We start from the raw sequence: 111,381 nt of genomic DNA, 5'->3' as shown, positions 1-111,381 counted from the left end.
GCGCGTTGTCGGCATGGGCCATTCCGCCGGCTGCCATCTGATCGCGCTGACCGGCATGCGCGGCGGGCTGCCCGGCGTCGCCGGCCTGCTTCTCGACGACACCAGGGCCTATGATCTTGCGGCGCTTGAGAAGAATGGCCGCATGGTGCGTGCCTATGCGCGGGTCTTTTCCGACCCTTCGCAATGGGCGGCACTTTCGCCCGCCAGCTATGTCGATGGCCGCAAGCATCCGCCGACCTTCATCGCGTATTCGGGGGCGTCAGGCCGTGGCGAGGAGTCGAAAGCCTTCGCCGAGCGCTTGCGCGCCACGGGCGCCGCGGTCACGCTGTTCGACGGCAGCGCCTATACGCACATGTCGATCAACCGCGATTTCGGCAGGGATGGCGACGCGCTGACCGCTGCCGCCCTGGCCTTCCTGAAATCGACGGTCGGCTGATCCCGTCGACTTCCGCTCGCCAGCTTCTGCAACTGGATCATGCCAAAAGCGGCGGCGGGATATTGCCGTGCGGACATCCCTAAGTGCAATTGGTCCTCATGACTTGGAGAAAAATTGCATGAATGGCGCCGATGTCCTGTGCGACGTGCTGCTGGCCAATGATGTGACGGTCTGCTTCGCCAATCCCGGCACCTCCGAAATGCATTTCGTTGCGGCACTCGATCGCAAGCCTGAGATGCGCTGCGTGCTTGGCCTGTTCGAGGGCGTGGTGACGGGCGCGGCCGACGGCTATGCGCGCATGACTGACCGCCCGGCAGCGACTTTGCTGCACACCGGTCCGGGCCTCGCCAATGGGCTGGCCAACATGCACAACGCCCGGCGTGCGTTCAGCCCGACGATCAACATCGTCGGCGACCACGCTTCCTATCATTTGCCGCTCGACGCGCCGCTCACCAGCGACATCGAAGGCCTGGCGGCGCCGATGTCCAACTGGGTTCGCCGCATCGCCGGGCCGGCCGATGTCCAGCCGGCCACGGAGGCGGCCTTCCGCGCCTCGCTGACGCCGCCGGGGGTCACGACGCTGATCCTGCCGGCGGATGCCGCCTGGGGCGATGCTGCCCCGGCCTCGCCGGGCAAGGTCATCCTTTCGCCGCCACCGGCCGTCGATAGCGACGCCGTGCGCGCGACCGCCGCGGCGATCCGTGCGGCTCCGGGCCGTGTCGGCATGATCGTTCGCGGGCGAGCGGCGCGCGCCGATGCGCTCGAGATCGCCGGCCAGATCTCGACGGCCTGCGATGTGCGCCTGTTCAGCGAGGTCCTGATCGCCCGGATGCAGCGCGGGCGCGGGCGCGTCGCGCCGACACGCATCCCCTATCCGATCGATGCGGCGACGGCGCTGCTGGCGGATATCGACGTGCTGGTGCTGGTCGGCGGCAAGGAGCCGGTTGCCTTCTTCGCCTATCCGGGAAAACCGGGACGGCTTGTGCGTGACGGCTGCCAGGTGCTGACGCTCGCTGCCCATGGGCAGGACCTGCATGCGGCGCTGGAAACGCTGCGCGACGAACTCGGCGTCAAACCATCGCAACCGACTGACTTCGCAACCGCTTTTCCCGACGAGGCCACGCCGAGCGGCGGGCTGACGGAGGACGCCATCGCGCAGTCGGTGGCGCGCAAGCTGCCGGATAATGCGATCGTCTGCGACGAAGCAGTCACTTCGGCACGGCGTTTCTTCGCCCTGTCGGCCTTTGCCGCGCCGCATGACTACCTGATGGGCACCGGCGGATCGATCGGCGGCGGCATCCCGATGGCGACAGGAGCGGCGATCGCCTGTCCCGACCGCAAGGTGATCAATCTGGAGGCCGACGGCAGCGGCATGTACACCGTGCAGGGCCTGTGGACGCAGGCGCGGGAAAATCTCGACGTGATGACGATCGTCTTTTCCAACCGCACCTACGCGATCCTGCATGGCGAGATGAAGAATGTCGGCGTCAACGCGATCGGCGAGAATGCCAGGCGCATGCTCGACCTCGACCATCCCGCGCTCGACTGGGTGTCGCTGGCCAAGGGCATGGGCGTGGAGGCGGCGCGGGCCGACACATGCGAGCGGTTCGACGCGCTGCTGGACAGTGCCCTGTCACGGCGCGGGCCGTTCCTTATCGAAGCAGTGATCTGACCGCGCCGCGGAGGGTCGGGGCGGATTGAGCTACCAGCGGATCTTTTCGCCGGGCGCCGCCGGTTCGATCGCCAATGCATGAACGCCGGCCTTCAGTTCGTCGGCGAGCAATTCGTTGACGGCGCGGTGGCGGTCGATGCGGCTCATGCCGGTAAAGGCGGACGAGACGACGCGAACGCGAAAATGCGTCTCGCCGGTGCCGTCATAGGCGCCATGGTGGTCCGAGCCATGGTGATGGTGGCCGGCGTGGAGATGGCTTTCGTTGATGATGACCAGCCGCTCCGGCGAAAATGCCTTGTTGAGCTTGTCTTCCATGGTCGCCTGTATGGACATTGCCGTCTCCGTTCACCACATGTGGCTGGCGCGCCAGCCTCGGGGGCCGCTATTGCGCAACTAAATCCGCAATTCGCCTGCTTTATGCCGCGATTCAGCGGTTAGGGCGATGATCGCGGAAATGTCAATTCTTGTTTCGCATCTGCGAACGCCCCATAAATGGGTGAAATGAAGCCGTACCCCAAATATTTCGAGAAGATTCGCATCCGCCCGGAGAAGGATGCGGAGCTGAAGTCGCACTCGCCGATCTGCCAGTGGGACGGCTGCAAGGAGCCTGGCACCCATCGCGCGCCGGTCGGGCGCATGAAGGAGGGCGAGTATTTCCGCTTCTGCTTCGATCATGTGCGCGAGTACAACAAGGGCTTCAACTACTTCTCCGGCGTGCCGGACACCGAGGTCGCGCGCTTCCAGAAGGAGGCCATGACCGGCCATCGGCCGACCTGGAAGATGGGCGTCAACGGCGCCTCGACACGTTCGTCACCCGATATGGCGCAGATGCGCTCCGGCCGTGCCGGCTATTACAACCGCATGCGCGACCCGTTCGACCTGTTCAAGGGGCCGAAGGATCCGCGCGAGGCGCGCGAGCGCAAGGCCAAGCCGCTTGAGGCCAAGGCGCTGGAAACGCTTGGCCTTGATACAAAGGCGACTGGCAAGGATATCAAGGCGCGCTATAAGGAACTGGTGAAACGCCACCATCCGGATGCGAATGGCGGCGACAGAGGTTCGGAAGACCGGTTCCGCGATGTGCTGCAGGCCTATCGCGTGCTCAAACAGGCGGGCCTGTGCTGAGCGACCCTACGGTTTGTGTCGCTTTCCAACTTTCATAAGGTTGGAAAAGGCTCTAAGACCGCCCCCGAACAAAATCGATTGCCGGCGAAACGGGACGTTTCGCCCGTGGAGACGTTGAGAGATATGAACAAGGTCGATCGCGACATCGCCAACCTGCCCGACACGACGGTGTCGGTGAAGGACAAATTCGGCTTCGACTCCAAGATGGTGGTGCCGGCCTATTCGGTGACATCAGAACATGTGCCTGACGTCGATCCGGACTATCTGTTCGACAAGGCAACGACGCTGGCGATCCTGGCGGGCTTTGCCTACAACCGCCGCGTCATGGTGTCGGGCTATCACGGCACCGGCAAGTCGACCCATATCGAACAGGTCGCCGCCCGTCTCAACTGGCCTTGCGTGCGCGTCAACCTCGACAGCCATGTCAGCCGTATCGACCTCGTCGGCAAGGACGCGATCGTCGTCAAGGACGGGTTGCAGATCACCGAATTCCGCGACGGCATCCTGCCCTGGGCCTACCAGCACAATGTCGCGCTCTGCTTCGACGAATACGATGCCGGCCGTCCGGACGTGATGTTCGTCATCCAGCGCGTGCTGGAATCGTCGGGCCGGCTGACGCTGCTCGACCAGAGCCGAGTCATCCGTCCGCATCCGGCCTTCCGGCTGTTCTCGACCGCCAACACGGTCGGCCTCGGCGACACCACCGGCCTCTATCACGGCACGCAGCAGATCAACCAGGCGCAGATGGACCGCTGGTCGATCGTCACCACGCTGAACTACCTGCCGCACGACAATGAAGTGAACATCGTGCTGGCCAAGGCCAAGCACTATCGCGACAACAAGGGCAAGGACATCGTCAACAAGATGGTGCGCGTCGCCGACATGACGCGCTCGGCCTTCATCAATGGCGATCTGTCGACCGTGATGAGCCCACGTACCGTCATCACCTGGGCCGAGAACGCCGAGATTTTCGGCAATATCGGCATGGCGTTCCGGCTGACCTTCCTCAACAAGTGCGACGAGCTGGAGCGCTCGGTGGTGGCCGAGTTCTACCAGCGCGCCTTCGGCGAGGATCTGCCCGAGAGCGCAGCCAACGTGGTGCTGGGCTAAGCAGAGCCTCGATGGCGGGTCCGGGCGACAACACGCGCAACAAGTCGAAGACGGGGTCTGAAGCCGACAGCTTCAAGCGCGCCGTCACCGTCTGCATGCGCGCCATTGCCGGCGACAAGGACATGGAAGTCGGCTTCGCCAAGGACAGGCCGGCGCTCGCCGGCAGCCGGGCGCGCTTGCCGGAACTTCCGAAGAAGGCATCGAAGACCGATATCGCGATCACCCGCGGCCTCGGCGATTCCATGGCGCTGAAGCGCGCCTGCCATGATGCGCGCATCCACACCAAGCTGGCGCCGGAAGGCAAGGCGGCGCGCGCCATCTATGACGCGGTCGAGCAGGCCCGTGTCGAGGCGATCGGCAGCCGCGCCATGCAGGGCGTTGCCGACAATATCGGCTCGATGCTGGAGGACAAATACGCCAAGGCCAACCTTGTCGATGTCAAGGACAAGGCCGACGCTCCGATCGAGGAAGCGCTGGCGCTCATGGTGCGCGAGAAGCTGACCGGCCGGGCGGTCCCGAAAAGCGGCGAGCGGCTGGTCGAGCTCTGGCGTCCCTGGGTCGAGGAAAAGGCCAAGGCCGACCTCGACGGCCTGTCGGCCAAGCTCGACGACCAGCAGGCGTTCGCCCGCGTCGTGCGCGAGATGCTCGCCTCCATGGAGATGGCCGAGGAACTCGGCGACGACCAGGAGACGGAAGATTCCGAGGACAATGACGACAACCAGCCGCAAGGCGAGGAGCAGAGCGAGGAGGGCGGGGAAGACGATTCCGGCTCCGAGCAGTCGCAGTCCGAGGACGCCGAGGCTTCGGCCGATGACGAGCAGTCGTCCGAGACGGAAGCCTCCGACGCCACCGCCGACGATCTGTCCGATGACGACGATGCCGACGCCGAAACGCCCGGCGAGGCGCGCCGCAACGACAACCCCTTCACCAATCTGCCGAAGGAAATCGACTACAAGGTCTACACCGCCGCTTTCGACGAGACGGTCGGCGCCGAAGAGCTTTGCGAAGAGGAAGAGCTCGACCGGCTGCGCGCCTTCCTCGACAAGCAACTGGCCAATCTGTCTGGTGTCGTCGGGCGGCTGGCCAACCGGCTGCAGCGTCGGCTGATGGCGCAGCAGAACCGGTCGTGGGATTTCGACCTGGAAGAGGGCTATCTCGACCCGGCGCGGCTGGTGCGCGTCGTCATCGACCCGATGCAGCCGCTGTCCTTCAAGCAGGAACGCGACACCAAATTCCGCGACACGGTGGTGACGCTGGTGCTCGACAATTCGGGCTCGATGCGCGGCCGGCCGATCACGGTCGCCGCCACCTGCGCCGACATTCTTGCCCGTACGCTGGAACGCTGCGGCGTTTCGGTCGAGATCCTCGGCTTCACGACGCGGGCGTGGAAGGGCGGGCAGGCGCGCGAGAAGTGGCTGAAGGACGGCAAGCCGCCGAACCCCGGCCGCCTCAACGATCTGCGCCACATCATCTACAAGTCGGCCGACCATCCGTGGCGGCGGGCACGGCGCAATCTCGGCCTGATGATGCGCGAAGGCCTGCTCAAGGAAAACATCGATGGCGAGGCACTGCTGTGGGCGCACAACCGCCTGATCGCCCGGCCCGAACAGCGCAAGATCCTGATGATGATCTCGGACGGCGCGCCGGTCGACGATTCGACGCTTTCGGTGAATCCCGGCAATTATCTCGAACGCCATTTGCGCGCCGTCATCGAGCTGATCGAGACGCGCTCTCCGGTGGAGCTGCTGGCCATCGGCATCGGCCATGACGTTACGCGCTATTATCGCCGCGCCGTCACCATCGTCGATGCCGAGGAACTGGCCGGCGCCATGACCGAGCAACTGGCCTCGCTGTTTGCCGAGGAAAGCGCGCGCGACACGCGGCGCGGCGGCATGCGGCGCGCCGGATGATCCTTTCGCGCGGCGGGTTTCGGCAAACGCTCTTCGCCGCCATCGCCCTGTTCGCCGGCGTGGCTTCGGCGCCAGCCGGTGCGGTTGGCTCGGCCTCGGTTGAACCCATCGAGGTTTCGTCCCGCCCGATCACCGAGTTCCGCATTGGCCGGACCGACAAGCAGTTCGGCGCGCTCGAATTCGTCGGCGGGCTGGAAATGACCTCGAAATTGCGTGATTTCGGCGCGCTGTCGGCCCTCCGCTTTCTGAAAGCGGGCAGCGATTTCATCGGCGTGGCCGACACCGGCTACTGGTTTTTCGGCACGGTGGCCCGCGATGCCGACAGGCGGCCCGTGGGCATCCAGAACTTCCGCATGCAGCAGATGGTCGACCAGGGCGGCCAGCCGATCGACGAGAAATGGGAAGTCGACGCCGAAGGCCTCGCGGTCAAGGATGGCATCGCCACCGTCGGCTTCGAGCGCAACCACCGCATCGCCCAGTTCAAGATCGATCCGACTGATATGAAGGCGCCGTACCGCCAGCTGGATTTCCTGGTGCCGGCGCGCGAGCTGCGCCAGAATCGCGGCTTCGAGACCGTTACCCATGCCAATGCCAACGGCCAGCATCAGGGCGGTCTGGTCGTGGTGTCAGAGAAAAGCCTCGACAGAGCCGGCAACATCTACGCCGCCATCATCGAAGGGCCGCACAAGGGCGTCTTCACCGTCAAGCGCAACGGCGACTTCGACATCACCGACGGCGCCTTCCTGCCGGACGGCGACCTTTTGCTGCTGGAGCGCAGTTTCACCATGGCGGGCGGGCTCAAGATGCGGCTGCGGCGCATCCATGGCGAGAGTGTCGAGAAGGGCGCCGTCGCCGACGGACCCGTGCTGCTGGACGCCGACATGGGCTACCAGATCGACAATATGGAAGGTCTCGACGTCTGGACGCGCGATGACGGCGCGGTGATGGTGTCGCTGATCTCCGACGACAACCACTCGATCCTGCAGCGCAACCTCTACCTGGAATTCGTCCTGCACCAGGACTGAGAAGCGGTCCAACTGCCAAGCTGAAGCGTTTTCAACGGCGGGTTCGGTTTGGGCGGGTTCGATCTGGTCAGGCGCCTTCCCGGGAGTCGTTGGTGGCGATCCAGATGACGTGGCGCGCGCCGCGCTTGCCGTTGGCGCGCGTGTTGACCTCCTCCACGGCGAAGCCTGCCTGCTTCAGCCGCCGCGTGAAGCCGCTGTCAGGTCCTTGCGACCACACCGCCAGCACGCCGCCCGGCTTGAGGGCGGTGCGTGCGGCGCCGAGGCCCGCGAGGCTGTAGAGCGCGTCGTTGCCCTTGTGGACGATGCCTTCGGGGCCGTTGTCGACGTCGAGCAGGATGGCGTCCCAGGTCGCGGACCCAGACCGGATCAATTGCCCGACATCGGTCTCATGGATGGCGACGCGGGGGTCGTCGAGACAGCCGCCAAACACCTCCGCCATCGGGCCGCGTGCCCAGGCGACGACCGCCGGCACCAGTTCCGCGACAATGATGCCGGTATCCTTGCCAAGTTCGGCCAGAGCGGCGCGCAATGTAAAACCCATGCCGAGGCCGCCGATCAGGATCCTCGGCTGGCGATGGCCCGCAATCCTTTGGCACGACAGTTTCGCCAGCGCTTGCTCGGAGCCGCTGAGGCGGCTGTTCATCAGTTCGTTGGTGCCGAGCATGATCGAGAATTCGCTGCCGCGACGCTTGAGGCGAAGTTCCTGGACACCATCCCCGGTCTTTGCCGAATCGAGGTGAACCCAGGGGATCATGGTTTAAACGGCCAGCGCCGGCTGGCTCCAGCGAGCGGCGAGCAGCCGATAAGGGATGAGCGCGACCACCGCGATGATCAGCTTCACCGAGAGATCGCCCAGCGCCCAGGAAACCCAGCGCATGGCCTCGACGTGGAAGACGCCCATCAGCGGCGCCGTCTCGAGCGCGAAACTGTCGTTCGGGCCCGCAAAAGCGAAAGCGGCCGAGAAAGCGACGGTGAAGAACACCATGGTGAAAGCCCCCCAGGTCAAAAGGTCGGCCAGCGACAGGCCGCCGATCTGGCCCTGCATCGGGAACTGCACGAGAATGTTCGATGCCACGACGACAAGCGCCATGGCGGCCACGAAGGGCAGATATCGCGAGAAGGAAGTCATTTTTTTATCCTGGGTAATGGAACCAGAGGAGCATCATGCCCATCGGGCGCTGCTCGCTTCGTAGTCGAGCACCGGATTGTCGAACCTTGCGGATCCATCCGATGCTCAAGGCCAACAAAGTTGGCCCGGGCGGTCCCCCGCCTTTATACGATGTCAGGCAGCGACCTGTTCGGCCAGCTTCTTGGCAATCTGCTTCTTCAGCAGGCGCGCGCGCTGCGACAGCTCCTTGACGTCGGCCTTGGCCAGGAAGGCGTCGAGGCCGCCGCGATGTTCGACCGAACGCAGTGCGTTGGCCGAAATGCGCAGGCGCACATTCTGGTTCAGCGCTTCCGAGATCAGCGTCACATTGACGAGATTCGGCAGGAAGCGACGCTTGGTCTTGTTGTTGGCGTGGCTCACATTGTTGCCGGTCTGGACTGCCTTGGCAGTGAGTTCGCAGGTGCGGGACATAATTCTAACCTTCAATTCTCTCGGGACCTGCCAAACCTTTGTGCCCACGCCGGGTGGCGCGCGGTTCTGGTCAGGCGGCCTTATGGAAAAAGTTGGCGTTCCATAGTTGCATTTCACCGGGGCGTCAAGCTCCGGCTTCGCCACGGAAGCGCCCGGCATTTCATATTAAGGCCGGATTTCATCCTATAAGCGGTCTCATAGGGACATGCCAGACCGGAGTCGCCCGCCTCCGGCCGAAAATCAAGGATCCGATCCCGTCATGCTTCGTTTGTCTCACGCGCTTGTTGCCGTGCTCGCCGTCGCCTTGCCGTCCGCCGCGTCGGCTGCCTCGCCGCAGTCGTTCAAGGGTGAGTACACGGTGTCATTCCTTGGTCTCTCGATCGCGAAATCGACCTTCTCCAGCCATTACGAGAACGGCGCCTACGCGATCGAAGGTAGCGTGACCGCTGCGGGCCTCGCCAAATTATTCGACGACACGCGCGGCACGGTCTCGTCGAAGGGCACGATTTCCGGCAAGAAAATGGTGCCCCAGGCGTTCCGTGCCGATTATACCTCCGGCAAGAAGGTGTCGGCGATCGACATTCGCTTTGCCAACGGCGCCGTCACCTCTACGCAGGTCATCCCGGCGCCTGGCAAGCGCGATCCCAACGACTGGGTGCCGATCGGCGCCGGCGACCTGGCATCGGTACTCGATCCGATGGCCGCCACCGTCATCCACGCCGACAGCCTCGATCAGGTCTGCGGCCGCACGGTCAAGTTCTATGATGGCGAGATGCGCGCCGACCTGACGCTGACCTATGATTCGAAAGGCACCATCTCGGTGCCGGGCTACAAGGGCGACACCATCACCTGCCGGATGGGTTTCGAGCCGGTGGCCGGCTATCGCAAGGGCCGCAAGGCGCTGAACTATCTCAGGAACAAAAGCCGGATGATGGTGACGTTTGCACCGCTCGGCCAAACCGGCGTATATGCGCCGATCCACGCTACGGTAGGGACCCAGATCGGTCCGCTGACCATAAGCGCGAGACGGTTCGAAGCAGTCGAGTAATCTTACGCAATTTCGGGACGACCACCGCCACGCGGTTTCCCGAGATTGTGGTGGGCGCCTCGGTGCGCCGTCGGGGGCAGGAATGGGGCGCGCAACACTGATCGGTTTTTCAGCGGTCGCCATGTGGGCGCTTCTGGCGCTGCTCACCGATGCGTCCGGCAAGGTGCCGCCGTTCCTTTTGTCGGCGCTCACCTTCTCGATCGGCACCGGCGTCGGCCTTGTCGCGCGGTTGTTCATGCCGGCCGCCGAGAGGAGCCAGAAAATACCGCCGCAGGTCTGGCTGATCGGTATTGCCGGCCTGTTCGGCTACCACTTTTTCTATTTCACAGCGCTGCGCAACGCGCCGGCGGTGGAGGCGAGCCTGATCGCCTATCTGTGGCCGCTGCTGATCGTGCTTGGCTCCGCCCTTATGCCGGGCGAAAAACTGGCGTGGAACCATGTCGTCGGCGCGTTGCTCGGCCTGGCCGGCACCGTGCTGATCGTCACCAAGGGCGGCGGGCTGGCCTTCGATGCGCGCTACGCCTTCGGTTACGCCATGGCGGCCGTCTGCGCCCTGCTCTGGTCGTCCTATTCGCTTTTGTCACGGCGCTTTCCCTCGGTGCCGACCAGCATCGTCACCTGGTTCTGCGCGGCGACCGCCGTGCTGTCGCTCGTCTGCCATCTGGCGCTGGAACAAACCGTTCTGCCAAATGGCGCGGGCCAGTGGCTGGCCGTGCTCGGACTTGGCCTGATGCCGGTGGGTGCGGCCTTCTATGCCTGGGACATCGGCGTCAAGCGCGGCAACATTCAGGTGCTGGGCGCGGCAAGCTACTTGGCGCCGTTGCTCTCGACGCTGGTGCTGATTGCGGCCGGCGTTGCCGAGCCGTCGCTGCGTATCCTCGCCGCCTGCGTGCTCATCACCGGTGGCGCGGCCCTGGCGGCGAAGTCGCTGTTCCTGCGCAAGCCGGCCCAGGCCGAGAGCCAAGCCAAGGCATCCGAAAGCGGAGCTGCGGCATGACGATGCCGTTTGCCGGCGGCATCGACGCCAATGCCAATGCGACGCTGATCTTCTCGCTGGTGGCGGCGGTGATCTATGCCTTCACGCTGGGCATGCCGCCGAGCCTCGCCCGCTCCGCGGCCAAGACGCTCGCGGTCGCGATGCTTGCCGTGCTTTCGGCGCTGCAAAGCGGCCCGCTGCTGCTGGTCGCGGCCCTTGCGCTCAGCGCGGTGGGCGACGCGTTCTTGTCGCGCGACGGCGAAAAGGCGTTTCTCGGTGGGCTCGCCAGCTTCCTTGTCGCCCACATCGTCTACATCGCGCTGTTCCTGCGCAGCGGCGGCGGGTTGGGACTGCTTGGGGCCGAGCCCTGGCGCGGGGCGATCGCGCTGGCACTGGCGGTGTTCGTCATCGTCATGCTGGCCGCGCTCTGGCGCCGTGTCGGGCCCGGCCTGCGCGTGCCGATCGCCATCTATGTCGTGGCGATCCTGGCGATGGGCATGGCGGCGCTGACCACCAACAGCGCCTGGGTCATCGGCGGCGCGGTGCTGTTCATGGCATCGGACGGTCTGCTGGCCACCGAGAAATTTCTGGTGGCGGCCATCTCGCCGCATCGCGCCTGGATGCGTTTGGCCGTCTGGGTGCTGTACTACGCAGCCCAGCTTGGGATTACGCTGGGGTTCCTGCTGGGTTAGGATTCCAGCCCGGCTCGGCCAGTTCGAAGGCGGCGAAATCAAAGCCCGGCGCGACCGTACAGCCGACCAGCGTCCATTCGCCCAGGCTGCGCGCCGACTGCCACCAGCCCGCCGGCACGACGATCTGCGGCCGTTCGCCGGCCGCGAGGCCGATGCCGAGCACCTGCTCAATGACGGCAGCGCCTTCTTGCCACATCGACAGCGCCAGCGGCGCGCCGGCATGGAAATGCCAGACCTCGGCTGCGTCCTTGACCCGATGCCAGGCCGAAAGCTGGTGCTGTTCCAGCAGGAAATAGATGGCGGTCGAATGGCCGCGCGCTCCGCCGGCCTCGTCACGAAAGGTTTCCGCGTACCAGCCGCCTTCCGGATGCGGCTTCAGTCCGAGGGTGGCGATGATTTCTGCTGCGCTGGTCATCGGTCGGAGCTGCTCAGAAATTGTCCTTGCGCTTGCGGATCTCGGCGAACACCTCGGCGTCCCCGGCCTTTTCCATGCCGAGATGCTTGCGGATCGCCGGATCGTGCCAGCGCAGGAAGGGATTGGTCGACAGTTCCTCGCCGATCGTCGTCGGCAGTGTCGGCTTGTTGTCGACCCGCAGTGCCTCGATCCTGGCGGCGCGCTCCTTCAAGGCCGAATTGGTCGGGTCGACGGTCAGCGCGAAACGGGCGTTGGCGAGCGTGTATTCATGGCCGCAATAGATCGTCGTCGCGGCGGGAAGGGCTGCGAGTTTCTTCAGCGAGTCGTACATCACCGGCGGCTTGCATTCGAACAGCCGCCCACAGCCCAGCGCAAACAGCGTGTCGGCGGTGAACGCCACCTGCGATGCCGGCAGATAATAGGAGACATGGCCGGCGGTATGGCCGGGTGTGGCGATCACCTCGATGCGCTCGTCGCCAAGATGAAGGACGGAGCCCTCCTCGACGGTTTCGTCGATGCCGGGGATCTTGGCCTTTTCCGCCTCCGGGCCGACGATGCGCAGCCTGAAGCGCTCCTTCAGCGCCAGATTGGCCTCGACGTGGTCCATATGATGATGCGTGGTCAGGATCATCGTCGGCGTCCAGCCGGTGCGCTTGATCGCGGCCAGGATCGGCGCTTCCTCGGGCGCGTCGATGATCGCCGTCTGCCCGCTTTTGGGGTCATGCACCAGCACGCCGAAATTGTCGCTCCGGCACATGAACTGTTCGATTTCGACCGCCATCTCGGCTTTCTCCATTGTCGCCGCAGACATAGGGCGCCAGCGCGGGAATGTCATCCAGGGATGTCGAGTAACATCTCGTGACGCGGACCTCTTTCGAGGCCTTTTGTTGAAACACGCCGATATCGCGGCTACATCCCTGACATGCATTCCGACATCGTCGACCTTCGCTCCTTCTATTCGACAACGCTTGGCCGGTTCGCCGAGCGTTCGATCACCATGGCGCTGTCGTCGATATGGGCGGCTGTCCCCAATGAACGGCTGGTCGGGCTTGGCTATACCTTGCCCTGGCTGGAGCGTTTCGGCTCCGATGCCGAGCGGGTCTTTGCCTTCATGCCGGCGACGCAGGGCGCCGTGGTCTGGCCGGCAACCGGGCCGACGGCGACCGCTTTGGTCTTCGACGAGGAACTGCCGCTGGTCGATTCCTGCATCGACCGCATGCTGCTCGTCCATTCGCTCGAACATGTCGAAAACCCGCGCGAGACGCTGAACGAGATCTGGCGGGTGCTGTCGCCCGCGGGGCGCGTCGTCATCGTTGTGCCAAACCGCCGCGGTGTCTGGGCGCGCTTCGAGCATACGCCGTTCGGCAATGGCCGGCCGTTCTCGCGCGGGCAACTGACGGAACTGCTGCGCGAGGCGAATTTCACGCCTGCCGCCTGGTCGGATGCGCTATTCTTCCCGCCATCGCGGCGGCGCTTCATGATGCGCTTCCACAATGTGCTGGAGCGCGCCGGCCGGCGGCTGTGGCCGATCTTTTCCGGCGTCATCGTCGTCGAGGCGCAGAAGCGGCTCTATCAGGGCGTGCCGGTCGCCCAGCGCGCCTCGCGCCGCGTCTTCGTGCCGGTGCTGTCGCCACACGGCGCGACGCGGCTCGGCCGCCGGGCCGAGGCGACAGGCGGGGCCATGCCGTCTCGCCAGGTGAAACCTTCGTGATCATGCTAGAAACGCGCACGGCGCGTCCCTCCTCGACCTATCTGTCGTGGTGAACTCGCTACCTGCCTGATATGCGGATGCCGTCATCATCCGGTTTCAGCATCGCACCTGAACGCAAGGACCTCTGACATGGCTGATCAACTTGACAATCAGGCCACCGTTCAGCCGGTCGCTGTCGAGGCCAGCAGCCTGCGTGATCAGGTTGCGACGATCAGGCGGGCGCTGGTGGTGTCGCCGGTCCGCAAATGGCTGCTGTGGACGTCGGTCGGCATCATGGCCGTCATCATCGCGACCTCGATCGGCCAGGTCCTGCTCAACCGCTGGAACCAGCCCTTCTACGATGCGCTGGCACGCCGCGACATGGCGGCCTTCGTGCACCAGCTCCTTGTCTTTGCGATGATCGCCGGCGGGCTGCTGGTGCTCAATATCGGCCAGACCTGGCTCAACCAGATGATCCGGCTGAAGCTGCGCGAGGCGCTGACGCTCGACCTGATCGACCAGTGGATGCGGCCGGCACGCGCCTTCCGGCTGGCCAATGCCGGCGCCATCGGCGTCAATCCCGACCAGCGCATGCAGCAGGATGCGGCGCATCTGTCCGACCTGTCGACCGATCTCGGCGTCGGGCTCCTGCAGTCGCTCATCCTGCTCGTGTCCTTCGTCGGCGTGCTGTGGGAACTGTCTTCGGGCTTCGTCTTCCACATCAACGGCTGGTCGCTGGCCATACCGGGTTACATGGTCTGGGCGGCGTTCCTCTATGCCGGCACCGCCTCCTGGCTGAGCTGGCTGGTCGGCCGGCCGCTCATCAAGCTGAACAGCGACCGCTACACACGAGAGGCGGAGCTGCGCTCCTCGATGGTGCGCGTCAACGAGAATGTCGATGCCATCGCGCTGTACCATGGCGAGGCCGACGCCAGGCAGCGGCTCGAACTCGACCTCGGCACGGTGCTGGGCGCCATGCGGCGCATCTATACCGCACAGATCAACCTGTCCTGGGTGACCGATACCTATGGCTGGATTACCGTCGTGGCGCCGATCCTGGTTGCCTCGCCCGTCTATTTCTCGGGCGATATCAGCTTTGGCGGGCTGATGATGGCGGTCGGCGCCTTCAACCAGGTCCATTCCTCGTTGCGCTGGTTCATCAACAATATCGGCAGCATCGCCGATTGGCGGGCCACGCTGATGCGTGTCGCCGACTTCCGCATCGCGCTCGATGAAACCGATGTGCTGCACGACACCGAAAGGCGCATCACCTTCGATCTGAACGCCAATGGCAGCCTGACGTTCGAGAAGCTCCAGGTGGCCTCGCCGGAGGGCTGCACAAAACTCTCCGAGCAGCATGTCGAGATCCGCGCCGGCGATCGCGTGATGATCACCGGCGAACCCGGCGCCGGCAAGACGCTGTTCTTCCGCGCCATTGCCGGGCTGTGGCCCTGGGGCAGGGGAAAAATCGGCCTGCCGGCCGGAGAACCCCTCATCTTCGTGCCACGCGTGCCGTATTTGCCGGCCGGCACGTTGCGCGACGTGCTCAATCACGCCAACGGGCATGCGCCCGCGAGTGACGCCGACATTGTGGCGGTGCTGGCCGAGGTTGGCCTGGAACGGCTGTCGTCCTCGCTCGACCGCGTCGGGCGCTGGGACCATGAACTGGGCGATGACGAGCAGCGCTTGCTGGGCGTGGCCAGGCTCGCCTTGCGGCAGCCGAAATGGGTGATCATCGACGAAGCCATGGATGCGTTCGACGGCCCCTCGCTGCGGCGTGTTCTGGCGATGCTGGAAAAGCATCTGAAGGGCGCCACGATCATCAACATCGGGCGCGGGCAGCACAATATTCAGTTCTTTCCGCGCGGCCTGACGATCGTCAAGGATTCCGGTGCGCCAGCGCTGAAGCCCGCCCACGTCAGGGCCGGCGCCATCGATCCGCCGCCGGTCGCGGTCCGCCGCAAGAAGTAGGGCCGTTTCCCGCACTCTCGCTGCAAGCTTTATTTCGCCGCGATCGCGAAGGAAGATTTCCCCGAGAAACAAAACGTGGCGGTGGTGATGCTTGATGCTCTGCGCCTGCTTGCCTGTCTTGCCTGTGTCCAGCCAACGCCCGTTGCCTCGCCATCGGGTGCGCTGGCTGTCGACGTCGAATTGGTGTTGGCGGTCGATATATCCCTGTCGATGGACGAGAAGGAATTCGCCCTGCAACGCGCCGGCTATGTCGAGGCGCTGCGCCATCCCGACTTCATCCACGCCATCCGGTCCGGCAATACCGGCCGCATCGCGATTGCCTATTTCGAATGGGCCGGCACGGTGCGCGACGACGCGGTCATCGACTGGCAGATCATTGATGGCGCGCAAAGCGCCAACAGCTTTGCCGACAAGGTGGCGGCGCGCCCGTTCCGGAGTTTTCGCGGCACCTCGATTTCCACGGCAATTGCCTTCGGCACGGGGCTGTTCGGCAGGACGAATTTCGCCAGTGAGCGCAGCGTCATCGATATATCGGGCGATGGCCCCAACAATATCGGGCCGCCGGTCACCGCGACGCGCGATGCGGCAACCGCAAAAGGCATCGTCATCAACGGCCTGCCGATCCTGATCAATCCATCGCCCACCTTCAAGCATCTCGACCAGTACTATGCGCAGTGCGTGACCGGCGGACCCGGCTCTTTCGTGCTGCCCATCCACTCGGCTGCCGAATTTTCCACCGCCATCCGGCGCAAGCTGATCCTCGAAGTGAGCGGTATTCAGGACAAGGCCAGGATCATCCCCGTCGACGCGGATGCGCCGATCGACTGCCTGCAAGGCGAACGCGACAGGCGGTTCCTTTCGGATCCGTATTTTCCGGAACTCGACCGGTGAAAATGCGCAAGAGCGCCTGTCGCCGGCCGTCGAAGGCGCCGATTCCATTACCTCGGGCGTAATCGCTTTGTGTCAGGTGTTCCGGCAGATTGCCCTGGCGAGGCCGGTTGGTCGGTCTCGATGCAAAGGGAGTTACGTCATGACCGCTTACGCCATCGCCCATATGCGCCAAGTCACGATGGGTCCGCAGATCGTCGAGTATCTGCACAGGATCGATGCCACGCTGGAGCCTTTCGGCGGCCGTTTCCTGGTCCATGGCGGCGATGTGGAGGTGATCGAGAACGACTGGCCGGGCAACCTCATCGTCATCGAATTTCCTGACCGCCAGCATGTGCGCGAGTGGTATGCTTCGCCCGCCTATCAGGCGATCCTTTCACTGCGCACCGATAATTCGGACTCCGACGTAATCATCGTTGACGGCATCGAGCGTCCGCACAAGGCTACCGATGTGCTTGGCTGATGGAACTGCCCATGCGGACGATTCGTGGCGATCTGTTGCAACTTGCGCTCGACGGAGAGTTCGACGCGATCCTGCATGGCTGCAATTGCCAATGCCAGATGGGCAAGGGCATTGCCCTTTCCATCAAGCAGCGGTTTCCAGAGGCCTACGCCGCGGATATCGCGACCGTGAAAGGCGACCGCTCCAAGCTGGGTACTATCTCGGTTGCCGAGATCCGGCGCGAAGATCGAAATTTCCACGTCATCAATGGCTACACCCAGTTCCATTGGCAGGGCCAGGGCGTGAAGGCTGACTATGGCGCCATCCGCAGTGTCATGAACGCGGTCAAGGCTGGATTCGCCGGCCGGAGGATCGGCTATCCCAGGATTGGCGCGGGTCTGGCGGGAGGCGATTGGGCAACGATTGCTTCAATCATCGATGAGGAGCTTGCGGACGAGAACCACCAGCTGGTCGAATACGCGCCGTAACGTCAGCTCCGTTTCAGCAGAAACACCGCCTGCTGGCCAAAGAAGTTCCAGAACCACCAGGGCATGGACAGGCCGATCTTCTGGCCGGCGGCGTCGAGCGCGGTCGCCTTTTCCACCGTCGCGCCAAGCTCGTCGCACAGGTTGACGAAGTCGCGGATGGTGCAGAAGTGGATATTGGGGGTGTCGTACCAGGAATAGGGCAGGTCCTGCGTCACCGGCATGCGGCCCTTGACGAACAGCGACAGACGTACCCGCCAATGGCCGAAATTGGGGAAGGAGACGATCGCCCGGTTGCCGATGCGGAGCAATTCGTCGAGCACCAGCTTCGGGTTGCGCGTCGCCTGCAAGGTCTGCGACAGGACGACGAAGTCAAAGCCCTTGTCGGGATAGAATTCGAGATCCTTGTCGGCATCGCCCTGGATGACGGAGAGGCCGCGCGCCACGCATTCGTTGACGCCGCGCTGCGACAGTTCCAGTCCGCGGCCGTCGACCTGCTTGGTGTCCTGCAGCAATTCAAGCAGCGAGCCGTCGCCCGAACCAACATCGAGCACGCGGGACTGCGGTGGGATGAGATTGGCGACGACCTCGAGGTCGACGCGCTGGCTGCCGTTGACGCTCATGATGTCGTCTCCTTTGCGGCGCATGATCCCGATCCTGAAAGGCTGCAACTTTCCGGGGTCATGCGCTTAGCCCTCTCGCCCGCGCCGCGGAGCCGATGAAGCCGTTGATGGCGGCGAACAGTTCCGGCTCGTCGAGCAGGAAGGCATCGTGGCCACGGTCGGTCTCGATCTCGACGAAGGACACGGACGCGCCGGCGGCGTTGAGCGCGTGCACGATGGAGCGGCTTTCTTCCGTCGGAAACAGCCAGTCCGATGTGAACGACACCAGGCAGAAGCGGGTCTTGGTTCCGGCAAAGGCGTCCGCCAGCCTGCCGCCATGGTCGGCGGCGAGGTCGAAATAGTCCATCGACCGCGTCATGTAGAGATAGGAATTGGCGTCGAAGCGGTCGACGAAAGTCATGCCCTGGTGGCGCAGATAGCTTTCGATCTGAAAATCGGCGTCGAAGCCGAACGTCAGCGCTTCGCGGTCCTGCAAGTTGCGGCCGAATTTTCGATGCAGGGCGGCTTCGGAGAGATAGGTGATGTGGGCGGCCATGCGCGCCACCGCCAGGCCTTTTTCCGGGCGCTTGCCGTGTTCGAAATATTTGCCGCCATGCCAGTCCGGATCGGCCATGACGGCCTGCCGGCCGACCTCGTGGAAGGCAATGTTCTGTGAGGAATGGCGCGCGCCGGTGGCGATCGGCAGCGCCGAAAAGACGCGCTCGGGATAGCTCGACGCCCATTCCAGCACCTGCATGCCGCCCATCGAGCCGCCGAGCACGCAGAACAGTTTCTCGATGCCGAAATGGTCGATCAGCATCTGCTGCGCACGCACCATGTCGCGGATCGTGATGACGGGCAGGTCAAGCCCATAGGGCTTGCCGGTGGCGGGGTTGGTCGAAGCCGGCCCGGTGGAGCCCAGGCAGCCGCCGATGACGTTGGAGCAGATGACGAAGAAGCGGCTGGTGTCAATGATCCTGCCGGGGCCGATCAGCACTTCCCACCATCCCGGCTTGCCGGTCACCGGATTGGTGCTGGCGACATGCTGGTCGCCGGTCAGTGCATGGCAGACGAGGATGGCATTGGAGCGGGCATCGTTCAGCGTGCCGTAGGTCTGGTAGGCGATCTGGAACGGCGACAGAAGCGTGCCGGCGTCGAGCTTGAGCGGCTTGTCCGCCCCGAAGCGCAACACCGGGCTCGACGGCTGGTCGGCCTCGTTGTTGGTCTTTCCTGCGCGCAGAGCGGCCATTCTTGTCTCACTCGCTGCATCATATCGGGCGAAAAATCGCCGCCGATGCGTCCGTCCGGCCGGTCGCGGACAATAAAAAACCGGCATTGCCATTCGCAAAGCCGGTTACGTCACGCAAACGGCCCTTTAGCGAATTGTTTAACGTGGCTGCAAGCCGACCGGCCAAATCACCACGGAACTGTTGCTGTCCTTCTAGAACTCGCCCGCCCTGCCGTCAATGCCGACATCTGGGCCGACATCTCGGCCGGCATCTGGGCCGGCTGCTGGCACCACTGCCACCTCTCGACATTATCGGCCACGGCTTGTATTTCCGCTGCGGCCTCCGGATCGAGGCATTTTCGATGGATTTTGCAAAAATGAACCAGAGACCGGATCAGGCACGTCCAACCCCGCGCGCGGGCATCATGGACATTGACGCCTATGTGCCGGGCAAGAGCGCCGCACCCGCCGGTGTCGCCAAGGTCTACAAGCTGTCGTCCAACGAGAACCCGCTTGGCCCGTCGCCGAAGGCGATCGAGGCCGCGCGTGAAGTCGCCGCCAGGCTCGACATCTATCCCGACGGCACCGCCAGACGGCTGCGCGAGGCGATCGCGGAAGTGCATGGCCTCAACGCGCAGAACATCATCTGCTCCAACGGCTCCGACGAGATCCTCGGCCTGCTGGCGCAGACCTATCTCGCACCCGGCGACGAGGCCATATTCACCGAACACGCCTTCATGGTCTACAAGATCTACATCCAGTCGGCAGGGGCTGCGCCGATCGCGGTCAAGGAGACCGATGAGCGGGCCGACATCGATGCGATACTGGCGGCCGTCACGCCGCGCACGAAGATCGTGTTCCTTGCCAATCCCAACAATCCGACCGGCACCTATGTGCCGTTCCAGGAGGTGCGCCGCCTGCATGCCGGCCTGCCCAAACATGTGCTGCTGGTGCTCGACGCGGCCTATGCCGAATATGTCCGCCGCAACGACTATGAGGCCGGCATCGAACTGGTTGGCAGCGCCGAGAATGTGGTCATGACCCGCACCTTCTCCAAGATCGGCCTCGGTGGCGCGCGGATCGGCTGGATGTATGCGCCCATGCACATCGTCGACGCCATCAATCGCGTCCGCGGTCCCTTCAACGTCAATGCGACGGCGATCGAGGCCGGCATCGCGGCAATCCGCGACCGCGCTCACGTCGAGCGCAGCGTGGCGCATAACGAGACCTGGCTGACCTGGCTGAGCCAGGAGATGAGCGGACTCGGGCTGCGGGTGACGCCCAGCGTCGGCAATTTCCTGCTCATTCACTTTCCCGACGACCAGAAGCATTCGGCGGCCGCGGCGGACGATTATCTGACCGCGCGCGGCTATATCCTAAGGCGCGTTTCCGGCTACGGCTTCCCCAACGCGCTGCGCATGACCGTCGGCACGGAAGAGGCCAGTCGCGGCGTCGTCGCCGCGCTCACGACATTCCTGAAAAGCTAGAACGCCCGAAAAGCAGGAACACCATGACATCACCGATGTTTGAAAAGATCGCGCTGGTCGGCATCGGCCTGATCGGCTCGTCGCTGGCCCGCGTCATCCGACGCGAGGGCCTTGCCGGCCACGTTGCCATCTCGACCCGCAGCGCCGCGACGCTGAAGCGGGCGGAGGAACTTGGACTGGGCGATTCCTACACGACGGATGCGAAGGAAGCGGTCCGCGATGCCGACCTGGTCATCGTCTCGGTGCCGGTCGGCTCGTCCGGCGCGGTGGCTGGGGAGATCGCGCCGGCGCTGAAGAAGGGCGCCACCCTCACCGATGTCGGCTCGACCAAGGCCTCGGTCATCGCGCAGATGCAGCCGCATGTGCCTGATGGCGTTCATTTCATTCCCGGCCATCCGCTGGCGGGCACGGAAAAATCCGGACCGGATGCCGGTTTCGCCGATCTGTTCGACAATCGCTGGTGCATCTTCACGCCGCTGCCGGGCACCGATCCGGACGCGCTCGAGAGGCTGTCGGAATTCTGGCGCCGCTGCGGCGCCAACATCGACACGATGGATCCCCAGCATCACGACATGACACTGGCCATCGTCTCGCATCTGCCGCACATCATCGCCTACAACATCGTCGGCACCGCCGACGATCTGGAATCGGTGACCAAGACGGAAGTCATCAAATATTCGGCCTCCGGCTTTCGCGACTTCACCCGTCTGGCCGCCTCCGACCCGACCATGTGGCGGGACGTCTGCCTGCACAACAAGGATGCGATCCTGGAAATGCTGGCGCGGTTCTCGGAAGATCTGGCATTCCTGCAGCGGGCGATCCGCTGGGGCGATGGCGACAAATTGTTCGATCTGTTCACCCGCACCCGCGCCGTGCGCCGCTCGATCATCGAGGCCGGCCAGGATATCGACGTGCCCGATTTCGGCCGCCAGGCGGTGGAGCATCCGTCGAAGAACTAGGCTGTTTCGGGCCAGGTCGCCATGACCATGGCCAGCGTCTCGGCCCGGTCCGGCGCGCCGAGCCTGCCGCCAAAGCGCAGGCATTTGAGCGCGGCGGCGGCACTTGCAAAGCGCAAGGCCTGCTCGACCGGCATGGCCTCCGCCAGTCCGACGGCAAAGGCGCCGTGAAAGACGTCGCCGGCGGCGAGCGTGTCGACCGCCTTGATCCTTGGCGCCGCGACATGGCGGGATGATCCCGACGCGCGATCGAACCACCAGGTGCCTGCCGCGCCGCCGGTGACGGCGACGAACGCATCGGTGCGGGAAGCCATTTCGGTGCAAGCGCTCGCCAGATCCAGCGCCTGGCCGCATATGATGCGCACCGAGGGCTCCGAGGCGACGATGTGCGAAGCCAGCGGCAACAACTGCTCCAGCACCGCCAGCGGCGCCGTATCGGCATCGAGGATTGCCGGCCGACCGGCCGCGCGCGCCGCCTCGAGGGCAAGTGTCGCTGCACCGGGCCACCGCACGTCCACCAGCACGGCATCGAATGCCGTGATGTCCGCGAAAGGCAATGCCCCGGGGTCGGCCTGGGCCAGGCTGTCATAGAAAGGCACGATGATGCGCTCGCCATGCGCGTCGACCAGGATCGAGGCCAATGCCGAGCGGGCGCCGCTGACGCGGCGGACATAGCTGCAGTCGACACCCTCGGCCTCGATCCCGGCGATCAGCTGATCGCCGACCGGATCGTCGCCGGTGCTCGCCCACAGCGACACCTCGGCGCCGAGGCGATGCGCGGCGCAGGCAGCGCTGGTGGCCATGCCCGAGGCGATCTGCACGCCATCGGCGGCGATGAACTTTCCCTGATGCGTGGGCAGCGTCTCGACACGCAGGATGGTGTCCAGCGTCAGCGCGCCGACACTGAGGAGCCTCGGGGGTCCCGGCATGGCGCGCTATTGCACCGGCTTGATCTTGCCGAGCGGGATGAAGCCGAGCGAGGCCTTGCCCTTGACCACTTTCAGCGGCATCGACGGTTCGCTGCCGAGCATGGCAAGCGCGGCAAAACCCTGTTCGATCGCATTCGTCTGCTCGGGTATGGCACCGGCCAGAATGGCCGCCACGGCCTTCGGATCCTTGATCCTGATCATCAGATCTGCGTCGACCAGGCCTTCGGCGTCGACCGACAGCGGCCCGGAAACAGTGACTCGCGCCGTGCCTGACGACAAATCGAGGTTGCGGATCTCGACCCTTTGGCCGCGAAGGCTCTTCACCTGCGTTCCGATCAGCGCGACGCCATTCTTCAGCGTGGCGTCGCCGCTGGCATCGAGCGCGGGCAGCACGCGGCCGCCGATCGCATCCGGGTCGATTTCCAGATCGGTGAAGCTGCCGACATAATCGACGTCCTGACCGTTCGGCTGCAGCTGGCCGGCCGCCCTGCCGGCGCTGAACAGTTCCACCGGATCGGTGTCGTCGGCTGGATCGGTCTGGCCCGACAGGCCTTCCGCCTGCAGCGCAATGCGCTGCGGCAGCGGCCATGACAGTTTGACCTTGGCCTGCAGATTGTCCCAGTCGATCCACAGCGGCACCATGCCGGGGACGGAGGTCCTGAGCGGACCGCGCAGGTCGGCGACCGGCGACAAGGGCTGGATGATCTGGGCGACGGCATTGAAGGAGCCGGCCGAGGCCGCGATGTTCTTGGCATCGTCCTCATACGCCAGATTGTCGCAAGAGACGGTAAAGCTCAGGGGATAGCCGCTGACCTGGAGATTGGCGCAGCCGGCTTCGATGCCGCTCTTGTTGAGCGTGGCGACCGCCTTGTCGGCCTCGGTCCTGACCCTGTTGGCCAGATAGAACCAGCCGCCGCTGTAGATGGCGAACAGCACAACGATGAACGCCGCAAGCCAGAACAGGCCGCGGCGGGACTTTGGTTGGCGTTCGTCACTTGACGTCATGCTTTGGCTCTCATTAACCCACGGTGTTGGTGGACGGACCTTCGATTCCGACAACACCTGGTAGACATTGACGAATAGGTAGCCGGGGACGGACGGAAAAACACCGGATTCCGGTGCGGTGTGGCCATTCTTTTTGCAATCAGGCACGGCGATATGGGCGATTTTTGGGTGTTTGGCTACGGTTCGCTGATCTGGCGGCCGGGTTTCGCACATGTCGAGACGCGGCGCGCCCATTTGCACGGCTATCGCCGCTCGCTGTGTGTCTATTCCTTCGTGCACCGTGGCACGCGTGAGCGGCCCGGGCTGGTGCTTGGCCTCGACCATGGCGGCTCCTGCGTCGGCCTGGCTTTCCGCGTGCCTGGACAATTACGCGACGAGGTGATCGCCTATCTGCGTGAGCGCGAACTCGTTACCAGCGTCTATCTCGAGCGCACGCTCAAGGTCCGCCTCGACGGCGGCGGCACGGTCGAAGCGGTCGCCTACATCGTCGACCGCAAGCATGAGCAATATGCCGGCGCGCTGGATGCCGCGCATGCGGCGGCGGTGGTGCGCGGCGCCGCCGGCCAATCCGGCAACAACGAGGATTATGTGCTCAGCACGCTGAAGCATCTGGAGGCACTGGGTATCCGCGACCATTGGCTTGAGGATGTGGCACGGGGGATAGCGCCATCGTGAAGCACTGGCTCTGCTGAAATAGGCGGTCAGGACTTTGACCTTGACGTGGGACGACCTAGCTTAGGCTCCGAACCCAGCCAGCGGGCGGCATGCGCCCCCATCCCAATCATCACGGAGAACCATCTTGCAGAAACGCCGTCTCGGTCGCACCGACCTTTCCATCGCGCCGCTGGTTCTGGGCGGCAACGTCTTCGGCTGGACCGCCGACGAGAAAACCTCCTTCGACCTGCTTGACCGCTTCGTCGCGGGCGGCCTGAACGCCATCGACACGGCCGACGCCTATTCACGCTGGGTGCCCGGCAACACGGGCGGCGAATCGGAAACCATCATCGGCAACTGGATGAAGGACCGTGGCAACCGGGACAAGGTCGTGGTGATCACCAAGGTCGGCTCGGATATGGGGCAGGGGCACAAGGACCTCTCCGCCGCCTATATCGAAAAGGCCGTCGAGGCCTCGCTGAAGCGGCTGCGGACCGATGTCATCGACCTCTACCTGTCGCACTGGCCGGACCCCGCCACGCCCTATGAGGAAACGCTAGGCGCCTATGAGAAGCTGCTTGCCAAGGGCAAGGTCCGCCATATCGGCTGCTCGAACCTCGACGCCGGCCAGTTGCGCGCCGCGCTCGACGTGGCGAGCCTGCGAAGCCTGCCGCGCTACGAGGTGCTGCAGCCGGAATACAATCTCTACGACCGTTCCTCCTTCGATGGGCCGTTGCGCGATCTGTGCGTGGCCGAGGATATCGGCGTCATCACCTATTTCAGCCTGGCCAAGGGCTTCCTGAGCGGCAAATACCGCAGCGAGGCAGATCTCGGCCAAAGCGAACGCGGCGGGGGCGTCAGCAGCTATCTCAATGCGCGCGGCATGCGCATTCTGGCCGCTCTGGATGCCATATCCGCCAAGCACTCGGCGAAACAGGCGGAAGTCGCTCTTGCCTGGGCGATCGCGCGGCCAGGTGTCACCGCACCGATCGCCAGCGCCACCAAGCCCAGCCAGATGGACAGCCTGATCAAGGCGGCGTCGTTGAAATTGACCGCCGACGACATGGCCGAACTCGACAAAGCGAGCGACTGAGGCTTCGGCCGCTCCACGCACGAACGTCCAAGACCTCGCTCCCGTCTTGCCATAGCGTCCTTCGCCATTGGCAAGACAGAGGGTGCGATGACGGAGCCGCTTCTTTCGCAGCCGCAGCTTTGGCGGCCTCTGCTCGCCCTGGTGCTGGCCGCTACGGTGGTCATGGGCAGTCCGGGGCCGGCAACGATAAGCGTCACCGCTGTTGGCGCCGCCTTCGGTCTGCGCGATTCTGTGCGCTACACCTTGGGGATCGTTCTCGGCACGGTCGCCGTGCTGCTGGTCGTGGCGACCGGGATCATGGCGGTGCTTGGCTCGATGCCGAAGCTGGTGCCGGTGCTGGCTGTCGCGTCGGCAGCCTATATCCTCTATCTCGCGTTCAGGATCGCCACGGCGCCGCCGCTGGCGGGGCGCACGGCCGACGCTGCGCGCCCGACCTGGCTGGCCGGGTTTCTGCTGGCTGTGGCCAACCCGAAAGCCTATGTGGCGATCGCCGCCGTGTTCGCTGGCGCCTCGTCGAGCCAGGACGGCGCGGAACTCGGCCTATGGCTGAAGCTGACGGTTCTGGCGGCGATGATCGTTGTCATCCATGCCGTGTGGCTGCTTGCCGGCGCGGCGTTCGCGCGCTTCCTGCGCAGGCCTGCCGCTTCGCGGATCATCAATCTGATCTTTGCCGCGACGCTGGTGCTGACCACGCTGCTGGCCGTCTATGGCTGATCGCCTGGCTGGAGGCTTTCAGGCCTTCGCGCCGAGCTCCCGCAGCCGCTTCAACGCCGTCGGCGGGAAGGCGGGCGGGTTGGGGGCGCGCGATGCCTCGATGAGGAACTGGTCGCAAGCCGCTTCCGTCTCGCCGATCAGCCGCGCCATGAACTCGTCCTTGCCGAGGCCCGGTGGGATCGGCGGCAGGAAACGCGCCTTGATGGTGCCGGGATAACGCAGGAATTTGCGGCGCGGCCAATAGAGGCCGGCGACATGGGCAACCGGCACCACGGGAACACCAAGCTGCGTGTAGATTTCGACGATGCCGTATTTGTAGGCCGGCTCGTCGCCCGGCGCCCGGCGCGTGCCCTCGGGATAGATGATCAACTGGCGCGGGTTGCGCGCCATCTCTTGCTTGGTCGCCGCGACCACTGCCTTCAGGGCCTTGGAGCGGCTGCCGCGATCGACCGGGATCATGCGCATCTTCATGATGTACCAGCCGAAAAACGGGATCCAGGTGAGCTCGCGCTTGAGGATGTAGAGCGGGTCCTGGAGGAAAGGGAAGAAGGCGATCGCATCCCAGAACGACTGGTGCTTGGGCGCCAGGATGAAGGAGCCTTCGGGCAGGTTTTCCTGCCCGGTGATGTCGTTCTTCGTTCCGGCGATCTTGTCGTAGAGCCACATGCAACTGCGCGACCAGAATTTCGGCACGAGCCAGGCGCGGTGGCGGGGCGACAGGAAATAATAGGGGGTCCAGAGGATCATCTGGACGATCAGATTGACGTAGAAGACGAAATTGAACGCCAGCGATCTGACATGGAGCATGGGGGGAGGTCCGGTGAGGAAGTGTGCGTTGGTTACACCAAGCGCGGGGAAAAAGGAAATGGCGCAGCAGTGTCCCGGCCGATGCTGAAGCATGGCTCACGCCAGCGCAGGCACGCTACTCCAATCGCGCCAGCCGCTCCTTCAGACGCGGTGCGGCAAAGTCGAGGAAGGCGCGCAGCTTGACCGGCAGCAGGCCGTGGCCCGCATGCACCAGGCTCACCGGCCACGGTTCCGGCTCGAACTCTTGCAGCAGGATGCGCAGCTTGCCGGACCGCACGGCGGCATCGACCTGATAGGAAAGCACTTTCGTCGGCGGCATCGATCGCCGCCTCGGCGGTGTTGACCTGCAGGCGCGAGCGAACCTGGACCGTGACGTCCGTCTTGCCTCTGGCGAAGCTCCAAGGGGCGGCGGAGGAAAGTCCCTCGAAGGTGATGCAACTGTGGGTGCCGAGATCTTCCGGGGTCGTGGGCGTGCCGTGCTCGGCCAGATAGGCCGGGCTGGCGCAGACAACGCGGCGAATCGAGCCGACGGCGATGGCGACCAGGCTCGAATCCGGCAACTGGTCGATGCGCAGCGCGAGGTCGAAATGGTCCTCGACCAGCTGGGTTATGCGGTCCGCCAGGGTCAGGCGGATATCCACGTCGGGATAGGCAGAGAGAAAGCCGGTGACCACCGGCAACACATGGAGACGGCCAAACACGACCGGCGCGGTGATGGCCAGTTCACCGGTCGGAGCGCTGTACTCGCCGGCCGCGCCGCGTTCAGCCTCGCCAACGTCATCAAGGATGCGGCGGCAGGCCGCAAGATAGGCTTCGCCGGCATCGGTCGGCGTCAGCCGGCGCGTCGAACGGTTCAGGAGCCGGGTGTTGAGATGGCGCTCAAGATCGGAAACCTTGCGGCTGACGGTCGCCAGGGGAATGCCGAAACGGCGGGCCGCGGCGGAAAGGCTGCCGGCCTCCACCGCCGCGACGAAGAGCGACATGGCTTCGAGACGATCCACAACTTCTTCCAGAAAATGGAAGGAACGGTTGCAAATATGCCATCTCCATTTCAGGAATGGAAGGGGCTATATGTCAGTTCGCAGCAGAGCCGCGCCATGGAGTTCTCATGTCTGAAAGTCGCCCACCCCTTCCGCCGTTCAACGCCGAGACCGCCGCGCAAAAGGCCCGCATGGCCGAGGATGCGTGGAATTCGCGCGATCCGGCACGGGTGGCGCTCGCCTATACGATCGACAGCCGCTGGCGCAACCGCGCCGAATTCCTGCAGGGCCGCGATGCTATCCAGGCTTTCCTGACGCGCAAATGGAGCCGCGAGCTCGACTACCGGCTGATCAAGGAGATCTGGGCCTTCCACGGCAGCCGCATCGCCGTGCGCTTCGCCTATGAATGGCACGACGACAGCGGCTCCTGGTTCCGCAGCTATGGCAATGAGAACTGGGAGTTCGACGAGCACGGGCTGATGCGTCTGCGCATCGCCAGCATCAACGACCTGGCGATCAGCGAGGCTGATCGCAAGTACCATTGGCCGTTGGGGCGTCGCCCGGACGACCATCCGACTTTGTCGGCGCTCGGGCTTTAGAGCAGTTCCAGGAAAAGTGTGAAGCGGTTTTCCGTCCGGAATTGCGTCGGCTGGGAGCCGGTTTCAGGCAAGGAGGTTTCGATGGACGCGCATGCTTTCACCAGCGATGTCGCCTTCACGCCGACCGTCAAGGCGATCCAGGCGCGCAAGGGTTCGCGCCAGTCCTACGCCCGCGTCGAGGAGCGTGGTGGCTGGCAGGCTGTCATCACGCCGGACCTTGCCGCCTTCATTGAGATGCAGACCAGCGTCTTCCTGTCGACGGCCAATGGCGATGGCCAGCCCTACATCCAGCATCGCGGCGGCCCGGCCGGCTTTCTCAAGGTGCTGGACGAAAAGACGATCGGCTTCGCGGATTTTGCCGGCAACAGGCAGTTCATCACGCAAGGCAATCTGGCGGACAATCCACGCGCCTTCCTGTTCCTGATCGATTACATGCTGCGCCAGCGCATCAAGATCTGGGGCACGGCGCGCGTCGTCGAGAACGATGCCGAGCTGATGGCGAGGCTGATGCCGCAGGATTACAAGGCACGTCCCGAGCAGATCATCCTGTTCACCGTCTCGGCCTGGGATGCCAATTGCCCGCAACACATCCCGCAGCGCTTCGAAGCGGCTGATGTGGCGGCAGCGCTTGGGGAGCGGGACAGGCGCATTCAACAGCTCGAGCAGGAGGTCAGCCGCCTGAAGGCCGTGTCGAAGGGGACAGACAAGGAATGATGATGGAACGCCGGGGGGTCAGCCGCCGGCCGCGGTCTCGGCCAGCGCAATGCCGTCCGGGGTCGGTTTCATCGGCACGATGCCGCGCGCCAGCGCCAGCAGGTATTTGGTGTATTCGGTGAACAGCACGCGCAACGCCCGCGGCTTGGTCAGCCAGCCGCCATTGTCGAGATTGGAATTGACCACTGGATAGGGTTCCAGCTTGGCGCCATGCAGCAGGCGGCCCATTTCCAGCAGGCTGCGCGGCATGTGGTAATTGTTGGTGACCAGGATCACCGTGCCATAGGCGTGGCTCTCGACCCATTTGGCGCTTTCCTCGGCATTGCCGATCGTGTCGAGCGCGGCACGGTCGATGTCGACGCAGCAGGAAAACAGGTTCTTGTCGCCGCCGGTGGCTGCCTGAAGCTGGCGCCGGCTGGCCGAAGGATGCACGCCGCTGATCAACAGCCGTTCGCCCTTGCCGGACGCCAGCAGATCCATCGCCGCGTCAAGGCGCGACTGGCCGCCGGTCAGCACGATGATGGCATCGGCCTTGGCCGGATTGGCGGGCGTGGTGAGATGGGCGACCTTGTTGGCGAACCAGCCGAAGCCGCCGGCAAACAGCGTTGCGAGAATGAGGAGGGAGAGCGCGGATATCCGCACTGCGGTCTTTAAACGGCTAATCCCGCTATGGTCGCGTAGACGCGCAACCACCACTGGCATCTGTCCAACCGTCCCGGTCGAATCCCGCACGTCCATGGCCATATGGTTAATCCTGAAATGCGGCCTTGGGTAGGTAAAAGACGCACTTTGCGTTACGTCGTTTCTCCATCCGTGATCACCCTGCTTCGATTTCCGCCAGAGCAAGTTGCTTTTCATGCGTCTGGTTGGCGAACATCGATGTCGCTGAGATAGGCGACGACGGTGGCATGCGAGGTTGCCGCCGTCAGCGCGCCGATCACCAGCACCATGAGGACGACGCCGAGATAGCCCGCCGACCCAATGGCGAAATTGCCGAACAGGGCAGTCGCCTGGTCGGCCTGCGGCGTCGCCATATTGCGTGACGACCACCAGGAAAAGACGATGAAAACCAGCACCGCCGCAGCACCTCCGGCGGCCGCGCCCTTCATGCCGGTGACCAGGAAATGCCGGCGGAATTCGCGCGCGATGAAGGCGGCCTCGGCGCCGACGAAATGCAGCACCTCGATGATGTGGCCATTGCCGGCCATGGCGCCGCGGGTCGCGAACACCACGGTCAGCACCGTCGCCGACAGCATCAGCGCCAGCACGGCAATGCCGATGGTCACCGTGGTGCGGGCCATGGCCACCAGCCGGTCGACCCAGGTGCGGTGATCGTCGAGCGACGCGCTCGGCAGTTTCGGCGTGATGGCGGCGCGCATGGCGGCGAAGTCGGGCGGGTTGTTCTCATCGATGGTGACGATGATCAGGCGCGGCACCGGCAGCTCGTCGATGTTGAGGCCCGAACCAAGCCATGGCTCCAGCAGCCTGGCGGTCGCATCGCGGTCGATGATCCTTGTCGACTTCACGCCGGGGAATTCGCCGGCGATCTGCGAGGCCTGGGCAAGGGCGGCCTCCATGTCGAGGCCGTCGGCCGGCTTGATCTGGATCGTCGCCTCGCGCGAGATCTGGTTCTCCCAGACCGAGGCAGTGTCGCGCACCAGCGTCACCGCGCCGAAGGTCAGGCAGGACAGGAAGGTCATGATGGCGATGACTAGGACGAGCGCCCGGCCGGCGATGTTCTGCGCCGGGACGATCGGCGCCATTCGGCGCTGGGCGCGCGGTCTTGCTTCAGCCGCCTCGGCTTCCAGCTCATGCTCTTCGAGGTGTTCGGCGGACAGATCAGTCATAGATGTCCAGCCTTCCGCCGGCCAGGATCATGCGGCGCGCATCGACCTGTTCCATCAGGCCAAGGTCATGGGTGGCGATCACCACGGCGGTGCCGAGACGATTGAGCTCGATGAAGAGCCGCAGCAGCCGCCGCGCCAGCGGCGGATCGACGTTGCCGGTCGGTTCGTCCGCGAGCAGGATCTCGGGCTGCTCGATCAGGGCGCGCGCGATGGCGGCGCGCTGCTTCTCGCCGCCCGACAGGACCGGCGGCAGCACATGCATGCGCTCGCCCAGCCCCACCCATTTCAGCAGCTCCGTGACATCGGTGCGGTAGCTTGCTTCCTCGCGCCCGCGCACGCGCAGCGGCAGCGCGACATTCTCATAGGTGGTCATGTGGTCGAGCAGGCGAAAATCCTGGAACACCACGCCGATGCGGCGCCGCAGATGCGGCAGTTCGGTGCGCGAAATGCGCGAGCGGTCCTTGCCGAAAATGGTGATCAGCCCGCGCGTCGGCTTCAGCGACATGAACAGAAGCCGCAGCAACGTCGTCTTGCCGGCGCCCGAGGGTCCGCTCAGGAACTGGAAGGAGCGCTCCGGGATGTGCAGGGAGATGTCGCGGAGGATTTCCGGACCCATGCCATAGCGGAGGCCGACATTTTCGAAGCGAATCAATTTCGACGACCTGAAATTCCTGGCAGTGCTGAGCCTGCCTGTTCTGCGAAAAGACCATCGGCCGGCATGGTTAACCGGCGGTTAATTTCTGGCTTGTTTCGGCGCGTCACGAGGGCTCCGGTGGGGAAGCGTTAACCATTTTTGTTTAGGCAAAAGAAACGAAAAGCGAACACGCGCAATAACGGGGCCATGATGGCTGACGAACGAACCGCGCGCCCGGTTTCCGGCGAAATCATGACCGATCCCCCGGCAATCGTCGCGGCGGAGCGGATCGTGCGCGGCCCGGCGGCTGATATCGTCGATGCCGACTATGAAGTGATGCCGCGCTTTGTCCCCGCCGTGGAAAGCGTTTCACCGCCGCGCCTGATTGCCACGCCGTCCATCGAGGGCATGGACATGCTGCGCAAGCCGGAAGCGCCGGCGGAACGGCCGCCGGCCGCGCGCGGCGGGCCGATCTTCTGGATCGCCGGCGTCGGTGCCGCCTTGGCCGCTTTCTGGGTCTCCGGCGGACATGCGCTGGTGCGCCAGGCGCCGTTCCTGACCGGCGCGCAAGCCTCGGCGCTGACCATTTCAGGCGTCACCTCGCGTGTCGACGCCTCGGGCGCCAATCCGGTTCTGTTCGTCGATGGCGAGGCCGCCAATGACGGGGCGGGGCCTGCGACAATGCCGTCGCTCGAAATCCGCGTGACCGGCAATGATGGGCGCGTAACCCGCTATACGTTGGGGACATCCGGCCATTCGCTGGCATCGGGCGAAAGATTCGGCTTTGCCAGCCGGCTCGACGTGCCTAAGAACGGCGTAAGGACCGTTTTGGTTACTTTCGCTGAATAGCGTGTGTCGATATTCAGGTGAGGCCGGCCTGCAAACGGCGGTTCCCTGCGCTTCCGGTGCTCACGTACTTAAGTACGCTCCGCTCCGGTTCTCGGAAACCACCGTTTTCGACTCGGCCTGACCTGAATCTCAACACACGCTCGGTGTGAAGGCGTTTGGGCAAAAAACTTGAGGGGCGAAAAATGCCAATCGTACGCGACAAGGACATCGAAGTCCTGTTTTCGGCGTCGGCGATCGCGCGGCGCAATCTCGAACTCGCCAAGGAGATCGCCGGGCACGACTATCATGATCTCCTGGTGATTTCGGTGCTGAAGGGCTCGTTCATCTTCGCCGCCGACCTGATCCGCGCCATGCACGATGTCGGCCTGTCGCCGGAGGTCGAGTTCATCTTCATTTCCAGCTATGGCGCCGGCACCACCAGTGGCGAGGTGAGGGTGCTGCGCGACATCGACAATGAGGTCGCCGGCCGCGACGTGCTGCTGATCGACGACATTCTGGAATCGGGCAAGACACTGACCTTCACCCGCGACCTGATGCTGTCGCGCGGCGCGAAAAGCTGTTCCATCGCCGTGCTGCTCGACAAGCGCATGCGCCGCCAGACCGCGCTCGTCGCCGACTATGTCGGCTTCGACTGCCCCGATTATTTCGTCGTCGGTTACGGCATGGATGTCGCGCACGCCTTCCGTGAATTGCCGTTCGTGGGTGTTGTGAAAGGCGATGCGTGAGGCCACTGCCTTGCGCCGACAAGTTCTGAAAAAGGCCTTAACGGTGCCGGAAAAATTAGCCCGGTCGGAGGCTGGGTCCTTTCAGGAAAAGTCAACTTTTCGCGGCCAAATTGCCGGCCATGGCAAAGCTTTTGATCGTCGAGGACGATGAGTCCGTCCGCACCCTCGCTGCCCGCGCGCTTGAACGCGCAGGCCACGCAATCGATATCGCCGCCGACGGCGCTCAAGGCTTGGCGCTGATACGCGCCGCGCATGGTGGTTACGATCTTGTCGTCTCCGACATCCGCATGCCCGAGATGGACGGCATCGAGATGGCGATCGCTGCGGCCGCCCTTTTTCCGGCGATGAAGATCATGCTGATGACCGGTTATGCCGACCAGCGCGAGCGCGCCGAGGAGTTGAACGGCATCATCCTCGATGTCGTGCAGAAGCCGTTCACGCTGGCCGAAATCCGCTCGCGCGTCGAGCGGGCGCTGATCTGCTTCGCCTGATCAGGCCGGATCGACGGCGGCAAGCACGGGCGCCGCGCTCTTGCGCCGCCCAGTGTTGAGCGCGAGCAGACCGGCGCCGATGATCAGCGCCGCGCCGATCACGGTCGTCGACCGCGGCACCTCGGCGAAGAACAGGAAACCCCAGAGCGGCGACCACAGAATGCCGGTGTATTCGAAGGTCGCTACCCGGTTGGCCGGCGCCAGCCTGTAGCCCTGCGACAGGAGGATCATGCCGGCGGAGGCGACGAAACCGCAGGCGGCCATCTTGAGGAAATCCGGCAGCGTCGGCCATATCCAGGGCCGCACCAGGAATTCGACGCTGGGGTGGACGGCGTGACTTATGCCGGCGAGATGGAACGTGCCGGCAACCACGGCGGCGCCGATGAGATAGGCGCCGTTCTGGTAGAAGGCCATGACGGTGGACGATTCGGTATCGCCGATCTTGCGCGCCATCAGTTGCGAGAAGCCGTAGAGCGCCGCCGAGCCGAGCGACAGCAGTGCCGCCCAGTCGAACAGGCCGGCGCCGGGGCGCACCATCACGATGACGCCAAGCATGCCGATGAGCACCGTCGCCAGCGTCCGCCAGGAGACGCGTTCGCCGAGATAGGGTCCGGCCAGCGCCATGATGAACAGCGGCGCCATGAAATAGAGCGCCACCGCGTCGGCCAGCGGCAGCGCGGCGATGGCCAGATAATAGACCGTGTAGGAGGTGAACTGGATGAAGGCGCGGATTGTCAGCAAGCCGAACCGCTTCGACAGGATTGCCGACAGCCCGACATCGGCATGGACGAGAATGATCAGGATCGGCAGGGCGACGATCGACCGGATCGCCATCACCTCGGTCACCGGATAGCCGCTCGACACGGCCTTGACGAGCGGGTCCTGCAGCGAGAACACCAGCACGCCCAGGCACAGGCTCAGGATGCCGCGCACCATCCTATTCTGCATCTGCGTTCCGGCTCCTGCGCGTACGATCCGAAGCAGCCCGCCTCCAGATCAAAAAGAACCCGCCACCGTTTCGGGCAGCGGGTACGAGTGAGGACTCTTTGATTGGTCCGCGGCCGATTTCGCAGCCGCATATCCAATGGGTAAGGCAACTATCGTCCGGTGTTTGACATGTTGCAAACGAATTGGAATGATGCCTGCAATCAAATCTGCTTATGATGGATAGCATGCGTCCAACCCTCGACAGCGATCTCCTGCGCACCTTCGTCGCCATCGCCGAAACCGGCAATTTCACCCGTGCGGCTGAGCAGGCCGGGCGCACCCAGTCGGCCGTATCGATGCAGATGAAGAAGCTCGAGGAGCTGGTCGGCGACAGCCTGTTCGAGCGCGGCTCGCGCGGCGTCGCTTTGACGCGGCGCGGCGGCGAACTCATCGTCAATGCCCGCCGCATCGTCTCGCTGCTCGACGAAACGGCGGCGTCGATGGCGGCAGCGCCGCTCGGCGGACCGGTGCGCATCGGCATTCCGGAGGAATATGGCCACGCCATCCTGTCGCGCGCTCTAAGCGCGTTTTCGAAACGCCACACCAAGGTCGAGGTCACCGTGCGCTACGCGCATTCGGAGGCGCAGCTGGCGGCGCTCGCCGCCGGCGAACTAGATCTTTGCGTGGTGTTCGAATGGCAGGACCCGGCCGGCGGCGAAGTGCTGATGCACGACCCGACCGTCTGGGTGACGTCGACCCTGCATCACATGCACGAGGAACGACCGGTGCCGATCGCGCTCTACAACCGGGTCAGCTGGTGCAAGGACTTCGCCATCAAGTCGCTGGAGCAGCGCGGTCTTGGCTATCGCGTCGCCTATACCAGCGACACCACCGGCGGCCTGAAGCTTGCGGTCACGTCAGGGCTGGCGATCGCGCCGATCTCGCGCAGCAACATCCCGGACGGCTGCCGCGAATTGACCTCCGCCGATGGATTCGGCGACATCGATTCCTCCAATGTGGTGATGCATCGCAACCCGAACGCGTCGGGCGAGGCGATCGACGGCATGCAGGAGGCGATCCGCGAGGCGTTCGTCAACCGGTAAGCTCAGTCTTTCACATCCTCATAGAAGGTCAGGCGGTTGCCGAACGGATCGTCGACCGTGACCTCTTTCGTCTTCCAGGGCGTCTCCTCCAACCCCGGCCTGGCGAAGCGGTACTTTCTTTCGGTCAACTCGTGGTGGAGCCCCGCAATGTCGGTCGTCTCGATCCGGATGTGAGAGCCCGGCGCGCCGTCGCCATGATGTTCGCTCAGATGCAAGACACAGCCGTCGCGTGAAACGCCTGTGTAGAGCGGCGCGTTGTCATCGTAGCGATGTTCGAACTGCACCTCGAAACCGAGAAAACCGACGTAGAATTCATGCGCCTTGGCAACATCGAAGATGCGCAGGATGGGCGTGACGGTACCGAGCTTCGGCATGGTGTTGCAACCGTTCGAGGGGGACGGGCGGGTGTGGGGGCGGTCCCTATTTCAGCTCGAGCAGCCGTTCGAGATAGCTGCGCTCGATATCGGGGCTGAGCGCGTTGCCGAGCCGCTTGCGGATCGCTTCCAGGATCTGGCGGGCGCGCTGGACGTCGATCTCGTCGGGGACCTTCACCGAATCGCCGAAGTCGGGACCCTGGCTGGCGCGCGGCCGGCCGAGCGGGTCGCGGTCGGCATTCTGCTGACGCCCGCCTTCCTGGCTGCCGCCCTGGTCGCCCTGCATGGCCTGCATCTGCTTCATCATGTCCTTGGCGCCCTTGCGCAGCGCCTCGAGTGCCCGGCCCTGGTGGCCGACGGCCTCGTCGCCCTGGCCCTCGCCAAGCGCCTGCTCGGCGCTGCCCATCGACTTGCCGGCCTCGCCAAATCCTTCATTGGGCTCCATGCCCATGCCTTCGAGGTTCTTCTTCAACTGCTCGAGATCGCTCTTCAGCTGGCCCTGGCCTTCCTGCAACTGCTTCAGTGCATCGGCGAATTCCTGCGGCGTCATCGGTTTTTGCCTGGCCAGCGGATCGCGGTCCTCGCCGGCGCCTGGCTTGTCCTGGTCCTCGCCACCGCCCTGGCCAAGCTGCTCATCGCGGTTCTGCCCGCGCTGGCGCTCGCCACGCTGCATCTGGTCCATGCGGAAAGTGTCGTTCATCATCTCCTGCTGGCGTCGCAGGATCTCGCCAAGCTTGTCCATCTGCTGGCGCATCTGGCTGTCCTGCTCGCCGCCCTGCGGCTGACGGCCGGCCTGGAGATTGTTCATCATGTCCTGCAACTGCGACAGCAATTGCTGCGCCTTGTCGCGGTCGCCCGACTTCGCCAGGTTCTCGATCTGGTCCATCATCCGGTCGATGTCGCTCTGGCGCAGTTCCTGGCCGTTCTGCTGCATTTGCGGCGCATTCGGGTTCTGCTTGGCGCGTTCGGCGAATTCCTGCAGGAACTGGTTCATCGCCTCGCGCAGTTCCTTCATCGCCTTCTCGATTTCGGCATCGCTGGCGCCGTTCTTGATGGCGTCCTGCAGCGCCTGCTGCGCCTGGCGCAACCGCTTCTCGGCGGCCGAGAGGTTGCCCTCCTCGATGCCGAGCGCGATTTCCCAGAGATAGGCGACCTCGCCGCGCAGCTGATCGTCGTTGCCGGCCAGTTTCAGCCGGCTGCGCGCGCTCATGATGGCAAGGTAGTGAGACATGTTGTCGAACGTGTCCTCCGGCCGCAGCGTGATGGCGTCGATCAGGTCGAGCACGTGCGGCTTGGCATTGGCGTCGAGGGCCAGCAGGCGGCGCTGTTCGATTACAGCCCGCGCCAGCGGGTTGGAGAAAGGCCGCTCCGGCATCACCAGCGTCCTGGTCTCGCTCGACGCGGTGTGGCCGGCGTCGTCGGTGGCGACCAGCGTCAGCTTGATGCTGCTGCCGGCCCAGACATGCTCGGTCATGTCCTTGGTGGTCTTGGCGGCATTGGACTTGCCGCCGCGGCGCGGCAGCGCCAACGGCATTTCGGGCGGGCCGTAGAGCGGATGCGCGCCCGGCACCTGCGGGTCGACCAGCGCGAAGACCGCCTTGGCGTTGGCGGCGCCATAGTCGTCGTCGATCTGGTAGTTGAGTTCGAAGGCGCCGTTGGCGGCGCGCTTGGGCTCGCCGACGAAGCGGATCTGTGGCGGTTTGTCCTCGATCACGGCGAAGGCCCAGCGGCCGAGCTGATCCTCGCCCGATTTCAGCGTCAGCGTGCCGTCGCCGGTCAGCTTGCCGATGAACTGGCGCACCTTCGACGGGAATGCGGGGGTCGGCGCCGCCGGGCTCGCGGCTGAATTGGCGCTGGCCGCCTGTGGTCCGGCAGGGTCGATGGTGCGCGCATTGCCATCCTTGTCGGCATAGGCGAGCGTTTCCTCGCCCGAGCCTCCGGTGACGCGCAGGGAGACATCGCTGCCCTCGGGCACATGAAACGTCGGCGTTGCCTGGTTGGCGTCGGCGGTCAGGAAGATTGGCGGCTTGCCGGTATAAGCAGGCGGCGTCACCCAGGCATCGATGCGTGGCGGCACGGCATCGTGCGCGCCGTGGGTGCTGAAGCCGTCGGCTATCCTGCCGCCTGTCGGCCCGAAGGAGAAGGCAAAGGCGGTGACGAGCAGCAGCGCGGCCACGGCGCGCAGCCCCCAAGGATCGCGCTCCGGCACGCGGGTGCGCGGCAGGTCGGCGCCAAGGCTGTCGAGCCTGGCGGCCATGCGCTTCTGGTGTTCACGCCACAGCGCCTGCGAGAAGCTGCTTTCGCGGCCGCTTGGCCGGTCGGCCTGCACCAGCACCGGGCTGTGCAGCAATTCGTTGGCGGCCTCGATGCGGCGGTCGACCTCGGCGGCGCCGGGCAGGCGGAAGAAACGCAGCGGATAGAGCGCCGCCAGCCCTGCCAGGCCGAATGCGGCGACAAGGCCGATGCGCGCGATATCCGGCAACCGTGAGAAAACGCCGAACCAGGAGATGCTCAGGAACAGGGTGGCGATAAGGATCAGCGGCAGCAGCAGCGGCCAGCCGCGCTCGACCATCATCGAGACCCGCGTCGCCAGCCGGCTGAGTGCAAGGCGCCCGGCGAGACCGCGATCGCTAGAGGTGGGTCGTTGCGTCATCGGCCCTTCCTGGAATCAGGCGGGATAGCCCGATCCTCACGACTCGAAGAATACCAGCAAACACGGCAAAGGCGAGGCGTTCTCAGAAAATGTGAACCCGGCCGAAATGGTTGCAATCAGAAATTGGCGGGGTTTGCGTTGGCGCCACAGACCAGCACGGCGACGCGTTCGCCCGGTGCCGGCGTGTAGCGGCCGGACAGGATCGCGGCGAAGGCGGCCGCCCCACCCGGCTCGGAGATGATTCGCACCCGATGCCACAGCGCCTTCTGCGCGGCGATGATGTCGTCATCACTGACCAGGATGGAGCGCTCGACGAAGGCCTCGGCGATCGGGAACATCATTTCGCCGACGCGCTTCGGCGCCAGCGAATCGGCGGCGATGCCTTCCGCCGGAGCGTCGACGGGATGGCCGGCCTCGAAGGCGCGATGAAGCGTCGGCGCGCCTTCGGGCTCGATGGCGACGATGCGGATGCGGCCGGCATACCAGGCGGCGATGCCGCCGATCAGGCCGCCACCGCCGACGGCGACCAACAGCGTGTCGATCTCGGGCAGGTCGCTCTCGATCTCGAGCCCAAGCGTGCCCTGTCCGACCAATGTTTCCTCCTGGTTGAAGGCATGGATCTGCAAGGCGCCAGTCTCCTGCGCGAAACGTTCGCTGGCGGCCAGCGCCTCGGCATAGCGGGCACCACCAACCACCAGGTCGGCGCCATAGCCGCGAATGCGGTCCAGCTTGGCCTGCGGGCTCACTTCGGGAACGAAGATGGTCGCCTTGTGGCCGAGCCGCATGGCGGCATAGGCGACGGCAGCGCCATGGTTGCCGCCCGAGGCGGCGACGACGCCGGCCTTGGGAACCGGCCTTTCCAAAAGATTGGTGAAGGCGCCGCGCGCCTTGAACGAACCGGAATGCTGCAGGCATTCGAGCTTGAGGTCTACCGCCAGCGGCGGCCGGTCGAAGTCGGCCATGTCGACGCGCAGCACCGGCGTGTGCCTGATATAGGGCCGGATGCGCGGTTCCATCGCGGCAATGCGCTCGCGTGTAACGGTGTTGCCCTGCGCCATGGCGATCTCCTTGGGATTGACAGCAATTAGTAACTTGGCAAAATGACTAAATGCAAGAGGTTGATGTCTTCAAGGCGATCGCCAACGAACGCAGGCTGCAGATCCTCGACTGGCTGAAGGATCCGCGCGCGCATTTCCCGGCTCAGGCCGACGGCGATCTGATCGAGGACGGCGTTTGCGCGCTGCTGATCGCCGAGAAGCTCGGTATCACGCAGGCGACGCTCTCCGAGCATATGCGCGTGCTCACCCAGGCCGGCCTGCTGCGGCCCAAGCGCATCAAGCAATGGACGTTCTACCGCCGTGACGAAGACAGGATTGCCGAGACAAGGACGCTCCTGCAGAACCGGCTGTAGCGCTGCCGACTGTGGCTTCTATGCCAGCCAGTCTGGCACCGAATCCAGCCCGATCAAATCGTCATAGGTCAGGCGCGGGCGCACGATGTGGAACCGGTCGCCATCGACCAGCACCTCCGGCACCAGCAGGCGGGTGTTGTAGGTGCCTGCCTGCACCGCGCCATAGGCACCGGCGGTGGAAACGGCAATGAGATCGCCGGCCTTCAGCCTGGGCAGGTCACGGTCGAGGCCGAGATAGTCACCGGTCTCGCAGACCTGGCCGACCACGTCGACCATCATGCGCGGCGTGTCGGCCGGCGGCTGCACGACCGGCCTGATGTCGTGGAAGGCATCGTAAAGCGTTGGCCGGATCAGATCGTTCATGGCGGCGTCGACGACCAGAAAATTCTTGGCGTCGCCTTCCTTCACGAAGATCACTTCCGAAACGAGGATGCCGGCATTGCCAACGATCAGCCGGCCCGGCTCGAACATCACCTTCAGACCGAGCTTGGTGACATGCTTCCTGACGATCTGGGCATAGGCGTCGGGCAAGGGCGGTGGGTTGTTGTCGACACGGTAAGGGATGCCGAGGCCACCGCCGACATCGACATGCTCGATGGCGTGGCCATCGGCGCGCAGTGCGCCGACCAGATCGACCAAAAGGGCGAAGGCGTCGTCGAAGGGCTGCAACTCGGTGATCTGGCTGCCGATATGGGTGTCGATGCCGGTGACCTTGATACCCGGGAGCGTCGCCGCACGGGCATAGACCTGCCGCGCGCGCTGCCAGGCGATGCCGAACTTGTTCTCGGCCTTGCCGGTGGAAATCTTCTTGTGCGTCTTGGCGTCGACATCGGGATTGATGCGCAGCGAGACCGGCGCCACCTTGCCGAGTGCCGTGGCTCGCGCCGACAACAGTTCAAGTTCAGGCTCCGATTCAACGTTGAAGCAAAGGATGCCGGCTTCGAGCGCAAGGTCCATTTCGCGCGCGGTCTTGCCGACGCCGGAAAACAGGATCTTGCTTGCCGGGATGCCGGCCGCCAGCGCCCGGCGCAGCTCGCCTTCCGAGACCACGTCGGCGCCGGCGCCGAGCCTGGCAAGGGTGCGCAGCACAGCCTGGTTGGAGTTGGCCTTCATGGCGTAGCAGACCAGTGCGTCGAGGCCGGCAAAAGCCTGGGCAAAGACGCGGTAGTGCCTGGTCAGCGTGGCCGTCGAATAGCAGTAGAACGGCGTGCCGACCTGAGCGGCGATATCAGGGATTGCCACGTCCTCGGCATGCAGCACGCCGTCGCGGTAGTCGAAATGGTTCACGAGAGTGATTCCGGAAGTTGGAGCACGATAAGATCGGGCTTGGAAGCCAAACCCGGCCTGATCGGTTCTAGATCAGCGGGTCGAGGATGAACTTCTTGTCCTTGACCGGTTTTTCCGGCTCCGGCGGCAGCGGCTGCTTGGCCTTCTCGGCATCCTTGCGCGCCTGGACGGCCGCCTCATAGGGCGTGTCGAGACCGGCCTTGCGGCCGCAGGCGGTCACGGCGGCCATCGCCGCCAGCAGCGTCAGCGTCACCAAAATCCTGCTTCCGGTCATCGATCCATCCGTCCGAAACGTTTTGTCAGCCGCCGCTTTTAGCCGAGTTCTCGGCGCATTGCACCCCGGATATTGCCGGTTGCAATATCCGGGATATTGCCGTCGAAATATCGGCCTCAGGCTTTGACCAGCCGCTTTTTCCAATAGCGGATCTGCTTCCTCACTTCCGACGGCGCGGTGCCGCCGAAACTGGTGCGGCTCTTGACCGAATTCTGCACCGCCAGCACCGAGAAGATATCCGATGTGATGCCGGGATTGATCGACTGCAGATCCTCCAGCGAAAGCTTTTCCAGGCTTACCTTCTTCTCCTCGGCCAGCGCCACCGCACGGCCGGTGACGTGATGCGCCTCACGGAACGGCAGGCCCAGCGTGCGCACCAGCCAGTCGGCGAGGTCGGTCGCGGTCGCGTGGCCGGAGCCGGCGGCCTTCTTCATCGCCGCCGCCTTGACCGTCATGTCGGAGACCATGCCGGTCATCGCCGCCAGCATCAGGTCGAGCGTCTCGGCGGCGTCGAAGACCGATTCCTTGTCTTCCTGCATGTCCTTGCCATAGGTCAAAGGCATGCCCTTCATCACCGTCAGCAGGCCGACCAGATGGCCGTTGACGCGGCCGGTCTTGCCACGCACCAGTTCGGCGGCGTCGGGGTTCTTCTTCTGCGGCATGATCGAGGAGCCGGTGGAAAAACTGTCCGACAGCCTGATGAAGCCGAATTGCGGCGTCGACCAGATGATGATCTCCTCGGCCAGCCGCGACAGATGCGTGGCGCAGACCGCCGCCATGGCGAGGAACTCCAGCGCGAAATCGCGATCGGAAACGCTGTCCAGCGAATTGCGCATCGGCTCGCGGAAACCGAGCGCCCTGGCGGTTCTGTGGCGGTCGATCGGGAAGCTGGTGCCGGCAAGGGCGGCGGCACCGAGCGGGCTCTCGTCCATGCGTTCGATCGCATCGCGCACGCGCGACAGGTCGCGTGCAAACATCTCGACATAGGCCATGCAGTGGTGGCCGAAGGTCACCGGCTGCGCCGCCTGCATATGGGTGAAGCCCGGCATCACGGTCGCCGCGTGCTCCCCGGCCCGCTCCAGCAGCGCCGCGATCAGGCCCTTCAGCGCCTCGGCGACGCGGAAGCACTCGTCCTTGACCCAGAGCCTCAGATCCACCGCCACCTGGTCGTTGCGTGAGCGCGCGGTGTGCAGGCGGCCGGCGGCCGGGCCGATCAGGTCGGCGAGACGGGCCTCGACATTCATGTGGATGTCTTCGAGCTTCGTCGAAAACTCGAAGCGGCCGGCCTCGATCTCTTTCAGGATCGTGTTCAGCCCGTGAGCGATTTTTTCTTGATCGGCCGCCGAAATAATGCCCGTTTGCGCCAGCATCTCGCTGTGGGCGATCGAGCCGCGTATGTCCTGTGCGTAGAGTTTGCGGTCGAACGAGATCGACGCGTTGATCGCTTCCATGATCGCGGCCGGACCCGAGGCAAATCGTCCGCCCCACATCTGGTTGCTGGTCTTCTTGTCGCTCATCGCTATAAAACCCGTGCTTCGGAGCAGTTTGAGAAAATGGCAGACGGAAACAGATTTTTCCCGGCCCCGCGCCTGATCCTCGCCGCTTTGGTGGCGGGAGCGCTGGCCGGCGCGGTCGCGGTATATGTCAGCGAGAGCCGGTCTGGCAACAATGCACCGGCCCAGGTGGCGGTCGGCGGCAGCAAGGATGACGTCGCCTGCGCCGCCAAGAGCGACCGCGCCAAGAAGATCGCGGCCGCCGCCACCGGCCAGGTCGCGGCCCTGTTGCCCGCCGATCCGCCGCAGTCGATGAAAAGCCTCGCCTTCAATGGCCCGGACGGCAAGCCGATGACGATCGCCGACCATGCCGGCAAGACGGTGCTGCTCAACCTCTGGGCGACATGGTGCGCGCCTTGCCGTGCCGAAATGCCGGCGCTCGATGCGCTGCAGAAGGAGAAGGGCAGCGACAGCTTTCAGGTGGTCGCCGTCAATGTCGATGCCGGCGACGATGTGAAGCCGAAGAAATTCCTCAAGGAAACAGGTGTCGAAGCGCTGGGCTATTACCGGGATTCGACGGTGGCCCTGTTCAACGACCTCAAGGCACGCGGCCTGGCGCTCGGCCTTCCCGCCACCATGCTGATCGACGGCGAAGGCTGCCTGATCGCGCATATGAACGGCCCGGCTGAATGGTCGGGGCCTGACGCCAGGCGGCTGATCGACACGGCGCTCGGATCGTGAGCGATCAAGCCGAGCGCACGCTTGGCTTGAGCAATACGAGACTGCCATCCCGATGGTCTGTGCGCGCCGGAGTGCGCTTGCCGTGGCCGGTCAGGTCGTCGAACGCCTCGATGGGCGCCGGTTTGCCGAGATAGTAGCCCTGGCGTGCTTCCCCGGCGCATTTACGCCCGCTGCCGCACCTGGATATCATTGTCGCCTTAGCCGGATAATCATGGCGGCCGATGCGGTCTTTACGTCTTCGACAGTCGCCCTAGCTACCTAAAACGCCGGCGCGTTTTAATGCCGGCCAAGCCGCCGAGGGAGAGGAACGGGCAGCTGTGCAAAGGCCGGGGAGCCACAACAGAACTGTCACATACCTTCTCTAAGAGAGCGGGCAAGGACTTGCGCAAGACCCTTGTCACCAGCCACTCAAGAGGGAAAAACCATGACCATGATCAAGCGGGGCTTTGCTGCCCTTGCCGCTGGTGCGCTCAGCACCGCGCTGGCAATGCCTGCCTCTGCGGAACCGGTAAAATTCGACTTCTGGTTCGGTCTTTCGGGCGACCTTGCCCGTGTCGTCGACACGCTGTGCAAGAACTTCAACGCCTCGCAGAAGGACTACGAAGTCGTCTGCACCAGCCAGGGCAATTATGACGCCACGCTGCAGAACACCATCGCGGCCTTCCGCGCCGGCAAGCAGCCGGCCGTCGTCCAGGTCTACGATGTCGGCACCGCCACCATGATGCTGTCGGGCGCCTACAAGCCCGCCGACAAGCTGATGGAAGAAAACGGCTACAAGATCGACTATGCCGACTATTTCCCAGGCATCGCGCGCTACTACGCCACGTCGAAGGGCGAGATGCTGTCCTTCCCGTTCAATTCCTCGACCCCGCTGATGTACTGGAACAAGGACGCCTTCGCCAAGATCGGCAAGACCGAAGCACCCAAGACCTGGGAAGATGTCGGCGCCGACCTCAAGGCGTTGAAGGACGCCGGCTACGAGTGCCCGATGGCGATCAACATCTCTGCCAATGAAAGCTGGCAGCTGATGGAGCAGTTCTCGGCGCTCCACAACCAGCCGATCGCCACCAAGAACAATGGTTATGACGGTCTCGACGCGCGTCTGGAAGTCAACAAGACCAAGTTCGTCCAGTACGTCACCGATCTCAAGAAGTGGTATGACGCCGGCCTGATCAAGATCAAGTCCAAGGATCTCGGCCAGGATATGGTCCAGGCCTTCGCCTCGGGTACCTGCCAGGTGATCCTGACCTCGGTCGGCGACCACGGCACGGTCGGCAGGACCCAGAAGGAAGGCATCAAGTGGGATGTCGCCGAATTGCCGGTCTATGCCGGCACCGAGCGCAAGAATTCGCTCGTCGGCGGCGCTTCGCTGTGGGTGCTCTCCGGCAAGTCGGACGCCGAGTACAAGGGCGCTGCCGCCTTCCTGAACTTCATCCACGACCCCAAGACCGCGCTGTTCTGGTCGACCAACACCGGCTACATCCCGGTGACCAAGTCTGGCTTCGACTACATGAAGGGCCAGGGCTTCTACGACAAGGCGCCCTACAAGGGCCGTGAAGTCGCCATCGCCAGCCTGACGGCGTCCGAGCCGACCGAAATCACCCGCGGCATCCGGCTGGGCAACTTCACCCAGATCCGCGCCGAGTTCGGCACGCAGATGCAGGCGATCTTCGCCAACAAGGTCAGCGTCCAGGAAGGCCTCGACACTCTGGTCAAGAACGGCGACGCCATCCTCGAACGCTTCCAGCAGACCTATCCGGGCAAGACCCTGCCCTGACCTCCGATTGCGGAACGGCCGTCCGTCGAGATTCGACGGGCGGCCATTTCATATCTAGTCTTGCCCAAGAAGCGGGCTGACGGTTCAACGGCATCGGCGGATCGATGGAAAAACGCGTCACTTTCGGCAAATGGACGATCGGCATCCTTTTCGCGGTGCCGCAGCTCCTCCTGATCTTCACGTTCTTCTACTGGCCGGCCGGCCAGGCCGTGTACTGGTCGCTGACGCTGCAACAGCCCTGGGGCGGCGGCAACATCTGGGTCGGGCTCGACAATTTCCGCTCGATCCTGTCCAACGCCGACTACTGGAACTCGATCACCGCCAGCCTTGTCTTCGCCGGCATCAGTACCGGTCTCGCAATGTTCATCGCGCTTGTGCTCGCCGCCTTGACCGACCGGCAGCTGGCCGGCTCGCGTCTCTATCGCGTGGTGCTGATCTGGCCCTACGGCATCGCCGCGCCCGCGCTGGCGATGGCGTTCCGCTTCATCCTGGCGCCGGAGGCTGGCTTCATGGCCGTGGTCAACCGGGTCTGGCCCGGCTTCTGGGATCCCGGCCTCGACGGCGCCGACGCCATGGCCTCGATCATCGTCGCCTTCTCGTGGAAATATGTCGGCTACAACTTCATCTTCTTCCTGGCGGCGTTCCAGGCCATCCCGCGTTCGCTGATCGAGGCCGCGGCGATGGACGGTTCCGGTGTCATCAGGCGTTTCTGGGACGTGCAGTTTCCGCTGATCACGCCGACCATCTTCTTCCTGCTGGTCATCAACATCACCGAGAGTTTTCAGGACTCCTTCGGCATCGTCGACATCATGACCGCTGGCGGTCCGGCGAATGCGACCAATCTGATGGTCTACAAGATTTATTCCGACGGCTTCAAAGGCCTCGATTATTCAGGCGCCGCCGCGCAGAGCATCATACTCATGCTGCTCATCATCGTGCTCACCATCTTCCAGTTCCGCTTCATCGAGCGGCGCGTGCACTACAGGTGAGATGGATATGGTCGAGCGCACCCCGTTCCTCAATTTCTTCACGCATCTGATCCTGTTCATCGGCTTCATCTTTTGCATTGCGCCGTTCGTGGTCGTGGTGATCGCGGCGTCGCACAACCTCAAGGATGTCAACGATGTGCCGATGTCGCTGCTGCCGGGCAGCGACTTCTGGGTCAACATCAAGACCGCCTGGACGACCGCCGATCTCGGTCCCAAGCTGCTCAACAGCTTCATCATGGCGACCGGCGTCGCCGCCGGCAAAGTGATCGTCTCGGCGCTCACTGCCTTCTCGATCGTCTACTTCCGCTATCCCGGCCGCATGCTGATCTTCTGGCTGATTTTCATCACACTGATGCTGCCGCTCGAAGTGCGCATCGTGCCGACCTACGCCGTGGTCGCCAACGTGCTCGAGCCGTACCAGGCGATCCTGGACCTGACCGGCATTTCCTGGCTGATCGAAAAAGTCTCGGGCGTGCAGGTCCAGCTCAGCCTCGGACTGCTCAATTCCTACAGCGGCCTGATACTGCCGCTGGTTGCCACCGCGACCGGCACCTTCCTCTACCGGCAGTTCTTCCTGACCGTACCGGACGAACTGACCGAGGCCGCGCGCATGGACGGCGCCGGCGCGCTGCGCTTCTTCATCGATATCTTGCTGCCGCTGTCGCGCAACAACATGGCGGCGCTCGGCACCATCATGTTCCTGTGGGCCTGGAACCAGTATCTGTGGCCGCTGCTCATCACCACCGACCAGTCGCATGCGATGGCGGTGACCGAGCTCAAACAGCTGATCCCCAATGTCGGCGGCATTCCGGAATGGCACATCGCCATGGCCGGGACGCTGATCGTCATGCTGCCGCCGCTGATCGTCGTGGTGCTGATGCAGCGCTGGTTCGTGCGCGGCCTGATCGCCACCGAGAAATAAGGAGACAAAAATGGCCTCCATCACAATACGCGGCGTCAAGAAGAACTACGCCAAGACGCAGGTCGTGCACGGCGTCGACCTCGACTTCGCCTCGGGCGAATTCGTCGTCATCCTGGGACCGTCCGGCTGCGGCAAGTCCACGCTGCTCAGGATGATCGCCGGGCTGGAGGAGATTTCCGCCGGCGAGATCGCGATCGACGGCACGGTGGTCAACAGGCTGGAACCGCGCGAGCGCGGCTGCGCGATGGTGTTCCAGAACTACGCGCTCTATCCGCACATGAGTGTTTCGCAGAACATCGGCTATTCGCTCAAGGTCGCCGGCGTTCCCTCGGCCGAGCGCCAGCAACGCATCCAGGCGGTCGCCCGCACGCTGGAGCTCGAACATCTGCTCGACCGCAAGCCGATGGCGCTTTCCGGCGGGCAGAGGCAGCGCGTCGCCATGGGCCGCGCCATGATCCGCGAGCCGAAGGTGTTCCTGTTCGACGAGCCGCTGTCCAATCTCGATGCCAAGCTGCGCGTGCAGATGCGCTCGGAAATCCGCAAGCTGCATCGCCGGCTGAACGCCACCTCCGTCTTCGTCACCCACGATCAGGTCGAGGCGATGACGCTGGCCGACCGGTTGGTGGTGATGAATGGCGGACGCGTCGAGCAGGTCGGCACGCCGGGTGAAATCTATACCCGTCCGGCCAGCCGCTTCGTCGCCAGCTTCGTCGGCGCGCCGGCCATGAACATTCTGGAAGGCACGGTCGAGCTCGACGGGCTGTCGCTGCTTGGCGGCAGCCGGCGCCTGGCCATGGCACGCACCGGCCTGCCGGTCGGCGCGAAGGTCGCGATGGGCATCCGGCCGGAGGCCGTCCGGCTGGTGGCGCCCGGCACGGCCGGCGCGCTCAACGCCACCGTCGATCTGGTCGAGGAACTGGGGGCGGGGCGGGTCATCTATGTCGATCTCGACGGCGCACCGTTTTCGGTGATGACGTCGGAGGCGGTCCATCCCGAGCCCGGCAGCCAGGTCGGCCTGAAGATTTCGACTGAAGACATGCATTTCTTCTCGTCGGAGACGGGAGCCCGCCTCGATGTCTTCAAGGCGTCCGTAGCCGAGCCGGCGCTCTGAAAGCGTGATGAAAATCATCCAGGTCACCGATGTGCATCTTGGCCGGCAAGGCGAGCGCCGCTATGGCGCGGACCTGCATCAAAGGCTGGCGTTCTGCATCGCGCATATCAATGCGCATCACGCCGACGCCGCCCTTTGCGTCTTCACCGGCGACCTGACCGAGAGCGGCGCGCCGGAGAGTTACGCGGATCTGCGGGCTGCCCTGAACACGCTGTCGGTGCCGTACAGGCTGCTGCCCGGCAACCATGACCGGCGGGCCAATCTCATCGCGGCGTTCCCGGAAAATCCGGTCGACGAGAATGGCTTCGTGCAGTCGGTCCATGACACCGGCAACGAAGTGCTGCTGTTCCTCGACTGCCTGGCGGAAGGGCGCATCGGAGGCGAATTGTGCGACAAGCGGCTTGCCTGGCTCGAAGCCCGCCTGAACCGATCAGCCGGCAGGCCCGCCTACATCTTCCTGCACCATCCGCCGGTCGCGCTCGGCCTGCCGCAGCTCGATCCGCTGGCGCTCGAGCAGCCCGAGCGGTTGCTCGGCCTGCTGAAGCGCCATGGCGATGTCCGCCACATCTTCTTCGGTCATGTCCATCGCGACATCGCCGGCACCGTCGCCGGAATTCCGTTCTCGGCGCAGCGCGGCCTGCACGCAAGGTTCGAACTTGCGCTTGACCGGTCGAGCGAAATTGTCGAGCAGGCGCCGCCCGCCTACGCCGTCATCCTTGTCGACAGCGCCAACGAGAGGGTTGTCGTGCATGGCTGTGATTTTCTCGAGCGCTGGCCGATCTATTCAGCCGAAACCGGCGAACGCATCACGGCATGAACCGCGCGCCGGGCTTCGGTCGCCTAATGCATGTCGCCCAAAAGTGACCTCGGTTTTGGGAGAACGACATGCATAAAGCAGAGACCTAAAGCGCGTCGCATGAATCCATTTCAACGCGACGCGCTTTAGACGAACACATGCGCCTTTCCCGACACGGTGAGCCGGACGATCTCACCGACCGTCGGTGCGTCCATGCCGGATTTGCGCAGGATCAGCGGCGTGTTGCCGATGGCGGCGGCGTCCGGGGGATCGGCATTGTTCAGGAGCCGCACCGCGATCATGCATGTCGAGCCGGCGAATTCCGATTCCGTCACTTCGCCGAACAGCATGTCTGGGGTGCCCGACATGCCTTCGCGCGACGTGCGTTTCAGCCCGATCTGCTCCGGCCGCAGCATGATGCGGGCGACATCGCGGCTGTCATTGGTATCGACGGCGATGCGGCCGAGCGGCGAGTTGGCGAAGCCGCCCGAAATGCTCGCCGGCAGGATGATGGCGTCGCCGAGGAATTCGGCGATCATCCTGTCCTTCGGCTTGAGGTAGAGATCGCGAGGCGTGCCGACCTGCGAGAATTTTCCATCGCGCATCACCGCCACCTGGGCAGCGAAGGACAGTGCTTCGGCCTGGTCGTGGGTCACCAGGATGGTGGTGATGCCGGCCGCCTCCAGAAGTTCGGCCACGGCCTTGCGCATCGAGGCGCGCAAGCCGGTGTCGAGCGCCGAGAACGGCTCGTCGAGCAGCATCAGCCGCGGCTTCATCGCCATGGCGCGGGCGAGCGCCACGCGCTGCTGCTGGCCGCCGGAAAGCTCGTGCGGGCGGCGCTTGAGGATCGCCTTGTCGAGCCCGACGATGTAGGCCAACTCGACGATGCGCTCGGCGCGTTTGTCATCGCCGCGGCCCATGCCGAAACCGATATTGTCGCCGATGGTCAGATGCGGGAACAGGGCGCCGTCCTGCGCCACCACGCCGATGCCGCGGCGATGCGCCGGGACGGCGGCGCCGCCATTGGCCAGCACCTCGCCACCGAGCACGATGCGGCCCTGGTCCGGTGCCTCGAAGCCGGCGATCAGCCGCAGCAAAGTGGTCTTGCCGCAGCCGGAGGGGCCGACGATCGCGGTGCGGCTGCCACTGGCGACATCGAGGTCGACACCGGCCAATGCGGCGACCGGGCCGTAATGCTTGTGCAAACCGCGGATTTCGAGAAAGCTCATCGTCCGGCCATCCGTTTCGACTGGACATAGAGCAGCCAGGTCAGGGGCAGCGACATCGCCACCATGATGAAGGCGTAGGGGGCCGCCGAGGCGTAGTCGATCTCGCTGCTGTAGGACCAGAATGCCATCGCCAGCGTGCGGGTGCCGTTCGGTGCCAGCATCTGGGTCGCGGTCAGTTCGTTCATGATGCCGAGCGCCACCAGCGCCATGCCGGCCGCGGCACCAGGGGCCGACAGGCGGATGGTCGTCGACCACAGCGCGTTGAGCGGACGCCTGCCGAGGCTGGACGCGGCGCGCTCGAGCTCGACCGGCGCCTGGGCGATCGAGGCGCGCAGGCTGACCAGGGCGCGCGGCAGGAACATGAGGGCATAGGCGACCAGGATGGTGAACAGGGTCTGATAGAGCGGAAGCGCAATGCTCACGGTGATGGTGACCAGCGCCAGCGCAATGACGACACCCGGTAGCGATCCGACGATGTAGTTGCAACCTTCCAGCAGGCGCTGCAGCGGCCCTGGGGCGCGGATCGAGATCCAGGCCATCGGCATGGCGGCGACAGTGGCAAGCAGTGCCCCGGCAAGCGACAGGAACAGCGTCTGGCCGAGCGCCAGGCCAATCTCGTCGAGACGCCAGACCTCGGCGCCGCCGGCGATGAGCCAGCGGCCGATGGTCACGAACGGCACGCCGAGCGCCAGCAGCGTGGTGGCGACCAGCAAGAGCAGGCTCGGCATGGTGGCGCGGCCGAGGTTCGTGCGCTGCTGGGAACGCGCCGCGCCGGCGCCGACACGGGCATAACGCTCCTCGCCGCGCACCAGCACTTCGAGGCCCAGAAGCACGAAGCAGCAGGTCACCAGCACGCCTGCCAGCATGTTGGCGGCCGGTCCGTTGAAGGTCGATTGAAACTGGTCGACGATCGCCGTGGTGAAGGTGTCGAAGCGGATGAAGACATAGAGGCCGTATTCGGCCAGCAGATGCAGTCCGACCAGCAGCGAGCCGCCGCAGATGGCAAGCCTGAGTTGCGGCATCACGACACGCCAGAAGACGCGCGATGGCCCAAGGCCAAGGGCGGCTGCCGCGTCCTCCAGGGCCGGATCGAGACGGCGCAGCGCTGCCGATATGGGCAGATAGAGGAAGGGAAAATAGGCGATCACGGACACCAGCACGCCGGCCCACAGGCCATGCAGGCCAGGCACCATGGTGATCCAGGCATAGGAGTGCACGAAAGCGGGGATAGCGAGCGGCGCCACGCACAGCCAGGCCCACAGCCTGGCGCCGGGCAGGTCGCTGCGCTCGGTCAGCCAGGCCAGCGCGACAGACAGTATGATGGCGATCGGCACGGTCAGCAGCACCAGCAGCGTGGTGTTGACCAGCAGTTCCCCGACGCGCGGCCTGAAGACCAGCGCCGACACGGTCTCCCAGCCGGTCTGCACCGCGATCCAGACGATGAAGGCAAGCGGCAAAAGGGCGAACAGCGCGACGAAGACGGCGGCGGAGACAAGCCAGCGTGCCGCCCGCCGATGCGGCATTCGGCGCATCTTCGACGGCAAGCCGGCGCGCCCGAGATCTACGGCGGACTGCATCAGCTCGGACGCCCGACGGTTGCGGCGGCGTGCCGGCAATCGAGGGACCACGGTCGGAGGTCAGGAACGCAGCGTGTCGTCATCGACGAATGCCATCTCGAAAACAAAACGCTCCCGCGGAAGGTGGATTCCCGCGGGAGCACGGTCGGTTTGTCCTTATTAGGACGAACGGCAACTAAAGCAAGCCGGCTGCCGTCATCAGGTCGGTGACCTTCTTGGAGTTCAGCGTCGTGGCGTCGACTTTCGGTGCCTGCAGGTCGGCCAGCGGAACGAGCTTCGGGTTGGACTCGGCACCCTTGCCGACGGCGTATTCGAAGGAGTTTCCGTTCTTCAGCACATCCTGGCCGCCCTTGCCGGTCACCCATTTCAGGAAGGCCTGGGCTTCCTTCTGATGCTTGCTCGAGGCGAGCACGCCGCCGCCCGAGACCGAGACGAAGGCGCCTGGATCCTGGTTCTTGAAATAGTGCAGTGCGACGTTCTTGCTGTTCTCGCCGGTCTTGGCCTGATCGCCGAAGTAGTAATAGTGGTAGATCACCCCGCCTTCGATCTCGCCGGCGTTGACCGCCTTCATCACCGTGCTGTTGCCCTTATAGGCGGTGAAGTTCTCCTTCATCGCTTTCAGCCAGTCTGCCGTGGCGGCCTCGCCCTTGAGCTGCAGCAGCGCGCTGACGATGGCCTGGAAATCGGCGCCCGACGGCGAGGCCGCCCAGCGGCCCTTCCAGCTCGGATCGGCGAGGTCGAGCAGCGACTTGGGCAACTGCTCGGTCTTGAGCTTGGTCGTGTTGTAGGCAAAGACAGTGCTGCGCGCGGCCACGCCCACCCATTTGCCGCTGGCCGCCTGATAGTCCTGCGGCACCTGTGCCAGCGTGTCGGCACCGACGGGCGCGAACAGGCCGGCATTCTCGACCAGCACCATGGCGGGCGAATTCTCCGTCAGGAACACGTCGGCGGGCGAGGCGGCCCCTTCGGCGACGATCTGGTTGGAGAAATCGCTGTCGCCGCCATTGCGCAGCGTGACCTTGATGCCGGTCTCCTTGGTGAAACCTTCGGCCCATTCCTTGCCCAGGCTTTCGTGCTGGGCGTTGTAGACGATGATGCCGGCATCCTCGGCCCTCGCCGGGCCGGCGGCCAGGCCGATTGCAAGTGCGGTGGCGCCGACAAGGGCGGAAAGGGTGTATCTCATGGCGTCATCCTCGCTTTCGTTGGTCTTGGCACGCCGCACCTATCGATACATGACACGAATAGTCAACATTGTTGGCCTGCTTCAATCGGTCGCTGAGGCACAAAGAGCGGCGCGAGGCGGACAATTCCATGTGATGGCATCCCGGACCGACGGTTTCCGCAAGACGTACGAGCAAGGCCCATGAGGTCGTCCGGCCTGAGGCTGAGCCTCCAGGACCCGCAAACTTTCGTGATTTGCCCGCAGTTTGGCTTGGACATTATTTCGCCGGCCACGTAACAAATCAGTGCCGAGGCACGAAAATCGGGGGAGTGAACTCTTGTGAGCGGCAAGGACGAGGCCGAGCTTTCCCGGCTGTTGCGGGCCGCGATCGCCGGAGATGAAAAGGCCTATGCCGACTTTCTGCACCGGATTGCCGCGCTGGTGCGCGGCTTTGTCCGGCGCAAGATCGTGCAGGGCGGAGTCGATCCCGAGGATGTCGTGCAGGAAACCTTGCTGGCCATTCATGTGAAACGGCATACCTGGCGCCAGGACGCGCCGGTGCTGCCGTGGATCTATGCGATTGCCCGCTTCAAGCTGATCGATGCGTTCCGGCGGCGCGGTCGGCGCATCGAAATCGATGTCGACGATATTGCGGAGACCTTCGCCGAACCGGAAACCGAAACCGTCAGCGAGCGCGACATCAACAGGGCCCTGGACGGGCTGCCGCCGGGACAGCGTTCAGTGGTTTCGGCGGTATCCGTGGAAGGCCGCTCGATCGGCGAGACGGCAGCGAAGTTCGGCATCAGCGAGACGGCGGTGCGTGTGTCGTTGCATCGCGGGCTAGCCGCCATAGCCAAGCGATTCGGGCAGGGGCGATCCGGGCGGGAATGACATGAGGACCGAGGATCTCATCAAGGCGCTAGACGCCGATACAAGCAGCAAGGCGATGCCGCTGCGCTCGGCCTGGTGGCTGGCGGCTGGCGCGGCCATTGTCATCGCGGCAGTCGTTTTCCTGCTGACGATCGGCCCGCGCCCCGACTTCATGGTGGCCGCGCACACGATGCGCTTCCTGTCCAAATTCGTTTTCACCATCGTGCTTGCCGTCACCGCCTTCGGCCTGATCCGGGCGCTGTCGACACCTGGCGCCTCAACGGCCAGGGCCGTGGCCTGGATGGCCGCAGCCCCTCTGCTGGTGGCCGTGGCGGTGGTTCTGGAGCTCTTCATGGTGCCGGAGGCGTTGTGGGGCACCAGGATGATCGGCTCCAACATGATGATCTGCATGGGCTTCATCCCGCTGATCGGCATCGGCCCGCTGGCCATCTTCCTGTGGATGCTGCGCTATGGCGCGCCGACACGGCCGGTGCTTGCCGGCGCGGTGGCGGGGTTGCTCGCCGGCGGGCTGGCGGCGACCTTCTATGCCGCGCACTGTTTCGACGATTCGCCGCTTTTCGTCGCCACCTGGTACACGATCGCGATCGCCCTTCTCACCTTGCTCGGCGCGCTCGGCGGACGGTTTTTCGTGCGCTGGTAGCAGGATAGAAGCGACCACACCCCGTGCACACCGATCCTTAATCATGCCGGCGATTGTTTGCCGGTTGACCATATCGCGGTACCTCCACGCAACCTTTCCTTAAAATCGATCCTTCAGGGTTCTCTCGAGAAAAAAGCGATTGCCCACGGGGGTGGCACGGATCGTGAGACTGCGAGGACCGATCAGGCTCGACAAACATGCAACTCCGGCGTTGCTCGTGGCCGGCTTCGCCGTGGCCGCGGTCCTGGTCGTGCTGTCGAGGCTGGACCTTGGCGCGGAAGCGCTCAGACTTTGCCTTCAAATGTCGGTCGCGATGACAATCGGCGCGCTTTTCTTCGCCTGTCTTTTCATCGGCCGCATCTCGAAAGATCGGCGGCAGATCGCCGAGAGCGAGCAGCGCTTCCGCCAGGCGATGGAGGACTCGGCAATCGGCATCGCCGTCGTCGGCCTCGATGGGCGCATTGTGCAAACCAATCCGGCGTTCGCCTCGATGCTCGGCTACAGCCGCGAAGAGATCGAGGCGCTGACCTTCTTCCAGATCACGCACCCCGACGACCTGCATGTCGGGCGGGAGACCATGGAAGGCATCAAAGCTGGCACGGTCAACGCCTTCCAATTCGAGAAGCGCTACCTCAAGAAGGACGGTACAGCCGTCTGGGCGCATCTCGCCGGCTCCGTCATTCGAGAGGAGAAGAGCGGCCGCGCGCTCTATCTCGTTTCACAGATCGAGGACATCGACGCGCGCAAACAGGCCGAGGCGCGTATCGCCGAGGCCGAAACGCGCTGGAATTTCGCGCTTGCCGGCGCCGGCCAGGGCGTCTGGGATCTCGACATCCGCAAGGGCGGCACGACCTACTCCTCGACCTGGGTCAAGATGCTGGGTTATGCGGATGGCGAACTCGACGGCGACCCCGATCTTTGGCTGACGATGATCCATCCCGACGACCGCGAAACCGTCGCCGAGGCGGATCGCGCCCATCTAGACGGCCAGACAGAGTTCTTCGAGGCCGAGTTCAGGATGCGTCACAAGGACGGCCGCTGGATCTGGATCCTCGACCGCGGCAAGGCCATCGAGCGTGACGGGGACGGGCGTCTGATCCGGGCCATCGGCAGCCTGACCGACATCACCCGGCGCAAGGAGGCCGAGGAGCGTCTGACCGTATCGGCGGCAATGCTGGCCGACGAGAAAGAGCGGCTCCGGGTGACGCTGCAATCGATCGGCGATGCCGTCATCTGTACCAATGCGGCGAACCGCGTCACCTTCATGAATCCGGTTGCCGAGAAGCTGACCGGCGTCCCGACGGAGGCGGCTCTCGGCAAGACGCTCGGTCATGTCTATTGGGCGGTGGACGAGGAGACGGGACACAGGATCGGCGTGACACGGCCGGCGATCGGTGCGGAGACGCCCTCCGACCAGAACAGCCGCGCCGTGCTGGTCCGCCGCGACGACACACGCTGCAGTATCCGTCAGGTCGTGTCGCCGATCATGAACGAGCGCAACGAATTCTGCGGGCTGGTCATCGTTTTCCAGGATTTTACCGATGCACGCGCCCTGCAGCGGCAGCTTGCACACGCCGCCGCGCATGATGCGCTGACCGGCCTTGCCAATCGCTCGAGCTTCATCCGCACCATGGAGGAGCTGGTCGTTCAGGCCCGCAAGGATGCCGCCGGGGCTGGCAGCAGCCGCCATCAGTTCATGTTCATCGACCTCGACCATTTCAAGCTGGTCAACGACACCGGCGGTCACGCCGCCGGAGACGCCTTGCTGAAGCGGGTCGCACAGGCCGTGCGTGGCGTAGTCGGGCCCGAAGACCTCGTCGCGCGCCTGGGCGGCGACGAATTCGCGGTCATCCTGAAATCGGGCTCGACCGCCGGCGCCAGGGTCGCGGCGCGCTCCATCATCGATGCGATAGCGGGATTGAACTTCAGCTGGGATGACCGGCCGCATGCCATCGGCGCCAGCATCGGTGTTGCCGCAATCAACGCCAATTGCGGCGAAGCGGACGAGATCATCGCAAGGGCCGACGCCGCCTGCTATGCCGCCAAGGCGGCCGGCCGCGGGTGCGTCTGCGTGGCGCCCGACGACAAGTCGGAGCCGCAGGCGCCGCTTGCCGCGGCGTCGTGAACGGACGCGCTCTATCTCTTTGTTTTAACGCAATTCCCAAGCGAAAGCGCTTCGCGCTCTTCCCGGGAAACCGTTCACTCTTTTCGTGGAATTGGCCTAGCGCGTCGGAACGGGGTGCTCGCCGCGATAGTCGTAGAAACCGCGCCCGGTCTTGCGGCCGAGCCAGCCGGCTTCGACATATTTCACCAGCAGCGGGCAGGGGCGATACTTCGAATCCGACAGGCCGTCATGCAGCACCTGCATGATCGACAGGCAGGTGTCGAGGCCGATGAAATCGGCCAGCTGCAGCGGTCCCATCGGATGATTGGCGCCGAGCCGCATGGCGGTGTCGATGGCGTCGACGGAGCCGACACCCTCATAGAGCGTGTAGATCGCCTCGTTGATCATCGGCAGCAGGATGCGGTTGACGATGAAGGCCGGGAAATCCTCCGAGACCGTGATCGTCTTGTCGAGCTGCTTCACATAGGTCTTGGCGGCCTCGAAGGTCTGATCCTCGGTGGCGATGCCGCGCACCAGCTCGACCAGCTTCATCAGCGGCACCGGGTTCATGAAATGTATGCCGATGAAGCGCTCCGGCCGGTCGGTCTGCGCGGCGAGCCGCGTGATCGAGATCGACGAGGTGTTGGTCGCCAGTATGGCTTCGGGATTGAGCTGCGGACAGAGCTGCGCGTAGATCTTGCGCTTGACCGTCTCGTCCTCGGTCGCCGCCTCGATCACCAGATCGGCGCCGGCAAGATCGGCCATCGTCGGTGCGGAGGCAATGCGCGCCATCGCCTGGTTGCGCAGCTTCTCGTCGAGCTTGCCGGAGCCCACCTGGCGGGCCATGTTGCCGCTGATGGTGGCGATGCCCTTTTCAATGCGGTCGGGCGAAATATCGTAGATCAGCACCTTGTAGCCCGAAAGCGCGGAGACATGGGCGATACCCCCACCCATCTGGCCTGCGCCGATGATGCCGATCGTCTCGATCTTGCTCATTACACCGATCCCGTCCAAAGGCTTTTGCAGCCTGCTTTTTGTGCGGTGCAAACTAAAAGGGCGGGGCGACTTCGTCTACCCCACCCTAAGCATTTAATACGCTTTGCCAGAGAGCGTCAAAGCGCCTTCTGCAACTCCGGCAGAATGACGAAGAGATCGCCGACGAGGCCGTAGTCGGCAACCTGGAAGATCGGCGCCTCCTCGTCCTTGTTGATGGCGACGATGACCTTGGAATCCTTCATGCCGGCGAGATGCTGGATGGCGCCGGAGATGCCGACCGCGATGTAGAGGTCCGGAGCGACCACCTTGCCGGTCTGGCCGACCTGCCAGTCGTTCGGTGCGTAGCCGGCATCGACAGCGGCACGCGAGGCGCCGACCGCCGCACCGAGCTTGTCGGCGACCGGCAGGATGACCTCCTGGAACTTCTCCGACGAGCCGAGCGCGCGGCCGCCCGAGATGATGATCTTTGCCGAGGTCAGTTCCGGGCGGTCCGTCTCCGAGAGCTTGTTCTCGACGAAGGTGGACAGGCCGGGATTAGCTGCCGCCTTGACGGTCTCGACCGCGGCCGAGCCACCCTCGGGCGCCGCCTGGAAGGAGGCGGTGCGCACGGTGATGACCTTCTTGGCGTCTGTCGATTGCACGGTCTGGATGGCGTTGCCGGCATAGATCGGGCGCTTGAACGTGTCCGGCGAGACCACTTCGATGATCTCGGAGACCTGCGCGACATCGAGCAGGGCCGCGACGCGCGGCGCAACGTTCTTGCCCGACGAGGTCGCCGGCGCGATGATGGCGTCGTAACCGCCAGCAAGCGACACGACGAGGGCTGCCGTCGGTTCGGCGAGGCGCTCGGCGAGCTCGTCTGCTTCGGCAAGCAGCACCTTGCCGACGCCCTTGAGCTTGGCGGCAACGTCCGCCGCACCCTTGGCGCCCTTGCCGGCCACCAGCACATGCACGTCCGAGCCGATCTGCAGGGCCGCCGAAAGCGCCTTGGCGGTCTGGTCGGAAAGGCTGGCATTGTCGTGTTCAGCGATCAGAAGAATAGCCATTGATGATATTCCTGACTTTCGTTTTCGAGGCTCCCTGAAATCCGGTCAGGCCGAGTCGAAAACGGTTGGTTTCGAGAACCGGAGCGGAGCGTACTTTTGTACGTGAGCACCGGAAGCGGAGAAACCGGCCGTTTGCAGGCCGGCCTCATCGGATTTCCTTACAAAACGCCGGCTTCGTTCTTCAGCTTGTCGACCAGTTCGGCCACGCTCTTGACCTTAACGCCCGCCTTGCGGCCGCCCGGCTCCTCGGTCTTGATGACCTTCAGCCGCGGCTTGACGTCGGCGCCGTAGTCGGCCGGGGTCTTTTCGTCGAGCTGCTTCTTCTTGGCCTTCATGATGTTGGGCAGCGAGGCGTAGCGTGGCTGGTTGAGGCGCAGGTCGGCGGTGACGATCGCCGGCATCTTCAATTCCACCGTCTGCAGGCCGCCGTCGACTTCGCGCGTTACCTTGGCCTTGTCTCCGTCGAGCACAACCTTGGAGGCGAAAGTGCCTTGCGCCCAGCCGAGCAGGGCCGCCAGCATCTGGCCGGTCTGGTTGGAATCGTCGTCGATCGCCTGCTTGCCGAGAATGACGAGGCCGGGCTGTTCGGCCTCGACGACGCCCTTCAGCACCTTGGCGACGCCGAGCGGCTCGGTCTGCTCGTCGGTCTTGACCAGGATGGCGCGGTCGGCGCCCATGGCGAGCGCGGTGCGCAGGGTTTCCTGCGCCTGCTGGGGGCCGATCGAGACGACAATGATCTCCTCCGCCTTGCCGGCTTCCTTGAGCCGGATCGCCTCTTCCACCGCGATCTCATCGAACGGGTTCATCGCCATCTTGACGTTGGCGAGTTCCACCGCCGAACCGTCGGCCTTCACGCGAACCTTGACGTTCGCATCCACAACCCGCTTCACGGGCACAAGGATCTTCATTTGCCTGTCACCTCTTCACGCTAGTTGGGCGCGCTATAACAGCTTGCGCCCCTTCTGAGTTGTCGAAAGCCGACATTCCGGATGGAAATTCTGGTCTTTGCCCGTCTTGGACTGCTCCTTAACAGCCTTGGGGCTCGGACGGAGACGTTTCCGTAGTTGCGGCAACCCTTGCCGTCAATACGCCGAAAGCGGCTCAAATCGGTTCAGTTTGGGCCAGGGGGGGTTCCCCGGCCCCAGCGCGTCGTGGTGGCCTGCGGTTCAGGCGCCGCTGGTTCGGCAGCAACCGGCGGCTGGTCGAGCTTGGGAGCCACGGCATCCTCGTCCGCGCCGGCAAAAAGCGGCACGCCGCGGCTGCGCAGGACCAGCACCAGCACCGCGCCGGCGATGATGCCGCCAATATGGCAGGCCCAGGAAATCTGGTCCTCGCCGCCGGCGGCGAACATGAAGACCTGGAACAGCACCCACAGGATAAGCGGGATGAAGGCCGGAATGCGCAGCGGGATGCGGGCAAAGGCCAGGACCCAGACCTTAACCCTGGGATAGAGGATCAGATAGGCGACGACCACGCCGGCGATGGCGCCGGAGGCGCCGATCAGCGGCACCTGCGAATCCCAGGCGACAAGCCCCTGGAAGGCGGCGCCGGCGATGGCGCACAGGAGATAGAAGATCAGGTAGCGGATGTGGCCGAGCGCGTCCTCGACATTGTCGCCGAACACCCACAGGAACAGCATGTTGCCGCCAAGATGAAAGATGTCCGCATGCAGGAAGGAATAGGTAAGGTAGCTCAGGCTTTCCGGAATGATGATGAACCGAGGATCAAGCTCGGCCGTGTTGTGAACCACGGACGGAATAAAGCCGAGGCCAAGCACGGCGGCATTGGTGAAGTTCTCGCCGCCGAGTGCCGTGGCGCAATAGACCAGCGCGTTGACCACGATCAGGCCGATCGTCACATATTGCAGGCGGATGTGGCGCAGCCTGTTTGTGTCGTAAAGCGGGATGAACATGCGTGCCTGGTCCCCTCCCGCCTTTTCGATCCGTTCAGCTCAGCGGTTCTTGCCGGGAACCCATAGCACGTCGGCATTTCCATTGTCATTGACCGCCCGGGCGGCGACAAACAGGAAATCCGAGACGCGGTTGATGTATTTCAACCCCTCAGGGTTGACGTGCTCGCCCGGGTCTTGAGCCAGCGCCACCATCAGCCGTTCGGCCCGCCGCGCCACCGTGCGGGCCAGATGCAGCGCCGCCGCCGCCGGCGTGCCGCCGTTGAGCACGAAGGATTTGAGCGGCTGAAGATCCTTGTTGAGGAGGTCGATGTCCTTCTCGACGCGGTCGGTCTGCGCGGCAACGATACGCAGCGGCTCGTAGCCAAGCGGCTTGCCGTCATCGGGCACGGCGAGATCGGCGCCGAGGTCGAAGAGATCGTTCTGGATGCGCGACAGCATGGCATCGATCGCCGGGTGGTTCGCTGCGGTATGCACGCGCGCCATGCCGATGCAGGCATTGGCTTCGTCGACCGTGCCGTAGGCGTCCACCCGCAGGTCGGATTTCAGCCGCCGCTCACCAGTGCCGAGACCCGTCGTGCCGTCATCGCCGGTGCGGGTGTAGATCTTGTTGAGCTTGACCATGTCGCCTCCCGAACGGCCTCACTTGCGGGTGAAATACACGGCCAGCAGGATCAGCAACAGCGCCACGGCCTGCAGCATGACGCGCGCCTGCATCAGCTTGTTCGAGGTGACGCTCGAACCGCCACGCATCATGTTGACGAGGCCTCGGATCAGCACGATCGCCACGGCGGCCATGACCAGAATGGCGAGGATGTTGAAGACGGTTGCCATTGTTGCGTTTCCAGTTGTTTCGCGTTCAGGCGCGTTTGGCCATCAGGCGGTAGAGCATCGATGCCGGCAGGATGCGTTTGAGCGCCGCGCCGATTCTGGCCGGCACAGTTACCACATAGTGCGGACGCGGGCGCGGCGACAGAAGGGCATGACGCAGAACCTTGTGGACCACTTCCGGCCCGGGCTTCAGCGCCGATTGGCTGCCGCCGGCGCGCAGCCGCTCCAGCTGCGCGGCATAGTCCGCCCTGTGCACGGAATTGTCGATGTCGATGTTTTTCAGGAACCAGGGCAGGCCGTTGCTGGCGATTTTCGATTTCACCGGCCCCGGTTCGATCAGTGAAACATGGACGCCGCTGCCGACCAGTTCCTGGCGCTGGCAGAGCATCAGCGCCTCGAGCGCATGTTTGGATGCCGAATAGGCGCCGCGAAAGCGCACCGGCACCAGACCGAGGATCGACGAGCAATGGACGAGGCGGCCGTGACCCTGACGGCGCATCATCGGAACCAGGCGGCGGGTCAAGTCATGCCAGCCGAAGAAATTGACCTCGAATTGCTGCTTGAGCGCGGTCACCGACAGATCCTCGACCGCACCGGCCTGGGCGTAGGCGCCGTTGTTGAACAGGGCATCGAGCCGGCCGCCGGTGCGCTCGAGCACCGCCGTTACCAGGGCTGCAATGGAGTCCGGTTCGCTGTAATCGAGATAGAAAGCCTCGATGCCGTCGCTTTCGAGGGCGGCGATGTCCTCGGGTTTTCGGGCTGTTGCAAAGACCCGCCAGCCTTCCGCCTTGAGTGCCCGGGCGCAATATGCCCCTATGCCGGACGAGGCGCCGGTGATGATGATGGTGCGCAATTGCTGCGCCGTCGGACTCGTGGTTTCGCCAAGGGTTGCCATTTGCCGCATTCACTTCCCATATTCGCGGCGTCGAGACAATCGAAGGGAACGCGGGTTCTTGTTGCGGAATATAGTCGCCCTGCGCCGCGTGCTCTACGACGCGCTCGGCCATTTCAACACCGATGACGGCTGGGCGATGGCCAGCCATCTGGCGATTACCTCGCTGATGGCGCTGTTTCCGTTCCTGATCTTCGCCACGACGCTGGGCAGCTTCCTCGGCGCCCAGGCCTTTGCCGACACGGCCGTGCACCTGGTCTTCGACACCTGGCCCGATCAGATCGCCAAGCCGATCGCGCATGAGGTGCTGAACGTGCTGACCGTCCGGCGCACCGACCTGTTGACCTATGGCGTGCTGCTTGCCGCCTATTTTGCCTCGAACGGCATCGAGGCGCTACGCACTTCGCTCAACCGCGCCTATCGCGTCACCGAGACGCGCGGCATCATCTATCGCCGCGTGCAGAGCATCTTCTTCGTGCTGATCGCGACGGCCGGCTTCCTGGCGATCAGCGTGCTTCTGGTGTTCGCACCCCTGCTGGCGCGGCTGGCGGAGGCGCATTTCGAATGGATAAAGCCCTATACCGGCACGATCACGCTGTGGCGCTACGTCATTGCCTCGGCCGTCATCATCGGCGGGCTGTTTGCCGTGCACTACTGGCTGCCGGCCGGCAAGCGCCGCTTCGTCTCGCTGGTGCCGGGCATCGTCTTCACACTGGCCGCATGGCTCATCGGCTCGACGATGTTCGCCACCTATCTCGACCATTTCTCGTCCTATGTGACGACTTACGCCGGGTTGGCCTCGATCATGATCGCGGTGGTCTTCCTCTACATCGTCTCGGCGATCTTCATCCTCGGCGGCGAGCTCAATGCCGCGATCAGTCGCTATCTCGAGGCGCGTGCCCGGGTCGGATGAGGCGGCGCCGATGAGGAATTGGGGAATTGAAGAACTGGAGAATTGAAGAAAAAAGGGGCCATATCTGGCGCCGTGTGCTTCTTCCTCAATTCCTCAATTCCTCAATTCCTCAATTCCTCAATTCCTCAATTCCTCAATTCCTCAATTCCTCAATTCCTCAATTCCTCAATTCCTCAGTTCTTTTCAATCCCTCAATTCTTCCCTTGGCCGGCCGCGCCGTCGCCAGGCCGACGCCGAAGGTGGTGATCGCCATGCCGACGATCTGCAGCGCGTTGAGCTGTTCGTCGAACAGCGCCCAGGCGATGACCGCCGTCACCGCCGGCACCAGGTAGAACAGCGAGGCGACTTTCGACATTTCGCCGTCGCGGATCATCACCATCAGCAGGAAGATGGCGCCGAGCGACAGCACCAGCACCAGCCAGGCCATGGCGAAGATCAGTTCGCCGTTGATGATGACGGTGTGCGTTTCGAAGGCGAGCGCGGCCAGGATCATCAGCGAGGCGCCGCCGACATATTGCCACATTGTCGCGGCGACGAGGTCGCCGCCGGAAGCAAAACGCTTCTGCCAGATGGTGCCGGCGCTCATGCCGAGCACCGAGACCAGCGAGGCGGTCAGCGTCGCCGCGGTCACGCCACCACCGAGCGCGCCAAGCTTTGGCCACAGCACGATGACGATGCCGATCAGGCCAATGCCAAGGCCGAGCCAGTGGCGCGGCAGGATCGCTTCTCCCAGGAACTTGCCGGCAAGCACCGCGGTGATCAGCGGCTGCAGGCCGACGATCAGGGCCGAAAACCCGGCCGGCATGCCCCTGTGGATGGCCCAGAAGACGGCGCCGAGATAGACACCATGCATCAGCACGCCGGCGCCGGTGGCGTGTAGCGCCTCCTTGCGGGTGGCTCGCTTCGAACCCAGAACGGGCATCAGGGCTGCCAGCAGGATGGCCGCTATGACGAAACGGGCGGCGAGGAAGGTGAACGGCTCCGCCCATGGCATGGCATAGCGCGCGCCGATGAAGCCCGTTGCCCACAGGACGACGAAGGTGGCGGGGATGAACCGCTTGATGCTTTGCATTTTCCGGAGACCGCCACGCTGGTGAAAAACTGACCGTGGCGCTGCTCTAATCCCGTTCTACCCGGCGCGCAAAACGAAACGATTGATCCATGCATCACCGGAATTCAATCGGTGGCGGATTCGTCACGCGTGCCCAGAGCTCCACCGGCTCAGAGACCGACCATCCGTCTGACGTCGTCAGGCGATGCGCCGGCCTCGCGCAGCTTGCCAAGGCCGATGTCGCCAAGGCTTTTCGACAGTTTCCGCCCGTCCGGCCCAAGGATGAGCCGATGGTGGAAATAGGCGGGTTGCGGAAGCCGAAGAAATTCCTGCAGCAGGCGCTGTACGCCTGTGGCGGAAAACAGGTCCTGCCCACGCACGACATGGCTGACCGCTTGCAGGGCGTCGTCGACAATGACGGCCAGGTGGTAGCTGGTCGGGATGTCGCGGCGCGCCACGATCACGTCGCCCCAGTCCTGCGGGCGGGCCTCGACCGAGCGCGTCGCCGATAGCGTCTCATCGCTGAATTCGGTCCATGCGAGGTCCCTGCCTACGCGTGTAACAGCGGCATCGACATCAAGTCGCCAGGCGAAGGGCTCGTTTTCGGCGATACGCCGTTTGCGTTCCTTCAGCGGCAACGCCTTGTCGGACGGAGGATAGAGCGGCACGCCATCGGGATCGCGCGGCCAGTCACGCCCGCGCTTTTCGCTGTCGGCTATGAATGCCCTGATCTCGCCACGGCTCATGAAGGCGGGGTAGACGAGGTCCTCGCGGATCAGCCGGTCGAGCACCGCCTGATATTCGGCGAAATGCTCCGACTGGCGGCGCACCGGCTCTTCCCAGCCAAGGCCCAGCCACTTCAGGTCGGCAAGCACGCCGGCTTCGAATTGCGGCGTGCAGCGCGTGGTGTCGATGTCCTCGATGCGCAGCAGCAGGCGGCCGTCGTGGGTCTGCGCGAGCTTCTGGTTGAGCAGCGCCGAATAGGCATGGCCGAGATGCAGTTCGCCGTTGGGGCTGGGCGCGAAGCGGAATGTCAGGAGCGTCATGTCTGAGGCGGCAATCGGGTTGTGCTGTGCTTTTGGCGGTTGCTACTTTGCTGCACATTGGCGGACAAGGATACCATGCAACGCATCGCGACACTGGACGACATTGCGCGGGGGCTCGATGCGCTTTGCATCATCGACCCGCGCCTGGAAAAGGTGCGCGGCATGGCCGGCGAGGTGCCGCTCCGGCTTTCGGAGCCGGGATTCAGGAGCCTGGCCTCGATCGTCGTCTCGCAGCAAGTGTCGCGGGCGAGCGCCGACGCCATCTTCGGCCGGCTGACGAAACTCGTCGATCCGCTGACGCCGCAGGCGATCCTGGCCGCCGGCGAGGACATGTTTCGCGAGGCAGGCCTGTCGCGGCCCAAGCAGCGCGGACTGATCGCGGTTGCCCAGGCGGTGGCCGACGGGCTCGACCTCAATCACCTCTGTTCGCTCGACGCGACCGAGGCGATCACCGCGATGACGGCGGTGCCCGGTATCGGTCCGTGGACGGCGGAAGTGTACCTTCTGTTTGCCGCCGGGCACCCCGACATTTTCCCCGCGCGTGACGTTGCGCTGCAAAGCGCGGTCGGCCATGCGCTCGGTATCGACCCGCGTCCGCCGGAGAAAACACTGATCGCATTGGCCGAATCATGGAGCCCGTGGCGAGGTGTCGCATCGCGGCTTTTCTGGTCCTATTATCGCGAAACCAGGGGCAGGGATGCCGCGCCGCCGTCCTGAATCTACAAAAAAGCATAAAAATCGGGGTTTTTTGACGCTTTGGGCAAGCGACAATCCGCTTCACATCCCTGTCATGTCGGGCTTACAGTATCCGCGCCGTTCGGGTCTAGAACCAAGGAGGTAAACACGTGACGGTTGCCGTATCTCCGGATGGGCTTCCAGCACTGGTGCTGAACGCGGATTACCGTCCGCTCAGCTACTACCCCCTGTCGCTCTGGTCCTGGCAGGACGCCATCAAGGCGGTGTTCCTCGACCGTGTGAACATCGTCGCCGAATACGAGCATGCGGTGTCCTCGCCGACCTTCTCGATGAAGCTGCCGAGCGTGGTCAGCCTGAAGGCCTATGTGAAGCCGTCCAGGCACCCGGCCTTCACCCGCTTCAACGTCTTCCTGCGCGACCGCTTCCAGTGCCAGTATTGCGGCACGCCCGACGACCTGACCTTCGACCACGTCATCCCCCGCCATCGCGGCGGTGCGACGACCTGGGAGAATGTCGTCGCCGCCTGCTCGCCCTGCAATCTGAGAAAGGGCGGCATGATGCCGGCGCATGCCAAGATGTGGCCGCTGCAGAAGCCCTATCAGCCGACCGTGCATGATCTGCACAACAACGGCCGCCTGTTCCCGCCGAACCATCTGCATGAAAGCTGGATGGATTATCTCTACTGGGATGTCGAGCTGGAACCATAGTGTCGGTGAGCAGAGCCGATTGGCCGACGCATGTACAAGATCACCATCGAGTGCCATGACGTTGCGCCGACGCTAGGCCCGCGAGCCGCCGTCGATATAGAGCAAGAGTTCCGCGCTGGCCGAACCTGGCACCGGCAGCCCAGCTGTACCTATGCCGACGGGAAACTTCTGCTTGTCGCAAGAAATGACTTTGACGCCGACGGAAAGGCGCTGCTCGACGAATTCTGGGACTGTCTCGCCGTGTATCTTGGAGAACACGGAGCCATGAACATCCTCAGCGTCGAGCAGGTCTGAAAATCGCCCCGATCCGCGTCAATCGCGGGCCAGCGCGCCGCGGAAGGCGACGGCGGCCAGGATGAGGCTGGCGATGGCGTTCCAGCCGGCCAGCGACAGGCCCAGGATGCGCAGAGCCGCCTTGTCGCAGGAGGGCGGCACGAATTTGTCGAGCGCGTCGAGCACGCCCTTGCCGCCGGTGTCGACCGGGCCGGCGCCCGCCGTGCAGTCGGTCGGACCGGCCCACCACTGCCATTCGACGCCGGAATGATAGACGCCGAGATAGAGGCCGTAGAGCATCAACAGGCCGCCAATGCCCAGCAAGCCGCGCGTCAGCCAGGCCGGCGCCCGCAGCATCGATGCGATCACCGCCAGCACCATCAGCGGCGCGCCGATATAATAGGGCGTGCGCTGCTCGAGGCAGAGATGGCAGGGGATATAGCCGCCAATATACTGGAAGCCGAGCGCCGAGCCGACGGTCGCGGCCATGGCGACGGCGAGAAACAGGGCGGTCCGTGTCCGCTGGCGTCCGGTGTCGGCATTCATGGTCGCTGTCATGGGTCTTTTGTCCGTTGGTCCGGCCCGCTTAGAACGCGTATTTGACGATGATATAGAGCAAAATCAGGGCAGCCGCCGCGGCGCCTGCGATCAGCCCGAGGCGCTTTTCGATAAATTCGCGGATCGATTCGCCATAGCGCCGCAGCAGCCAGGCCAGGAGCAGGAAGCGCGCGCCGCGAGCGACGATGGCCGAGATGATGAAGATCAGCAAATTGACGTGCAGGGCGCCGGCAAGGATGGTGACGACCTTGATTGGCGGCAGGTGCGCGAGACCGGAAGTAACAAGCAGCACCAGCATCAGACCGACGCCAGAATTCTGCCAGCGCTCGAAGGTCTCCAGGCCGCCGAAATGCTCCAGGATCGGACGGGCGATGGTGTCGTAGGCGAAATAGCCGATCATCCAGCCGGCGATGCCGCCCAGCACCGAGGCGGCGGTGGCGGTCAGCGCATAGCGGTAGGCGCGGTCGGGGCGTGCCAACGCCATCGGAAGATAGAGTACATCGGCCGGCACGAAGAAGAACGAGCTTTCAATGAAGGCGATGATGGCAAGCCACCATTCCGCGGATTTCCTGGCCGCCAGCGACAAGGTCCAGTCGTAAAGTCCGCGAAGCATCGGCACTCCTATGCGTGTCGCCCAAACGGTGCGCAGCGATTTCGGGGCAATGGCATGCACAAAACAAAAAACCCAAAGCGCGCCATCCATCCGCCGGGACGCGCCTCGCTTTGATGCGCCGCCTGTCTAGAAAGATTTTCCGCGACGCACAATGGCAGCGCGGTCACGAAATCAAAAGGCGAAGATTGGTCGCATCCTGGTGATCTCGAGATTTGGCCAGTTGACGAACAGGCCTCCGACCGTATAGTCCGCGCCCATCCAGGCCGCCCGGCCTGAGCCCCTATGGCGGAATTGGTAGACGCGCTCGACTCAAAATCGAGTTCCGCAAGGAGTGCTGGTTCGATCCCGGCTAGGGGCACCAATTTTTTCCGCAAACGCAACGCTACCGCATGTTGCCGGTATGGCCCTGCGAATATCTGCCGGGCTGCGGCCAGACCGTCAGGCCATGAGGCTCGACGCCGACCCGGATTTTCGTCACGGCGCCCGAGGTGGTGTCGATCATGTAGACCTCGCTGTCGAAGCGGCCGGACAACCACAATTGCCTGCCGTCGGCGCTGACATTGCCCATGTCGGGGCTGCCGCCACCGGGTATTGGCCATTGCGCGACGACCGAACGGGTGGCGAAGTCGATGACGGTCACGCTGCCCGGCCCCTTTGCACGGCCTTGCTCCATCTTGTGCGAGCCACGGTTTGAAACGTAGAGTTTTGTCCCGTCGCGGCTCACGACAAAGCCGTGCGTTCCGATGCCGGTGGCGATGAAGCCGATCTCGGAAAAGCTGTCTCCGTCGATCAGGAACACGCCGTCGTTCATCATGTCGGCGACATAGAAGACCTTGCCGTCGGGCGAAAGCCGGATGTCCTGCGGCATGCCCATCTTCGACAAAGCGAGGTGGCCGAGCACCTTCTGGTTTTTCAGGTCCACCTTCAACAGTCCGCCATCGCCGTATTCGCAGGTGAATATGGCGTAGGCATTGTCGGCGGAGAAATCGGCATGGTTGATGCCAGGGCAGGTCGGGGTCGGTATTGATGACTTCAGCGCCATGGTCTGCGGATCGCGCAGATCAAGCCGCTGATAGGCCTCATCGACGATGACGGCCGCACTTCCATCCGGCATGAAGTACATGTTGTAGGGGTCATCGACCGGGATTTCGTGACCCGGCCTGGCGGTCTTGGGGTCGATCGGCGTCACGCTGCCCTTGCTGGTGCCGCTGGCGTTGTTGGCGACCCAGAGCGTCCTGAGATCCCAGGCCGGAACGACGTGCTGCGGCTTGCGCCCGACAGGGAACCTGTCGACCTCCTTGAGCGTCGCGGGGTCGATGACCGATACGCTGTTGGACGAGCGGTTCGGAACATAGACGCGCGGCAGCGCGCCTGTCGTGGCGGGGCTCAAATGATCAGGGGTTGTATGGTCGTAGATATTGACCGGAGAGCCGGCAGGTGGCGGCTCGCTGCAATCCTCAGGGCATGAACCAGCTGAAGCCGATGCCGGCGACAGGGCAAGCAACAAAACGAGCAGGGCGCGGAAGCTCGTGAACCGTGGATATGGCTTGATCATTTGGGCTGCTGTCTTGCGAATTCGCGGATCGCTTCGGTCGTCCCGTTGACGATCAGGTCGACGCCGAGTTGACCAAACTCGGCCGACGATCGTGTCGGGTCGCCACCATAGACGCCGTCGTCGGCGCCGAGCTTCGGCGCCGCCGCGAGGCGATCCTTGCGCACCATGGAAGGGTCGATGGCGAGCATCAGCGATGTGTCAGCCAATCCGGCGTGGGATCCGATCTCGGACTGCCTCGCGCCGGCCGACAGGAGCCTGTCGACATAAGCGCCCTGGGTGATCTGATAGTATTGCAGCGCCGCAAAGACCCGGACCGGGCTTTTGCTCCATTCGGCATTCAGACGATCGGCCACATGGCGCTCGTCGGCCTGATAGCCGCCATGGTCGCCGATCAGCACGATGGTCCTGAAGCCGTGCAGCTTGAAGCTGCGCGCCGCGGATTCGAGCAATTGCTCGAAAATCTTGTCGCTGATGGTAATCGTTCCGGGAAACCGCATATGGGCGCTCGGCGGGTCGATGGTTCCTTCCGGGACATAGGAGATCACCGGGGCGACCAAGGCGTTGCCGAGTTGACCGGCAATCTTCTCGGCCAGGAACTTGACCCGCACATTGTGCTTGCCCAAGGCCATGGCAGGACCGCTTTGTTCGGTGCCGCCTATCGGGACGATGATCGTCGTCGTCCCGGCGCTGATCCGATCGCGCAGTTCGGTCCAGGTCTGGTCTTCGAGGAAGACCGACGCATTGGCAGCATGGGCCGCCGAGGCAAGACCCGACAGAACCCAAAGGCCCACGATAATGCTCGCGAGCGTGAAATCGTGCCGTGCGATCAGCCTTCGGGCGATGCGTTGCACCGGACCGGATGTCGGCCGATTTCCTGCAGTCAATCCGGGGGCGGAGGTCGCGGCATGGCGTCGGCGGCCACGAAGGTTCGGGATCATGGCTATCGCCGTCTCAGCAGGCTCTTCATGCGGTTGCGCAGCAGGCGGGCCATGTTGCGGGTCTCGCGGTAGAGATGCAGCTGCGAGGCGGCCTGGCGGGCGAGCCGGTCGGCGTCCGGGGTCAGCCCGATCACCAGCGTGCCGATCGGCTTGCGTTCGGCCCACAGCCGGCTCATCACCGGATGATCCGGCACCGCGCAGGAATCGGTCATCATGATGTTGGGATCGTCGAGATGCTGCCGGGTGACCTCGATCATCAGCAGCGTGCCCGGCGAATAGGCGGCCAGCGTCTCGTCATAGGCCGTCTTCCAGGTATAGGCGACGCCGGCCTCGACGAAGACGATCAGGCAAGCGATGGAGCGGCCGTCGAGCGTCAGCGAATGGATGCGGCACATGTCCTGTTCGGCCAGCCGGTGCACTGCCTCGCGGGCAAAGGCGGCGCGGAAGCGGTCGATCGCCATGGCGGTGCGCTCACGGCCCTTCCAGCCGGAGGCTTCCAGCGTCAGGAAACCTTCGATGGCGTGGCGGATCTCCTCGGGGCCGCGCGCCACGACATGCTCCAGCCTGCCGAGGTCGGCAAGGCGCCGTTTCAGGCGGCGGAACTCGCGATAATGGTGCGGGCGCAGCGAAGCCTTCAGATAGTCATCGCCGTCGAGCTCGCTCTCCAGCACGGGGCGCGGGGTCTGGCCGGTGGTGACCAGCGTCAGGCCACGCGTCTCGGCCACGGTGTCAAGCAGGCTCGCCACCGGACCGTCGAGCCTGATGTCGGGCAGCACGAAGACTTTCGGCAGCTTGAGGTGCGGGCGCGACAGCATCGAAAAGAAATCCTCGACGACGCCAACCGGATCGTCGCGGTCGATCAGCGGCGTGCCGAGCGGACCGAACGGGCTCGACCAGGTGCGCATCACCGGAACGCCGAGCGGCACCACCGGGCGTTCCACCGAGATCGGCACCAGCAGGCGCAGCCGGTTGCGGTATTCGTCGCCGTCGCGGATCACCGCCAGCCGCACCTCGCGATCCTCCAGCCGGGGCATGGCCGGCGCCAGGAAGCGCGGGTTGAAGAAGACGTTCGGCTCGACCGTGCGGGCGCACAGATAATCCAGCTCCTCGACCAGATCGAAGCCGGCGGACGCCGGGTAGATGGCAAGCTTGCGCTCCGGCCGGTTGTTGGCGAGGATTTCGATATGGGCGGGATCGGGATCGCGCGCCAGCCCGGCAAGGCCGGACACCATGGCGCCGGCGGTGCCGCCGCTGGTCTCCTCGAGCAACGGGATGGCGACCATCAGGCGGCTCCTTTGGCAGGCACGAAGATCGCCATGACGATGCCGAGCTTGCGCCAGACGGTGAAGGACAGCGCGCCGGCCTCGAAGATCATGGCGAAGGCGGTGGCCATGGCGGCGCCCCACAGGCCGAAATGCGGGATCAGCACCACGTTGAGGCCGATGTTGAAGGCCAGTGTCATGGCATAGACGGCGGCGCAGATGTTCTGGTTGCCGCTCATGGTGAGCAGGCTTTCGCAAGGGCCGACAGCGGCGCGCGCCACGACGCCGAAGACGAGCAGGAACAGCAGCGGATAGCCCGACGTGAATTCGGGGCCGAACAGCACCAGCATGGGTTTGCCCAGCGCCAGCACCAGCAGCGCCATCAGCAGCGAGGGCCAGAAGGTCCACGACACCGTCTCGCGGGCAAAGACGGCAAGCTTCTCCGGCTCGCCATGGGTGAATTGCGCATAACGCTGGGCGACACCGGCCTTGACGGCGAAATAGACGAAATGCACCAGCGCCAGCGTCTTGACCGTGGCGAAATAGACGGCGACGTCGTTGGGATCCATATAGGCGCCGACCATCAGCACGTCGGCATTGGTGAGCAGGAAGAAGAAGCTTTCGACCAGGAAGATCGGCAGCGAGACGATGAACCATTGCGCGAAATGCACCTTCATCGGCCCGGCCGGGATCTGCCTTTCCATGCGGTGCGTGACGCCGACCAGCTGGGCGAGCGTGGTGACATAGGTGGCGCCGATCGAGGCGAAGATCGCCGTCCTGGCATCGGCCGCGTAGCCGGCGAACAGCATCAGCGCCATGAACAGCAGGATCAGCACCGGCCGTATCAGATAGGTCGGCGACAGGGCAAACAGCGGCCAGCTGTTCGCCCTGGCCTGGCCCTGCAACAGATCCGACAGCGCGATCATCGGCAGGCAGATGACGCCGAGGATGAAGGGGATCACGTAGTAGTTCTCGATCCAGGGTGCCGCCAGCCAGACGCCGAGCGCGCCGAGCCCGGCGATGATGGTGGAAGCGATCAGCACGAACAGGCGGCTGGCGACGACGATACCGCGCAGTTCGTCCATCAGGCCGCGCTCGCGATATTCGGGGATGAAGCGGATGACCGAGGTGTGGAAGCCGAGGCAGGCGAGGTTGCCGACGATCACCATCGTCACCCAGACCAGCACGAAGATGCCGTATTCGAACGAACCCATCCAGCGCGCCATCAGCACCTGGCTGATGAAGGCGATGACGGCGCTGACGATGCGGATGGAGAAGGCGATGACCGACATGCGGCCGGCCTCGCCACGCTCATCGGCGGTGAACAGCACGGCGTCGATGCGGCCAAGCAACGGCCCGACGCGCAGCGCCAAACGCTGCGGCAAGAACCGCCCGGCAGTCGTGGCCGCGGAAAAGCGCACCCCGATCTCTCTCCGTTTTCCGCCTCTTTTTCAGGCGTTGGTGTAGCGGAGACACATTAAGAAAACGTGGGTGGGCGTCCTTCGTCCCCTGAGCAGGAGAAGGTGCCGGCAGGCGGAAGAGGGGCAGCGCCGGCTTCGAGAATTTCTGCTGATGCGGGAAGTTCGGGAAGAATTATCTACGAACGCACCGGGCTTTGCCGAGCCCGGAATGTCATCTCATCAATTGGAGGTTGGGCTAGTCACGGAGCTCAGCGCCGCCCCTCATCCGCCCTTCGGGCACCCGGCCCTTCGCTATCGCTCCGGGCGTTCGTCGTTCGAAAAGCCAAGCAATTGGCTTTTCGTCCGCTGCGCGGACCACGCCTCACCCCCGGATAGTGACGGGGAGAAGGAAGAGCGCGTCCTTACGCAAAAGCCCCGTGGCAGTGCTTGTACTTCTTGCCGGAGCCGCAGGGGCAGGCTTCGTTGCGGCCGACCTTGCCCCAGGTGGCCTGATTGTTCGGGTCGCGGTCTTCGGGGGCTACCACGGCGCTCTGCTCCTGGCGCACCAGGACGGCGGTTTCGCCGCCTTCGAAGTCGTTCTCGCCAGTGGTGCCGTCAATATGCGTGCCGAACATGTCGGGCGCTTCCGGCGGCGGGGCTTCGGCGGCCTGGCGGACCAGCTCGACGCGCATCAGCTGCGCGGTGACGGCCTGGCGCAGATTGCCCAGCATCGCCTGGAACAGCTCGAACGCCTCGCCCTTGTACTCCTGCAGCGGGTCGCGCTGAGCGTAGCCGCGGAAGCCGACGACCGAGCGCAGGTGGTCGAGATTGACGATGTGCTCGCGCCACAGATGGTCGAGCGTCTGCAGGACCACGGAGCGTTCGACATAGTTCATCACTTCGGGGCCGAAGCGCTCGGCGCGCTCCTTGGCGGCGGCGTCGGCGGCAGCCGTGATGCGCTCGCGGATGTCGTCCTCGGCGATGCCCTCTTCCTTGGCCCAGTCCTCGACCGGCAGGTCGAGATTGAGGAATTCGGCGACCTCGGCCTTCAGGCCGGCGACATCCCATTGCTCGGCATAGGCGTTTTCGGGGATGGCCTTGGCGACGATCTCGTCGATGACGCCCTCGCGCATCTCGGTGATGGTTTCCGACAGGCCTTCGCCGTCCATCAGCTCGATGCGCTGCTCGAACACCACCTTGCGCTGGTCGTTGGAGACGTCGTCATACTTCAGCAGGTTCTTGCGGATGTCGAAGTTGCGCGCCTCGACCTTCTTCTGTGCCTTTTCCAGCGCCTTGTTGATCCAGGGGTGGATGATCGCCTCGTCTTCCTTGAGGCCGAGCTTCTGCAGCATGCCGTCCATGCGCTCGGAGCCGAAGATGCGCATCAAGTCGTCCTGCAGCGACAGGAAGAATTTCGAACGGCCCGGGTCGCCCTGACGGCCGGAACGGCCGCGCAACTGATTGTCGATGCGGCGCGATTCATGGCGCTCGGTGGCGAGCACGTAGAGGCCGCCGGCCGCCAGCGCCTTTTCCTTCAGGCGCTCGACGTCGTCATTGATTTCCTTTTCCCGCGCCTCGCGCTCGGGGCCGGCCGGCATGTCGCCCAGCTCATCGGCGATGCGCATCTCGGCATTGCCGCCGAGCTTGATGTCGGTGCCGCGGCCGGCCATGTTGGTGGCGATGGTGATGGCGCCGGGCTTGCCGGCCTGGGCGACGATCGCCGCCTCGCGCTCGTGGTGGCGGGCGTTCAGCACCTCGAAATCCTTGAAGCCTTCCTTGCGCAGGCGCTCGGCCAGCTGCTCGGACTTCTCGATGGAGGTGGTGCCGACCAGCGTCGGCTGGCCCTTGGCGCTGGCCTCGCGGATCTCCTTGACGATCGCCTTGTACTTCTCCTCGACCGTCCGGTAGACCTCGTCGTCCTCGTCCTTGCGGATGACCGGCAGATTGGTCGGGATCTCGGTGACTTCGAGACCGTAAATGTTGCCGAATTCCTCGGCCTCGGTCAGCGCCGTGCCGGTCATGCCGGACAGCTTCTTGTAGAGGCGGAAGTAGTTCTGGAAGGTGACGGAGGCCAGCGTCTGGTTCTCCGGCTGGATCGCCACATGCTCCTTGGCTTCCAGCGCCTGGTGCAGGCCTTCCGAATAGCGGCGGCCGGGCATCATGCGGCCGGTGAACTCGTCGATGATGACGATCTCGCCGTTGCGCACGATATAGTCCTTGTCGCGCTGGAACAGCTGGTGCGCCTTCAGCGCGTTGTTGACGTGGTGGACGATGGCGACGTTCTCGACGTCATAGAGCGACTCGCCCTTCAGCAGGTCGGCATCGCGCAGAAGGTTCTCCAGCTTCTCGGTGCCTTCCTCGGTGAAGATCGAGGTCTTCTGCTTCTCGTCGATCTCATAATCCTGCGGCTGCAGCTGGATGATGAAAGTGTCGATGGTGTTGTACATTTCCGAGCGGTCCTCGAGCGGACCGGAAATGATCAGCGGTGTGCGCGCCTCGTCGACCAGGATGGAATCGACTTCGTCGACGATCGCGTAATTGTGGCCGCGCTGGACCATCTGGGCGCGCTCGTACTTCATGTTGTCGCGCAGATAGTCGAAGCCGAGCTCGTTGTTGGTGGCGTAGGTGACGTCGGACGCGTAGGCGACGCGGCGCTCCTCGTCGGACAGGCCGTGGACGATGACGCCGACCGAGAGGCCGAGGAATTTGTAGACGCGGCCCATCCATTCGGAGTCGCGGGTGGCGAGATAGTCGTTGACGGTGACGACATGGACGCCGTTGCCGGCGAGCGCGTTGAGGTAGACCGGCAGTGTCGCGACCAGGGTCTTGCCCTCGCCAGTGCGCATCTCGGCGATGCCGCCATTGTGCAGCACCATGCCGCCGATCAGCTGGACGTCGAAGGGACGCATGCCGAGCACGCGGCGTGCCGCCTCGCGCGCGGTGGCGAAGGCCGGGACCAGAAGGTCGTCGAGGGTGGCGCCATTGGCGATGTCCTGGCGAAATTTTTCCGTACGCCCCGCGAGTTCGGCGTCGGAGAGCGCCCGCATCTCGTTTTCCATGGCGTTGATCGCCTCGACACGGGGCCGGGTCGATTTGACCCGACGGTCGTTGGAGGAACCGAAAACCTTACGGGCGAGACCGCCGAGACTGACCATCCAATGGTCCTTTCGATAGAATTCTCAATCTTGAGACAGGCGCCGGCCGGCCCCATCAAATCCGCGTGATCGCACCGCCTGAATACGGGCAAACACAAAAAGCGCCCGGAAAACGGTTCTGGACGCAAAGTCGTTGGACAGATAAGAGGGGGCTCAACTGATGTCAACGCCGCGCTGGCCCTGCCGGTCGCGCCAAATTCCGCCACAATCTGGCTGATCTGGAAGCCACCCCTCCTTACAATCCTCCACCGGAGTCATCCTTATGCCCTTGTTGTTCCGCCGTGCGTCGCTTGCCAGCCTTGGCCTGGCCTTCGGCCTGTCGGCTCTTTGCCTGTCGCCCGTCATGGCGCAGGAGGCCGCTCCTGCTGCTCCGGCCGCACCCGCGGCGGCGCCGGTCGACCCCAATGCCGTGGTCGCCACCGTCAATGGCCAGCCCCTGACCGAAGCCGACCTGGTGCTTGCCGAGGGCGAGCTGTCGCAGCAGTTCGCGCAGCTGCCGCCCGAACAGCGCCGCGCGGCTGCCCTTTCGGCGGCCATCGAGATCCGCGTCATGGCCGCCAAGGCCGTTACCGACGGCCTCGACAAGGATCCCGACTTCCAGCGCCGCATGGCCTTCCTGCAGCAGCGCGCGCTGCATGGCGAGATGGTCGAGAAGGGCGTCGTCAACAAGGTCACCGACGCCGAGATCCGCGCCCGCTACGACCAGGAAATCGCCAACACGCCGCCGGTCAACGAGGTGCATGCCCGTCACATCCTCGTGAAGACGAAGGAAGAGGCCGAGGCGATCATCAAGCAGCTCGACGGCGGCGGCGATTTCCAGAAGCTCGCCAACGAGCACACCAGCGATCCATCGGGCAAGTCCAATGGCGGCGATCTCGGCTGGTTCGGACCCGGCCAGATGGTGCCGGAGTTCGACAAGGCGGCCCTCGCGCTCGAGGTCGGCAAATATACCGAGCAGCCGGTGCAGACGCAGTTCGGCTGGCATGTCATCAAGCTCGAGGACAAGCGCGCCAAGCAGCCGCCGGCCTTCGACGACGTCAAGGACCAGGCCAAGCAGGCAGTCATCCGCGACAAGTATTTCGCGCTGGTCAAGTCGCTGCGCGCCGGCGCCAAGGTCGAGATCCCCGACGCCAAGCTGAAGCAGGCCGTCGACACAATGGAAGCCGGCAAGTAAGCCTGATTGAGTTTCAAAAGGGCGCGGCAGCCAAGGGTTGCCGCGCCTTTTTTTTGACCGGCATACCGCTATCTGCCGGCTGCTATGCCTTGCAGGAGATAGCGGACCATCTTGCGTATCGTTGCCTCGGGCTCGTCGAGCCGGTTGGTCAGGAGATGCCGCCAGGCGTAGGAAGCGATGAGATCGGCGACCACGCCCGCATCGATCTCGCCGGCGATCTCGCCCCGCGCCTTGGCGCGCTCGATGATCTGGCCAGTGTGGGTGCGACGCGCTCCGGCATAGCCGGCCAGGGCGGCCGCCGCGGTTTCATCCGACTGTGCCTCGGCGATCAGCGACTTGAAAACATTGCCCGACGATGTCTCGCGCCAGTGCGTGAACAGATTGACCAGGAAGCCGACGAGATCCTCCTCCAGGCTTCCCGTATCGGGAATGTCGACGCGCTTCTGGCGCTGGTAGACTTCGAGCAGCAGTGCCGCCTTGCTCGGCCACCAGCGGTAGATGGTCGGCTTGCCGGCACGGGCGCGGCGGGCCACCGCCTCGATCGAGAAGCCGGCATAGCCAGCCTCGATCAGCACGGCTTCGGCAGCCTCCAGAATCGCTTCGGCGCTGTCGGGATTGCGCCTGGCGCCAATCGATTTGCGTGCCGGATCGGCGATTTCGCCCATGAGCCGTTCCTCCTGAAGCGGTTGCGTGTCGGCTGAAACGACAACCCGCCGGCAACCGTTGCCTCGCCCGCATTTCGCCAGCCGATGCCGACTATCCCGGAGCAAAAAGCGTTCGTTTTCCTTGCAGCGTTCGTGCTGATGCCGAATGAAGCCATTCGGCCGCAACATACGCTGATGCCAAAAGATGCTCATACATCATTGCTTGACGAAACGGAACGGTTCGTTCTATTCAACGAAACGTTTCGTTCCGATGGACATCACCATGACAACCATTATCGGATCCGGCTCCGCACCCGCCGAGACGACAATTTCGAGTTGGATAACCTTCTTGCTGGCTGCCGCCTGCGGGCTGATCGTTGCCAATATCTATTACGCACAGCCATTGATTGGCCCGATCGGCGCCGAACTTGGCCTGCCCCCGCATGCGGCTGGCCTGATCGTTACGATGGCGCAGATTGGCTACGGGGTGGGCCTGCTGTTCATCGTGCCGCTTGGCGACCTCGTCGAGAACCGCAGGCTCGTGCTTGGCATACTCGCCGTTGCGACGCTGGCCTTGCTGGGCGCGGCGATTTCAACGCAGCCGGCGGCATTTCTGGCCGCGATGCTGTTTGTCGGCCTTGGCTCGGTCGCGGTGCAGACCCTTATCCCCTATGCGGCCCACTTGGCGCCGGAAGCCAGGCGTGGCCGCGTGGTCGGCAATGTCTCGGTGGGATTGTTGCTGGGCATAATGCTGTCACGGCCGTTTTCCTCCTTCATCACCGCGCTCTCGTCCTGGCATGTCGTCTACTTCACCTCTTGCGCCGTCATGATCGTGCTGACCGTCGTGCTGCGGTTCGCGCTGCCCAGGCGCGTGCCGACGGCACGTCTAAGCTACGGCGCGCTTTTGGCGTCCATGGTGCAGATTGCGCGCTCGACACCGGTCCTGCGGCGGCGGGCTCTCTATCAGGCCTTCCTGTTCGCCGCCTTCAGCCTGTTCTGGACGACGACGCCGCTGCTGCTGGCCGGACCCGATTTTGGCTTGACGCAACGCGGCATAGGCCTGTTCGCTTTGGCGGGCGTCGCCGGCGCAATCGCCGCACCGCTCGCCGGAAGGGTCGCCGACCGCGGATGGAGCCGCCCGGCGACAGCCTTTGCCATGCTGTGCGTCGCCGCCGCCTTTCTCGTAACCCATATCGCCCATAGCGGTTCGACGCTTTCGTTGGCGCTGCTGGTCGCCGCCGCCATCGTGCTCGACTTCGGCGTGCAGACCAACCTTGTCCTCGGCTATCGGGACCTGTTCGCGCTCGGCGCCGCGCATCGCAGCCGCCTGAACGGACTCTACATGGCGACGTTCTTCATCGCCGGCGCGATCGGCTCGGGCGTCGGCGGTTGGGCCTATGCGCAAGGCGGCTGGCCACTGGTGTCCTGGATCGGCCTGGCGCTGCCGGTTGCTGCACTGCTCAGTTTCGGCACCGAATTCATGTCGCGCCAAAGCCCGTGAATTCGCGCCCCGGGTCAGCGCATCATTGCGTCGCCTGCGAGGTTTCGGATTCGATGCGCCATCCCTCCACGGCCTTGACCAGCCCGAGCGTGACGCGCGCCTTGCCGGTCAGCCGTGCCGCCGACTTGTCCTTCGGCACGTAGTCGTAGCGCATGGCAAAGGCGGCGTCGGCGCGGTCCTCGCCATGCGGCGTGATCTCCAGGCTGCCGGGTTCCAGCCCGAGCGACCACGAGGACCACTGCGCGAACCAGTCGGTCTTCACCTTGACGATGGCATCGGCGTCGTAGCGTGTGCCGAAAATGGTGGCCGACGCGCCGTAGATCCGCTTGACCGTTTCAGCCATCGTCTTGGTGTCCGGCGTCAGATAATCCCGGCGCAGGAATTGTTCGATCGAAGCCTTGTCGTCACCCACGGAGCGTTCAAGTGCAGCGACCTGTGGAGCCGGCGCCGGCTCGGCCGCCGGCTTGGGTTTCGGGGCAGGGCCTTCACCCGGGACGAATTCGAAGCGTTCGAGCAGCGAGCCCTGCTCCCAGGGGCGCTGGCCTTCGCGGGTTTGCGAAACGACGTCGCGGCGCACCGCGATCATCATGTCGTTGATGCTCTGGCCGGGCTCGGCGATGTGCCGCAACAGGGCGGCGGCAAAGGGCGAGTTGCGCCCGGTGCCGTCCATGGCGACCGCGCCCGGCGCCGTCGAGAAGGCGATGAAGGAGCCGCGCGTCGAATCGAACTGCGCCAGGCCGGCGAGCGCCGTCGCCGAGCGCGTGGTGGCGGTGCGGCTCAGGCTGCGCGCAAACGGGTTGTTGCGGCAGGCATCGAGAAACACCAGGCTGACCTTGGTCTGCTGTTCCATGATGTCGAGGACTTCGTCGATCGGCACGGCTTCGAGCTGCAGTTTCACCGGCATGTCGAGCCTGGCGTCGACCGGCACGATGTAGTTGCGCCCGTCGACCTGCAGGCCGTGGCCGGCATAGTAGAAAAGCCCGACGCCCGCGCCTTGGAGCGCATCGGAGAATTCGCCGATGCTGCGTTCGAGCTCGCGCTTGCCGAGATCGTTGCCTTCGATGACCTCGAAACCGATGGAGCGCAGCTTGTCGGCGATGTCGAGCGCGTCGTTGACCGGATTGGCCAGCGTGCCGGCCTCGGCATAGGTGCCGTTGCCGATGACGAGAGCCACGCGCCGCGCCGGCTCAGCGTCGGCGCTCAGCAGCAACAGTCCCAGAAATGCCCAAGCGAGGATCGCGAGCCTGCCCATGGGCGCGATCATAGCGTCACAGGGCCCGGCGATGCCAACAGATTTGAAATGCAGGCTTAATCCGGCGTGGTTCGCCGCCCCGGCAGGCGCGGCGAAAACGCCCTTGCGCCCGCGCGCCGTATCGGGCAAACCGGCCTTCCCTTGCGATTTTCCCGCCCGAGGTCCCCATGTCCACGACGATTTCGCCGCTCGCGCCGAAGAAGTACCCCAAGATGCCTGTCATTGAAGGGGTGCGCATCGCCACCGCCGAAGCGGGGATAAAGTACAAGAACCGCACCGACCTGCTGGCCATGATGTTCGATGCCGGCACCGCGGTCGCCGGCGTGTTCACCAGGTCGAAATGCCCCTCGGCGCCGGTCGATTTCTGCCGCCAGAACCTTGCCGCCGGCAAGGCGCGGGTGCTGGTCGTCAATTCCGGCAATGCCAACGCCTTCACCGGCAGGAAGGGCCGCGAATCCACCGCGCTGACCGGCGAGGCGGCGGCAAAGGCTGCCGGCTGCACGGCAGGGGAGGTCTTCCTGGCCTCGACCGGTGTCATCGGCGAGCCGCTCGACGCGACCAAGTTCAGCCACCTGCTCGCCGGACTGGTCAGCGTTGGCAAGCCCGACCTGTGGACCGAGGCGGCGAAGGCCATCATGACCACGGACACCTATCCGAAAGTGGCGACGCAGACCGTCAAGCTTGGCGATACCGAGGTCACCATCAACGGCATCTCCAAGGGCGCCGGCATGATCGCGCCCGACATGGCGACGATGCTGTCCTTCATCGCCACCGACGCGCCGATCGCGGCCCCTGTGCTGCAGGATCTGCTGTCGCGCGGCACGGCCAAGACCTTTAACGCGGTGACTGTCGATAGCGACACCTCGACCAGCGACACGCTGCTGATCTTCGCCACCGGCAAGGCGGCGAAGCGCGGTGCGCCCGAAATCACCGACCCGAAAGACGCACGGCTCGGTCAGTTCCGCCGGGCGCTCGGCAAGGTGCTGAAGTCGCTGGCGCTACAGGTGGTGCGCGACGGCGAGGGCGCCCGCAAGCAGGTCGAAGTCACCGTCACTGGCGCGAAATCGGCCCGCTCGGCCAAGCGCATCGCGCTGTCGATCGCCAATTCGCCGCTGGTCAAGACGGCGGTCGCCGGCGAGGATGCCAATTGGGGCCGTGTCGTCATGGCCGTCGGCAAGGCCGGCGAGCCCGCCGACCGCGACCGGCTGTCGATCTGGTTCGGTGACAACCGGCTGGCGCATGAGGGCGAGCGCGATCCGGCCTATTCGGAAGAAAAGACCTCGGCCTACATGAAGCGCGACGATATCCGCATCCGTGCCGATATCGGCATTGGCCGCGGCAAGGCGACGGTGTGGACCTGCGACCTCACCAAGGAATATGTCGCCATCAACGGCGATTATCGGAGCTGACGGTTTTGGCTTCCAGGCATCCGGCAAGCATGCTTGCGATCGTGCGCCGCTACGAGGCGGCCGGCTTTCGCGCCTGGCCGGCGGCCGCCGTCCATTATGACGGCACCTGGGTGGTGCGGCTCACCGCCGGCCATCCGGCGAAGCGGTTGAATTCGGTCAACCCGCTCGATCCCGGCGACATCCAGCACATAGCCGACCGGATCGGCCGCGCCAGCCGCCGTTTCGACGCCTATGGCAGGCCGCTGACGTTCCGCATGTCGCCGCTGTCGGGTCCCGATCTTGCCGGCCATCTCGACAAGGAGGGCTGGAGCCGATTCGACGAATCGCTGGTCATGCGGCTGCCGCTGGCCGACGCCCAGCTCGATGCCGCCATGGATCAGATTCCGCTCAAGGACATCAGCCGCTTCATCGGCGCGTCGCTCAAGGTCAGCGGCTCGGATGTTTCGCTGCGGCCCGGCCTGTCGGAGATCATCGGCGCCATCCAGCCCGAGGCCGGGCTGTTCGCACTGGAAGATGGGGCGGAGGCGCTGGCGACGTTGATCTGCGTGCATGACGGCGATCTCGCCGGCCTGTTCGAAGTCGCCACCGACAAGGCCGCGCGCAACAAGGGCCATGGCAGCAACCTGATCCGGTCGGCGCTGAAATGGGCGCGGCTGCGCGGCGCGCGGGAAGCCTGGCTGCAGGTCGAGGCCGGCAACGTGCCGGCGCTGGCGCTCTATCGGTCGCTCGGCTTCGAGGAAGTCTATCGCTACCATTATCGCCGCCCGCCCGGTCATGAGTGACGTCGGGCATGAATGATCCGGCCAATACCGGCAAGCGCCTGCTCTTGGTCGCGGCCTGCGCGCTTGTCGATACCGACGGCCGCGTGCTGCTCGCGCAGCGGCCCGAGGGCAAGCAGCTTGCCGGCCTGTGGGAATTTCCCGGAGGCAAGGTCGAGCCAGGTGAGACGCCGGAACAATGCATCATCCGAGAATTGCACGAGGAGATCGGCATCGAGACCGAAATCCCTTGCCTGGCCCCGCTTACCTTCGCCAGCCATTCCTATGACGACTTCCATCTGTTGATGCCGCTGTTTGTCTGCCGCCGCTTCCGCGGCATCGCCCAGCCCCGGGAAGGACAGGCGCTGAAATGGGTACGGCCGAAGCAGATGCGTGACTATCCGATGCCGCCGGCCGACGCGCCGCTGATTCCGTTCCTGATCGATCTGCTCTGAGGATTTGTCTTGACGCGATTCCCAAGGGAAGCGCTCCGCGCTTTGCCGGGAAAACCGCTCCACAAGTTTTCCTGGAGTTGCTCTGAGGAGCGGGCCACCGCCCATATCAGCCAGCGTTAATGGAAGATTTATCTCATCATGAAAAATTGATGCATGGCCGTGTCGTCGCGGCCGCGTCGCGGATTGGCTGGGGAGCGATAGGATGAGCCTGGACAGGGATTGGGATTCGATCCGGCCCGACCGCGGCTTTCGTGCCGCCGATGCGGGCATGGGCATCCTGCGCGTGACACTGCTGTTCGGCTCGGCCGCGGTGGCGCTGGCGCTGATCGCGACCCCATACCTCGACAGCCAGACGCGCTCGCAATCGGCGCGCGATGATTTTCCCGGTGGTCTCGACATGACGGCCACCGGCTCGATCGGCCATCGCACCACCTATACGGTGCGCCGCAGCGTGCTGCAGGCGCAGCCCGGTTCGGTCTGCATCATCGGCTCCGATGGCAGAACCAGCGGCGACTGCTGACATGGTTGGAATTTGCAAGAGGTGGCGGTTTCACCGCCTGTTAAGGCTTTGCCGTTAACCTTTCTTAACAGGTCGGCGGTAAGGTCCTCGGCGAGGGGATCGAGGTGATGAAACCAGTGCTGCTGCATTTTCTGAAAGACGAATCCGGCGCCACGGCGGTCGAATATGGCTTGATCATCGCTGTGTTGTCGCTGACCATCGTCGCCGGCATCGGTCAGGTGTTCAACTCGATCACCTGGCTGTTCAGCGACAATGGCAGCCGGCTTGCGAACGCGTTCGCACCCTGATCCGGCTGTCCGCGGCTGACCCGATCATTGCCCGTCGGGAGCTTCCAGTATCGTCTTCAGCGAGACTTTGGCGGAACCCGGCTTCAGCGGTTTCTGCTGCGATGCATCGGGCGCCCAGCCGGACATCCAGACCATCGAGAAACTTGCGCGGATTCGGCCGTCGGCGTCGGAAAACCGCTCGGCATAGATTTCCGCGGCACGCGCAAACAGTCTGCGTGTGCCCGGCCGCCGGCTGCGATCGGTGAGGGCGCTGGTTTCGCCCATGGCGCGCAGATCGGCCATCAAGGCAAACAAATTGGCATAGCGCACCGTCACGGTCTCGACATCGGCGACCGGCAGGGCAAGACCGGCGCGCTGCAGCAGCGCACCGGCGTCGCGCACGTCGGTAAAGGGGATGACGCGGGGGCTGGCGCCGCCGTAAAGCTCGGTCTCGGCGGCAAGCAGGCTCTCACGCAACTCGCCGAGCGTGCCGGCGCCGGCGAAGGCGCCGAGAAAGAGCCCGTCCGGCCGCAGCGCGCGACGGATCTGGATTAGCATGCCGGGAATGTCGTTCATCGCCTGTAACGACAGAAGCGATACCGCCAGATCGAGGCTTGCCGGCTCGAACGGCACGGTTTCCAGCGGCGCGACCAGGCCGACGGCACCCATCAGGAAGACGGCGTCCGTCTCGACGCGGACGATCTCCGCCACCTTGCCGCTCGCGGCGAGCACATCGGCCACGGCCGGCGTCTGGCAAAACAGCACCGCCGCCTTGCCGAACCGCCGCTCGACGGCACCCAGCCGGTCGGCAAGGTCCTCGGCGGCACGGTTCATCAGGAAATCGGCGCCGTCGACAGGATGGCTGAGCGCGCGCCGCTTGTGCGCCAGCCACAAAGAGGTATCCATAATAGGCTGCAACGGGTGGATCCTTGTTTGTCCACGCCCTGATATACTTGGTACACTCGGTGCGGAGAACCAACCACGTGGCCGATCCGATGCCAGAGATCAAGTCCATCGGGATCAGGAACCTCGCCCGATCGGCCCTGGGCTGGCCGGCGCGCATGCTGTTTCCGCCGGTCTGTGCCGGTTGCCGCCGGCATGTCTCGCAGCCGGGCGTGCTGTGCGGCGCCTGCTGGCCAAAGCTGCGGCTCTTGGAACGGCCCTGGTGCCCGGTGATGGGCACGCCGTTCACCCACCATATGGGCGAGGGTTTTCTGTCGGCCGAGGCGATCGCGGATCCGCCGCCCTTCGAGCGGGCGCGGGCAGCCGTCGCCTATTCCGGCGTTGCCCGCCAGATGGTGCAAGGGCTGAAATACCAGGATCGCACCGATCTGGCGCCTTGGATGGCGCGCTGGATGGTGCGCGCAGGCGCCGATCTCATCGCCGAAGCCGATGTGGTGGTGCCGGTGCCGCTGCACTGGCGGCGTTTTTTCCGGCGGCGCTTCAACCAGTCGGCGGAACTGGCGCGTGCGGTTTGTGAGCTCAGCGGCCTGTCTTTCGCGCCTTCCGCCATGCGGCGCGTAAAACTCACCCGCCAGCAGGTCGGGCTCGAGCGGCAGGAGCGCGAGGAGAATGTGCGAGCCGCCTTCCGCGTGCCTGCCGAGGCGGAGATCGAGATCGCCGGCCGCAGGGTGCTTCTGATCGATGACGTCTACACCACGGGCGCCACCGTGCGCGCGGCCACCAAGGCGCTGAAAAAGGGAGGTGCCGCCGCCGTCGACGTGCTGACCTTCGCGCGTGTGCTGCCGGGGGACTTCCGGGCGGACGAGTCCGTGACTATATAAGTCGGCAACGGAAGCGGAAATTCGTCATGGTCGATGTCACGATCTATACGCGCATGATGTGCGGTTACTGCACGGCGGCCAAGCGGCTGCTGGAGCGCAAGGGCGTCACCTATACCGAGCATGACGCCTCGTTTTCGCCGGAACTGCGCCAGGAGATGATCTCGCGAGCCCACGGCCGAACGACCTTTCCGCAGATTTTCATTGGCGATACGCATGTCGGCGGCTGCGACGATCTCCACGAGTTGGAGGCCGAAGGCCAGCTGGACAGGCTGCTCGCCAACGGCGCGACGATTTGAGGGTGTGACGATGGGTGTTTTCAAGGCTGCGGCGGTCCAGATGCGTTCCGGTGAAAGCCCCGAGCGAAATGCGGTCGATCTCGAACGGCTGGTGCGGGAGGCGGCCTGTCAGGGCGCGACCTATATCCAGACGCCGGAAATGACCGGGGCGCTGATCCGCGACAAGCAGGCGCGCGCCGCCTCCTTCACCTCCGAAGACAAGGACATCATCGTCGCGACTGGGCGCGGACTGGCGCGCGAACTCGGCGTCTTCCTGCATATCGGCTCGACCGCCCTCCTGCGCGCCGACGGCAAGCTCGCCAACCGGGCGCTGTTGTTCGGTCCGGACGGCGCGACGCTCGCCACCTATGACAAGATCCACATGTTCGACGTTGACCTCGACAATGGCGAGAGCTGGCGCGAATCTGCGGCCTACGAACCAGGCACCGAGGCCGTCGTGACCGAGGTAGCGGGCGCCGCGAAGCTTGGCTTTGCGGTCTGCTACGACCTGCGTTTCCCGCAACTGTTCCGCAACGAGGCGCTGGCTGGCGCCGATGTTTTGACCGTGCCCGCCGCCTTCACCCGACAGACCGGCGAGGCGCACTGGCATGTGCTGCTCAGGGCCCGTGCCATCGAGAACGGCGCCTTTGTCGTCGCCGCCGCGCAAGGCGGCCTGCACGAGGACGGCCGCGAGACGTTTGGGCATTCGCTGATCGTCGATCCCTGGGGGCGCATCATCGCCGAAGCCGCGCATGACGAGCCTGCGGTCATTGTCGCCGAGATCGACCCGGCGCAGTCGCTTGCGGCGCGCAAGAAGATCCCCAATTTGAAGAATGCGCGGGATTTCACCATCAATGCCGGCGCGGTGGATGCGCCGCGACTCAGGGGTGCTGCCTCTTGATCCGCTTTTCCCTTATCTGCGAGAACGAGCACGAGTTCGAGGGCTGGTTCCGCAGCAATGACGATTTCGACACCCAGAAGAAGCGTGGCTTTGTCGATTGCCCGAGCTGCGGCTCGCACAAGGTAGAGAAGGCCCTTATGTCGCCCGCCGTTTCCACGGCGCGCAAGCATGAGACCATAGCGCTCGCCATGGGTGAGGCGCAGAAGCAGGCCCTGGCACAACTGAAGGCAATGGCCGAGAAGGTGCGCGAGAATGCCGACTATGTCGGCGACAAATTCGCCGAGGAAGCGCGAAAAATCCATTTCGGCGAAACCGACCCGCGCGGCATCTATGGCGAGGCGACGCTGGAAGAGGCCAAGGGGCTGGCCGAGGATGGCGTCGATTTCATGCCGATCCCGGTGTTTCCGGACGACCGCAACTGAGGTTCAGCTCACGCTGCCTATCAATTTCTCAAGCAGGTGCGCGAGCGTTTCCCGTTCCGCAGGCGTCAGGCCCGCGAGGATCTCGTGCTCATTGGCGACGTGGGCGGTCAGGGCCTCGTCGATCAAGGCGAGACCCTTCTCGGTAAGCTGCACGACGATGCCGCGCCGGTCGTTGGGGTGCGGGCCGCGCAGGATCAATCCGGCCTTTTCCAATCGGTCGAGCCGGTTGGTCATGGCGCCTGAGGTTACCATGGTCGCTTCGTAGAGATCTGTCGGCGTCAGCGCGTAAGGTGAGCCTGAGCGGCGCAGCGTTGCCAGCACGTCGAACTCGCCGGCTTGCAATCCGAATTGCGCAAACAGCGGAGCCAGGCGATCACGCGCGATCAACGACGAGGCTTCGTTCAATCGCCCAAGCACGCCCATCGGCGAGACATCAAGGTCCGGCCGCTCCCGTTTCCACTGCTCGATCGCCTTCGCCGCGCGATCCATCTGTCTCACCGTTAAATATCTTGACGTTAAGAATCTTTGCGTTATCTTATCTTAAGGTACAGCACCGGCCAAGCGCCGCAAGTGCCAAATTTTACGATTGAGTGACGGGACCATCCGATGGAATTTCTCTGGGATTCGGCGCTCGGCCTGCTGGTCGTCACCGGCGGCCTGCTCGGCCTGACACTGCCCTTCGGCAAGCTCGCCACGGCAGCCGGCGTGCCGGCCATGGTCTGGGCTTTCGTCATTTCGCTCGGCGCCGGCGGCGTGCTTTTGTGCGTGCTTTTGCTGCGCGGGCAGCGTATCCGGCTCACCGCGCACAAACTGCGCTATTTCCTCCTCACGGCCGCCGTGTCCTATGCCGTCCCCAATCTCTTGATGTTCTCGGCCATCCCGCATCTGGGCGCCGGCTATACCGGCATCATGTTCACGCTGTCGCCTGTCGTCACGCTGGTGTTCTCGATCCTGCTGCGCGTCCGGCGCCCCAACATGCTGGGCATCATCGGCATAGCCGTCGGTTTCGTCGGCGCCGTGATGGTGGCGGCGACGCGCGGCGAGGCCGGCCAGCCGGCCGATCTGTTCTGGGTGGTGATGGGGCTGCTGATCCCGGTCAGCCTTGCCGCCGGCAACATCTACCGCACCGTCGACTGGCCGGAAGGCACCGGCCCGATCGAGCTTGCCGTCGGCAGCCATCTGGCGTCGGCGACACTGCTGCTCGCCGGCATTCTCGCTCTGTTCGGCATCAAGGCCTTCGCGCCGCTCGGAGGCGTGCCGCTGGTCGTCATCGCGCAGGTAGCATCGGCGTCTGCGATGTTTGCCTTCTTCTTCCGGCTGCAGTCGGTCGGCGGCCCGGTCTATCTCAGCCAGATCGGCTATGTGGCGGCCGCGGTCGGCCTGTTTGCCGGCACGATCTTCCTTGGCGAGCACTATCAGTTGCTGACCTGGGCCGGCGCCGCCATCATCACCGCAGGCGTCTTCATCACCACGAAGGCGCAGAGCCAGGTCGTCGCGGAGCCGCAGCCTGCGTAAACGTCGTCAGAGTTTTCCGCCGCCGTCGGCGTCGCCGCCGGGCTCCGGCCTTGGGTTCCGGCGGCGGTGCGTGGCGGCGGCCCGCGCCGCCTGTTCGTAGATGCCGGTCATCAGTTCGAGCGTGCGCGCGACATCTTCAAGCTTGTCGGCCATTTCGGGAATGCGCGTCACCGCATCGATGAGCAGGACGGAGCGGATGTCGGCGTAGCGCTTCATGCTGCCGATCGCGCGCTGGATCGGTTATGGCGGCGAGACGAATTTCCACGGCAATGTGCTGGAGACGATCACCTGGGCGGCCGGGCTTCTGGCGCTCACCCGCAACATCACGGTCTTCGCCACCACCCACACGGCGGCCAACCATCCGGTGGTCGTCGCCAAGCAACTGGCGACCATCGACCAGATCAGCCGCGGGCGCATCGGGCTCAACATCGTCGCCGGCTGGAACAAGCCGGAATATGAGGCGCTAGGGCTGACACTGCCCGATGACCATGTCACGCGCTACGGCTATGCCCAGGAATGGTTCGATATTGTCCAGGCGCTGTGGGAGCGCACGGAAGCCTTCGACTGGGACGGCACCTGGTTCAAGCTCAAGAATGTGCTTGGCGACCCGCGTCCGTCGTCTCGGCTGCCGATCCTCAATGCCGCCGGGTCGGAGGAGGGCCGCAAATTCGCGGTCCGCAACGCCGATTTCCTGTTCACGCCGGCAATCGAACTGGCGCGCTCCAAGGATGAGATCATTGCGCTGAAGGAGCAGGCGAGGGCCGCCGGCAGCAAAGTCGACGTGCTGACCTTTGCCCATGTCGTCTGCCGGCCGACCGAAAAGGAAGCCAAGGACTATCTCGAACATTTCGGCCGCGCCAACGCCGACTGGGCGGCGGTCGACAATCTGGTTCGGCTGCAGTTCGCCCATGCGCAGTCGTTCCCGCATGATCTTCTGGCGCTCATTCGCGACCGCATGGCGGCGGGCCATGGCGGCTTCCCGCTCACCGGCACGCCCGAGCAGGTCGCCGACGGGATCACCGCCTTGCACGCGGCAGGCTTTCGCGGCTCGACACTGTCCTTCGTCGATTATGTCGAGGAATTCCCCTATTTCCGCGACACCGTGCTCCCCATTCTCGAAGAGAGAGGCATCCGCATCGCACCGACCGCGATGCAGTCGGCGGCTTAGCAAAAAAGCGAAGAGGCAATGTCCATGACAGAAGCTTCGGTCAGCGTCGCCGACTTCCGCGCCGCCATGCGGCTGATCGTCGGCAATGTCAGCGTCATCACCGCCGGTGTCGGCGACGACCGGTCCGGCCTTGTCGTCATTTCGGTGGTCTCGCTGTCGGCCGAACCGCCAAAGGTGATCGCTTGCGTCAACCGATCGTCATCGACCTGGCCGGTTATCGAGCGCTATGGGCATTTCGGCGTCAATTCGCTGGGACCTCGGCATCAAGCCGTGGCGGAGCGTTTCTCCGGCTTTGGCGGCATCAAGGGCAAGGACCGCTATGAGGGCGCCGAATGGGTGACGCTGAAGACCGGAGCCGCGCTGCTTTCGGACGCGGTGGCCGCCTTCGACTGCAGCCTCGACGAGATGATCGACCGCGGCACGCACTCCATCGTCATCGGTTCGGTCGAGGCGGTGCGCACCCGCGATGCCGGCCAGGCGCTGATCTACTGGCGCGGAGGCTATCGGCCACTCGACGCCTAAGGCCGGTGCTCGCGTAGCCAAAAATGCGCTCCGCTCCGGTTCTCGGAAGCCACCATTTTCGACTCGGCCTGACCTCAATCCCGACACACCTTGGAGGAAATTCCAGGAAAAGTGCGCCGGATCAGACGGATCCCTTCTCCGCCAGCACCATGTAGTTGACGTCCATGTCCTTCGACCGCGCCCAGCGGTCGGCAAGCGGATTGTAGGTGACGCCGGTACGGTCGATGACCGTCAGGCTGGCGCCGTCGAGCGCCTTCTCCAGTTCTTCCGGGCGCACCAGCTTGCCGAACTGGTGAGTGCCGCGCGGCAACCAGCGCAGCACATATTCAGCACCGATGATGGCGAGCCCCAGCGCCTTCAGCGTGCGGTTGATGGTGGCCACGAACATGATGCCGCCGGGGCGGACCATCTGGCCGCATTTGGCGACGAACAGATCGATGTCGGCGACGTGCTCGACCACTTCCATGTTGAGGATGACGTCGAATGTTTCGCCGGCGTCGGCAAGATCCTCGGCAGTTGTGGCTCGGTAGTCGACGATCACATTGCCCTCGGCTGCGTGCAGTTTCGCCACTTCGATGTTTGTCTCGGAGGCGTCCGCTCCCACGACCTCGGCGCCAAGACGCGCCATCGGCTCGCACAAAAGACCGCCGCCGCAGCCGATATCGAGGATGCGCAGCCCCTCGAACGGCCGCGCGGCACGCGGGTCACGACCGAAGCGCGTCGCTATCTGGTCGCGGATATAGGAAAGCCGGACCGGATTGAATTTGTGCAGCGGACGAAACTTGCCGTTCGGGTTCCACCATTCGGCGGCAAGGGCGGAAAAGCGTTCCACTTCTCCGGCATCGATCGTCGATCGTCGGGCTTCTGGCATTGGTTGGTCTCCTCGAACGCTAGGAAGTCGGGCGTGTAGGCGGGAAAGTCAAGGCAACAATTTTCCTCTGCCGACAGGGCACAGCATCCTGTCAGGGCATGTCAGTTGTCGACCGCGGCGGTGAAACACAATTGGCCGGCTGGCGAATGAGGGGCATCGTTTGGATTCGAAGGAGTGCACGATGAAGGTCATGACGGCTTCGATCCTTTGGCGCAGGCTGGATGTGGAGGGCCACGACGCCTGCCTGCTGTCGCAAGCCGATGGCGGGCACAGCCTCCAGGGACAGGCCATCTTCGTCCAGGACGGCAAGCCATGCTGCCTTGCCTATGAGGTGATTTGCGACGCCGGCTGGTGCACGCGATCGGCGCGGGTCGATGGTTTTCTCGGCATGCGCGAGCTGCACTATGCCATTGAACGACGTGCCGACGGCGAGTGGATGCTGAACGGCGAGCCTCAGCGGGGCGTTGCCGGCCTTGTCGACGTCGACCTCGGCTTCACGCCGGCATCGAACCTGCTGGCGATACGCCGGTTCGACCTCGGCATCGGCGAGGCGACGCCCGCTCCAGCCGCCTATCTGAGCTTTCCAACGCTCGACATGGTGCTTCTCGAGCAAAGCTATCGGCGTCTCGACGAGACCCGCTACGCCTACAGCGCGCCCGTGTTCGGCTATGACGAGATCCTTGGTGTCTCGCCGCACGGCTTCGTCGCCGACTATCCCGGCCTGTGGACAAGCGTGACTGCCTCAGGCTGAAGGACGTTCTGGCGCGGCCTATTTTGCGTCCAGCACGTCGCGCAGCTTGGCTTCGAGTTGCTCGATGGTGAACGGCTTGGCCAGGAAGTGCACGTCATGGTCGAGCACGCCGTTATGGACGACGGCATTCCTGGTGAAACCGGTGGTGAAGATGACCTTCAGACCGGGTTGGCGTGCGACCGCTTCCTCGGCGAGCTTGCGGCCGTTCATCGCAGGCATGACGATATCCGTGAAAAGCACGGCGATGTCCGATGTCGCCGCCAGCTGCTGAAGGGCTTCCTGGCCACTTCCAACGTGGATGACCGTGTAGCCGAGTTCGCGCATGGCCTCTGTCGTGGCAGCCCGTACGCGGGCGTCGTCCTCGACGACGAGGATCGTTCCGGTGACCCTGGCGGCGCTCTTGCCGCGCCCGGCGGGTGCCGCCGGCTCCTCCGGTCCGAAAAACCGGGGCAGATAGATCCTGATCGTCGTGCCTTGGCCCGGTTCGGAGTAGATCTTGACGTGGCCGCCCGACTGCTTGACGAAGCCGAACACCTGGCTCAGCCCAAGTCCCGTGCCCTTGTTGACCGGCTTGGTCGTGAAGAAGGGTTCGAACGCCTTGGCGATGACCTCGGGTGACATGCCGGTGCCGGCGTCGGTTACCGCGATCATCACATATTGGCCTGGCGTGACTTCGGCATGCGTCGCGGCGTAGGCGTCGTCGAGGTGGCTGTTGGCGGTCTCGATGGTCAATTGGCCGTCATTGTCCATGGCGTCACGGGCATTGACGGCAAGGTTGAGGATGGCGTTCTCGATCTGGCTGGGGTCGGCGTAGGTTTTCCACAGGCCCGCCGCCAGCACGGTTTCGACCCGGATGCCTTCGCCGAGCGCGCGGTGCAGAAGGTCGGACATGCCGGTCAACAGCCGGTTGGTGTCGACCACCTGCGGCGCCAGCGGCTGCAGGCGCGAGAAGGCAAGCAGCCGGGAGGTCAAATTGGCGGCACGGTTGGCCGCATCCGTCGCGGCCTCGATGAATTTCTCGATGTCATTCTCGCCGCGCTTCAGCTTGCGCTGGGCAAGGTTCATCGCGCTGAGGATGACCGCCAGCATATTGTTGAAATCGTGGGCGATGCCGCCTGTCAGTTGGCCGACCGCCTCCATTTTCTGCATCTGGCGAATCTGGGATTCGGCCTTCTCGCGCGTGTCGATCTCGTTGCCGAGCTCGATGTTCTTGCGCATCAGCTCTTCCTGGGCGGTGGCGACCTCGCGGAATCGGCGGCGGGATTGGCGGATGGTGTAGGCGCCGAGCAGGAAGATCGCGACGAGAGCCGCAAGCGAACCGACACGCAGCCAGGCCTCGGCCTGGTCCGTGTGTTCATCGCGCGCGGCGATGTCGGCGGCGCCGATGCGCCGGATCGTGTCTATGCTGGCGCGGATATCGTCCATGGCGGCCTTGCCCTGGCCGCCGCGGACGAGTTCCAGCGCCTTTGACGCATCGCCCTTGTCGTAGAGGGCGATGGTCTCGGACATTTCAGCCAGCTTTTGCGCCAGCGCATCCTTGATGTGGCTGATCTGCGGGGCGAGCTGATCATTGGACGATGTCATGGCATCGATGTGGGCAAGTTGGCCCGGAATTGCGTCGACAGCCTTCTGGTACGGTTCGAGATAGGATTTCTCGCCGGTCAGCAGATAGCCGCGCTGGCCTGCCTCGGCTTCCTGCGCCAATGAAAGCAGCCCTGAAAGCTGTTGCTGGTATTCGATTGTCTCGCGCGCGGCGGCACGATTGGCCCTTTGTCCCTCGACGAGCAGCGCGCGGGTGCCGACGATCAGCGTCAGCACAGCAAAGCCGGCGACAAGCGGCAGCGATTGCAACCGCATGGCGCGCCGAAGACGAGCAATCATCTGTTATGCCGAGCCAAAAGGAAATCCCCCGCGGGCAGCATTTGGTACGCGGCGCTGGCCTGGATGGCAATATGCCGTCTTCTTGAAGCCGGCATTCCGCCGCCAGCCTTGCGAAACCCAAAGCATTTGGCTAAGGAGGCCGCGCATTCAGCGGCCGGCGCCAGCCGGGCGCTTTCCTTCGTTTTCGGCTCCTGGCCGGCTTCAGTCAAAGGCATTTCGCTTCCATGGCGCGTATCGTGATGAAATTCGGCGGAACCTCCGTCGCCGACATCGCCCGCATCCGCAATGTGGCGCGTCACGTCAAACGCGAGGTCGATGCCGGCCATGAGGTGGCGGTGGTGGTTTCGGCGATGGCCGGCAAGACCAACGAGCTGGTCGGCTGGACGCGCGAGGCCTCGCCGATGCACGACGCACGCGAATATGACGCGGTCGTCGCTTCCGGCGAACAGGTCACCGCCGGCCTGCTGGCCATCACCTTGCAGAACATGGGCGTACATGCCCGCTCCTGGCAGGGCTGGCAGATCCCGATCAAGACCGACAACGCGCATGGCGCGGCGCGCATCCTCGACATTGACGGCGCCTTCCTGATCAAGCGCTTCGGCGAGGGCCAGGTGGCCGTCATCGCCGGCTTCCAGGGCATCGGGCCGGACAACCGCATCGCGACCCTCGGCCGCGGCGGTTCCGACACCAGCGCGGTCGCCATCGCCGCGGCGGTCAAGGCCGACCGCTGCGACATCTACACCGACGTCGACGGGGTCTACACCACCGATCCGCGCATCGAGCCCAAGGCGCGGCGGCTGGCCAAGATCTCCTTCGAGGAAATGCTTGAAATGGCCTCGCTCGGCGCCAAGGTTCTGCAGGTGCGTTCGGTCGAGCTTGCCATGGTGCACAGGGTGCGTACCTTCGTGCGGTCGTCCTTCGACGATCCCGACGCGCCCGGAATGGGGGATTTGCTCAATCCTCCGGGAACGCTCATTTGCGACGAGGAAGAGATCGTGGAACAGCAGGTCGTCACCGGAATTGCCTACGCCAAGGACGAGGCCCAGATTTCGCTGCGCCGCGTCGGCGACCGCCCTGGCGTCGCCGCCGGCATTTTCGGGCCGCTGGCCGAGGCCAACATCAATGTCGACATGATCGTCCAGAACATCTCCGAGGACGGCAAGTTCACCGACATGACCTTCACCGTGCCTTCGGGTGACGTCGACAAGGCGCTGGCCGTGCTCGACGGGCTGAAGGCCGAGGTCGGCTACGATGTCGTGCAGTCGGAAGCCGGCATGTCGAAGGTTTCGGTCATCGGCATCGGCATGAGGAGCCATGCCGGTGTCGCCGCCACGGCTTTCAAGGCGCTGGCCGAGAAGGCGATCAATATCCGCGCCATCACCACCTCCGAGATCAAGATTTCGATACTGATCGACGGTCCGTACACCGAACTTGCGGTTCGCACTTTGCATTCCGTCTACGGTCTGGATAAGCAGTAGCAAGACTGAATCAGTTGTTGCGCGCATGCCGGCAGCGGCGGAAACTGCGCCGGCAAGTGTTTCATTGGAGAAGAAGCCGCGATGCGTGACCAGGCCAGCGGCCCGCGCGTTTTGCTGAAACGGCTCCGCGAGCTCATGCAAGAGCCGCTGGAGCCGCAGGAGCGGCTTGACCGGATCGTGCGCGACATCGCTTCCAACATGGTCGCGGAAGTGTGCTCGCTCTATGTGCTGCGCGCCGATTCGGTGCTTGAGCTCTACGCCACCGAGGGTCTGAACCCGAACGCCGTCCACCTGGCGCAGCTGCGGCTCGGGCAAGGCCTGGTCGGCACCATCGCGGCCAGCGCGCGGCCGCTCAATCTGTCCAATGCGCAGGAACATCCGGCTTTCGCCTATCTGCCGGAGACCGGGGAAGAGATCTACAATTCCTTCCTTGGCGTGCCGGTGCTCAGGGCCGGGCGCACGCTGGGCGTCCTGGTCGTGCAGAACAAGACCATGCGCCATTATCGCGACGACGAGGTCGAGGCGCTGGAAACCACCGCCATGGTCATCGCCGAGATGATCGCCACCGGCGATCTGGCGCGGCTGACCCGGCCTGGGCTGGAACTCGACCTGCGCCGGCCCGTCAGTTTCACCGGCCTGTCCTTCAACGACGGTGTCGGGCTCGGCCATGTCGTGCTGCATGAGCCGCGCATCGTCGTTACCAATCTGTTCAATGAGGACAGCGAGGAAGAGGTCCGGCGGCTGGAGAGCTCGCTCGGTTCGCTGCGGCTCTCCATCGACGACATGCTGGAGCGCCGCGACGTCGCCTTCGAGGGCGAGCATCGCCAGGTGCTGGAAGCCTACCGCATGTTCGCCAACGACCGCGGCTGGGTGCGGCGCCTGGAGGAGGCAATCCGCAACGGCCTGACGGCCGAGGCGGCCGTGGAAAAGGTGCAGAGCGACATGCGCGCCCGCATGCTGCACATGACCGACCCCTATCTGCGCGAGCGGATGAGCGATTTCGACGACCTCGCCAACCGGCTCTTGCGCCAGCTGATGGGCCGCGGGCCGGAAGATGTCGCGGCCTCGCTGCCAAAGGACGCCATCATCGTCGCCCGCTCGATGGGCGCGGCAGAGCTGCTGGACTACCCCAGGGAGAAAATGCGCGGGCTGGTGCTCGAGGATGGTGCCGCCACCAGCCACGTCGTCATCGTCGCGCGCGCCATGGGCATTCCGGTCGCCGGCCAGATGAAGGGCGCCGTTTCCATGGCGGAAAACGGCGACGCCATCATCGTCGACGGCGAGGAAGGCACGATTCATCTGCGGCCGCAGTCCGATCTCGAAGCGGCCTATGCCGAAAAGGTGCGGTTCCGCGCCCGACGGCAAGAGGTCTATCGCGAACTGCGCAAGAAGCCGTCGACGACCAGGGACGGCGTGCAAGTCGATCTCCTAATGAATGCCGGGCTTGCCGTCGACCTGCCGCAACTGGCCGAATCGGGCGCTGCCGGCATCGGCCTGTTCCGCACCGAACTGCAGTTCATGGTCGCCTCGACGTTTCCGCGCGCCGAGGCGCAGGAGAAGCTCTATCGCGACGTGCTGGAGGCCGCGCGCGGCAAACCTGTCACCTTCCGCACCATCGACATCGGCGGCGACAAGGTGCTGCCCTATTTCAAGGGCGCCATCCAAGAAGAAAACCCGGCGCTCGGCTGGCGGGCGATCCGGCTGACGCTCGACCGGCCCGGGTTGCTGCGCACCCAGATCCGCGCCCTGCTGAAGGCCAGCGGCGGGCGCGAGCTCAAGCTGATGCTGCCGATGGTGACCGAGCTTGGCGAGATCGCCCAGGCGCGCGAAATCATCGACCGCGAGGTGCGGCATCTCTCGCGTTTCGCCCATCATCTGCCGACCAGCCTCAAGCTGGGCGCGATGCTGGAAGTGCCGTCGCTTCTGTTCCAGCTCGACGAATTGATGAAGGCGGTCGATTTCGTCTCGGTCGGCTCGAACGATCTGTTCCAGTTCGTCATGGCGGTCGACCGCGGCAACACGCAACTGGCCAACCGCTTCGACACGTTGTCGGCGCCGTTCCTGCGCGTGCTCAAGCAGATCGCCGACGCCGGCATCCGCAACCACACGCCGGTGACGCTGTGCGGTGAACTGGCCGGCAAGCCGATCTCGGCGATGGCGCTGATCGGTCTTGGCTTCCGCTCGATCTCGATGTCGCCGGCCTCGATCGGACCGGTCAAGGCGATGCTGACGGAACTGCCGCTGGATGAGCTGACGGCGTTCTTCGACGACAATCTGATGGCGCCGGCACAGGGGTTGCCGATGCGGGCGCTGCTGCAGGCCTTCGCCGACGACCGCTCGATTCCGTTGTAGCGTCCCCCTCATGGTCAATTTGCCCCGCGATCGTATGGATCAAGTCGTCAAGCGTTTCGAGATGCTCGAAGCGCAGATGTCGGCCGGCCCGGCGCCGGATGCCTATGTGAGGATGGCATCGGAATATGCCGAGTTGCAGGACATGGTGGCCAAGGTCAGGGAATTGCGCTCGGCCGAGCATGAGCAGGTCGACCTCGAGGCAATGCTTGCCGACAAGGGCACCGACGCCGAGATGCGGGCGCTCGCCGAGGCGGATCTGCCCGGCGTGGAGGAGCGTATCGAAACGCTGCAGAAGGATATCCAGATCCTGCTCCTGCCCAAGGATGCCGCCGACGACAAGAACGCCATCCTCGAAATCCGTGCCGGCACCGGCGGTGACGAGGCGGCGCTCTTCGCGGGCGACCTGTTTCGCATGTATGAGCGCTATGCCGCCGAACGCGGCTGGCGGTTCGAAACCGTGTCGGCCAGCGACGGCGATGCCGGCGGGTTCAAGGAAATCATCGCCACCGTCTCGGGCAAGGGCGTGTTTGCCCATCTGAAATTCGAATCCGGCGTTCATCGCGTGCAACGCGTGCCGGCGACCGAGTCCAGTGGGCGCATTCACACCTCGGCGGCGACCGTGGCCGTTCTGCCGGAAGCGGAAGAGGTCGACATCGAAATCCGCGCCGAAGACATCCGCATCGACACGATGCGTGCCTCGGGCTCCGGCGGGCAGCACGTCAACACCACCGATTCGGCGGTGCGCATTACCCATTTGCCGACCGGCATCATGGTGGTGCAGGCGGAGAAGTCGCAGCACCAGAACCGGGCGAAGGCCATGCAGATCCTGCGCGCCCGGCTCTATGACCTGGAGCGCGGCAAGGCAGATGAGGAACGCTCTGAATCGCGCAAATCGCAGGTCGGCTCCGGCGACCGTTCGGAGCGCATCCGCACCTACAATTTCCCGCAAGGCCGCGTCACCGACCATCGCATCAACCTGACGCTCTACAAGCTCGACCGGGTGATGATGGGCGAGCTCGACGAGATCATCGACGCGCTGATCGCCGATCACCAGTCGAAGCTGCTGGCCGATATCGGCCTTGATGGCTGACCCTCTGCCCGAGGCGCTGGGGCCGCTGCTGCGGGCAGCGCGGGCCAGGCTTATGGCGGCCGGGGTCGGCGATCCGGCGCTCGATGCGCGGCTGATCGTCGAACATTTTTCCGGCACGACGCGCACGCAGGCCATTGCCGATCCTGAACGCATGATCGACAGCAACACCATCGCCGCGATCGATGCCGCCCTGAGACGCCGGGCGGGTGGCGAACCGGTGCACCGCATCCTCGGCTACCGCGAATTCTACGGTTTGCGCCTGTTGCTGTCGCCGGAAACGCTCGAGCCGAGGCCGGATACCGAAACGCTGGTCGAGGCCGTGCTGCCTTTCGTCAAGGCAATGGCCGCGCGGGAGGGGGCCTGCCGCATCCTTGATCTCGGCACCGGGACGGGAGCGATCGCGCTGGCGCTGCTGAGTGCCGTGCCGGCCGCGACCGCCACCGGTGTCGACATTTCCGCCGGTGCGCTGGCGACGGCGGCGCGCAATGCCGGGGAACTCGGACTCGAGGCCAGGTTCACGACGGTGCAGTCGGACTGGTTCGAAAAAGTTTCCGGCCGATACCATGTAATTGCCGCAAACCCTCCCTATATACCGTCAGGAGACATTGGAAATCTGCAGGACGAGGTCCGCGATTTCGACCCACGCCAAGCCTTGGATGGCGGCGTGGATGGGCTGAACCCCTACAGGATCATTGCCGCCGAGGCGGCACGGTTTCTAGAAGCCGAAAGCAGGATTGCGGTCGAGATCGGCCATACGCAACGCAACGAGGTTACGGATATATTCAAGGCGGCTGGTTATGCATCGGCTGCTGCTTTGCGTGATCTCGGCGGAAACGACAGGGTTCTTGTCTTTCAATGGGGATAAGCCTTGACGCAGTGCGAAAAAACCGCTTGGCAATACCAGGGAATGCGGCTAGGGTCGCCTCAACCGGATGAGACGAAGCAGGCAGTGCTCTTAGCGATTCGGTCCTCCTTGGAAATAGCTGCCTTCTTGCGCAAACGACGCCCAAGCTTCGTGCGGGAATCGTCCGGCAAGTGATGTAACCGGAACAGGATGGCACGTGGCGCCAACGCAATTGATGCGGGCGAACGCCGGTGAAGAAACGAAACGGCTGGCTGCATGAGCGCCTCCGTTCGTAACGAGTTTTCGAAAATTTCAAGATGAAGAGAGTCGAATGAGGCCACAACAGCAGAACAGGCGCATGCGCGGTCGCAACAACAATGGCGGCGGCGGTGGCAACAACAATAACAACAACAACAACCGCAAGGGCCCGAATCCCCTGACGCGCAACTACGAGAGCAACGGCCCGGATGTGAAGATCCGTGGATCGGCTCAGCAGATCGCCGAGAAATACGCTACCCTGGCCCGTGACGCGCAAAGCTCCGGCGACCGGGTCATGGCGGAGAACTATCTCCAGCACGCCGAACACTACAATCGCATCATTGCCGCCGCGCAGGCGCAGATGCCGATCCAGAACGTCCAGCAGAACCGTGACGATTTCGACGATGACGGCGATGAAGATCGCGACGATTTCGACAATGCCGGCAACAATGGCGCCGGCAATGGCGGCAACACCGTCTCCGATCCGCAAATTCCTGTCATCAACCATGGCGCCGGTCCGCAGCCGGTGATCGAGGGCATGCCGGCCGAGGTCGCACTGAACCGTGACGGCCGCGACAATCGCGACAATGGTGGGCGCGACAATGGCGGGCGCGACAACAACGGGCGCAACAATGGTGGCCGCGACAACAATGGCGGGCGTCACCGCGATCGCCGCCCAAATGGCGGCTATGGCCAGCGTGATTACCCGTCACCGACCGAGCAAGGCGGCCAGCAGCGCAACGAAGCCCCGGCACAGGCGGAGGTGCAGCTAGAGCCTGGTTCACCCGCCGAGACCGTTGCCGTCGCCGAGCCGGCGCCGCTGTTCGAGAGTTTTTCGCCGGCGGCTCTTGCCGCCCAGGCCGAGCTCAACGAGGCGGCAGCCGAGAGCGGCGCTGCCCGTCGTCCGCGCCGTCCGCGCCGTCCGCGCGCCAGTGCCGACCAGGTCGATGGCGGCAGCGACAATGCGGATGCCGGCGAGGTGGCCGCGGCCCCGGCCGATAGCGGCAATGCCGAGCCGGCGATCGTCGACATCGACAACTGATCGAACGGCATTTCAAGACGTTGAACGGCGGGGAGAAATCTCCGCCGTTTTCGTTTCGGCTGACGTGGAATATTATGCATTGACCGACATCAAGGCGCCTTGAGACGGCATGGCCTATGCACCATATCTCGGCTGAACAGGATCCGGCTCGAATGGGCGGGTCCGTCACCGCAATCTGATCCGGCGCCGCAAAGCGGGCCGGTGATGGAAGGAGACAGATATGAACCTTGAGAAGTACTCCGAGCGCGTGCGCGGCTTCATCCAGTCCGCGCAGACCATGGCGCTCTCCCGCAATCACCAGCAATTCACCCCCGAACACATTCTGAAGGTGCTCGTCGACGATGACGAGGGCCTGGCCGCGTCGCTGATCGAGCGCGCCGGCGGTAACGTCCGCGACGTCAAGCTCGGCGTCGAGACGGCGCTCGAGGCAATGCCGAAGGTGGAGGGCGGCAATGGCCAGCTCTATCTGGCGCAGCCGCTGGCCAAGGTGTTCTCGACGGCGGAAGAACTGGCCAAGAAGGCCGGCGACAGCTTCGTCACGGTCGAACGGCTGCTGCAGGCGCTCACCATGGAAAAGTCGGCCAAGACCGCCGACATACTGGCAAAAGCCGGCGTCACCGCGCAGGCGCTGAACCAGGTCATCAATGATGTCCGCAAGGGCCGCACCGCCGATTCGGCGAGCGCCGAGCAAGGCTATGACGCGCTGAAGAAGTACGCGCGCGACCTGACTGCCGACGCGCGCGCCGGCAAGCTCGACCCGGTCATTGGTCGTGACGACGAGATTCGCCGCACCATCCAGGTGCTGTCGCGCCGCACCAAGAACAATCCTGTGCTGATTGGCGAGCCGGGCGTCGGCAAGACAGCGATCGCCGAAGGCCTGGCGCTGCGCATCGTCAATGGCGACGTGCCGGAATCGCTGAAGGACAAGCAGCTGATGGCGCTCGACATGGGCGCACTCATCGCCGGTGCCAAATATCGCGGCGAGTTCGAGGAGCGGCTGAAGGCAGTGCTCTCCGAAGTCACCTCGGCCAATGGCAACATCATCCTGTTCATCGACGAGATGCACACGCTGGTCGGCGCCGGCAAGGCGGACGGCGCGATGGATGCGTCGAACCTGCTGAAGCCGGCGCTGGCGCGCGGTGAACTGCACTGCGTCGGCGCGACCACGCTCGATGAATACAGAAAACATGTCGAGAAGGATCCCGCACTTGCCCGCCGTTTCCAACCGGTCTTTGTCGATGAGCCGACGGTGGAGGACACCGTCTCGATCCTGCGCGGCCTGAAGGAAAAATACGAGCAGCACCACAAGGTGCGTATCTCGGACTCGGCGCTGGTGGCGGCGGCGACGCTGTCCAACCGCTATATCGCCGACCGCTTCCTGCCGGACAAGGCGATCGACCTGGTCGACGAGGCCGCTTCGCGGCTGAGGATGCAGGTCGATTCCAAGCCCGAGGCGCTGGACGAGATCGACCGCCGCATCATGCAGCTCAAGATCGAGCGCGAGGCGCTGAAGGTCGAGACGGACGATGCCTCGAAGGACCGGCTCGCCCGCCTGGAGAAGGAACTTGTCGGCCTTGAGGAGGAATCGACCGAGATCACAACCAAGTGGCAGGCCGAGAAACAGAAACTCGGGCTTGCGGCCGACTTGAAGAAGCAGCTCGACGAGGCACGCAACGAGCTTGCCATTGCCCAGCGCAAGGGCGAGTTCCAGCGCGCCGGCGAGCTTGCCTATGGCAAGATCCCGGAACTCGAGAAGAAGCTGAAGGAAGCCGAAGCCCAGGACGGCAAGGCCGGCATGGTCGAGGAAGTGGTCACCCCGGACCACGTCGCCCATATCGTCTCGCGCTGGACCGGCATTCCAGTCGACAAGATGCTGCAGGGCGAGCGTGACAAGCTGCTGCGCATGGAAGACGAGATCGGCAAGCGGGTCGTCGGCCAGGGCGAGGCGGTGCAAGCCGTTTCCAAGGCGGTGCGGCGTGCCCGTGCCGGGCTGCAGGATCCGAACCGGCCGATCGGCTCGTTCATCTTCCTCGGGCCGACGGGCGTCGGCAAGACCGAACTGACCAAGGCGCTGGCAAGCTTCCTGTTCGACGACGACAGCGCCATGGTGCGCATCGACATGTCGGAGTTCATGGAAAAGCACTCGGTCGCCCGGCTGATCGGCGCGCCTCCCGGCTATGTCGGCTATGAGGAAGGCGGCGCGCTGACCGAAGCGGTGCGGCGCCGGCCCTATCAGGTCGTGCTGTTCGACGAGATCGAGAAGGCGCATCCCGATGTCTTCAACGTGCTCTTGCAGGTGCTCGATGACGGCCGGCTCACCGATGGGCAGGGCCGCACGGTCGATTTCCGCAACACGCTGATCATCATGACGTCGAACCTTGGCGCCGAATATCTGGTCAATCTCGGCGAGGACCAGGATGTCGATGCCGTGCGCGACGAGGTGATGGGCGTGGTCAGGGCATCGTTCCGGCCGGAATTCCTCAACCGCGTCGACGAGGTGATCCTGTTCCACCGGCTGCGCCGCAAGGACATGGACCGCATCGTCGAAATCCAGCTCAAGCGGCTGGAAAGCCTGCTCGTCGATCGCAAGATCACGCTGTCGCTGGATCACGAGGCGATTGAGTGGCTGGCGGCCAAGGGCTACGACCCGGCCTATGGCGCGCGGCCGCTGAAGCGGGTGATGCAGAAGGAACTGCAGGATCCGCTGGCGGAGAAGATCCTGCTTGGCGAGATTCTCGACGGTTCGACCGTCAAGGTCACGTCCGGTTCCGACCGGTTGAACTTCCGCTCGAAGCCGACGGTCGTCGCGACCGAAGCGGCGGCCTGATTTCAACGCCGCGCGTCCATCCTGGACGCGCGGCGTTTTCATATTGAGGGTGGAGGGCGGATGACGCTGGACGATTACAATGGCTTCTGCGCCTCACTGCCCGCGGTAAACCACGTCGTCCAGTGGGGTGGCGCCCATGTCTGGAAGGTCGGCACCAAGGTATTTGCGATCGGCGGCTGGGATCAGGGCCAGCAGCTCTTCGTCACCTTCAAATGTTCCGACATCGCCTATGACGTGCTGAGGGAGCAGCCGGGTTTGCGGCCCGCGCCCTACCTTGCCTCGCGCGGCATGAAGTGGATCCAGCGTCGGACAAGCCAGAGCATGGATGATGCTGCGCTGGAGGATTATTTGCGCGAGAGCCATCGCCTTGTCGCCCTGAAGCTGACCAAGCAGGCGCGCAAGGAATTGGGGCTCGCAAGCTAGCGAGTATTCGTCGGTGCGCCGAAAAACCGCCATCTTCATGCCCGGTTCATATTGGAACCATAGGGTGGGGTAACTGGTTTGCTGGCGAAGGGGTTCGCCCAGTGTACAATGCCGGGCGGCGGCAATTAGGGACCGGAGAGTTGGCCACGATGTTCCGCACGATCTTTGCCCTTTCGGCGCTTGCCACCGGGCTTGTGTCTTTCGGTGCGCTTGCCGCGCCGGCGCAAGACAGTGCACCAAAGGTTGCCCGCGCCACCGATGATGGCGGCATTCTTGTGGCCCAGGACGGAAATCTGGACATCTATTACGACGCCCGCGGCAACCGCGTCATCGTCGATGCCGACACCGGCAAGGTCATCGCCATCCAGCCGCCGCAGACGCGGCTTGACCGGCGTGCACTGCGCCGCGAGACAAGGTTGCGCGAATTGGGCCGGGCTCCCGCCGATGATGACCGCTACTATCTCGACGATCCACAAGACATGGCGCGCTTCCGCCGCAAGCAGTTGGAGGAGGAAGGCCGGGTCATCCCTCCGCCGGCGGACGAATACGACCCCTATGGCGACAATTCGGTCGAAGCCTATCCGCCGGCGCCGCAGGACGACGGCAATTACGACAACAGCTATCCCGATGCGCCAACGGCAAAGCCGGGCGCCATCAAGCGCCAGCCGCTAGACGAGGCCGCGATAGACCCTGCGCAGCCGGACGTAGAGCAGGTCAATCCGGATACGCAGGCTTCCCTGCCGCCGGATACTGGCGGCAAGGCCGCCGTCGATCCGTCGCTGTCGCTCGGCGTGCGCCAGGACGTGGCGGCGTTGCAGGTGCTGCTCGACCGCGGCGGCGCTTCGCCGGGCGTGATCGATGGGCGTTTCGGCTCGAATGTCGATAAGGCCCTGGCCGCCTATAACCAGATCACCGGCAGCAATCTGAAATCGACGGACACAGTCGGCATCCAGGCAGCGCTCGCGCAATCGGGCGGCGATGCTTTCGCCAGCTACACCATCACAGCGGAAGATGCGGCTGGCCCCTATGTCGCCTCGATCCCGGAAGATTACAGCCAGAAGGCGCAGCTCGACCGCATGGGCTACACCTCCGTCACCGAGGCGCTGGCCGAGCGCTTCCACATGGACGAGAACTATTTGAAGTCGATCAACAAGGGCCTCGACTTCAACCGTCCCGGCACGATCATCAAGGTCGCCAATTTCGGCAAGCTGGTCTCGACGCCGGTCGCGCGCATCGTCGCCGACAAGACCAGGAAGGAAGCGTACGCCTACGATGCGGGCGGCAAGCTGGTCGCGGCCTATCCCGCGACCATCGGCTCTGCCGACACGCCTTCGCCCACCGGCATCCACGCCGTGTCGCGCATCGCGCTCGACCCGAACTACACCTACAACCCGAACATCAATTTCAAGCAGGGCCAGAACGACAAGATCCTGACCATTCCGCCAGGCCCTAACGGCCCCGTCGGCTCGGTGTGGATTGCCCTGGACAAGCCGACCTACGGCATCCACGGAACGCCCGAGCCGTCGAAGATCGGCAAGACCGAAAGCCATGGCTGCGTGCGCCTGACCAACTGGGATGCGCGCGAACTCGCCAAGCTGGTGTCGCCAGGCGTCACCGTGGAGTTTGTCGGCGGACCTTCAGCCGATGACTTTGCGCAGCAATGAGCCGCGCGGCGCGGCGGCATAGATCAGCTGCACCACCAGGATGAAGCCGACGCTGAGCAACGGCGTGACCAGGCAGAGCAGCGCGCCGACCGCCCACAGGATCTGTGCCTTGACGATGCGCAGATAGACCGTGCGCTTCGTTTCGGCATCGACATCTTCGGCGACAAAGCCGTTCTTTTCCGCATAGCGCCAGCTGGCGAACAGCATGACGCCGAGCATCAGCAGGTTGAGCCAGTAGACCAGCACCGCCGTCCTGAATTCGAGGAAGTCCGCCAGAAGGTCGGTCGAGAACGGCAAGAGCGCGATGAAGGCGAGAAAGCAGAGATTCAGCGTGGCAAGACGCCTGTCGGATTTGGCGATCAGCCCATGCTGAGCCTGCTGGCCGAACCAGAAGATGGTCAGCGTCAGGAAGCTCAAGGCATAAGTCAGGAAGCGCGGTGCCAATGAGGCGATGGCGACGAGCAGATCGTGCTCGGAATGCACGCTCTCATGCGCCGGCACCCTGATCTCGAGCACGATGAGCGTGAGCGCGATGGCAAAGACGCCGTCGGTGATGCCGACAATGCGGCCGCGTCCTTCCGCCGACGCTTCAAGTGGACGTTTCATTGATTGCCCCCCGGCTGCCGTTCTTCCGGAAAACTTAGCATGACTGCCGGCGTTTGCATCAGCACGGGACGCATCCTGGCCAATTGGCTGGTTTCAAGGACTGCAAGCTGCTGGCCGGTTGTTGCCGGCGCGCTTGGGGTCTAAGTGAGGTGGCATGCATTCGCCCAATGAAGCCGCCGCCGTCCCGCTGACCAGCCCGGTCACGAACGGAACCTTTTGTCCGCAATCGCAGCGGCGATTCGTCTTGATCGCGGCGATCCTGGCCTCGGCGCTCGGCTTCATCGACGGCTCGATCCTGGCCATCGCCATGCCGGCGATCCGTGTCAACCTCGGCGCCAGCCTTGCCGAGGCGCAGTGGATCTCCAATGCCTATGCATTGACGCTTTCGGCGCTGATCCTTGCCGGCGGCGCCGCCGGCGACCGGTTCGGGCTGCGCCGTGCCTTCGTGGCCGGCATCGCGCTGTTCATCGTTGCCTCGCTCGCCTGCGCGCTGGCGCCGAATGCTGTCGTGCTGATCGGGTTTCGCGCTGTCCAGGGTATTGGTGCGGCGATCATGGTGCCGGGCAGCCTCGCCATCATCGCCAAGGCCTATCCAAAAAAGGAGCGCGGCCGTGCAATCGGCATCTGGGCCGCCGCCTCGGCGCTGACCACGGCCCTCGGGCCGGTGCTCGGCGGCCTGGTGCTGTCGGCTTTCGGCGCCGGCATCTGGCGGGCGATCTTCGCCGTCAACCTGCCGCTCGGGCTGATCTCGATCTACTTGCTGCTCGTCAAGATCCCGGCCGATGCGGCGACGGAAAAACGCAGCCTCGATCTCGGCGGGGGTGCGCTCGCGACATTGGCGTTCGGCGCACTCGCCTATGGGCTGACCTCGATGAGTTCGAGCGGCGAGGGCAATATGGCGGGGCCGAGCATTGCCGCCGGCGCGGTACTGCTTGTGGTCTTCATCCTGTTCGAACACCGGCGACGCGAGCCGATGATCGACCTCAGCCTGTTTCGCATCGGCGCTTTTGCCGGTGCCAATGTGGCGACCTTCTTCCTCTATTTCGCGCTGTCGGCCAATCTTTTCTATCTGCCGATGCTGCTGATCGCCGGCTGGGGACTGAGCACGGCGGAGGTCGGCTTCATCTTCCTGCCGCTGTCGGCATCGATCGCCCTTCTGTCGGGACCGGTCGGGCAGTTGTCGGACCGGATCGGACCGCGTTTCCCGATCGCCTGCGGCAGCCTGATCGTGGCTTTCGCCTTCGCCGGACTTGCCTTGCTCGCCCGTGCCGGCATCCACCATTTCTGGACCGGAATATTTCCGCTGATGGCGCTGATGGGCCTCGGCATGGCGCTGGTCGTCTCGCCACTGTCCACCGCGATCATGACGGCGGTGGAAGACAAGGATACGGGGGCTGCCTCCGGCATCAACAATGCCGTCTCGCGCGTTGGCGGCCTGATCGCGGTGGCGGCAATGGGCTCGCTTGCCACCTGGGTCTATTCAACGATGCTCGACACCAGGGTCAGGCCAGGCATTCCGGGGTTTGGCGAACCGGTATCGACAGGCCTGCCGCCCGAACTCGAAGCAACACGGCTTGCTGCCAGCGACATGGCCTTTTCAGCCATATCCTTGACGACCGCCGTGCTCTGCCTGCTTGCCGCGATCATCGCATGGATTACCGTTTCGGGTCAGACGCTGCCCTGGCCGCGCCACACCGATGAATCGTCAGCTGATTCGTCGCGAAACTGATTCGCCGATGCCGGGCTGGCCAGGGTTCAGAGCATTCCAGTGTGAGCGGTTTTTCCGGGCAAAGCGCGTAGCGCTTTCCCTCGGGAAACGGTGAATCGCTCTAGCCGTCGATCTTGGCGCTCGCGACCTTGAGCGAATTGCCTTCTTCCTGCTTCAGCAGGTCGTCGATGCGCTCGCGCTCGCGCTTGAAGGCGACGAGGTCGTCGCCCTTCAGCACCTTGCCGACCGGCAGCCGAACACGCATCGAATCGACTTTGGTGCCGTTGACGATCAGCTCGTAGTGGAGATGCGGACCGGTGGAAAGACCAGTCTGGCCGAGATAGCCAATGACCTGGCCCTGGCGAACCCGAACGCCCGGCTCGATGCCTTTTGCAAAGGCGCTCTGGTGGTTGTAGGAGGTTTCGTAGCCATTGGCATGGCGCAGGATGATCTGCTTGCCATAGCCGCCAGCCCAACCGGCCTTCTCGACGACGCCATTGCCGGCGGCGATGATCGGGGATCCGATCGGGGCGGCCCAGTCGGTGCCCGTGTGCATACGGACATACCCCAGGATAGGATGCTTGCGCGCGCCAAAGCCCGAGGTGAATCTTCCGTTGGGCAGCGGGTTGCGCAGCAGGAACTGCTCGGCGCTCGATCCATCCTCGTCGAAATAGTCGGTGCTGCCGTCTTGCATCTGGAAGCGATAGAAGTTGCGCGTCGTACCGCCGAAGTTCGCCGAGACATAGAGGAGCTCCGAATCGTCGGAGGTCTGGTCATCCCCGTCCGGCTGCGAGAACAGCACTTCGAGGCGATCGGACGGATTGAGTCGTGACTGGAAGTCGACGCCAGATGCCAGCAGCTTGATCAGCCGCTGGGTCATTTTCTTTGACATGCCGTAGGAATAGGCGGTGCGGTAGATACCGTCATAGACAGTGGGCAGGTTGCCGCGCACCACCACCGGCGCCGACGAATCGTCAAATGCCGTCAACAATTCGGGATTGGGATCCGGCTCCTGCGCCGGCACATACTGGCCGCGGTCATCGAGCGCGATGGTAACGATATGGGTGGTCCTGTCGTAGACGCTGGTGCGCACGACCTTGGCGGCGTCGCCATGGACTTCGAGACCGACGCGCAGCACGGTTCCGGCTTTCAGCGTCGGCGCGTTCAACAGCTTGGCGATCGCTTCGGCCATGCCGGTGGCGTCGTCGCCCGTATAACCCGAATCGGCAAAAGCCTCGGTGAGGTCGGTGTCCTTGGTGAAGGGAATGATTTCCTCGGCGAAAGCCGGCGCCTGGTCGTCAGTGGCAGCACGCGGCGACACCGAGACGTTTTCCGGCACGATCTTGACGTCATAGGAGCCGGCCATGCTCTCGGCGAAGGCTTCGCCGAATCGCTGCGGATCGACATAGTGGAGTGAAGCGACCTGCACGGCGCCGTCGCTAAGGTCGGTGCCGGCCTCGCGCACCACCTTTTCCACCTCGTCGGCGGACAGATCGCTCTTCTCGTCGAAGGCCGCCGTCTCGATCGGGAAGTCGACGGTCTTCAGGCTCATCTCGCTTTCGACCTTGGCGCCATAGATCTGGCCGGAGGCGGCGGAGACCGCCGCCGGTTGCGCCGGAGCGTCGTCACCGTCGTCGCCGAACACCTGCATCGGGTCGAAAGGCGGGTAGGGTCGGCTAGTGGTGTGGCCCGCGGCAAGCGCCATCTTGATCTGCACGAAAGGCATTGTGTGGATGACGTCGCGGTCGCCGACCTTGGTGACCATCGACACTTCCATGCGGCGGCGGTCCTTGGCCTTGGCGATCTGACGCGGCGCCACAAGCCTCGTTGTCTTGGCCACCTCGCCGGAATCGCCATTGCTGGAAAGGCCGATCAGTTCCGCGATTTCGGGTGGCGTCGCCAGTTGCTGGCGCCCGTCAAGGGCGGCGAACAGCGCCACGCCC

At 64.3% G+C, this 111,381-nt stretch carries 112 protein-coding genes, 1 tRNA gene, 1 pseudogene and 1 riboswitch (2 of these 115 cut by a window edge); of the genes and pseudogenes, 64 read left to right on the top strand and 50 right to left on the bottom strand.

Going from position 1 to position 111,381, the window contains the following annotated elements; translation table 11 throughout:
- Positions 1-436, top strand: partial view of an alpha/beta hydrolase gene (locus tag CK228_RS11310; protein ID WP_095788043.1) — the 3' portion only. Its footprint begins 365 nt before the window's first position; 436 of the gene's 801 nt are visible here — the last part of the coding sequence; the start codon falls outside the window, past its left edge; the stop codon is at positions 434-436.
- A 118-nt stretch (positions 437-554) separates the two neighbouring features.
- Positions 555-2,108 (top strand): acetolactate synthase large subunit, encoded by a 1,554-nt coding sequence (locus tag CK228_RS11305; protein WP_095787905.1) that lies wholly within the window; start codon positions 555-557, stop codon positions 2,106-2,108.
- A gap of 30 nt (positions 2,109-2,138) precedes the next feature.
- Here CK228_RS11305 and CK228_RS11300 read toward each other — a convergent pair whose 3' ends face one another.
- Positions 2,139-2,441: a BolA family protein gene (locus tag CK228_RS11300; protein WP_095772240.1), complete on the bottom strand. Its 303-nt coding sequence runs from the start codon at positions 2,439-2,441 to the stop codon at positions 2,139-2,141.
- Positions 2,442-2,600: 159 nt separating this feature from the next.
- On the opposite strand from CK228_RS11300, the gene CK228_RS11295 reads away from it, so the two are divergent.
- The 4 genes from CK228_RS11295 (at position 2,601) to CK228_RS11280 (ending at position 7,275) form a co-directional block, all read left to right on the top strand.
- Complete coding sequence (locus CK228_RS11295) at positions 2,601-3,230, top strand: J domain-containing protein (protein WP_019861454.1); 630 nt, start codon at positions 2,601-2,603, stop codon at positions 3,228-3,230.
- Positions 3,231-3,353: 123 nt separating this feature from the next.
- Complete coding sequence (cobS, locus tag CK228_RS11290; RefSeq protein WP_027047444.1) at positions 3,354-4,340, top strand: cobaltochelatase subunit CobS; 987 nt, start codon at positions 3,354-3,356, stop codon at positions 4,338-4,340.
- A gap of 11 nt (positions 4,341-4,351) precedes the next feature.
- Positions 4,352-6,250 (top strand): cobaltochelatase subunit CobT, encoded by a 1,899-nt coding sequence (gene cobT, locus CK228_RS11285; protein WP_095787904.1) that lies wholly within the window; start codon positions 4,352-4,354, stop codon positions 6,248-6,250.
- Positions 6,247-7,275 carry an esterase-like activity of phytase family protein gene (locus tag CK228_RS11280; RefSeq protein WP_095787903.1) on the top strand — a complete coding sequence of 343 codons (1,029 nt, stop codon included), beginning with the start codon at positions 6,247-6,249 and terminating at the stop codon, positions 7,273-7,275. The genes cobT and CK228_RS11280 overlap by 4 nt, the downstream gene beginning before the upstream one ends.
- A 67-nt stretch (positions 7,276-7,342) precedes the next feature.
- On the opposite strand, the gene CK228_RS11275 is transcribed toward CK228_RS11280, so the two are convergent.
- The 3 genes from CK228_RS11275 to rpmB form a co-directional block, all read right to left on the bottom strand.
- Positions 7,343-8,029 carry a spermidine synthase gene (locus CK228_RS11275; protein WP_095787902.1) on the bottom strand — a complete coding sequence of 229 codons (687 nt, stop codon included), beginning with the start codon at positions 8,027-8,029 and terminating at the stop codon, positions 7,343-7,345.
- A 3-nt stretch (positions 8,030-8,032) separates the two neighbouring features.
- Positions 8,033-8,404 (bottom strand): hypothetical protein, encoded by a 372-nt coding sequence (locus CK228_RS11270; RefSeq protein WP_095787901.1) that lies wholly within the window; start codon positions 8,402-8,404, stop codon positions 8,033-8,035.
- A 153-nt stretch (positions 8,405-8,557) separates the two neighbouring features.
- Positions 8,558-8,854: a 50S ribosomal protein L28 gene (rpmB, locus tag CK228_RS11265; RefSeq protein WP_010911765.1), complete on the bottom strand. Its 297-nt coding sequence runs from the start codon at positions 8,852-8,854 to the stop codon at positions 8,558-8,560.
- Between the two features lie 259 nt (positions 8,855-9,113).
- Between rpmB and CK228_RS11260 the strand changes: the two genes are divergently transcribed.
- The 3 genes from CK228_RS11260 to CK228_RS11250 all read left to right on the top strand — a co-directional run bounded on the left by CK228_RS11260 (position 9,114) and on the right by CK228_RS11250 (position 11,570).
- Positions 9,114-9,902: a DUF3108 domain-containing protein gene (locus CK228_RS11260; RefSeq protein ID WP_095787900.1), complete on the top strand. Its 789-nt coding sequence runs from the start codon at positions 9,114-9,116 to the stop codon at positions 9,900-9,902.
- 82 nt (positions 9,903-9,984) lie between these two features.
- Positions 9,985-10,899: an EamA family transporter gene (locus CK228_RS11255; RefSeq protein ID WP_095772247.1), complete on the top strand. Its 915-nt coding sequence runs from the start codon at positions 9,985-9,987 to the stop codon at positions 10,897-10,899.
- Positions 10,896-11,570, top strand: a complete 675-nt coding sequence (locus tag CK228_RS11250; RefSeq protein ID WP_095772248.1) for a lysoplasmalogenase family protein — start codon at positions 10,896-10,898, stop codon at positions 11,568-11,570. The genes CK228_RS11255 and CK228_RS11250 overlap by 4 nt, the downstream gene beginning before the upstream one ends.
- On the opposite strand, the gene CK228_RS11245 is transcribed toward CK228_RS11250, so the two are convergent.
- Positions 11,545-11,985, bottom strand: a complete 441-nt coding sequence (locus CK228_RS11245; protein ID WP_095787899.1) for a cupin domain-containing protein — start codon at positions 11,983-11,985, stop codon at positions 11,545-11,547. The genes CK228_RS11250 and CK228_RS11245 overlap by 26 nt on opposite strands.
- A 13-nt stretch (positions 11,986-11,998) precedes the next feature.
- Positions 11,999-12,766 carry a hydroxyacylglutathione hydrolase gene (gene gloB, locus CK228_RS11240; protein WP_095788042.1) on the bottom strand — a complete coding sequence of 256 codons (768 nt, stop codon included), beginning with the start codon at positions 12,764-12,766 and terminating at the stop codon, positions 11,999-12,001.
- A 141-nt stretch (positions 12,767-12,907) separates the two neighbouring features.
- On the opposite strand from gloB, the gene CK228_RS11235 reads away from it, so the two are divergent.
- The 5 genes from CK228_RS11235 to CK228_RS11215 all read left to right on the top strand — a co-directional run bounded on the left by CK228_RS11235 (position 12,908) and on the right by CK228_RS11215 (position 17,464).
- A complete protein-coding gene (locus CK228_RS11235) occupies positions 12,908-13,696 on the top strand; it encodes a methyltransferase domain-containing protein (RefSeq protein WP_095787898.1) in 789 nt (262 codons plus the stop codon).
- Positions 13,697-13,825: 129 nt separating this feature from the next.
- Positions 13,826-15,646 (top strand): ABC transporter ATP-binding protein/permease, encoded by a 1,821-nt coding sequence (locus CK228_RS11230; RefSeq protein WP_095787897.1) that lies wholly within the window; start codon positions 13,826-13,828, stop codon positions 15,644-15,646.
- Between the two features lie 87 nt (positions 15,647-15,733).
- Positions 15,734-16,537 (top strand): DUF1194 domain-containing protein, encoded by an 804-nt coding sequence (locus CK228_RS11225; RefSeq protein WP_095787896.1) that lies wholly within the window; start codon positions 15,734-15,736, stop codon positions 16,535-16,537.
- Positions 16,538-16,676: 139 nt separating this feature from the next.
- Positions 16,677-16,997: a DUF1330 domain-containing protein gene (locus CK228_RS11220; protein ID WP_095787895.1), complete on the top strand. Its 321-nt coding sequence runs from the start codon at positions 16,677-16,679 to the stop codon at positions 16,995-16,997.
- Positions 16,997-17,464 carry a macro domain-containing protein gene (locus CK228_RS11215; protein WP_095787894.1) on the top strand — a complete coding sequence of 156 codons (468 nt, stop codon included), beginning with the start codon at positions 16,997-16,999 and terminating at the stop codon, positions 17,462-17,464. The genes CK228_RS11220 and CK228_RS11215 overlap by 1 nt, the downstream gene beginning before the upstream one ends.
- Positions 17,465-17,466: 2 nt before the next feature.
- Here the strand turns inward: CK228_RS11215 and metW are convergent, their stop codons facing one another.
- Complete coding sequence (metW, locus tag CK228_RS11210; protein WP_095788041.1) at positions 17,467-18,084, bottom strand: methionine biosynthesis protein MetW; 618 nt, start codon at positions 18,082-18,084, stop codon at positions 17,467-17,469.
- Positions 18,085-18,142: 58 nt separating this feature from the next.
- Entirely contained in the window at positions 18,143-19,312 is a 1,170-nt protein-coding gene (locus CK228_RS11205) for a homoserine O-acetyltransferase (protein ID WP_095787893.1), read from the bottom strand.
- 106 nt (positions 19,313-19,418) lie between these two features.
- Positions 19,419-19,496, bottom strand: a riboswitch (SAM riboswitch).
- A gap of 172 nt (positions 19,497-19,668) precedes the next feature.
- On the opposite strand from CK228_RS11205, the gene hisC reads away from it, so the two are divergent.
- Both hisC and CK228_RS11195 read left to right on the top strand, forming a co-directional pair.
- A complete protein-coding gene (hisC, locus tag CK228_RS11200; protein ID WP_095788040.1) occupies positions 19,669-20,778 on the top strand; it encodes a histidinol-phosphate transaminase in 1,110 nt (369 codons plus the stop codon).
- 23 nt (positions 20,779-20,801) lie between these two features.
- Positions 20,802-21,737 carry a prephenate/arogenate dehydrogenase family protein gene (locus tag CK228_RS11195; protein ID WP_179295878.1) on the top strand — a complete coding sequence of 312 codons (936 nt, stop codon included), beginning with the start codon at positions 20,802-20,804 and terminating at the stop codon, positions 21,735-21,737.
- Here the strand turns inward: CK228_RS11195 and CK228_RS11190 are convergent.
- Positions 21,734-22,663, bottom strand: coding sequence for a sugar kinase (locus tag CK228_RS11190; RefSeq protein WP_095787891.1), 930 nt, complete (start codon positions 22,661-22,663; stop codon positions 21,734-21,736). The genes CK228_RS11195 and CK228_RS11190 overlap by 4 nt on opposite strands.
- Positions 22,664-22,669: 6 nt before the next feature.
- A complete protein-coding gene (locus CK228_RS11185) occupies positions 22,670-23,668 on the bottom strand; it encodes a DUF2125 domain-containing protein (protein WP_095787890.1) in 999 nt (332 codons plus the stop codon).
- Positions 23,669-23,821: 153 nt separating this feature from the next.
- On the opposite strand from CK228_RS11185, the gene CK228_RS11180 reads away from it, so the two are divergent.
- The 3 genes from CK228_RS11180 (at position 23,822) to CK228_RS11170 (ending at position 26,129) form a co-directional block, all read left to right on the top strand.
- Positions 23,822-24,343 (top strand): gamma-glutamylcyclotransferase, encoded by a 522-nt coding sequence (locus CK228_RS11180; RefSeq protein WP_095772257.1) that lies wholly within the window; start codon positions 23,822-23,824, stop codon positions 24,341-24,343.
- 124 nt (positions 24,344-24,467) lie between these two features.
- Positions 24,468-25,415 carry an aldo/keto reductase gene (locus CK228_RS11175; RefSeq protein WP_095787889.1) on the top strand — a complete coding sequence of 316 codons (948 nt, stop codon included), beginning with the start codon at positions 24,468-24,470 and terminating at the stop codon, positions 25,413-25,415.
- An 87-nt stretch (positions 25,416-25,502) separates the two neighbouring features.
- On the top strand, positions 25,503-26,129 hold the full coding sequence (locus CK228_RS11170) for a LysE family translocator (protein WP_095787888.1): 627 nt from the start codon (positions 25,503-25,505) through the stop codon (positions 26,127-26,129).
- Between the two features lie 18 nt (positions 26,130-26,147).
- Here the strand turns inward: CK228_RS11170 and CK228_RS11165 are convergent, their stop codons facing one another.
- Positions 26,148-26,936, bottom strand: a complete 789-nt coding sequence (locus CK228_RS11165) for a 1-acyl-sn-glycerol-3-phosphate acyltransferase (protein WP_095787887.1) — start codon at positions 26,934-26,936, stop codon at positions 26,148-26,150.
- A 115-nt stretch (positions 26,937-27,051) separates the two neighbouring features.
- Positions 27,052-27,937: pseudogene (locus tag CK228_RS11160) on the bottom strand (LysR family transcriptional regulator).
- 107 nt (positions 27,938-28,044) lie between these two features.
- Between CK228_RS11160 and CK228_RS11155 the strand changes: the two are divergent.
- Together CK228_RS11155 and CK228_RS11150 are read left to right on the top strand one after the other, a co-directional pair.
- Positions 28,045-28,515, top strand: a complete 471-nt coding sequence (locus tag CK228_RS11155; protein ID WP_095787886.1) for a DUF1348 family protein — start codon at positions 28,045-28,047, stop codon at positions 28,513-28,515.
- A gap of 81 nt (positions 28,516-28,596) precedes the next feature.
- A complete protein-coding gene (locus CK228_RS11150; protein WP_095787885.1) occupies positions 28,597-29,229 on the top strand; it encodes a pyridoxamine 5'-phosphate oxidase family protein in 633 nt (210 codons plus the stop codon).
- A gap of 18 nt (positions 29,230-29,247) precedes the next feature.
- Here the strand turns inward: CK228_RS11150 and CK228_RS11145 are convergent, their stop codons facing one another.
- The 3 genes from CK228_RS11145 to ftsE form a co-directional block, all read right to left on the bottom strand.
- Positions 29,248-29,973: a YdcF family protein gene (locus tag CK228_RS11145; protein WP_095787884.1), complete on the bottom strand. Its 726-nt coding sequence runs from the start codon at positions 29,971-29,973 to the stop codon at positions 29,248-29,250.
- 110 nt (positions 29,974-30,083) lie between these two features.
- Positions 30,084-31,076: an ABC transporter permease gene (locus CK228_RS11140; protein WP_095787883.1), complete on the bottom strand. Its 993-nt coding sequence runs from the start codon at positions 31,074-31,076 to the stop codon at positions 30,084-30,086.
- A complete protein-coding gene (ftsE, locus tag CK228_RS11135) occupies positions 31,069-31,728 on the bottom strand; it encodes a cell division ATP-binding protein FtsE (RefSeq protein ID WP_010911739.1) in 660 nt (219 codons plus the stop codon). The genes CK228_RS11140 and ftsE overlap by 8 nt, the downstream gene beginning before the upstream one ends.
- Before the next feature lie 189 nt (positions 31,729-31,917).
- Between ftsE and CK228_RS11130 the strand changes: the two genes are divergently transcribed.
- The 3 genes from CK228_RS11130 (at position 31,918) to CK228_RS11120 (ending at position 33,775) form a co-directional block, all read left to right on the top strand.
- A complete protein-coding gene (locus CK228_RS11130; RefSeq protein WP_095787882.1) occupies positions 31,918-32,559 on the top strand; it encodes a hypothetical protein in 642 nt (213 codons plus the stop codon).
- A 182-nt stretch (positions 32,560-32,741) separates the two neighbouring features.
- On the top strand, positions 32,742-33,284 hold the full coding sequence (gene hpt / locus CK228_RS11125; protein ID WP_010911737.1) for a hypoxanthine phosphoribosyltransferase: 543 nt from the start codon (positions 32,742-32,744) through the stop codon (positions 33,282-33,284).
- A 119-nt stretch (positions 33,285-33,403) separates the two neighbouring features.
- Complete coding sequence (locus tag CK228_RS11120) at positions 33,404-33,775, top strand: response regulator (protein WP_010911735.1); 372 nt, start codon at positions 33,404-33,406, stop codon at positions 33,773-33,775.
- Here the strand turns inward: CK228_RS11120 and CK228_RS11115 are convergent, their stop codons facing one another.
- Positions 33,776-34,723, bottom strand: coding sequence for a DMT family transporter (locus CK228_RS11115; protein ID WP_095787881.1), 948 nt, complete (start codon positions 34,721-34,723; stop codon positions 33,776-33,778).
- 224 nt (positions 34,724-34,947) lie between these two features.
- Here CK228_RS11115 and CK228_RS11110 point away from each other — a divergent pair, with 224 nt between their 5' ends.
- On the top strand, positions 34,948-35,805 hold the full coding sequence (locus tag CK228_RS11110) for a LysR substrate-binding domain-containing protein (protein ID WP_095788039.1): 858 nt from the start codon (positions 34,948-34,950) through the stop codon (positions 35,803-35,805).
- A 2-nt stretch (positions 35,806-35,807) separates the two neighbouring features.
- Here the strand turns inward: CK228_RS11110 and CK228_RS11105 are convergent, their stop codons facing one another.
- The 3 genes from CK228_RS11105 to CK228_RS11095 all read right to left on the bottom strand — a co-directional run bounded on the left by CK228_RS11105 (position 35,808) and on the right by CK228_RS11095 (position 39,890).
- The gene (locus CK228_RS11105) at positions 35,808-36,179 is read right to left on the bottom strand and encodes a glyoxalase superfamily protein (protein WP_095772266.1); all 372 of its coding nucleotides are present in this window, start codon (positions 36,177-36,179) and stop codon (positions 35,808-35,810) included.
- Positions 36,180-36,225: 46 nt separating this feature from the next.
- Positions 36,226-38,832: a TIGR02302 family protein gene (locus CK228_RS11100; RefSeq protein WP_095787880.1), complete on the bottom strand. Its 2,607-nt coding sequence runs from the start codon at positions 38,830-38,832 to the stop codon at positions 36,226-36,228.
- A gap of 116 nt (positions 38,833-38,948) precedes the next feature.
- A complete protein-coding gene (locus tag CK228_RS11095) occupies positions 38,949-39,890 on the bottom strand; it encodes a threonine/serine dehydratase (RefSeq protein ID WP_095787879.1) in 942 nt (313 codons plus the stop codon).
- A gap of 50 nt (positions 39,891-39,940) precedes the next feature.
- On the opposite strand from CK228_RS11095, the gene CK228_RS11090 reads away from it, so the two are divergent.
- On the top strand, positions 39,941-40,243 hold the full coding sequence (locus CK228_RS11090; protein ID WP_095787878.1) for a metalloregulator ArsR/SmtB family transcription factor: 303 nt from the start codon (positions 39,941-39,943) through the stop codon (positions 40,241-40,243).
- A gap of 18 nt (positions 40,244-40,261) precedes the next feature.
- Here the strand turns inward: CK228_RS11090 and lysA are convergent, their stop codons facing one another.
- The 3 genes from lysA to argH all read right to left on the bottom strand — a co-directional run bounded on the left by lysA (position 40,262) and on the right by argH (position 43,321).
- The gene (gene lysA / locus CK228_RS11085) at positions 40,262-41,530 is read right to left on the bottom strand and encodes a diaminopimelate decarboxylase (RefSeq protein WP_095772270.1); all 1,269 of its coding nucleotides are present in this window, start codon (positions 41,528-41,530) and stop codon (positions 40,262-40,264) included.
- 67 nt (positions 41,531-41,597) lie between these two features.
- The gene (locus CK228_RS11080) at positions 41,598-41,804 is read right to left on the bottom strand and encodes a hypothetical protein (RefSeq protein ID WP_019861402.1); all 207 of its coding nucleotides are present in this window, start codon (positions 41,802-41,804) and stop codon (positions 41,598-41,600) included.
- Between the two features lie 116 nt (positions 41,805-41,920).
- Positions 41,921-43,321, bottom strand: a complete 1,401-nt coding sequence (gene argH / locus CK228_RS11075; protein ID WP_095787877.1) for an argininosuccinate lyase — start codon at positions 43,319-43,321, stop codon at positions 41,921-41,923.
- Between the two features lie 36 nt (positions 43,322-43,357).
- Here argH and CK228_RS11070 point away from each other — a divergent pair, with 36 nt between their 5' ends.
- From CK228_RS11070 to CK228_RS11040, 6 genes are all read left to right on the top strand, one after another.
- Positions 43,358-44,038, top strand: coding sequence for a TlpA disulfide reductase family protein (locus CK228_RS11070; protein ID WP_095772272.1), 681 nt, complete (start codon positions 43,358-43,360; stop codon positions 44,036-44,038).
- Between the two features lie 424 nt (positions 44,039-44,462).
- The gene (locus tag CK228_RS11060) at positions 44,463-45,815 is read left to right on the top strand and encodes an extracellular solute-binding protein (RefSeq protein ID WP_095787876.1); all 1,353 of its coding nucleotides are present in this window, start codon (positions 44,463-44,465) and stop codon (positions 45,813-45,815) included.
- Positions 45,816-45,919: 104 nt separating this feature from the next.
- Positions 45,920-46,804 (top strand): sugar ABC transporter permease, encoded by an 885-nt coding sequence (locus CK228_RS11055; RefSeq protein ID WP_095787875.1) that lies wholly within the window; start codon positions 45,920-45,922, stop codon positions 46,802-46,804.
- A gap of 7 nt (positions 46,805-46,811) precedes the next feature.
- Positions 46,812-47,726 carry an ABC transporter permease subunit gene (locus CK228_RS11050; protein ID WP_095772370.1) on the top strand — a complete coding sequence of 305 codons (915 nt, stop codon included), beginning with the start codon at positions 46,812-46,814 and terminating at the stop codon, positions 47,724-47,726.
- A gap of 10 nt (positions 47,727-47,736) precedes the next feature.
- Entirely contained in the window at positions 47,737-48,837 is a 1,101-nt protein-coding gene (locus CK228_RS11045; protein ID WP_095787874.1) for a sn-glycerol-3-phosphate import ATP-binding protein UgpC, read from the top strand.
- Positions 48,838-48,844: 7 nt separating this feature from the next.
- Positions 48,845-49,654 (top strand): phosphodiesterase, encoded by an 810-nt coding sequence (locus CK228_RS11040; RefSeq protein WP_095788038.1) that lies wholly within the window; start codon positions 48,845-48,847, stop codon positions 49,652-49,654.
- 125 nt (positions 49,655-49,779) lie between these two features.
- On the opposite strand, the gene CK228_RS11035 is transcribed toward CK228_RS11040, so the two are convergent.
- The 3 genes from CK228_RS11035 to CK228_RS11025 form a co-directional block, all read right to left on the bottom strand.
- Complete coding sequence (locus CK228_RS11035; protein ID WP_095787873.1) at positions 49,780-50,862, bottom strand: ABC transporter ATP-binding protein; 1,083 nt, start codon at positions 50,860-50,862, stop codon at positions 49,780-49,782.
- Positions 50,859-52,439 (bottom strand): iron ABC transporter permease, encoded by a 1,581-nt coding sequence (locus tag CK228_RS11030; RefSeq protein WP_179295877.1) that lies wholly within the window; start codon positions 52,437-52,439, stop codon positions 50,859-50,861. Before CK228_RS11030 ends, CK228_RS11035 begins: the two co-directional genes overlap by 4 nt.
- Positions 52,440-52,614: 175 nt before the next feature.
- Complete coding sequence (locus CK228_RS11025) at positions 52,615-53,622, bottom strand: iron ABC transporter substrate-binding protein (protein WP_095788037.1); 1,008 nt, start codon at positions 53,620-53,622, stop codon at positions 52,615-52,617.
- A 318-nt stretch (positions 53,623-53,940) separates the two neighbouring features.
- On the opposite strand from CK228_RS11025, the gene CK228_RS11020 reads away from it, so the two are divergent.
- From CK228_RS11020 to CK228_RS11010, 3 genes are all read left to right on the top strand, one after another.
- On the top strand, positions 53,941-54,492 hold the full coding sequence (locus CK228_RS11020; RefSeq protein WP_095787871.1) for a sigma-70 family RNA polymerase sigma factor: 552 nt from the start codon (positions 53,941-53,943) through the stop codon (positions 54,490-54,492).
- A gap of 1 nt (position 54,493) precedes the next feature.
- Complete coding sequence (locus CK228_RS11015; RefSeq protein WP_095787870.1) at positions 54,494-55,132, top strand: NrsF family protein; 639 nt, start codon at positions 54,494-54,496, stop codon at positions 55,130-55,132.
- Positions 55,133-55,295: 163 nt separating this feature from the next.
- Positions 55,296-57,257: a PAS domain S-box protein gene (locus tag CK228_RS11010; protein ID WP_245438009.1), complete on the top strand. Its 1,962-nt coding sequence runs from the start codon at positions 55,296-55,298 to the stop codon at positions 57,255-57,257.
- Positions 57,258-57,353: 96 nt separating this feature from the next.
- On the opposite strand, the gene CK228_RS11005 is transcribed toward CK228_RS11010, so the two are convergent.
- The 7 genes from CK228_RS11005 to CK228_RS10975 form a co-directional block, all read right to left on the bottom strand.
- Positions 57,354-58,232, bottom strand: coding sequence for a 3-hydroxybutyryl-CoA dehydrogenase (locus CK228_RS11005; protein ID WP_015315562.1), 879 nt, complete (start codon positions 58,230-58,232; stop codon positions 57,354-57,356).
- A gap of 116 nt (positions 58,233-58,348) precedes the next feature.
- Positions 58,349-59,278, bottom strand: coding sequence for an electron transfer flavoprotein subunit alpha/FixB family protein (locus tag CK228_RS11000; RefSeq protein ID WP_095787868.1), 930 nt, complete (start codon positions 59,276-59,278; stop codon positions 58,349-58,351).
- A 158-nt stretch (positions 59,279-59,436) separates the two neighbouring features.
- Entirely contained in the window at positions 59,437-60,186 is a 750-nt protein-coding gene (locus CK228_RS10995) for an electron transfer flavoprotein subunit beta/FixA family protein (RefSeq protein ID WP_095787867.1), read from the bottom strand.
- Between the two features lie 203 nt (positions 60,187-60,389).
- Complete coding sequence (locus CK228_RS10990; protein ID WP_095772285.1) at positions 60,390-61,190, bottom strand: rhomboid family intramembrane serine protease; 801 nt, start codon at positions 61,188-61,190, stop codon at positions 60,390-60,392.
- Between the two features lie 39 nt (positions 61,191-61,229).
- Positions 61,230-61,811, bottom strand: coding sequence for a cob(I)yrinic acid a,c-diamide adenosyltransferase (locus tag CK228_RS10985; RefSeq protein ID WP_095772286.1), 582 nt, complete (start codon positions 61,809-61,811; stop codon positions 61,230-61,232).
- An 18-nt stretch (positions 61,812-61,829) separates the two neighbouring features.
- Complete coding sequence (locus tag CK228_RS10980; RefSeq protein WP_095772287.1) at positions 61,830-62,021, bottom strand: twin transmembrane helix small protein; 192 nt, start codon at positions 62,019-62,021, stop codon at positions 61,830-61,832.
- Between the two features lie 25 nt (positions 62,022-62,046).
- Positions 62,047-62,913: an SDR family oxidoreductase gene (locus CK228_RS10975; protein ID WP_095787866.1), complete on the bottom strand. Its 867-nt coding sequence runs from the start codon at positions 62,911-62,913 to the stop codon at positions 62,047-62,049.
- A 58-nt stretch (positions 62,914-62,971) separates the two neighbouring features.
- Between CK228_RS10975 and CK228_RS10970 the strand changes: the two genes are divergently transcribed.
- A complete protein-coding gene (locus CK228_RS10970; RefSeq protein WP_027047430.1) occupies positions 62,972-63,823 on the top strand; it encodes a YihY/virulence factor BrkB family protein in 852 nt (283 codons plus the stop codon).
- A gap of 157 nt (positions 63,824-63,980) precedes the next feature.
- Here CK228_RS10970 and CK228_RS10965 read toward each other — a convergent pair whose 3' ends face one another.
- Together CK228_RS10965 and gluQRS are read right to left on the bottom strand one after the other, a co-directional pair.
- On the bottom strand, positions 63,981-64,895 hold the full coding sequence (locus tag CK228_RS10965) for a DMT family transporter (RefSeq protein ID WP_095787865.1): 915 nt from the start codon (positions 64,893-64,895) through the stop codon (positions 63,981-63,983).
- Positions 64,896-65,044: 149 nt separating this feature from the next.
- Complete coding sequence (gluQRS, locus tag CK228_RS10960; protein WP_095787864.1) at positions 65,045-65,920, bottom strand: tRNA glutamyl-Q(34) synthetase GluQRS; 876 nt, start codon at positions 65,918-65,920, stop codon at positions 65,045-65,047.
- Positions 65,921-65,995: 75 nt separating this feature from the next.
- Between gluQRS and CK228_RS10955 the strand changes: the two genes are divergently transcribed.
- The 3 genes from CK228_RS10955 (at position 65,996) to CK228_RS10945 (ending at position 67,617) form a co-directional block, all read left to right on the top strand.
- Positions 65,996-66,637 carry a DNA-3-methyladenine glycosylase gene (locus CK228_RS10955; protein ID WP_095788036.1) on the top strand — a complete coding sequence of 214 codons (642 nt, stop codon included), beginning with the start codon at positions 65,996-65,998 and terminating at the stop codon, positions 66,635-66,637.
- A gap of 128 nt (positions 66,638-66,765) precedes the next feature.
- Positions 66,766-67,323 (top strand): HNH endonuclease, encoded by a 558-nt coding sequence (locus tag CK228_RS10950; protein ID WP_010911702.1) that lies wholly within the window; start codon positions 66,766-66,768, stop codon positions 67,321-67,323.
- A 30-nt stretch (positions 67,324-67,353) separates the two neighbouring features.
- On the top strand, positions 67,354-67,617 hold the full coding sequence (locus tag CK228_RS10945) for a hypothetical protein (protein ID WP_095787863.1): 264 nt from the start codon (positions 67,354-67,356) through the stop codon (positions 67,615-67,617).
- 18 nt (positions 67,618-67,635) lie between these two features.
- Here the strand turns inward: CK228_RS10945 and CK228_RS10940 are convergent, their stop codons facing one another.
- A complete protein-coding gene (locus CK228_RS10940) occupies positions 67,636-68,154 on the bottom strand; it encodes a disulfide bond formation protein B (protein WP_095772290.1) in 519 nt (172 codons plus the stop codon).
- 28 nt (positions 68,155-68,182) lie between these two features.
- Positions 68,183-68,767: a YqaA family protein gene (locus CK228_RS10935; protein WP_095772374.1), complete on the bottom strand. Its 585-nt coding sequence runs from the start codon at positions 68,765-68,767 to the stop codon at positions 68,183-68,185.
- 276 nt (positions 68,768-69,043) lie between these two features.
- On the opposite strand from CK228_RS10935, the gene CK228_RS10930 reads away from it, so the two are divergent.
- Positions 69,044-69,128, top strand: a tRNA-Leu gene (locus tag CK228_RS10930).
- A gap of 21 nt (positions 69,129-69,149) precedes the next feature.
- On the opposite strand, the gene CK228_RS10925 is transcribed toward CK228_RS10930, so the two are convergent.
- The 5 genes from CK228_RS10925 to secA form a co-directional block, all read right to left on the bottom strand.
- Positions 69,150-70,157 (bottom strand): YncE family protein, encoded by a 1,008-nt coding sequence (locus tag CK228_RS10925; protein WP_245438008.1) that lies wholly within the window; start codon positions 70,155-70,157, stop codon positions 69,150-69,152.
- A 161-nt stretch (positions 70,158-70,318) separates the two neighbouring features.
- Positions 70,319-71,113: a creatininase family protein gene (locus tag CK228_RS10920; RefSeq protein ID WP_245438007.1), complete on the bottom strand. Its 795-nt coding sequence runs from the start codon at positions 71,111-71,113 to the stop codon at positions 70,319-70,321.
- A 149-nt stretch (positions 71,114-71,262) separates the two neighbouring features.
- Positions 71,263-72,543, bottom strand: a complete 1,281-nt coding sequence (locus CK228_RS10915; RefSeq protein ID WP_095772293.1) for a GNAT family N-acetyltransferase — start codon at positions 72,541-72,543, stop codon at positions 71,263-71,265.
- Positions 72,543-73,943, bottom strand: a complete 1,401-nt coding sequence (locus tag CK228_RS10910; protein ID WP_095787860.1) for a lipopolysaccharide biosynthesis protein — start codon at positions 73,941-73,943, stop codon at positions 72,543-72,545. The genes CK228_RS10915 and CK228_RS10910 overlap by 1 nt, the downstream gene beginning before the upstream one ends.
- 401 nt (positions 73,944-74,344) lie before the next feature.
- A complete protein-coding gene (gene secA, locus CK228_RS10905) occupies positions 74,345-77,077 on the bottom strand; it encodes a preprotein translocase subunit SecA (RefSeq protein ID WP_095787859.1) in 2,733 nt (910 codons plus the stop codon).
- 262 nt (positions 77,078-77,339) lie between these two features.
- Here secA and CK228_RS10900 point away from each other — a divergent pair, with 262 nt between their 5' ends.
- Positions 77,340-78,251, top strand: a complete 912-nt coding sequence (locus CK228_RS10900; protein WP_095787858.1) for a peptidylprolyl isomerase — start codon at positions 77,340-77,342, stop codon at positions 78,249-78,251.
- Between the two features lie 68 nt (positions 78,252-78,319).
- Here CK228_RS10900 and CK228_RS10895 read toward each other — a convergent pair whose 3' ends face one another.
- A complete protein-coding gene (locus CK228_RS10895) occupies positions 78,320-78,916 on the bottom strand; it encodes a TetR/AcrR family transcriptional regulator (RefSeq protein ID WP_095788035.1) in 597 nt (198 codons plus the stop codon).
- 262 nt (positions 78,917-79,178) lie between these two features.
- On the opposite strand from CK228_RS10895, the gene CK228_RS10890 reads away from it, so the two are divergent.
- Positions 79,179-80,396, top strand: a complete 1,218-nt coding sequence (locus tag CK228_RS10890; RefSeq protein WP_095788034.1) for an MFS transporter — start codon at positions 79,179-79,181, stop codon at positions 80,394-80,396.
- Between the two features lie 22 nt (positions 80,397-80,418).
- On the opposite strand, the gene CK228_RS10885 is transcribed toward CK228_RS10890, so the two are convergent.
- Entirely contained in the window at positions 80,419-81,648 is a 1,230-nt protein-coding gene (locus CK228_RS10885; protein WP_095788033.1) for a caspase domain-containing protein, read from the bottom strand.
- Between the two features lie 167 nt (positions 81,649-81,815).
- Between CK228_RS10885 and argJ the strand changes: the two genes are divergently transcribed.
- The 5 genes from argJ (at position 81,816) to CK228_RS10860 (ending at position 85,077) form a co-directional block, all read left to right on the top strand.
- Positions 81,816-83,057, top strand: coding sequence for a bifunctional glutamate N-acetyltransferase/amino-acid acetyltransferase ArgJ (gene argJ, locus CK228_RS10880; RefSeq protein ID WP_095787857.1), 1,242 nt, complete (start codon positions 81,816-81,818; stop codon positions 83,055-83,057).
- Between the two features lie 29 nt (positions 83,058-83,086).
- Entirely contained in the window at positions 83,087-83,839 is a 753-nt protein-coding gene (locus tag CK228_RS10875) for a GNAT family N-acetyltransferase (protein ID WP_095787856.1), read from the top strand.
- Between the two features lie 8 nt (positions 83,840-83,847).
- A complete protein-coding gene (locus CK228_RS10870) occupies positions 83,848-84,270 on the top strand; it encodes a (deoxy)nucleoside triphosphate pyrophosphohydrolase (protein WP_019861362.1) in 423 nt (140 codons plus the stop codon).
- 202 nt (positions 84,271-84,472) lie between these two features.
- Entirely contained in the window at positions 84,473-84,790 is a 318-nt protein-coding gene (locus CK228_RS10865; RefSeq protein ID WP_095772299.1) for a hypothetical protein, read from the top strand.
- Between the two features lie 107 nt (positions 84,791-84,897).
- A complete protein-coding gene (locus CK228_RS10860) occupies positions 84,898-85,077 on the top strand; it encodes a Flp family type IVb pilin (protein ID WP_095772300.1) in 180 nt (59 codons plus the stop codon).
- 24 nt (positions 85,078-85,101) lie between these two features.
- Here the strand turns inward: CK228_RS10860 and CK228_RS10855 are convergent, their stop codons facing one another.
- Entirely contained in the window at positions 85,102-85,974 is an 873-nt protein-coding gene (locus tag CK228_RS10855) for a methyltransferase domain-containing protein (RefSeq protein ID WP_095787855.1), read from the bottom strand.
- Positions 85,975-86,039: 65 nt separating this feature from the next.
- On the opposite strand from CK228_RS10855, the gene CK228_RS10850 reads away from it, so the two are divergent.
- From CK228_RS10850 to CK228_RS10835, 4 genes are read left to right on the top strand one after another with little or no spacing between them, the layout of a single operon-like run.
- A complete protein-coding gene (locus CK228_RS10850; protein ID WP_095772302.1) occupies positions 86,040-86,840 on the top strand; it encodes a ComF family protein in 801 nt (266 codons plus the stop codon).
- A 26-nt stretch (positions 86,841-86,866) separates the two neighbouring features.
- Entirely contained in the window at positions 86,867-87,136 is a 270-nt protein-coding gene (grxC, locus tag CK228_RS10845) for a glutaredoxin 3 (RefSeq protein WP_095772303.1), read from the top strand.
- 10 nt (positions 87,137-87,146) lie between these two features.
- The gene (locus CK228_RS10840; RefSeq protein WP_095787854.1) at positions 87,147-88,016 is read left to right on the top strand and encodes a carbon-nitrogen hydrolase family protein; all 870 of its coding nucleotides are present in this window, start codon (positions 87,147-87,149) and stop codon (positions 88,014-88,016) included.
- Entirely contained in the window at positions 88,013-88,438 is a 426-nt protein-coding gene (locus tag CK228_RS10835; protein ID WP_095787853.1) for a DUF1178 family protein, read from the top strand. Before CK228_RS10840 ends, CK228_RS10835 begins: the two co-directional genes overlap by 4 nt.
- A gap of 3 nt (positions 88,439-88,441) precedes the next feature.
- Here the strand turns inward: CK228_RS10835 and CK228_RS10830 are convergent, their stop codons facing one another.
- Entirely contained in the window at positions 88,442-88,927 is a 486-nt protein-coding gene (locus CK228_RS10830; RefSeq protein ID WP_095787852.1) for a MarR family transcriptional regulator, read from the bottom strand.
- Between the two features lie 117 nt (positions 88,928-89,044).
- On the opposite strand from CK228_RS10830, the gene CK228_RS10825 reads away from it, so the two are divergent.
- On the top strand, positions 89,045-89,953 hold the full coding sequence (locus tag CK228_RS10825) for a DMT family transporter (protein WP_095787851.1): 909 nt from the start codon (positions 89,045-89,047) through the stop codon (positions 89,951-89,953).
- A 6-nt stretch (positions 89,954-89,959) separates the two neighbouring features.
- Here CK228_RS10825 and CK228_RS10820 read toward each other — a convergent pair whose 3' ends face one another.
- Positions 89,960-90,169, bottom strand: coding sequence for a hypothetical protein (locus tag CK228_RS10820; RefSeq protein WP_245438006.1), 210 nt, complete (start codon positions 90,167-90,169; stop codon positions 89,960-89,962).
- Here CK228_RS10820 and CK228_RS10815 point away from each other — a divergent pair.
- Together CK228_RS10815 and CK228_RS10810 are read left to right on the top strand one after the other, a co-directional pair.
- Positions 90,168-91,121, top strand: coding sequence for an LLM class flavin-dependent oxidoreductase (locus CK228_RS10815; protein WP_245438005.1), 954 nt, complete (start codon positions 90,168-90,170; stop codon positions 91,119-91,121). The two genes, CK228_RS10820 and CK228_RS10815, sit on opposite strands and share 2 nt — an antisense overlap.
- Positions 91,122-91,145: 24 nt before the next feature.
- Positions 91,146-91,643, top strand: coding sequence for a flavin reductase family protein (locus tag CK228_RS10810; RefSeq protein WP_095787850.1), 498 nt, complete (start codon positions 91,146-91,148; stop codon positions 91,641-91,643).
- 121 nt (positions 91,644-91,764) lie between these two features.
- Here the strand turns inward: CK228_RS10810 and ubiG are convergent, their stop codons facing one another.
- Positions 91,765-92,514 (bottom strand): bifunctional 2-polyprenyl-6-hydroxyphenol methylase/3-demethylubiquinol 3-O-methyltransferase UbiG, encoded by a 750-nt coding sequence (gene ubiG, locus CK228_RS10805; protein ID WP_095772310.1) that lies wholly within the window; start codon positions 92,512-92,514, stop codon positions 91,765-91,767.
- A gap of 181 nt (positions 92,515-92,695) precedes the next feature.
- On the opposite strand from ubiG, the gene CK228_RS10800 reads away from it, so the two are divergent.
- Entirely contained in the window at positions 92,696-93,265 is a 570-nt protein-coding gene (locus tag CK228_RS10800) for a putative glycolipid-binding domain-containing protein (RefSeq protein WP_095787849.1), read from the top strand.
- 18 nt (positions 93,266-93,283) lie between these two features.
- Here the strand turns inward: CK228_RS10800 and CK228_RS10795 are convergent, their stop codons facing one another.
- Positions 93,284-95,122 carry a CHASE3 domain-containing protein gene (locus tag CK228_RS10795; protein WP_095772312.1) on the bottom strand — a complete coding sequence of 613 codons (1,839 nt, stop codon included), beginning with the start codon at positions 95,120-95,122 and terminating at the stop codon, positions 93,284-93,286.
- Positions 95,123-95,370: 248 nt separating this feature from the next.
- Here CK228_RS10795 and CK228_RS10785 point away from each other — a divergent pair, with 248 nt between their 5' ends.
- From CK228_RS10785 to CK228_RS10750, 8 genes are all read left to right on the top strand, one after another.
- On the top strand, positions 95,371-96,624 hold the full coding sequence (locus CK228_RS10785) for an aspartate kinase (protein ID WP_095772313.1): 1,254 nt from the start codon (positions 95,371-95,373) through the stop codon (positions 96,622-96,624).
- 81 nt (positions 96,625-96,705) lie between these two features.
- Positions 96,706-98,976: a phosphoenolpyruvate--protein phosphotransferase gene (gene ptsP / locus CK228_RS10780; protein ID WP_019861345.1), complete on the top strand. Its 2,271-nt coding sequence runs from the start codon at positions 96,706-96,708 to the stop codon at positions 98,974-98,976.
- A gap of 10 nt (positions 98,977-98,986) precedes the next feature.
- Entirely contained in the window at positions 98,987-100,066 is a 1,080-nt protein-coding gene (gene prfA, locus CK228_RS10775; RefSeq protein ID WP_095787847.1) for a peptide chain release factor 1, read from the top strand.
- Positions 100,059-100,931: a peptide chain release factor N(5)-glutamine methyltransferase gene (gene prmC / locus CK228_RS10770; RefSeq protein ID WP_095787846.1), complete on the top strand. Its 873-nt coding sequence runs from the start codon at positions 100,059-100,061 to the stop codon at positions 100,929-100,931. The genes prfA and prmC overlap by 8 nt, the downstream gene beginning before the upstream one ends.
- 310 nt (positions 100,932-101,241) lie before the next feature.
- Positions 101,242-102,210, top strand: coding sequence for a DUF4167 domain-containing protein (locus CK228_RS10765; RefSeq protein ID WP_095772316.1), 969 nt, complete (start codon positions 101,242-101,244; stop codon positions 102,208-102,210).
- Positions 102,211-102,430: 220 nt separating this feature from the next.
- Entirely contained in the window at positions 102,431-105,037 is a 2,607-nt protein-coding gene (gene clpB, locus CK228_RS10760; protein WP_095772317.1) for an ATP-dependent chaperone ClpB, read from the top strand.
- 60 nt (positions 105,038-105,097) lie between these two features.
- Positions 105,098-105,460 (top strand): MmcQ/YjbR family DNA-binding protein, encoded by a 363-nt coding sequence (locus CK228_RS10755; RefSeq protein ID WP_095787845.1) that lies wholly within the window; start codon positions 105,098-105,100, stop codon positions 105,458-105,460.
- A gap of 149 nt (positions 105,461-105,609) precedes the next feature.
- On the top strand, positions 105,610-107,124 hold the full coding sequence (locus CK228_RS10750) for a L,D-transpeptidase family protein (protein WP_095787844.1): 1,515 nt from the start codon (positions 105,610-105,612) through the stop codon (positions 107,122-107,124).
- Here the strand turns inward: CK228_RS10750 and CK228_RS10745 are convergent.
- Positions 107,098-107,730: a TMEM175 family protein gene (locus tag CK228_RS10745; protein WP_095787843.1), complete on the bottom strand. Its 633-nt coding sequence runs from the start codon at positions 107,728-107,730 to the stop codon at positions 107,098-107,100. The genes CK228_RS10750 and CK228_RS10745 overlap by 27 nt on opposite strands.
- 154 nt (positions 107,731-107,884) lie before the next feature.
- Between CK228_RS10745 and CK228_RS10740 the strand changes: the two genes are divergently transcribed.
- Positions 107,885-109,459 (top strand): MFS transporter, encoded by a 1,575-nt coding sequence (locus CK228_RS10740; RefSeq protein ID WP_095787842.1) that lies wholly within the window; start codon positions 107,885-107,887, stop codon positions 109,457-109,459.
- Positions 109,460-109,559: 100 nt separating this feature from the next.
- Here CK228_RS10740 and CK228_RS10735 read toward each other — a convergent pair whose 3' ends face one another.
- A protein-coding gene (locus CK228_RS10735) for a M23 family metallopeptidase (protein WP_179295876.1) crosses the window boundary here: on the bottom strand, positions 109,560-111,381 show its 3' portion. The gene runs 149 nt beyond the window's last position; 1,822 of the gene's 1,971 nt are visible here — the last part of the coding sequence; the start codon falls outside the window, past its right edge; the stop codon is at positions 109,560-109,562.

Origin of the sequence: Mesorhizobium sp. WSM4312 (assembly GCF_002294875.1) — a bacterium.
Lineage (GTDB): Bacteria > Pseudomonadota > Alphaproteobacteria > Rhizobiales > Rhizobiaceae > Mesorhizobium.
Note: the sequence above shows the minus strand (reverse complement) of the source record. Positions and strands in the feature narration are given on the sequence as shown.

Coding starts and splice junctions, on each gene's coding strand:
- CK228_RS11305 (WP_095787905.1), top strand. CDS start 555: ATGAATGGCGCCGATGTCCTGTGCGACGTGCTGCTGGCCAATGATGTG.
- CK228_RS11300 (WP_095772240.1), bottom strand. CDS start 2,441: ATGTCCATACAGGCGACCATGGAAGACAAGCTCAACAAGGCATTTTCG.
- CK228_RS11295 (WP_019861454.1), top strand. CDS start 2,601: ATGGGTGAAATGAAGCCGTACCCCAAATATTTCGAGAAGATTCGCATC.
- cobS (WP_027047444.1), top strand. CDS start 3,354: ATGAACAAGGTCGATCGCGACATCGCCAACCTGCCCGACACGACGGTG.
- cobT (WP_095787904.1), top strand. CDS start 4,352: ATGGCGGGTCCGGGCGACAACACGCGCAACAAGTCGAAGACGGGGTCT.
- CK228_RS11280 (WP_095787903.1), top strand. CDS start 6,247: ATGATCCTTTCGCGCGGCGGGTTTCGGCAAACGCTCTTCGCCGCCATC.
- CK228_RS11275 (WP_095787902.1), bottom strand. CDS start 8,029: ATGATCCCCTGGGTTCACCTCGATTCGGCAAAGACCGGGGATGGTGTC.
- CK228_RS11270 (WP_095787901.1), bottom strand. CDS start 8,404: ATGACTTCCTTCTCGCGATATCTGCCCTTCGTGGCCGCCATGGCGCTT.
- rpmB (WP_010911765.1), bottom strand. CDS start 8,854: ATGTCCCGCACCTGCGAACTCACTGCCAAGGCAGTCCAGACCGGCAAC.
- CK228_RS11260 (WP_095787900.1), top strand. CDS start 9,114: ATGCTTCGTTTGTCTCACGCGCTTGTTGCCGTGCTCGCCGTCGCCTTG.
- CK228_RS11255 (WP_095772247.1), top strand. CDS start 9,985: ATGGGGCGCGCAACACTGATCGGTTTTTCAGCGGTCGCCATGTGGGCG.
- CK228_RS11250 (WP_095772248.1), top strand. CDS start 10,896: ATGACGATGCCGTTTGCCGGCGGCATCGACGCCAATGCCAATGCGACG.
- CK228_RS11245 (WP_095787899.1), bottom strand. CDS start 11,985: ATGACCAGCGCAGCAGAAATCATCGCCACCCTCGGACTGAAGCCGCAT.
- gloB (WP_095788042.1), bottom strand. CDS start 12,766: ATGGCGGTCGAAATCGAACAGTTCATGTGCCGGAGCGACAATTTCGGC.
- CK228_RS11235 (WP_095787898.1), top strand. CDS start 12,908: ATGCATTCCGACATCGTCGACCTTCGCTCCTTCTATTCGACAACGCTT.
- CK228_RS11230 (WP_095787897.1), top strand. CDS start 13,826: ATGGCTGATCAACTTGACAATCAGGCCACCGTTCAGCCGGTCGCTGTC.
- CK228_RS11225 (WP_095787896.1), top strand. CDS start 15,734: ATGCTTGATGCTCTGCGCCTGCTTGCCTGTCTTGCCTGTGTCCAGCCA.
- CK228_RS11220 (WP_095787895.1), top strand. CDS start 16,677: ATGACCGCTTACGCCATCGCCCATATGCGCCAAGTCACGATGGGTCCG.
- CK228_RS11215 (WP_095787894.1), top strand. CDS start 16,997: ATGGAACTGCCCATGCGGACGATTCGTGGCGATCTGTTGCAACTTGCG.
- metW (WP_095788041.1), bottom strand. CDS start 18,084: ATGAGCGTCAACGGCAGCCAGCGCGTCGACCTCGAGGTCGTCGCCAAT.
- CK228_RS11205 (WP_095787893.1), bottom strand. CDS start 19,312: ATGGCCGCTCTGCGCGCAGGAAAGACCAACAACGAGGCCGACCAGCCG.
- hisC (WP_095788040.1), top strand. CDS start 19,669: ATGAACCAGAGACCGGATCAGGCACGTCCAACCCCGCGCGCGGGCATC.
- CK228_RS11195 (WP_179295878.1), top strand. CDS start 20,802: ATGACATCACCGATGTTTGAAAAGATCGCGCTGGTCGGCATCGGCCTG.
- CK228_RS11190 (WP_095787891.1), bottom strand. CDS start 22,663: ATGCCGGGACCCCCGAGGCTCCTCAGTGTCGGCGCGCTGACGCTGGAC.
- CK228_RS11185 (WP_095787890.1), bottom strand. CDS start 23,668: ATGACGTCAAGTGACGAACGCCAACCAAAGTCCCGCCGCGGCCTGTTC.
- CK228_RS11180 (WP_095772257.1), top strand. CDS start 23,822: ATGGGCGATTTTTGGGTGTTTGGCTACGGTTCGCTGATCTGGCGGCCG.
- CK228_RS11170 (WP_095787888.1), top strand. CDS start 25,503: ATGACGGAGCCGCTTCTTTCGCAGCCGCAGCTTTGGCGGCCTCTGCTC.
- CK228_RS11165 (WP_095787887.1), bottom strand. CDS start 26,936: ATGCTCCATGTCAGATCGCTGGCGTTCAATTTCGTCTTCTACGTCAAT.
- CK228_RS11155 (WP_095787886.1), top strand. CDS start 28,045: ATGTCTGAAAGTCGCCCACCCCTTCCGCCGTTCAACGCCGAGACCGCC.
- CK228_RS11150 (WP_095787885.1), top strand. CDS start 28,597: ATGGACGCGCATGCTTTCACCAGCGATGTCGCCTTCACGCCGACCGTC.
- CK228_RS11145 (WP_095787884.1), bottom strand. CDS start 29,973: ATGGCCATGGACGTGCGGGATTCGACCGGGACGGTTGGACAGATGCCA.
- CK228_RS11140 (WP_095787883.1), bottom strand. CDS start 31,076: ATGACTGATCTGTCCGCCGAACACCTCGAAGAGCATGAGCTGGAAGCC.
- CK228_RS11130 (WP_095787882.1), top strand. CDS start 31,918: ATGATGGCTGACGAACGAACCGCGCGCCCGGTTTCCGGCGAAATCATG.
- hpt (WP_010911737.1), top strand. CDS start 32,742: ATGCCAATCGTACGCGACAAGGACATCGAAGTCCTGTTTTCGGCGTCG.
- CK228_RS11120 (WP_010911735.1), top strand. CDS start 33,404: ATGGCAAAGCTTTTGATCGTCGAGGACGATGAGTCCGTCCGCACCCTC.
- CK228_RS11115 (WP_095787881.1), bottom strand. CDS start 34,723: ATGCAGAATAGGATGGTGCGCGGCATCCTGAGCCTGTGCCTGGGCGTG.
- CK228_RS11110 (WP_095788039.1), top strand. CDS start 34,948: ATGCGTCCAACCCTCGACAGCGATCTCCTGCGCACCTTCGTCGCCATC.
- CK228_RS11105 (WP_095772266.1), bottom strand. CDS start 36,179: ATGCCGAAGCTCGGTACCGTCACGCCCATCCTGCGCATCTTCGATGTT.
- CK228_RS11100 (WP_095787880.1), bottom strand. CDS start 38,832: ATGACGCAACGACCCACCTCTAGCGATCGCGGTCTCGCCGGGCGCCTT.
- CK228_RS11095 (WP_095787879.1), bottom strand. CDS start 39,890: ATGGCGCAGGGCAACACCGTTACACGCGAGCGCATTGCCGCGATGGAA.
- CK228_RS11090 (WP_095787878.1), top strand. CDS start 39,941: ATGCAAGAGGTTGATGTCTTCAAGGCGATCGCCAACGAACGCAGGCTG.
- CK228_RS11080 (WP_019861402.1), bottom strand. CDS start 41,804: ATGACCGGAAGCAGGATTTTGGTGACGCTGACGCTGCTGGCGGCGATG.
- argH (WP_095787877.1), bottom strand. CDS start 43,321: ATGAGCGACAAGAAGACCAGCAACCAGATGTGGGGCGGACGATTTGCC.
- CK228_RS11070 (WP_095772272.1), top strand. CDS start 43,358: ATGGCAGACGGAAACAGATTTTTCCCGGCCCCGCGCCTGATCCTCGCC.
- CK228_RS11060 (WP_095787876.1), top strand. CDS start 44,463: ATGACCATGATCAAGCGGGGCTTTGCTGCCCTTGCCGCTGGTGCGCTC.
- CK228_RS11055 (WP_095787875.1), top strand. CDS start 45,920: ATGGAAAAACGCGTCACTTTCGGCAAATGGACGATCGGCATCCTTTTC.
- CK228_RS11050 (WP_095772370.1), top strand. CDS start 46,812: ATGGTCGAGCGCACCCCGTTCCTCAATTTCTTCACGCATCTGATCCTG.
- CK228_RS11045 (WP_095787874.1), top strand. CDS start 47,737: ATGGCCTCCATCACAATACGCGGCGTCAAGAAGAACTACGCCAAGACG.
- CK228_RS11040 (WP_095788038.1), top strand. CDS start 48,845: ATGAAAATCATCCAGGTCACCGATGTGCATCTTGGCCGGCAAGGCGAG.
- CK228_RS11035 (WP_095787873.1), bottom strand. CDS start 50,862: ATGAGCTTTCTCGAAATCCGCGGTTTGCACAAGCATTACGGCCCGGTC.
- CK228_RS11030 (WP_179295877.1), bottom strand. CDS start 52,439: ATGCAGTCCGCCGTAGATCTCGGGCGCGCCGGCTTGCCGTCGAAGATG.
- CK228_RS11025 (WP_095788037.1), bottom strand. CDS start 53,622: ATGAGATACACCCTTTCCGCCCTTGTCGGCGCCACCGCACTTGCAATC.
- CK228_RS11015 (WP_095787870.1), top strand. CDS start 54,494: ATGAGGACCGAGGATCTCATCAAGGCGCTAGACGCCGATACAAGCAGC.
- CK228_RS11005 (WP_015315562.1), bottom strand. CDS start 58,232: ATGAGCAAGATCGAGACGATCGGCATCATCGGCGCAGGCCAGATGGGT.
- CK228_RS11000 (WP_095787868.1), bottom strand. CDS start 59,278: ATGGCTATTCTTCTGATCGCTGAACACGACAATGCCAGCCTTTCCGAC.
- CK228_RS10995 (WP_095787867.1), bottom strand. CDS start 60,186: ATGAAGATCCTTGTGCCCGTGAAGCGGGTTGTGGATGCGAACGTCAAG.
- CK228_RS10990 (WP_095772285.1), bottom strand. CDS start 61,190: ATGTTCATCCCGCTTTACGACACAAACAGGCTGCGCCACATCCGCCTG.
- CK228_RS10985 (WP_095772286.1), bottom strand. CDS start 61,811: ATGGTCAAGCTCAACAAGATCTACACCCGCACCGGCGATGACGGCACG.
- CK228_RS10980 (WP_095772287.1), bottom strand. CDS start 62,021: ATGGCAACCGTCTTCAACATCCTCGCCATTCTGGTCATGGCCGCCGTG.
- CK228_RS10975 (WP_095787866.1), bottom strand. CDS start 62,913: ATGGCAACCCTTGGCGAAACCACGAGTCCGACGGCGCAGCAATTGCGC.
- CK228_RS10965 (WP_095787865.1), bottom strand. CDS start 64,895: ATGCAAAGCATCAAGCGGTTCATCCCCGCCACCTTCGTCGTCCTGTGG.
- gluQRS (WP_095787864.1), bottom strand. CDS start 65,920: ATGACGCTCCTGACATTCCGCTTCGCGCCCAGCCCCAACGGCGAACTG.
- CK228_RS10955 (WP_095788036.1), top strand. CDS start 65,996: ATGCAACGCATCGCGACACTGGACGACATTGCGCGGGGGCTCGATGCG.
- CK228_RS10945 (WP_095787863.1), top strand. CDS start 67,354: ATGTACAAGATCACCATCGAGTGCCATGACGTTGCGCCGACGCTAGGC.
- CK228_RS10940 (WP_095772290.1), bottom strand. CDS start 68,154: ATGACAGCGACCATGAATGCCGACACCGGACGCCAGCGGACACGGACC.
- CK228_RS10935 (WP_095772374.1), bottom strand. CDS start 68,767: ATGCTTCGCGGACTTTACGACTGGACCTTGTCGCTGGCGGCCAGGAAA.
- CK228_RS10915 (WP_095772293.1), bottom strand. CDS start 72,543: ATGGTCGCCATCCCGTTGCTCGAGGAGACCAGCGGCGGCACCGCCGGC.
- secA (WP_095787859.1), bottom strand. CDS start 77,077: ATGGTCAGTCTCGGCGGTCTCGCCCGTAAGGTTTTCGGTTCCTCCAAC.
- CK228_RS10900 (WP_095787858.1), top strand. CDS start 77,340: ATGCCCTTGTTGTTCCGCCGTGCGTCGCTTGCCAGCCTTGGCCTGGCC.
- CK228_RS10895 (WP_095788035.1), bottom strand. CDS start 78,916: ATGGGCGAAATCGCCGATCCGGCACGCAAATCGATTGGCGCCAGGCGC.
- CK228_RS10890 (WP_095788034.1), top strand. CDS start 79,179: ATGACAACCATTATCGGATCCGGCTCCGCACCCGCCGAGACGACAATT.
- CK228_RS10885 (WP_095788033.1), bottom strand. CDS start 81,648: ATGGGCAGGCTCGCGATCCTCGCTTGGGCATTTCTGGGACTGTTGCTG.
- argJ (WP_095787857.1), top strand. CDS start 81,816: ATGTCCACGACGATTTCGCCGCTCGCGCCGAAGAAGTACCCCAAGATG.
- CK228_RS10875 (WP_095787856.1), top strand. CDS start 83,087: ATGCTTGCGATCGTGCGCCGCTACGAGGCGGCCGGCTTTCGCGCCTGG.
- CK228_RS10870 (WP_019861362.1), top strand. CDS start 83,848: ATGAATGATCCGGCCAATACCGGCAAGCGCCTGCTCTTGGTCGCGGCC.
- CK228_RS10865 (WP_095772299.1), top strand. CDS start 84,473: ATGAGCCTGGACAGGGATTGGGATTCGATCCGGCCCGACCGCGGCTTT.
- CK228_RS10860 (WP_095772300.1), top strand. CDS start 84,898: ATGAAACCAGTGCTGCTGCATTTTCTGAAAGACGAATCCGGCGCCACG.
- grxC (WP_095772303.1), top strand. CDS start 86,867: ATGGTCGATGTCACGATCTATACGCGCATGATGTGCGGTTACTGCACG.
- CK228_RS10840 (WP_095787854.1), top strand. CDS start 87,147: ATGGGTGTTTTCAAGGCTGCGGCGGTCCAGATGCGTTCCGGTGAAAGC.
- CK228_RS10830 (WP_095787852.1), bottom strand. CDS start 88,927: ATGGATCGCGCGGCGAAGGCGATCGAGCAGTGGAAACGGGAGCGGCCG.
- CK228_RS10825 (WP_095787851.1), top strand. CDS start 89,045: ATGGAATTTCTCTGGGATTCGGCGCTCGGCCTGCTGGTCGTCACCGGC.
- CK228_RS10815 (WP_245438005.1), top strand. CDS start 90,168: ATGCTGCCGATCGCGCGCTGGATCGGTTATGGCGGCGAGACGAATTTC.
- CK228_RS10820 (WP_245438006.1), bottom strand. CDS start 90,169: ATGAAGCGCTACGCCGACATCCGCTCCGTCCTGCTCATCGATGCGGTG.
- CK228_RS10810 (WP_095787850.1), top strand. CDS start 91,146: ATGACAGAAGCTTCGGTCAGCGTCGCCGACTTCCGCGCCGCCATGCGG.
- ubiG (WP_095772310.1), bottom strand. CDS start 92,514: ATGCCAGAAGCCCGACGATCGACGATCGATGCCGGAGAAGTGGAACGC.
- CK228_RS10800 (WP_095787849.1), top strand. CDS start 92,696: ATGAAGGTCATGACGGCTTCGATCCTTTGGCGCAGGCTGGATGTGGAG.
- CK228_RS10795 (WP_095772312.1), bottom strand. CDS start 95,122: ATGCGGTTGCAATCGCTGCCGCTTGTCGCCGGCTTTGCTGTGCTGACG.
- CK228_RS10785 (WP_095772313.1), top strand. CDS start 95,371: ATGGCGCGTATCGTGATGAAATTCGGCGGAACCTCCGTCGCCGACATC.
- ptsP (WP_019861345.1), top strand. CDS start 96,706: ATGCGTGACCAGGCCAGCGGCCCGCGCGTTTTGCTGAAACGGCTCCGC.
- prfA (WP_095787847.1), top strand. CDS start 98,987: ATGGTCAATTTGCCCCGCGATCGTATGGATCAAGTCGTCAAGCGTTTC.
- prmC (WP_095787846.1), top strand. CDS start 100,059: ATGGCTGACCCTCTGCCCGAGGCGCTGGGGCCGCTGCTGCGGGCAGCG.
- CK228_RS10765 (WP_095772316.1), top strand. CDS start 101,242: ATGAGGCCACAACAGCAGAACAGGCGCATGCGCGGTCGCAACAACAAT.
- clpB (WP_095772317.1), top strand. CDS start 102,431: ATGAACCTTGAGAAGTACTCCGAGCGCGTGCGCGGCTTCATCCAGTCC.
- CK228_RS10755 (WP_095787845.1), top strand. CDS start 105,098: ATGACGCTGGACGATTACAATGGCTTCTGCGCCTCACTGCCCGCGGTA.
- CK228_RS10750 (WP_095787844.1), top strand. CDS start 105,610: ATGTTCCGCACGATCTTTGCCCTTTCGGCGCTTGCCACCGGGCTTGTG.
- CK228_RS10745 (WP_095787843.1), bottom strand. CDS start 107,730: ATGAAACGTCCACTTGAAGCGTCGGCGGAAGGACGCGGCCGCATTGTC.
- CK228_RS10740 (WP_095787842.1), top strand. CDS start 107,885: ATGCATTCGCCCAATGAAGCCGCCGCCGTCCCGCTGACCAGCCCGGTC.